This window comes from Kitasatospora sp. Ki12, from assembly GCF_054601375.1.
This window is the reverse complement of sequence record NZ_BAAIHT010000002.1, coordinates 453797-568335: the sequence shown is the minus strand read 5'-3', so window position 1 is coordinate 568335 and position 114539 is coordinate 453797. Positions and strand designations below refer to the sequence as shown.

The window sequence follows — 114539 nt, the reverse complement described above, 5'->3', positions numbered from 1 at the left end:
CGGTCAGGCACGTGCCGCTCCTTCGGGTGCGGGGTCGGGTGCGGTCACGGGTGCGGAGGGGGAGGGGGAGTCGGGCGTGCCGCTGCCCTGGTCGACGACCCTGCGCCCGTGCCGGAGCCGCCGGTCGACGATGTTGACCAGGTGCGTCAGCGGCACGGTGAGGACCAGGTAGAACAGGCCGGCGAGGACCAGTGCGGACTCGTTGCCGGTCGTGGCGGCGGAGTCCTGGCCGATCCGGAACAGGTCGCGCTGACCGGCGGTCAGCCCGAGGAAGTAGATCAGGCTGGAGTCCTTGATCAGCGCGATGAGCTGGTTGACCCAGGCCGGCAGGACCCGCCGGACACCGAGCGGAAGGATGATCAGCCGCATCGCCGAGGCGTACGAGAAGCCGAGGGCGCGCGCCGCCTCCAGCTGGCCCGCCTCCACGCTCTGGATCCCGGAGCGGAAGATCTCGCCGAAGTAGGCGGCGGCGATCAGCGAGAGCGAGAGGATGCCCAGCGGGTAGGGGTCCGGTCCCCAGATCTGCATCCCCTGCGGCGCCAGGCCGACGCCGACCAGCAGGATGGTGACCACGGCCGGGAGGCCGCGGAACACGTCGGTGTAGACGCGGGCCGGCCAGCGCAGCCATCGGGTCCTGGCGATCCCGGCCACCGCCAGGAGCAGGCCCAGCACTGTGCCGATGATCGCCGAAGTCACCGAGAGGATCAGCGTGTTGGGCACGCCGGTGGTGAGCAGGTCGGAGATCGCCGAGCGCATCGATCCCCAGTTGAAGAATGTCTCCGCCAGCGTGCCCAGCTGGTCCACGTCAGCCTCCTGTCCGGTCTGTTGCGGTGTTTGTGGTCAGCAGGTCAGGGTCAGGGGGTCGCGGATGCGCTGACCGGCGCGCTCGTCGCCGGGCCCGGGCTCGCCACGGCCACGGGCGGGTAGGTGACCGATCCGCCGCCGGGCTTGAAGCCGTCCGGAACCGGCCGGCCCGGGTAGTACTGCTCCTGGAGGTGCGTCCAGGTCCCGTCGGCGATCACCTCGTCGAGGGCCTTGTTCAGCGCGGCGAGCAGCTGCGGCCGGTTCTGCGCGACGGCGAAGGCGGTCGGCGCGGGGCTGAGCTGCTTCTGCACGAGCACCACCTTGCCGCCGCTGTCCGTGGCGCTCTTCTCGCCGATCTCGGCGGGCGAGATCCAGGCTTCCGCGGTGCCCGTCTTCAGCTGGTTGAGCGCGCTGTTGTAGTCGGGCACCCGCACCGGGTTGAGGTTCTGCTTCGTCGCGTAGTCGTCCTGGACCGTCCCCTGGACGACCACGACCCGCTTGCCGGCGAGCTGGTCGAAGGCGGTGATCGGCGAGCCGGCGGGAACGTCGAGCCCGAAGTAGCCGAAGTCGTACCCGTTGGTGAAGGCCACCGTCTTCTTGCGGGCCTCGGTCACCGTGATCGACGAACTGCCCACGTCGAACTTGTGGTTGGCGACCTGCGACAGCAGGGAGGAGAAGTCGGTCGAGGCGAACTCCACCTTGAGGCCGGCCTTGGCGGCGACGGCGGTGAACAGGTCGTTGTCGAAGCCGGTGAACTTGCCGTCCTTGAGGTACACGTTCGGCGGCGCGTCCGAAAGCGTGCCGACGCGTATCTTCCCCGGCTCGATCAGCTGGTACGGGTTGTCGGCGGAGGTGGCCGACGGCGACGTGCTGCCGCAGGCGGCGAGCGAGGCGAGCGAGACGAGAGCGGTGAGGGTGGTGACGAGAACCCGGCGCGGGCCCATGAGTGCTCCAGAGCTGGTGACGGCGGAGGAACGCGCGACCGGCCCGCCCCGGTCACGCGAGGACCGGGGCACGGCGGCAGCAGCGAACAGCCGCACGGAAAGGTGCGGATGAGGAAGGAAGGAAATGAGAAAGGGGGCAAGCGCCCGGCGTCAGAGCCGAAAGAGGGCGCGCGTCAGCAGCTGGGGCGACAGCTCATCGCCGTCACACGGCGCAGGTCGATGTGCCTGCGCGAAACGAGAAAACCAGCCATGCGGGCACTATGCGTGGTGATCGTCGCCGGAGTCAAATCTTCCACTCAGCGGCGGGAGGGCAAGCCCGATCGTCCTGAGGTGGGACTATTCGGCGATTCCCCGGGTGAGCGACACGACGGTGACGAAGGCACGGTAGAGGCGGATGGGGTCGTCATCGGTGATGTGCACGGTGAGGTCGTCGTCGCGGATCACCCCGGTGACCCAGGTCGCCATCTCGGCGAGGTCGGCGTTGCGGAAGCGGACGGAGAGGGTGGCGGGCAGGGCGATCACGGGTGGTGCGGCGTCCCTGAGCCTCCGTACGGCGGTGTCGGCGCCCTCCCGGATCAACTCCCGGGCCTGCTCCGGGTGCAGGCTGTCGGCGGCGAACCGGGAGACCGAGGTCTTGACCACGACCGCCTCGACGCCGGGGCAGAACGGTTCGACCTGGCTGGCGGTGACGTCGTCGCCGGTGATCAACACGACCGGTACCCGGTGCCCGAGCGCGACCAGCGCGTTGATGCCCGCCTCCCCGGCCGCGATGTCGTTCAGCCGTACCTCGGCGATCGCGCGCGGGTTGTACGTGTGTGACAGCGCGGACGCGGCGCCGGACATCGAGCCGTGGTAGGAGACGAAGAAGACCGCGTCGAACGACGGGTCGAGTCCCTGCATCATGTAGAGGGGCTTGTGCCGGCCCGACAGGTAGCGGGCGCGGCGCGCGAGGCGGTCCGGTCGGAGGTTGGACATGGCGGAGTGCGAGTCGTTGACCAGGAACTCGGTGGCACCCGCGTCGGCGGCGCCCTCGATCGCCGCGTTGACCTCCTGTTCGAGCAACTCCCGGTAGTAGCCGTACTGGGAGCCCGTCGGCCGGCACTGCTCCCAGTCGACGATCCCCGTGGTGCCTTCCATGTCGGACGAGATGAAGATCTTCAACGGTGTTCTCCTCGACGTCCGTGGTCACTTGGACACGTCAGGACCGCATCATCGCGTCCGGTGGGCCGATCCGGTAGATGGCCCCGGGGCAGAGGCGTGCTGTGGCCAACCCGCCTTGGCGAGGTTCTCCTCGAACGCGGCGAGGTAGTCGGGCAGGTGGCGGTCGGCTCGGCGCCGGTCGACATCTGGCAGGCGTCGAGCGCGGCCGGCGAGAGGCCCCGACCCGCGTGATGCGGGTCGGTGAACACAGGACGGCCGTCCGGAACCGTCAGACCCGGTAGAGGTGGAAGGCCGCGTTCATGCCGCGGCGCCGGACCGGCCGGGGGAGGAGGGTGCGCAGCGCGGTGGCGTCGCGGAAGGTGGCGGCGAGGGTGTGCAGCAGGTCGCGGTAGCCGGCGTGGTGGAGCCGGACCGGCGAGTCGACCAGGGTGAGGTTGTGCCGGGTGGCGGCGTGGACCAGCGGGTCGAGTTCGGTGGCGAGGACCCGGTGGCCGAACCGGGGGCCGAGGAGCCGGCCGAGCTGGTGGCCGAGGTTGCCGGAGCCGCAGAAGAGGTCGGCGATCACTGGGCGGGCGCCGCTGACCGGCAGGCCGGCCAGGACGTCGGTCAGGGCGGCGGCGACCAGTGCGGGGTGGGGGTCCTTGACGCATTCCAGTGCGGTGCGGCCGAGCAGCCGGATGCCGTGTGCGGCCATCCGGGGCGCGGGGATGCCGTAGAGCGACAGGCCGTCGGGGTGGCCGCAGACGATCCGGCCGACCTCGCACAGCTGGCCGGAGGTGAGGGGGCGGTTGCGCAGGGGGCCGAGCAGACGGGCGCGCAGGTCGAAGTAGGCGGCGGAGTCGACGGGTTCCGGCGAGGCTCCGGTCATCGCAGCACCTCGGCGAGGACCTCGGCGAGCGGCGGGCCGTCCAGCGCGGAGCGCAACTCCTCGACGGCTTCGCGGCGTTGTGCCGGGTCGAGGGCGAGGTAGTGCTCGATCCGCTCGTTGAGGTGGCGGCGGAACCGGGCGTAGTGCGCGTCGTCGCGGCAGATCCGTCCGGCGATGTCGACGAGGGCGGCGGTGCCCGTGAAGTCGTCCTCCGGGACGGGGTGGTCGGGCAGCAGGTCGGTGAGGCTGAGCGCGGTCTTGGCGAAGTGGGTCCGGTCGAGGCGGCGGATGGTGAACAGGTGGGCGTAGTGCTGCTCGGGCAGGGCGAGCGGGAGCCGGCCCAGCGCGAGCGCCTCGTGCAGCGCGGTCAGGCCGGGGGTCATCAGGTAGTGGGGGGTGGTGGCGACGTACGCCAGCAGTTCGCGCTGCGGCACCAGCCGGCAGTCCGCCCGGCGTCCGGCCACCGTGACGGTACGGGCCCGGCGGCCGCCGAACGGCCCGCCGCAGACCAGCACCCGGCCGAACCGCGGCCAGTCGCGCAGCAGGTCGGGCAGCCAGCGTTCGATCAGCAGCAGGTAGTCGTTGTGGGCGTCGAAGTCGAGCAGGAAGTTGCGGAAGCCCCCGAGGTTGACCAGCAGGTCGTACGCCGCCGGGCCCTGGGGCCGGTCCGTACGCCCGGCCGCGCGGAGCCCGTCGTGGTCGACCAGCGCGCCGCTGGTGCGCGGCGCCCGACCGGTGCCGAGAGCGGCGAACTCGGCGATCCGCTCCCGGACGCCGGGGAAGTTCTGGACCACGCTGTGGGTGGCCAGCAGGTGGGCGGCGAGGACGCGTTCGTGCGGGGAGAGTTCACCGAGGTGCCGGTCGGCGGCCGCGAAGCCGGTGCGCGGCAGGGTCGCGCACAGCCGGTGGATCGCGGCCGGCGGCCGGTCCGTGCGCCAGAAGCTGAACAGGCTGTCCACGAGGATCGCCGGCCGGTCCGCGAGTACCGCGCGCAGCACCAGGTCGGCGTCCATCACCGAGACCAACCGGTCGCTGTCGAGCAGGAGTTGACGAAGGTCCTGGTCCGAGGGCAGCGGGGTGCGGATCTCGTCGAAGGCGTCCGGATTGCGCAGTGCGAACTCGGCCGCCACGCCCTCGCCGACGAAGACACGGTGGTGGTCGGGCAGTGCCCGGGAGACCGCCACCAGTTCGGCCGCCGGGCCGAACCCGCAGTTCTGCGCTCCCATCACGAGTCGCACGGGGCCGCCTCCGCGACGGTCGGGCCGGCCGCCTCCGTGACGATCGGGCCGGCCGCCTCCGCAACCGTCGGGCCGCCCGCCCCCGAGGCGACCGGGCCGGCCGCCTCCCGGTCCGGGAGCACCTCGAGCAGGGCGCTCAACTGCCGGGCGAAGGCCTCCGGGTGCTTGGCGTAGCCGGAGTGGCCCCCGGGGAAGAGCACCAGGTCGCGGCGGAGGGCGGCGGCCAGCGCCGCCACGGGCCGGTGGATCAGGTAGCCGCGCGATTCCTCGCCACCGGCCGGTGTGATCCGGCTCGCCAGCCGCGCCAGCGCGGCCAGGTCGGGCAGGAAGGCGGTCGTCGGCCGCATCACGTGGGCCAGGAAGAAGGTGGTGTTGTCCCGCACCTCCGGCAGGTCCGGCACGGGCCGCCCGCCGAAGGCACTCGCCAGACGCCGCATCCCCGCCGGCGCTCCGTCGCGCAGGTAGGCCTGGTGGACCTCCTCGAAGAAGGCGAGCTGCGCGTCGGCGTCCGGCAGCAGGCGCATCGTCGGGGGCTCGTGGGCGACCACCACGTCCACCCGGTCGGGGTGGCGCCGCAGCAGTTCGAGTGCCACCAGCGCGCCGGCGCAGCTGCCGAGGACGCGCACCGGCTCTCCGGGCACGGCATGCAGGTCGAGCAGGCGGAGTGCGTCCTCGGCCTGCACCTCCACCTGTTGGTCGACCGGTGGACCGTCCAGCGGACTGCGGGAGATGCCACGCGGGTCGTAGCTGACGACGCGGTAGCGGGCGGCCAACTGCTCTGCCAGTGCCTCGAACACGGCCGCGTCCGAGGCGCCGCCGGGAACCAGCAGCAGCAGGGGCCCGCTGCCGCGGACCTCGACGTGCAGCCGGGCACCGGGGACGTTCACAACTTCGGTCTCAAGTGCGGCCATCGCCTGCTCCAGGAGCTCCGTGGTGTCGGAGGGTCACCTGAATGATACGCACCGTGCCCGGGTCCTCTCGCACTTCGGCGCGGCCGCAGGTGAACGGGTCGGTGGGCCGGATTCCGTCCGGGGGCAACGGTTGCGGCGGCTTCGCGGGTTCACCGTGTCGAGCGGCGAATTCCCGGAAGGGATTTTCCCTGGTCAAGAGCGTGTGGTGAGGCCGGAGTTGTGAAGTGTGCATGGTATTCCAGCGGCTGGTCGCCGGTGGGGATCCGGCCAATGCAAGGAATGTGCCCATTGCTTACTTGATTCGCGCAAGTCCCTTCCGTTCCTGGATCGAATCTGACAGCATCGTCCGCTATCCGGTGACCAATTGTCGGCAATCTGCGCCGCGTGGAGGAGATGTGACCACCCAGGCCGGCACCCGTGTGCCCACCGGCGGCTCCGCCCACCGCCCCGCGCGCTGGGTCCGCGCCAGGCTGCGGGCGAGCCCGGCGGCCGCGCTGCTCATGGCGGCCCTCGCGTTCGTCACCGTCTTCCTCGCGGCGGCCTTCCCCCGTGCCGCGGACCGGGGCGCGGACGCGGCGCTCCAGGACTTCGTCAGCCAGAAGGGCCTCAACCGGACCAGTCTGCAGACCACCTCCAAGGTCCGCGACGGCGACGGAGTCGCCATGCTCGATCAGGTACAGGCACACCTGATCGAGGCGTTCGGCCGGGAGTTGACGCCGGCCCGGGCCGGCCAGGCCTACGGCGCCCGTGCCCTGGGCTCCCACACCATGGGCAATCCGGGGTACGCACGGATCTCGGAGTACGGCCTCCCGGACCTCAGCCTGCTCTACCTGCGCGATCTGGCCGGCCGGGTCACCCTCACCGACGGCACCTGGCCGACCCCGAGTGATGCGCGCGACCCACTGCCGATCGTGATCAGCGAGAAGGCCGCCGAGACCATCCGCATCAAGCTCGGTGACGTCATCGACAACGGCAAGGACGGCCTGGAGGGCCCGGGCGCCACGCGAAGCACCGTGGTGGTCGGCCTCTACCGGGCCAACGACCCGCTGGACCCGTTCTGGGAGGAGCTCGGCTGCCCGGTCCGTGCCTGCCTGAGAACCAACACCCTCCCCGACTTCGAGCATTGGGCGACCACCGGGTTCGTCGACGGCGGCAGCCTGCCGGCGATGGCCCGCTGGGGTTCGAGCGCCGACAACTTCTGGCGGGTGCCCGTCGACCCCGCCTCGCTGCACGCCGACCGGCTCGACCACACCCGCAGCGTCATCAGCTCCCTCCTGATCGGGCACGGCGCCACCGACCTGGCCGGCGCGACCGGGCGCGCGGACCTGCGCACCAGCTCGCTCCTGCCCGAGATCCTGGCCAGGGCGGACGCCCGCTACCAGGCCTCGCTGCCGCTCAGCGCGATCGGCCCGGCCGGTGTCGCCGGTGTGGCCGTCGTGGTGCTGTTCCTGGCCGCGGCCCTGACCACGGACCGGCGCACCGCCGAGATCCGGCTGCTCCGGGCCCGGGGCGGTTCCGTCGCCGGGGTGCTGCGACGGCTGCTCGGCGAGGGAGCCGTCACCGTCCTGCCGGCCGCGGTGCTCGGGACGGCGCTCGCCCTGGTGCTGCTGCCCACGCCTCGCTGGGACCGTTCGGTGTCGGCGGCGCTGGCCGCGACGCTGATCGCCCTGCTGGCCTTCCCGGCCCGCGCGGCCCTGCTCTGGGCGCGCCCGCGAGCGGCCGGCGGGCGGCGCAGAGTGGTCGGCGAGCTCACCGTGCTGGCGGTCACCGTCGCGGCCGTGGCGGAGGTCCGGCGCCGTGGGGTCGGGCACTCCGGCGCCGGGGTGGACCCGCTGTTGGTGGCGGCGCCGCTGCTGCTGGCCGTCACCGGCGGGCTGGTGCTGGCCCGGATCGAGCCGGTGGTGGTCGGCTGGCTGGCCGCGCTCACCGGTCGCGGCCGGGGCCTGGTCGGCTTCCTCGGCCTGGCCCGGGCCGCTCGTGACAACTCGGGCCGCCGTCGGCCCTCCGCGCTGCCGCTGCTCGCCCTGCTGATCGCCGTCGCCACGGCCGGCTTCGGCGCCACCGTGCTCGACACCGTCGACCACGTCCGGACGCGGGCCGCTCGCCTCTCCACGGGCGGGGACATCCGCGTCTCCCTCCCGGACTACGCCGCCCTGACCGGGCCGATCGTCAAGGCCGCCGAGTCCTTGCCGGACGTCCGGGCCTCGACCGGCGTCTGGGTCGAACCCAAGACCCGCATCATCGGCGCCGACCACACCATCACCGAGGCCTACCTGGTGATGGTGGTCGATCCGGCGGCGTACGCCGAGATCGCCCGGACCCTCGGGGTCGGCGGGTTCGACCCGGCGAAGCTCGCCGGCACCCCCGGCGGCCCGGACACCCCGGTGCCCGCGCTGGTCAGCCGCGACCTGGCCGAGCGCCTGGCCGCGGGGTCGTCCCAGGTGCGCACGCCCAACGGCAACGACCTGCGCGTCGCCGTCGCCGGGACCGTCGGCGCCACTCCCGCACTGCCCGACCCCGGCAAGCCGTTCGTCGTCGTTCCCGCCGGCCCCGCCTGGGAACGGCTGCCGGACGCCAAGCGGGTGAACGAGTGGTTCGCCGTCGGCGACGTCGACCCCGAGGGGGTCAGGACGATCCTCCGGCAGAACGGCGGGGCCCAGCCGACCGGCCTGGCCAAGCTGATCGCGGACGAGGCCGCGGCCGTCGGCAAGGCCACCCACGGCCTGCCCGCGGGATACACGGTGCACAGCAGCCGGGAGGCCGCCGCTGCTCTCGCAGACGACCCGTTGCAGCACGCGGCCGGGCGGCTGTTCTGGTACGCGGCGGCCGCCGGCGGCGGATTCGCCCTGCTCGCCGTCCTGCTGACGCTCTTCCGGGCCGCGCCGGACCGTACCGCCGTGCTGGCCCGGCTGCGCACCATGGGGCTGCGGCCCCGGCAGGGGCTGGCGCTGATCGTCGCCGAGGCGCTGCCGCAGACCCTGGCGGCGGCCGTCGGCGGCGGCCTGGTCGCCGCGGCGGCGGTCGCGCTGCTGGGCGGTGCCTTCGACATCTCGACGCTGGTCGGCGCCGAGGTCGGAGAGGCCGTCACCCCCGTGCTGCTGCCGGTGCTGCTGCCCACCGTGGGCCTGGCGCTGCTGGTCTGCCTCGGAGTGGTGCTGGAAACCCTGATCGCCGGCCGGCGCCAGATCGCCACCGAACTGCGCGCGGGCGAACAGACGTGACGGCCGGGCCGGCGGCAGGGCCCGTGAGAGGCTTTCGCTCCTCGGCGCGCCGGTGCGCGCCGCCCGGCCGGCTGCCAAGGAGACTAACGCTGTGACTGACATGCGAGAGACGCTGGACTACCAGACATTCGGCCGGGCGGTGCGCGAACTCGCGCAGACGATCGCCGATGACGGGTACGAGCCCGACCTCATCCTGAGCATCGCCCGCGGCGGCGTCTTCGTGGCCGGCGGCCTGGCGTACGCGCTGGACTGCAAGAACGTCCACCTGGTGAACGTCGAGTTCTACACCGGTGTGGGCACCACCCTCGACATGCCCGTCATGCTCGCGCCCGTCCCCCAGGCGATCGACTTCACCCACAAGAAGGTCCTGATCGCCGACGACGTCGCGGACACCGGCAAGACGCTGAAGCTGGTCCGCGACTTCTGCCTCGAGCACGTCGCCGAGGTGCGGTCCGCGGTCATCTACGAGAAGTCGCACTCCCTCGTGACCTGCGAGTACGTGTGGAAGAAGACCGACGACTGGATCAACTTCCCGTGGTCGACGGAGCCGCCGGTCGTCCAGCGCGGCGGCCAGGTGCTCGACGCCTGACGAAGCCGCCGCGTACCGGCGGCGGTGACCGCCGCCGGTACGCGGAAGCCTGAAGCGCAGCGGTCCGAAGCGTGGTGCCGGTGGTTCACGGCGCCGGATCGGACGCCTGCCAGGCGGCCATCTGCTGCCGGAACTTCGGGCAGTCGACGATGTCCTCCTCGCCGCACCTGAGGGCGTGGGTCAGGAGCTGCTGCGCGTGGTCGAGATCGACCATGCGCTGCCGGATCTCGGTGAGCTTGGCGCGGATCATGGCTTCGCGGCGCGGCTGCTCCTGCTGGAACTCCCCGATCTCGGCCAGGCTCAGCCCGGCCTGCTGGCACGTGCGCAGGACCGTGATCCGCTCGGCGGCCTCCGGCGGGTAGCGCCGTTGCCCGCTCTCGCGCTCGGGTGCGGGCAGCAGGCCGTGGCGCTCCCAGTACCGGATGGCCGATGCGGGCACCTTGGTGAGCTCGGCGAGCCGGCCGATCGTCATGCGCATGTTCCGCTCCTCCTGTTCCTCGTCGATCCGGGCACGTGACGTGGCATGTGGCGTGGCGTGTGACGTGGCATTTGACTTGAACCTTAGTTCAAGTAGAAGAGTGGCCGGCACGAGGACAGCGGCGAACGAAAGCCGCTGGCAGGACACTTGGAGGTACCGTCATGAGCGACCGGGACATACGGGAAGAACGCGCCGAGCAGCTGGTGGAAGCCGCGGAGGGGCTGTTCGCGGCCGGAGTGATGTCCCACTCCGGGCACGCCAACCTGAGCGCCAGGCTCGACGGCCGGCGGCTCCTGCTGACGCCGGGGTTCGTCCGCGGCCTGAGGCCCGAGCAGCTGGCGACCGTCGGCTTCGACGGGCAGGTCCTCGAAGGCGAGCTGCGGTCCGTCAGCGCCGAGATCATCGCCATGCACAGCGCCGTGTACGAGGCCCGGCCGCACGTGGGCGCGATCATCCACACCCACTCGCCCTCCGCGACCGCCTTCGCCGTGGCCCACCGGCCACTGCCCTGCCGCACGGAGCCGATGCTGCGCTTCGGACAGGCCGAGGACGTCCCCGTGGTTCCCTGGGGACCCCGCGGATCGGACGTGTCGGTGCGTGGCATCGCCGAGGTGCTGCGACAGCGCCCGACGACGGCCGCCGTCCTGCTGGCCAACCACGGCCTGCTGGTGTTCGGCCCGGACTCCGCGGCCGCCGCCCACCTCGTGGTGGCGATCGAGGAGAGCGCCGAAGCCGAGATCGCCGCCGCCGCGATCGGCGGGGCCGTGGACTTCCCCCCGGGCGCCCAGGAGGCCGTGCGCGCCTCGATCGCGCGGGTCGCGTCATGACGGACGACACCCTCGCCGCCCGCACCGAGGCCGTCAGCGACCGCTACCGCTCAACCCTCGGCACCGTCCCCGGCGGGGTGCGGGAACGGCTGCGCCTGGCCCGGGAGTTCGGCCGGCTGCCGACCGAGGAGGCGATCGCGGAACTGCGCCACATCGTGCTGACCGACAGTCCGCTGGGAGCGCGGGTGCAGCAGCTCGTCCACTTCGGGCAGCTGCTGGCCCTCGGCCGCGAACACCCCGCCCGGATCCACGCCCGGGGCGCACTCCACGCCGGAGCCTCCATCACCGACCTCATCGGCGTCGCCGAGACCGCGCTCATCACCGCGGGCGTGCCGGCGTACGCACTCGGCACCGAGATCATCGCCGAACTCCTGCCGCAGGCGGACGGCCTTCGAGCCCCCGGGGCGTAGGCCGGGTGGGGGGCGGAATCGGGCCGTGGGAACGGCCGTCCCGGGGGGTCTCCCGTCCGCCGATCGGACCTGTTAGCTTAGGTAAGCCTAACTTTACGATCGACGTGATGACATGACCGGGGGGACCCATGACCGATCAGCCGACCCGCAGGACGCCGCGCGCCCGCGAGACGAAGGTTCTGCGCACCGAGCGGATCACGCCGCACATGGTGCGCCTGGTGCTCGGCGGCGAGGGGCTGGGGGACTTCGATGCCACGGAGTTCACCGACCACTACGTCAAGGTGCTGTTCGCGCCCGCGGGCGTGACGTACCCGGAGCCGTTCGACCTGGCGCGGATCCGCGAGGAGTACCCGCGTGAGCAGTGGCCGGTCACCCGGACCTACACCGTGCGGGCCTGGGACCCGGCGCTGCGCGAGCTGACCGTCGACTTCGTGGTGCACGGTGACGAGGGCCTGGCCGGACCGTGGGCGGCCCGGGCGGAGCCGGGCGAGACGGTGCGCATCCTGGGCCCCGGCGGCGGCTACGCCCCGGACCCGGACGCCGACTGGCACCTGCTCGTCGGCGACGAGAGCGCCCTGCCCGCGATCGCGGCGTCCCTGGAGCGGATGCCGCCCGGTGCCGTGGTGCACGCCTTCATCGAGGTCGCCGACGCCGCGGAGGAGCAGAAGATCGTCTCGCCCGCCCCCGTCGAGCTCACCTGGCTGCACCGCGGTGAGCGACCGGTGGGCGAGGCCCTCGTCGAGGCGGTGCGCGCGCTGGAGTTCCCGGCCGGTGCGGTCTCGGCCTTCGTCCACGGGGAGGCGGGCTTCGTCAAGGAACTGCGGCGCCAGCTGCGCGTGGAGCACGGCGTTCCGCGTGAGCGGCTGTCCGTCTCGGGCTACTGGCGGTTCGGTCAGGACGACGATGCCTGGCGGGCGACGAAGCGCGAGTGGAACGCCCAGGTGGAAGCCGAGCAGGAGCAGGCCGGCTGACCCTGGATCCGGGGCGCGGCCGGCCGGCCCTGTCCGGCCGGCACGCCCCTGCTCCGGCGACGAACCCGTTACTATCCAAAGGCGATTCACCATGATCGCGGGCCCGCACGGGACAGCGGGCCCGGCGGGTCCGGAACCAACGGGGGAAGAGAACGTGGCAGATCCTGACCACACGACAGAGCCGACAGAAGAAGCCCGCATCGAGGATGCGGGCAACATCCTGGTGGCGCCTTCGGCGTTGCGGGACGAGGAGGTGGTCAGGGACTTCTTCGGGTCCACGATCACGCCGGAGGACCTCGCTTCCGGTCCGCCCGACCTCGCGCGGAAGACCGTCTACCTGTGTGGCGACATATCCGGGATCGACGGCCGTCAACTGCGGGCGGCTGCCCGGGTGTTCGCCATCCGGGAGCTGTCGCACGGCTACCGTGAGGGCGCCGACGAACCCTGGGGCCTCGTAGACCTCGGCCGGGTGCCCGTCCGGGTGCACGGCGTCGGCGTGTACTACCGCCGCTTCTTCGGGCTCGGCGCCGATCACTTCGGACGGATCAGCGCGGAGCACGAGTTCCAGTCCCTGACGGAGTCCACCAAGCCCGGAACGGCCCATCGCAGCGGGATCTATCTGACGCCCGTCACCCGGGACGGTGACGAACTGCACTTCCGGCTGCTCCGGTGCTCCACGAACCTCTCGGGGCCGACCGAGGGCTTCCGCCCGACCGACACGGACATCGTCGAGGCGCTGAACCGTGAGGCCGCCACCGTCTTCCGGGGCCATGCGCCGCTGAACCACGTGCTCGCCCAGATCTACCACAACACCCTTGCCACGGCGGAGCGCAAGCAGTCCAAGGCCAGGATCTCGTCCCATGCGGACAAGACCAAGGACATGCCCGTCAACGGCGTCATGGCCTTCTGCACCTTCTACGACCGGCTCGACGGGCTGCGGCCGCTCGCCGAGGACGCCTTCGACTACGGGGCGAAGGGTGCCAGCGGGCTGACCGGACTCCGCTTCCGCCGCAAGGAGTCGGTCGAAGCGCTCGACGGGGTCGCGCTGCCCGAGCAGTTCACCCTGACCCTCTATCCCGGCTCCGTGTTCTTCATGCCGCTGTCCACCAACCGGCTGTACACGCATGAGATCCGGCCCTCGGCGCTGGACGCCGAGCTGCTGCCGACCCGCCTGGGGTACGTGGTGCGCTGTTCGAGCGCCGAAGCCGTTCACCGGAACGGCCGGACGTTCCTCAAGACGGCCGGCGGGCAGGTGGAGCTGGGGCCGCCCACCGAGGCCGGCATGGACAGGCTGCGCGGGCTGTACGCCGAGGAGAACAGGACCTCGTCCTTCATCGACTACGGCGACGAATTCCTCTTCAGCATGAACACGGGAGACTACTGTGCCCCCCGGGTCTAGGATCTCGGACGAGATCCTCTCGTACGCGTTGCCGGCCGAGGAGAACCCCTTCGCGGAGCTCTCCGCGTCGGCCCGTCTGGAAGACGTGGGAAAGGGCCGGCGGGGCGCCGTACTCACCAGGGTCGACGAGTCGGGCGGTGTGCCCCTCGTCCGTACCACCACCCGGTACGGCAGCCCGGCGCAGCGGTTCCGGGCGGTGCACGAACGGCTGGCGCGGCGGATCCAGGAACGCTCGGGGCTTCCGGTCGGCTTCAACAACGCTCTCATCGAGAGCTACACGAACGCCTGCACGACCATGGGCAGCCATTCCGACCAGGCCCTCGATCTGGCCGACGGGTCGTTCATCGCCGTCTTCTCCTGCTACCGGGATCCCGGATCGGGCCCGCCGAGGAAGCTGGTCTTCGAGGAGAAGGGGGCCGACGGGGAGAAGTTCGAGATCCCGCTCGCCCACAACGGTGTCGTCGCGTTCTCCGTCGAGTCGAACCGGCGGCTCAAGCACAAGATCGTGTTGGACGCGCCCGATCGGACGGTGGACAACCAGTGGCTGGGGGTGACGTTCCGTACGTCGAAGACCTTCGTCCGGTACCGCGACGGACACGCGTACCTCCCGCAGGGGCCGCGCCTGGTGTCGGCCGACGACGAGCAGCGGCGCGAGTTCTACGGGCTGCGGCGCCGTGAGAACGGTGAGACGGACTTCGGCTACCCCCTGCTGACGTACACCGTCAGCGAGAGCGATCTGATGCCGCCGGTCTGACGCTGGCGACTCCCTCACGGCGAGCGGCTCCGGCCCGCGCCCCCCGATGCCGGGTGGGCGCGGGCCGGGGCGGCTCAGGAGCGGGCGGCCGTGCCGGCCCAGGCGCGGTTGCCGAGGAGGGTCTTGATGTCCGAGGCGAGCCCGTTGTCGGGGTTCACCAGGAAGCCCAGCTCGTAGAGGGTGTTCTTGTCCCAGCTGGTGGTGAGCAGGCGGACCGGGACGTCGCCGGGGTGGGCCTGGAGGGCGAGTTTGAGTTCGGCGACCACCGTGGGGGTGATCCGGGAGGTGGGGATGGTGATGTGGACGGGCGGCTTGGTGCCGAGTTCGGCGGAGGAGACGTCGAGGGTGGTGATCTCCTGGCCGAAGATGCTGAGTGAGCCGTCGCGTTCGTTGAGGCGGCCGCGGACCGAGATGACGTTGTCCTCGATCATCTGCTCGGCCATCAGGTTGTAGGTGGCGGGGAAGAACAGCACCTCGACCGAGCCGTCGCGGTCGGCGAGGGTGATGATCGCCCAGGCGTTGCCGGCCTTGTTGATCCGCCGGTCGACGCCGGTGATCAGGCCGGAGAGGCGGACCTCGCCCTCGGTGCGGCCGGAGCCGAGGAGGTCGGCGATCGAGGTGTCGCGGTTCTGGGAGAGGATGTGCTCGGCACCGTCGAGCGGGTGGCTGGAGACGTAGAGGCCGAGCATCTCGCGTTCCAGGGCGAGGAGTTGGCGGCGGGGCCACTCGTTGTCGGTGAGCTGGAAGTCCAGTCCGATGGTGGGCCCGTCCTCGTCGCCGCCGAGGGCGCCGAAGAGGTCGTCCTGCCCGATGGCCTGCTGCTTCTTCACGCCGGTGACGGCGTCGATCGCGCTCTCGTGGACGCTGCTGAGGGAGAGCCGGGTGTGGCCGAGCGAGTCGAAGGCGCCGGCCTTGACCAGGGAGTCGACGGTGCGCTTGTTGCAGACCACCAGCTCGACCTTGTCCAGGAAGTCGGCGAAGGAGGTGTACTTGCCCTCCGCCTCGCGGGTGCGCACCAGGGACTCGATCACGGGCACGCCGACGTTGCGCACCGCCTTGAGGCCGAAGCGGACGTCGCTGCCGACGGCGGTGAAGTCGACCACCGACTCGTTGACGTCGGGGGAGAGGATCTTGATGCCCATCTGCCGGCACTCGGCCAGGTAGACCGCCATCTTGTCCTTGTCGTCGGCGACCGAGGTGAGCAGCGCGGCCATGTACTCGGCCGGGTAGTTGGCCTTGAGGTAGGCGGTCTGGTACGAGACCAGGCCGTACGCGGCGGAGTGCGATTTGTTGAACGCGTAGCCGGCGAACGGGACCAGGACGTCCCACACCGCCTGGATCGCCTCGTCGGAGTAGCCGCGCTCCTTGCAGCCCGCGTGGAAGGGCACGAACTCCTTCTCCAGCACCTCCTTCTTCTTCTTGCCCATCGCGCGGCGGAGCAGGTCGGCCTGTCCGAGCGAGTAGCCGGCCAGCACCTGGGCGGCTCGCTGGACCTGCTCCTGGTAGACGATCAGGCCGTAGGTGGGGCCGAGGACGTCCTTGAGCGGTTCCTCCAGCTCGGGGTGGATCGGGATGATCTCCTGCTGGGCGTTCTTGCGCAGCGCGTAGTTGGTGTGCGAGTTCATGCCCATCGGGCCGGGTCGGTACAGCGCGGAGACGGCGGAGATGTCGGCGAACTCGGTGGGCTTCATCAGCTTGAGCAGGGCGCGCATGGGGCCGCCGTCGAGCTGGAAGACGCCCAGGGTGTCGCCGCGGGCGAGCAGTTGGTAGGTGGTGGGGTCGTCGATCGGGATCTTCTCGATGTCGACGTCGACGCCCCGGTTGGCCTTCACGATCTTGATGCAGTGATCGATGATGCCCAGGTTCCGCAGACCCAGGAAGTCCATCTTGATCAGGCCCATGGCTTCGCACGACGGGTAGTCGAAGCCGGTGATGATCACGCCGTCCTTGTCCCGCATGTGCAGCGGGATCAGTTCGAGCAGCGGGGTGGAGGAGAGGATGACGGCCGCGGCGTGCACGCCGGTGCCGCGGATCAGGCCCTCGATGCCGAGGCCGGTGTCGATGATCTTCTTGACGTCCGGCTCGTTCTCGTACAGCGAGCGGATCTCGGTGCCCTCGTTGTACCGGGGGTGCTTGTCGTTGAAGAGGTCGGCCAGCGGGACGCCCTTGCCCATGACGTCCGGCGGCATCGCCTTGGTGATCCGGTCGCCCATCGCGAAGGGGTAGCCGAGGATGCGGTTGGCGTCCTTGACGGCGGCCTTGGCCTTGATGGTGCCGAAGGTGTTCACCTGGGCCGTGTAGGCGGCGCCGTACTTCTCGGTCACGTAGCGGACCATCTGGTCGCGCTGGCGGTCGTCGAAGTCGATGTCGACGTCCGGGGGGTTGATGCGCTCGGGGTTGAGGAAGCGCTCGAACAGCAGGTCGTGCTCCAGCGGGTCCAGCTGGGTGATGCCGGTCAGGTAGGCGACCATCGAGCCGGCCGCCGAACCGCGGCCCGGGCCGACCGGGATGCCGTTGTCCCGGCCGTACTGGCAGATGTCGGCGACCACGAGGAAGTAGGCGTCGAACCCCATCGGGGTGATCACGCCCATCTCCAGCTCGATCCGGTCCAGCACCTCCTGGCTCGGGCTGTCGCCGTACCGGTGCTGGAGCCCGACCTGGATCTTCTTGCGCAGGTAGGAGGCCTGGGTCTCGCCCTCGGGGACGTCGAACTGGGGCATCCGGTCGACGTAGGTGAAGACCTCGTCGTACGACTCGACCCGTTCGGCGATCGCGAGCGTGTTGTCGCAGGCCTGCGGCAGCTCGCGGAAGAGCTCGCGCATCTCGGCGGCGGTCTTCACGTAGTAGCCCGAGCCGTTGAACTTGAAGCGGTTCGGGTCGTCCTTGTTCTTGCCCACGCCGACGCAGAGCAGGCTGTCGTGGGCGTCCGCCTGGTCGGCGGTCACGTAGTGCGAGTCGTTGGTGGCCAGCAGCGGGATGTCCAGCTGCTTGGCCAGGCGCAGCAGGTCCTCGCGGACGTCGCGCTCGATGGACAGGCCGTGGTCCATCAGCTCCAGGAAGTAGTTCTCCTTGCCGAAGATGTCCTGGTAGGCGCCGGCCGCCTTGACGGCCTCGTCGTACTGGCCGAGCCGCAGCCGGGTCTGCACCTCGCCGGAGGGGCAGCCGGTGGTGGCGATGATGCCGGTCGCGTTGGCGGCGATCAGCTCGCGGTCCATCCGGGGCTTCATGTAGTAGCCCTCCATCGACGCGAGCGAGGAGAGCTTGAAGAGGTTCCGCAGACCGGTCGCGTTCTGCGCCCACATGGTCATGTGGGTGTAGCGGCCGCCACCGGAGACGTCCTTGCCGCCCTCGCCGTCGGCGCCGGTCGGGCGCTGGCCGCCGGGCGACCAGAACACCTGCTTCTTCAGGAAGCGCGAGGCCGGGGCGACGTACGCCTCGATGCCGATGATCGGCTTCACGCCGGTCTTGGCGGCCGCGTGGAAGAACTCGTAGGCACCGAACATGTTGCCGTGGTCGCTCATCGCGATGGCGGGCATGCCCTGTCTCTCCGCCTCGGCGAACAGCTTGCCGTTCTTCGCGGCGCCGTCCAGCATCGAGTACTCGGTGTGGACGTGCAGGTGCGCGAAGCTGTCGGACACGGCGCTGTACTCCTCGGACGGATCTCGGTCGGAAGCCACCCAGGCTAGCCGGTCGGGGCCGACGGCGTGGCGCGCGGGGAGGACTGCTGCGGAGACCTTGACACGTTCCTCCCGGCTCCGTCCGAGTCCTCGGCGCGGCGTCGGCGGATCACGCCTCCCCGGGCGCGCTCACCGCAGCACGGACTCCAGGAAGTCGCTGCCGATCCGGGCCACCACCGAGATGTCGAGCTGGTGGAGGACGTAGCGGCCCCGGCGCCGGGTGATGAGCAGCCCGGCCTTCTTCAGGACGGCCAGGTGGCGGGAGACCTCGGGGGCGGTGATGCCGTACGCGTCGGCCAGCTCGTTCGTCGAGTACGCGGCGCGGGACAGGTTGCGGCACAGGTTCATCCGCATCGGATGGGTCAGCGCGTCCAGGCGCAGCCTCACCGTCTCCACCGGCTCGGCGCCGCCGATCTCGGGGGTGGCGGCCGGGTACTGGATCACAGGCTGCCAGCCCGGCCCGTACAGGGTGAAGAGGTGCGGCCAGCCGAAGACACTGGGCAGCAGGGTGACGGCGGTGCCGCGGGCGTCGCTGCGGCCCTGCAGCAGCTTGTCGACGACGATGCGGCTGCCCTGCTCGTCCTTCTCCAGGCTCAGCGCCGGTGACGCCGCGGTGAGCGCCTCCGCCAGGCCCTTGCGGCGCAGCAGCTCGGTCTTGTGCTGGGCGTCGGCGGCGAGCTGGACGCGGACCCGGCGCCAGGTGTCGGCGAAGAACGCCCGGTCGCAGTCCTCCAGGAGCCGCCGGATCCACGCGCGGGTGGCGGTGGGGTCGGCGAGCATCCGCTCGACGAACGCCGCCTGGCGCGGGCCGCGCGCCGCCGCCAGGTCGAGCGCGCGGCGCCGCGACCACGGGTCGACCAGGGGCGACGGCAGGCCCTTGGGGTAGTGGCTGGTGCTGCACGAGATCTCCAGGGCCGCGCCGACGAACTTCTCGTCGTCCATGCGGTCGAGGTCGTCCAGCTCCTCGGCGAGGGTCTCCCGGGGCCGGGCCGGCATCAGGAGGTCGGAGCGGGTCGACCGCCACATGAAGTCGGCGTCCAGCATCCGGTCGGCCAGTTCCGGTTCGAGTGCGCCGGAGGTCGCCGTCGTCCACGCGTGCAGCCGGCCGTGGTGGCCCGGCTCGGCCAGCGCGTGCAGGGCGTTGCCGAGCTCGGCCAGCGGCGAGGGGCAGAAGACGATCCGCTCGTGCGGCAGTCCGGTGATGTCGATGGTCACGCTCACCCCCCTATCCTGCCGGGCGGGGCGAGCGCGTCATTTGACGGGGGTCGTCAATCGGCGGGACCGGCGGGGCGGCCGTGGTGCACGGTGGGCGCATGAACGCACTGCACCAGCACCTCGTGGACAGTTACCGGGCCGCCCAGCACGGGGAACCGGCCCCGCCCGTCCCCGGCACCCACGACCTCGCGGTGCTGCGGGCGGCCCGCGACCGCCGCCGCTTCGAAGCGGTCCTGGCCGGCCGCCCGACCACCGGCCGGCTGAGCTTCGCCTTCCGCCGCTGGCTGGCGTCCCGGGGCTGACCGGCACGGTGGGCGCGGAGCGGGGCGGGGGACTGAGGTCTTGGAGCGGCGCTACATCGTCACGCGCCGGGCTGGACGCCGAGGTCGGCGAGCAGGCCGCGGACGCGCTCCTCGATCTCGTCGCGGATCGGGCGGACGGCGTCGACGCCCTGGCCGGCCGGGTCCGCCAGCTTCCAGTCCAGGTACCGCTTGCCGGGGAAGTAGGGGCAGGCGTCACCGCAGCCCATGGTGATCACCACGTCGGAGGCCTGGACCGCCTCGACGGTCAGGACCTTCGGGGCCTCGGCGGAGATGTCGATCCCGACCTCGGCGAGCGCCTCGACGACCGCGGGGTTGACGGTGTCGGCGGGGGCGGAGCCGGCGGAGCGGACCTGGACCCGGTCGCCGCCGAGGCGGGTGAGGAAGGCGGCGGCCATCTGGGACCGGCCGGCGTTGTGCACGCAGACGAACAGCACGGACGGGACGGCGGGGGTGCTCACGGAAGTGGGTCCTTACGGTCTTCGGGGCGGTTTTCAGAGTGGTATTCGGGCCGGGCGGGAGTACGCGGGGTCAGCGGGCGGCCGCGGCCGGGTGGTGGTGATCGCCGTGCGGGACGACGACGTCCTCGGCGGCCGGAGAAAGGCGGCCGAAGACCACCGCGACCAGCGCCACACCGACGGCCAGGCCGACGAGCTGGGCGGCGACGAACGGCAGTACGGAGGCGGGGGCGATGCCGGCGAAGGTGTCGGTGAACGCCCGGCCGACGGTCACCGCCGGGTTGGCGAAGCTGGTCGAGGAGGTGAACCAGTAGGCGGCGCCGATGTAGCAGGCGACCGCGACCGGGGCGACGTGCGCGCGGCCGACGCGGGCCAGGCCGAAGACCAGCAGGACCAGGCCGGCGGTCGCGACGACCTCGCCCAGCCACAGGTGCGGCGCCCACCGGTCGTGCGTGGACCAGCGTACGAGCGGTTCGGCGAACATCGCGTCCGCCAGCACCGCCCCGCCGATCGCGCCGGCGATCTGCGCAAGCACGTAGGCCGCGACCTCCCGGAGCCCCGGCCCTTCCCCGCTGCGGCGGCCGGTCCACCAGGCGGCCAGGGTCACGGCCGGGTTGAAGTGGGCGCCGGAGACCGGGCCGAGCAGCAGGATCAGCACGCCGAGGCCGAAGACGGTCGCGAGCGAGTTGGCGAGCAGCTGGACGCCGACGTCCCGGGACAGCTCGGTGGCCTGGATGCCGGAGCCGGCCACGACGGCGACCAGCGCGCCGGTCCCGAGGAATTCGACGGCCGTCCGGCGGGCGAGCGGTGCCGTCGCGGTCATCCGGACTCCCCGGTGGGGGTCTGGAGCAGGGCGGAGAGCTTGGCCAGGGCGGCCGGGAGCACCCAGTAGTAGACCCAGGTCCCGCGGCGCTCGGAGTCGACCAGGCCGGCCTCGCGCAGGACCTTGAGGTGGTGGGAGATGGTCGGCTGGGACACGTCGAAGGGGCCGGTCAGGTCGCAGACGCAGGCCTCGCCGCCCTCGTACGAGGCGATCAGCGACAGCAGCCGCAGCCGTACCGGGTCCGACAGGGCCTTGAACATCTTCGCCAGGTCGACGGCGGCGTCTTCGCCCAGCGGCTCGCGGACCATCGGCGAGCAGCACGCGGCCGCGTCGTCCTGGCCGAGCACTTCGAGTTCCAGATTCGACATGCGTCTATGTTGACAGTCATCTATGCGGAGAGGCAAGCTCGCTGTATCGACAGATGTCGAAACAAGACCTCGGATCGGGGAGTACCGCCATGTCCCGTGTTCAGCTCGCCCTGCGCGTCGCCGACCTCGAAGCCTCCGTCGCCTTCTACGCCAAGCTCTTCGGCACCGAGCCCGCCAAGCGGCGGCCCGGCTACGCGAACTTCGCCGTCACCGAGCCCCCGCTCAAGCTCGTCCTCATCGAGGGTGAGCGCGGCGAGTCCACCCGCCTGGACCACCTCGGAGTCGAGGTCGACAGCACCGCACAGGTCACCGCCGCCGCCACCCGCCTCCAGGACGCCGGCCTGGCCACCTTCGAGGAGAACGACACCTCCTGCTGCTACGCCCTCCAGGACAAGGTCTGGGTCACCGGCCCCGGCAAGGAGCCCTGGGAGGTGTACGTCGTCAAGGCCGACGCCGACACCCTCGGCAAGAGCGCCGACGGCACCCCCGGTACCTGCTGCACCGGCGGCGGGCAGACTGCCGGACCGGTCGCCGCTGCCACCGGATGCGCCTGCGGCTGACCGGTGGCCGGTGCCGGGGTGCTAGAAATCTCCCGTGGACGATCACCCCGAGCCCTCGACCCTGCGTGTCTTCGTGGCGCTGGCTCCGCCCGACGACGCCAAGGACGAGCTGGCCGAGGCGCTGCAGCCCGCGTACGCCGGGTACCCGCGGCTGCGGTGGAACCGGATCGAGGACTGGCACATCACCCTGGCCTTCCTCGGTGAACTGCCCTCCACCGCGGTGCCGTCGCTGCGCTCGGCGCTGGCCGGCCTGGCGGCGTCGCACCCCGCCCTGCGCCTGGGCCTGCGCGGCGGCGGCCACTTCGACGAGAGACTGCTGTGGAGCGGCATCGACGGGGACCTGGAAGGGCTGCACCTGCTCGCCACCGACGTCCGCGACCTGGTCAGGTCCTGCGGGATCGAGTTCAACGCCCGCCCGCTGCGCCCCCACCTGACCCTGGCGCGAGCTCGCCGCGACGATCCCACCAGCGTGCCGCAGGCCGCGGCCGGGCTCGCCGGCTTCGCGGGCCGACCGTGGCGGGCCGAGCGCCTCCACCTGGTCGGCAGCAACATCGGCCGCGGCCCCGGGCCGATCCACTACCGCGACATCGAGGCCTGGCCCTTCGGCGCCGCCGTCCGGACCGGGGGCGGCGGCCGCCCCCGGTCCGCGCGTTGACCGCTTGTCTACCGGGGATTCCTACGGTCGGGCCTTCGGAAAGTTCCGCACCGCTCAGAAGGATTCCCATGATCGACCCGGCCGCGCCGTCGCGCGGTGACACCCTCTGGATCGGCGACGATCCGCGCTTCACCGAGTTGCGCGCCAGCTACCGCAGGTTCGTGTTCCCGGTGACGGCGGCGTTCCTGCTCTGGTTCCTGACGTACGTGCTCTGCTCGGCCTACGCCCGCGGCTTCATGGCGACGAAGGTCGCCGGGAACGTCAACGTGGCGCTGGTCTTCGGACTGCTGCAGTTCGTCTCGACCTTCGGCATCGCCCTGGCCTACGGCCGGTTCGCCGCCCGGCGGCTGGACCCGCTGGCGGCGGCCCTGCGGAGTGTGGCGGCCTCCCGTCCGACCGTCCCGGGCCCGACCGCCCCGGCCCCGAGCGGCCCGTCCGGCCGGGAAGCGACGGGGGAGCAGGCATGACACAGCACCTTCCGCTCGCCGCGGCGGCGGCGCAGTCCGCGTCGCACAAGGGCCTGACCGTCGGGCTGTTCGTCGCCCTGGTGGCGGTGACGCTCGGCATCACCCTCTGGGCCCGGCGGAGCACCCAGGGCACCGGGGGCTTCTACACCGGCGGCGGGCAGTTCTCCGCGCTGCAGAACGGGATCGCGATCTCGGGCGACTACCTGTCGGCGGCCTCCTTCCTCGGTATCGCCGGGATCATCGCGCTCTCCGGGTACGACGGGTTCCTGTACTCGATCGGCTTCCTGGTCGCCTGGCTGGTCGCGCTGCTGATGGTGGCCGAACTGCTGCGCAACACCGGGCGGTTCACCATGGCCGACGTGCTGGCCGCGCGGCTGCGCAGCGGGCCGGTGCGGACCGCCGCGGGTGTGTCGACCATCGTGGTCTCGATCTTCTACCTGATCGCGCAGATGGTCGGCGCGGCGACGATCGTGGGGCAACTGCTCGACGTCAAGGGCGCCTCCGCGCAGATCTGGACCATCGTCGGGGTCGGCGCCCTGATGATCGTCTACGTCGTGGTCGGCGGGATGAAGGGCACCACCTGGGTGCAGATCGTCAAGGCGGTGCTGCTGATCGCCGGCGCGGCCGTGATGACCCTGTGGGTGCTGGCGAAGTACGGGTTCGACCTGAGCCACCTGCTGGGGGACGCCGCCACGGCCTCCAAGAAGGGCGACGCCTTCCTCCAGCCCGGCCTGAAGTACGGGGCGACCGACGGCTGGTCGAAGCTCGACCTGGTCAGCCTCGGCACCGCCCTGGTGCTGGGCACCGCGGCGCTGCCGCACGTGCTGGTCCGCTTCTACACCGTCCCGACCGGGCGCGACGCGCGCAAGTCGGTGAACTGGGCGATCGGCATCATCGGGGTGTTCTACCTGATGACCCTGGTGCTCGGCTTCGGGGCGGCCGCGCTGGTCGGCACCGCGACGATCAAGGAGAAGGACCCGTCCGGGAACACCGCCGCCACCCTGCTGGCCGAGCACCTCGGCGGCGGCGCGGGCACCACCGGCGGCTCCCTGATGCTCGCCTTCATCGCGGCGGTGGCCTTCGCCACCATCCTCGCGGTGGTCGCCGGGCTCACCCTGACCTCCTCGTCCTCCTTCGCCCATGACCTGTACGCCAGCGTCATCCGCAAGGGCAGGGCCACCGAACGGCAGGAGCTGGTCACGGCGAAGATCGCCGCCGTGGTCATCGGCGCGGTCGCGGTCGCCCTGTCGATCTTCGCCAGGGACCTCAATGTGGCGTTCCTGGTGGCCCTCGCCTTCGCCATCGCGGCCTCCGCCAACCTGCCGGCGATCCTGCTGACCCTGTTCTGGAAGCGCTTCACCACCTTCGGCGCCAAGTGCGGCATCTACGCGGGCCTGGTCGGCTCGATCGGCCTGGTGCTGCTCTCCCCGATCTGCTGGGGCGGCGCGAGCGGTACGGTCCACGCAGTGAAGCTGACGGCGGCCCAGGCGAAGGACTGCGGCGTGGAGGCGTCCAGCAAGCGGGTCGGCAACGCCACGGCGCTGATCTCCTGCACCACCACCGCGCCGATCCCGCTGCAGAACCCGGGCGTCATCTCGATCCCGGTCGGGTTCGCGGCCGCCGTCGTCGGTTCCCTGGTCGGCAGCCGCCGCCGTCGGGACGAGGACGCGCACGGGGACGCGGACGGGCGCGCCTTCGCCGAGCTGGAGGTCCGCGCGCTCACCGGGGCGGGGCGGTAGGCCGTGGAACCCGGCTCCAACCTCGACGAGTTCCTCTCCGACCTCGCGCGCTACGCCGCCGCGGACGTCCTGACCGCCCAGCTCACCGCGGACACCCTGCGCAAGTACCTCCGGGCCGGCCTGATCGTTCCCGAGGACCTGTGCGCCGGCGACACCGACGGGTACGCCCAGCGGCTGCTGCACGCCGGACGGTCGCACTCCGTGGTGGCCCTGACCTGGCTGCCCGGGCAGTCCACCCCGGTCCACGACCACGTCTCCTGGTGCGTGTCGGGGGTGCTGGAGGGCGTCGAGGTGGACGAGGCGTACCGGCTGTGGCGGCTGCCCCGGTCCGGGCGCAGGGTGCTGGTGCCGTCCGGCCGGACCACCTGCTCTCCCGGCCGGGTGCAGCTGCTGGTGCCACCCGACGAGGACATCCACCGGGTGTCGAACGGCGGCACCGGTCGCGCGGTCTCCCTGCACGTCTACGGCGCGGACATCTCGCTGAACGGGGGCAGCTCGATCAACCGGGTCTTCGGACAGGAGGTCGTGGACCGCCCGCCGGAGGGGGCCCGCCTGTTGAGCTGGCGGAGCCCGGACGGCCTGGCGCCGTGACCGGCCCCGGCTTGACGGCGCACGGCAGGGCCTGACACGACACGTCGCGAACCGACGGGTCGTCCGCTCCGGACGGCCCGTCGGTTCGCGACGTGGCCCCGCCGCCCGGCGTGTGGTGCATGATGGCCGTGACCACTGGGGGGTGTCATGGGGCTGTTCTCGGCGAAGTGCCCGGTCGGGCCGGAGGAACGGGTCTGGATCGAGGAGTCGATGGCCTGGCTGACCGCCGAGTTCGGCCGGGAGGTGCTGGACCGCGCGCCGGTCCTGCCGACCGCCGAGTTCTTCCCGGGACCGTACGAGGGCTCCGAGGAGGACGTCCGGCGCGTGATCACCCGGCTCTGCGGCTACCTGGGCGTGGCGCCCGAACGCCTGACGGTCGAGATCGAGCCGGACGACGGCGAGCGCGGCATGGCCGACGACCTCGGGCTCGCCTACGAGTCCCGCTCCGCCGCCGGGCACTACCGGCGCGAGAACGGACGCCCCGTGATCGCCGTCGCCCAGCGCCAAGCCGCCCGCCCGGTCGCGCTGGTGGCCACCGTCGCCCACGAGCTGGGCCACGTCCGCCTCCTCGACGAGCAGCGGATCACGAGCGACCGGCGCGACCACGAACCGCTCACCGACCTGCTGACGGTCCACTTCGGCCTCGGCGTCTTCACCGCCAACTCCGCCTTCGACTTCAGCCAGGACAACCACGGCTGGTCGTACTCGCGCCTCGGCTACCTGACCGAGCGGATGTTCGGCTACGCGCTGGCCTGCTACGCCCACCTGCGGGGCGAGACCGATCCCGCCTGGGCCCGCCATCTGGCCACCAACCCACGGGCCTACCTGAAGCAGGGCCTCCGCTACCTGGACCGGAACCCGTTGAGCGTGTGACGCCCGCTGCTCCGAACCGGACGGCCCCGCCCGGCGGCGAGCGCTTCCTGACAGTCTGCCTCGTACCGGCCGGAATCCGGCCCAAGACATATTTTCGGATCGGCTCTGACCTTCTCAACTCCCGAAGCCGAGTGCCAGATTGACTGCCCCGGAAGCCCGGCCCCCGCCGGGCTTCCGGATCCTCCGCCCTGCGTCGAACGGGGAGACATGACGGCACCCACCGCGAGCACCACCGCGACCACCACCACGACCACCCACCGCACCGCCCGCGCGGCCGGCGCTCTCCCGCTGGTCGGACACGTCCCGGCCCTCTTCCGCCATCCGCTGCCGTTCCTGCGCTCGCTCGCCGGCCAAGGCGACCTGGTGGAACTCCGGCTCGGACCGCAGCGCGCGATGATGGTCTGCACCCCCGACCTGTTCCACCACGTCCTCACCGACACCCGGCACTTCGACAAGGGCGGGCCGCTCTTCGACAAGCTGCGCTGGTTCCTGGGCGACGGGCTCGGCTCCACACCCCACGACGTGCACCGCCGACAGCGCCGGCAACTCCAGCCCGCCTTCCGCCCGGAGGCCTTCGCCCGCTACCTGCCGGTGATGCTGGAGGAGGTGACCGCCACCGCGGCCGGCTGGGCCGACGGCCGGGTGATCGCCGTCGAGGACCACGCCTACCGGCTGATCGCCAGGATCATCACCCGGACGCTGTTCTCCGCGGACCGCTCCTCCACCGCGGTGGCCCGGATCGCCGCCGTCTACCCGGACTTCCACCACGGCATCGGCCGGCAGATGCGCTCCCCGTCCCGGCTGTTCGACCGGCTGCCGACCCGGGCCAACCGCCGTTTCCGCCAGGCCTGCCGCACCGTGAACGAGGTGGTCGACGGCGCGATCGAGGGCCGCCGACGCGGCGACGGCGGCGACCACGACCTGCTCACGCTGATGGTGGGGGAGGGCCTGACCGACCGGGAGATGCGGGACCAGATCGTCACCATGCTCACCGGCGGCATCGGCACCTCGGCCTCGGCGCTCGGCTGGGCACTGCACTTCCTCTCCCTGGACGAGGAGCTGGCCGACGCCGTCGCCCGGGAGGCGCGCGCGATCCTCCCCGCCCGGCTCCGCCAGGCCGTTCCCGGCAGTGCCACGCCCGCCGGTGCCATACCCGCCGGGGTCACCCTGGCGGACGTCACCCGCCTGGACCTCGCCCGCCGGGTGGTGGCGGAGACGCTCCGCTTCTACCCGTCCGCCTGGTTCTACAGCCGCACCGTCACCGAGCCGGTCGAGCTGGCAGGCGAGCACCTCCGCCCGGGCACCGCCGTCCTGCTCTCCCCCTACCTCCTCCACCACCGCCCCGACCTCTACCCCGACCCCGAACGCTTCGACGTCGACCGCTGGTCGCCCGCCCGCGCGGCCGAACTCCCGCGCCGGGCCTACGTCCCCTTCGGCACCGGCTCCCGCAAGTGCATCGGTGACGTCTACTCCCTGACCGAACTCACCCTGGCCGTCGCGGTCATCACCTCCCGGTGGCGGCTGGAACCGCCGCCGGGACCACTGCCCGCGCACCTGGTCGAGCCCCGCCCGTGGACGGTGATCCACCCGGCCCCGCTGCGCCTGCGGCTGCGCAGCCGTCCGTGAAGCGCACTGCACCCGACCGGCCCGGCTCGGCCCGAAGGAGACCGACACCCGCATGACGACACCCCCGACCGTCCCCCTCGACCTGCGGCTGCTGCCCGACCCCGACCACGTCCTGTACCAGCTGCCGCCCCGGATGTCCCCGTACCGGGAGGAGCTGGAGCGGCTCATCCTGGAATGGGCGGACCGCTACGGCCTGGTGGACGGGCCGCGCGCCCGCAAGCGGCTCGCCGACACCCACCTGGGCGAGCTCATCGCCCGCTGCTACCCGGACCTGCGCGCCGAGCGGCTCTCGCCGCTCGCCGGCTGGTTCACCTGGGCCTTCGTCATCGACGACCTGTACGACGACTGGGCCCCCACGGACGCCGCCGACGACACCCGCACCACCCTCCGGATGCTCGCGGCCCTCACCCTTCGTTCCGCCGAACCGTCGCCGCCTGCCGGTGACGCGCCGCCGCCGGCCGGTGACGCTCCGCCGCTCGCGGACGAACTCGCCGAGGTGTGGCGACGCCTCGCCGGGCGGCAGAGCATCCAGTGGCAGCTGCGCTTCATCACCCACATGGGGCAGTTCCTGGACGCCTTCCGCTACGAGGCGGTGAACCGCGAGCACCGGCACGTCCCCGCCCTCAGCGGCTACGCCCAGCTGCGTCGCGTCTCGGGAGGCATCACCCCCTCGCTGGACCTGCTGGAGTACGCGGCCGGCCTGGAGGTACCGGCCCTGCTCCACGAGTCCGAGCAGCTGCGCACGATGGTCGACAAGGCCTCCGACGTCGTCGTCTGGGTCAACGACGTCCTCTCCCTGCAGAAGGAACTCGTCGTCGGCGAGGTCACCAACGGCGTGCTCGCGGTGAGCCGGGAGCTCGGCTGCGGCATCCAGGACGCCATCGACCACGTGTATCGCAAGGTCGCCCGCGACATCGGCGTCTTCCTGGACGCCGAGGAGTCGCTCACCACCCTCTGCGGCAGCTGGCACGGCCTCCGCGAGGCGGACCGGGCCGCCGTCGGCGCCTTCGCCGGCGGCATGAAGGCCTGGATGCGCGGCAACCTGGAATGGGGGGTCAACTCCGGCCGCTACGTGGAGATCGACACCCTCCGCCTCACCCGCAACCCGGACCTGCTCGGAGGGCGGACCCCGGCCTGACCCTCGCGGCACGCCCGGCACCGCGGCCGAGGACCCCGAACACACTGGGCACGGAACACGCTGGGCACGGAACGGGCGGCGGTTCGCGTCCGGTGCCCGGCCGAGGGGCTATCGTCCGTCTGTCGACGCCGATGGGAAGGTACCTGCCGTGACGTACACCGTGGATTTCGCCACCGTCTCGACCGTCGGTCTGGAGTCGTCGCCCGTCGCGGAGGCGCTCGCCGGCCTGCGGGCGAACGAGGCCCGGTACTTCAGGAACAAGTACGACCACGTCTTCACGGTCGAGTCGGCCGCTGACGCCACGGCGGTCGTCGACTGGGTGCACCGGATCCTGAAGGAGGAGCGCGACATCGTCATCTCGTCCCGACCGCTGGAGGCCACGGCCTTCCAGGTCGAGAACATCCGCATGGCCTACGTCTTCTACGAGAGCGGGCTGTCGGTCAACGTGATGTACACCGTCGACGGCGACAAGAAGCGCGCGGTGGGGTTCAAGCTCGCCGAGGGGATGGAGGTCCCGGAGGAGCTGGCCCCGCGGTTCAAGTTCGCCCGTCAGAAGTCGAAGCTCGCCGGGACGATCCGCGGCTCGTACTTCGTCATCAAGAACGAGTACTGACCGCCCGGCACCGAACGGGTACGGGGGTGGGCGGCGCGGCCCGCCGCCGGTGTATCCTCACGTCCAAGCAAAGCGGGGAGTGATCCCCATTTCTTGGGTCGGGGGAGAGGAACGCCATGATCGGGACGGCACTGGTACTGGGCGGCGGCGGACCGGTCGGCGGCGCGTGGCTGATCGGTGTGCTCGCCGGCCTCGCCGACGGCGGGGTCGACCTGACGGCCGCCGACACCGTCATCGGCACCTCGGCCGGAGCCATCTTCGGCGCCCGGCTCGCGAGCGGCGAACCCGCCCGTGAACTGTACGAACGTCAACTGGCCGACCTCGACGGGATCGAGATGGGCGTCACCGCCGCGCAGACCCTGCGCTTCCTGTGGGCGGCCCTCGCCACCCGCGACCCGGAACGCTCCGTCCGGCGCCTGGGCCGCGCCGCCCTGACCGCGCGTCCCACCCCCGCCCAGGACATCCACGACGTCGTGCGCACCCTGCTGCGCGATGCCACCGCCTGGCCCGCGCAGTCGCTGCGGATCACCGCTGTGGACGCCCGGACCGGCGGTGTCGAGGCGTTCGACGCCGACTCGGGGCTCGACCTCGCCGACGCGGTCGCCGCCAGCTGCTCTGTCCCGCTGGTCTGGCCGCCCACCACGGCCCTCGGGCGGCAGTGGATCGACGGCGGTGCCCGCTCCACGGCCAACCTCCAGCTCGCCGCCGGCCACCGCCAGGTGCTGGCCGTCGCACCCGTCCCCACCGCCGTCGGGCCGCACCCCAGCGCCGGGCAGCAGGCGCAGGAGCTGCGCGCCGCCGGTACGCACACCACCCTGATCGCCCCGGACGCCGGTGCCCGCCGCGCGATGGGACGCGACCTGACCGCCAACGCCCGGCGCTCCGCCGCCGCCCGGGCCGGCCACCGGCAGGGCGCGGCCCTCGCCGCCTCGGTCGCCCGTACCTGGCCGGCGCTGCGCACGACCGCGGAGTGAGCAGGGGGTGATGGGCGCACGGGCGGGCCCGCCGGCGTCACGCCGGGGCGTCGTCCCTCACAGGGCGGTGAGGACGTCCTGGTGGGCTCCGTCGAGGACGAAGCCGTTGTCGAACCTGACCCGGACCGTCACCCGCTTCCCCCGCTCCCGGTACGCGGCCCACTCCGGCTCCAGCGCCGCGATCTCCGCCTCCAGCCGCTCGCGGCTCGCCGTCGGCATGGTGTGCCCGTAGTCCTCGAACAGCGCGGTGAGCCGCTGGTACTCCAGGACCTCACGGCTCTCCGGGAGCTCCCCGTCCACCCGTTCGACGGTGCCCTCGAGCCCGGCCCCCAGCGAGAGGAGCCCGACGACCGCCCCCGGCTCCCCGGCGACCGCCGCGCCGAGTTCGAGGTCCTCGGCCAGCCTGACTCGTCGGCCTTCCTCCAGGGTCATCCGTTCTCCGCCTCTCCCTCGATCGGTGCCGCCGGGCCGACCGGCCCGCGGGCCCGGCCACTGTCCGCCGGGCACGTCACGGTACCCGGCTCTCGGTGGCGGGCCCTGCCGTCGCCCTCCCGCTGCCGGGTTCAGGGGGACATGGTCAGCCCCGACGCGGCCGCGCCCCGGCTGAGAACCGTCGAGCGGATGTGCTCCAGCGCCCGGGCGTAGTCGGCCCGGCCGGGGTCGCGGCGGGCGGCCTTCCGCAGGTCGAGGACGCGGTAGGGCGGGCCGAGGTCCGTCACCTGCGGGATGAACTCGGCCTTGGCGACCGTCCACCGCTGCCCCGGCGCGGCCGGCGGGGCGAAGGTGAACCGGGCGATCGAGCTCCAGTTGCCGCGCGGATCCTCGGCACCGTCGTAGGTGAACATGTGTCCGGCGAGTTGGTCGCCGAGGCCGTACACCGTCCAGGTGTCGTTGATCCGCTCGTACGCCTGCGGGATGTGGGCGTGGGTGCCGAGGACCAGGTCGACGTCGGGCCGGCCCTCGCCCTGCCCGGCGGCCAGGTCGCGGGCCAGGGTGAGCTGCTGGTCGTTCGGCGCGTCCTGCCACTCGGTGCCCCAGTGGACGCTCACCACCACGAGGTCCGCACCGCCCGCCCGGGCGGCGCGCGCGTCGGCGAGGATCCGGTCCCGGTCGATCAGGTTCACCGCCCAGGGCCGGCCCGCCGGCAGCGGGATCCCGTTGGTGCCGTACGTGTAGGCGAGGTGCGCCACGGTGGCGCCGCCGGCCCGGAGCAGCGCGGGCCTCCCGGCCTCGGCCTCGTCGCGGGCCGAGCCGGTGTGCGCCAGGCCCACGGCGTCCATGGCGTCGAGCGTGCGCCGGATGCCGTCCGCGCCGTCGTCGAGGGTGTGGTTGGAGGCGGTGTCGCAGGCGGTGTACCCGGCGTCCTTGAGGGCGGCGGCGACCTGCGGGGGAGATTTGAACGCCGGGTAGCCCGTGAACGGCCCGCCGTCGGCGCCGTAGACGGTCTCCATGTGGCAGATGGCGAGGTCAGCGCCGCTGATCAGCGGTTTGACGTCGGCGAACATCGCGCGGAAGTCGTACCCGTTCCCGCCGGCGTCCTCCTTGGCCTGCCGGATGATCTCGGTGTGCGGCAGCACGTCGCCGGTGGCGAGCAGGGTGAACGCCCGGGGCCCGGTGGGGGAGGCGGCGGGGGACGCGGCAGCGGTGGCACCGGCCGGCGCGGCGACGGCGGGGCTCCGGCCGTCCGCCGGCGGCGCCGCCGCGGGGGAGCCGCAGCCCGCGGGTGCCAGGAGCAGCGTGACGGCCGTCGTGACGGCCGCTCGGCGGGGCAGGCGCATCATCGTCTCGTCTCATGATCGGAAGGTGTCATCGGCCATCCGACTATGCGACGCCCCGGTCGCTCTCCCTCGGCCCCACGCCGACGAGGCCGGGCGGACATCAGGCGGAGGGCGGGGCGAGGGGCGGGGGAGCGCGCGGTAGCATCCCAGGTCAAGAGGCTGTTCGAGGTATCCGAAGGGGTATCCGGAGGGGTATCCGGAAGGGGAGGGCGGGTCCATGTCGGTCGACGCGTGGCCGGAGCTGCTGCTCCCCGCCGGGCAGTTGGCCGCGCTCTGCACCGAGCTGCCGCCGCTGGAGCGCCTGGTGCTCCGATCGGTGCACCTGAGTCCGCGCGGCGCCGGCGTGACGTTGCGGGTCGAGTTCCCGTCCTTTCCCGACCTCGCCCCGCAGGCCTGGGTGGACGCGGGCTGCGACCGGTTCGAGGCCCAGATCGAGTTCTTCGGGGTCGACGAGGACCTGCGGATGCGGGGCGTCCCCGGCGGCACGGTGGTCGACGTCGGGCTGAGCCGCTACCTGCGGGAACGGGAGCGCCGGATCGCGGTCGGGGTGCGCGGCCGGGGGTTCTCGCTGGACTTCACCGCGCACGCCGCGCTCAAAGCGGGGCACCTCAACGCCTACCGCTCCGACGGCGCGCAACCGTACGCGGCCGAGCGGTGGTTCGTCAGCCCGATCGACCGGCGGCTGTACGGCGACCTGCTGCCGCCCACCACCGCGAAGATGTTCTATGGGTGACTCCCCGGGGGGCCTCATGGCTGAGCACGACTGGTCCGCGGAGGTGGCGAACCCCGGGACGCTCCGCGAGGTGCTCGGCGCGCCGCCGCCCCCGCTGAGCGACTACGGCCTGGACTCCGTCCTCGTCGACGAGCGCGAAGCGTCCGTCACCCTGCGGTTCTCCGCGCGCGCCGTCCCGGCCAGGGCCGCGGACCTGTGGCGGGAGCGCGGGCACAACGCGGTCGAGTTCACGCTGGTCTGCGTCGGTGTGACGGACTTCCAGGTGGACGCCTGGTCGGGCTGGCCCACGACCCGGGCCACGCTCACCGGGCGGCGGGTCCTGCTCGCCGGGCGGGGCAAGCACGTGTCCTTCACGGCGGCCGAGATCCGGGCCGAGCCGCCCGTCGGACAGCTCTGGGGCGCCGAGTGACGGATTTCCGAGGCTGACGGATGCCCGGGGGCGGGGAGACACTCCGGCCCTCCCGGACGGTTGTCAGTGCGGCACGCTACGTTCACGACCAGCAGCCGAACCGGAGGAGAGGGGCGTCATGACCGACCGTACGAATGAGACGATCAGCTGGGACGACGTGCGCGCGCTCATCGCCGACCGGGTCCCGCAGGGGGTGATCGACCGGCTGTCCCCGGTGCCCGCCGGCGAGCTGCGCCACCTGCGCACCCCGCTGCGCAAGCTCCGCACCGAGCTGGCCCGTGAGCTCTCCTCGGGCGACCGCGAGCGCTACTCCGCCGCGTACGACCAGCTCGCCGCCCTGCAGTTCGCCGGGATCCACGCCGCCGCGACCCCGGCCGAGGCCCTGGACTGGCTGACCTCCCGCCGCCTCCTCGACGCCTGCTGGCCGCTGCCCGGCGGCGGCTCCACCAACCCCGACGAGCACGCCCTCCTGCTGGCCCTGCTCCAACCGCACCGTGACGCGGAGTTCCACCGCGAACTCGCGATCCGGCTCGCCGAGTGGCTGCCCGTACGCGGTGACGGCGCCCGCTGGCTGATCGCCCACGGCCTCGCCGTCTGGTCCGGCGCCGAACTCCCCACCACCGACGGCTACGTGATCGGCTGGGTGCGCCAGGGCAGCCTGATGCGCTACCACCACCGGGAGATCGCGGAGTGGTTCGCCGAGCGGGGCCTGCGCGAGCCGGCGCCGCACCACGACACCCTGCTCTCCTGGTTGCGCGCCCAGCCCCGGCTCGCCGAGTTCGTCCGCCGCCTGTTCGAAGTCCCCGACGTCGGTGCCGAGTTCGCCGATCCGTACGCCGCCCGCTTCGGACCGGACAACGAGTGGCCCCGAGCGCTCACCGCCCTGGCGGGCGAGGGCCTGCTCGACCGCGCCGAACTGATCGACCTCTGTCTCGGCCGTCTCCTGCGCGGCGACCGGCCCGGCAACCTGCGCGGATTCCTCCAGCTGTACGCGGCACTGTCACCCGACGCCGACGAGGTCCTCGCCCGAGCACGCGATCACGTCCGACTGGCCGCCGACGGCGCGCCGACCGCCGCCAAGGCCGCCCAGACGGCGCTGCTGTCCGTGGACGCTCGGCTGCCCTCGGCACTGTTCGCCGAACTCACCACCGCGGTCCTGACCCGCCCGGAGAAGGCGCTCGCCACCACCCAGCTCAGCAGGGCCGACGCCGCGCTGCGCCGCGACCCGTCCGCGGCCGACACCCTGCTGCCCGCCATCGCCGCGGCCTTCACCCACCCGGCCCCCGCCGTCCAGGAACGCGCGCTGCGCCTGGCCGCCCGCCACCTGCCCGACGCGGCTCCCGCCACCGCCGAGGCCGTACGCGCCGCCGCCACCGCCCTCGGCGCCGCCCTCCGGAGCGACGCCCGCCGCCTGCTGGCCGTCCCGAGCCCGACGCCGGCCCTTACCCCGACGCCGGCCCCGCCCGCCACGCCCGCTGTGCCCGCTGTGCCCGCCACGCCCGCCGGGCACGGCGCACTGCCGACCGTACCCGCCGGGCCGTTCGACCTCGCCGAGCGGCTGGGGGCCGTCATGGCCGACCGGGTACCCGACCCCGGCGAGTTCGAGGTGGTGTTCGCCGCCCTCGTCGCGGAGCACCACCGCGACCCGGCCGCCCTGCGGACCGCGCTCGCCCCGCTCGCCGCCCGGCGCGGCGACGACCGGGTGTGGCTCTGGGAGGCCCGCAGCGTCACGGGAGCGCTCGGCTGCCTGCTCGACGCCCTGACCGGCCGACCGCACGAGTCCGATCGGCACACGGCCGAACTCCTCGGCCTCCCCGCCCACCTGCGCACCCCCGCCGTCATCCCGGCACTGCGCGTCCACGAAACGGCGTGCCGGATCGCCGACGCGCCGGTGCCGTGCCTGCTCGCCACCCCCACCGCCGCGGACGGCACGATCGACCCGGCCGTGCTCACCGAACGGCTCGCGTCCCACCGCGCCGCCGGTGCCCGCCCCTGGCCCGCCGACCTTGCCCAGTCCCTGCTCCGGATACCCCCGCAGGCACTGCCCGCCGTCCGCGCCGCCGCTGCCGGGTTTGGCTGCGACCTGCCGTCCGACACGGTGCCACCCGCACCCGACCGGTTCCACGTCCAGTCCCCGGACCAGCCCGAGCAGGTCGGCGGCCACGGCCGGGTCCCGCCCACGCTCCCGCGCATCGCACCACTCGCCGTCACCGCCGCCGTCGCACCGGTACCGGACGGCATCGCCGCCCTGCTCCACACCCTTCCCGACCCCACCGACACCGCCCGGTTCGCGGGCGCCCCGTGGACGCAGACCGCCGAACTCGCCCAGCTCCCCTGGCTGGCGCCCTGGCACCCGGAGGCCGTAGCCGCCCACGCCCTCCCCGGCGCGGTCTTCCACTCGCATGCGGCCGCATCCCGGGAGACCGACCCCCTGCTGCCCCGGCTCGCGGACACCCCGGGCGAACTCGGCCCGGTCAGCCACCTGCTCCTCGCCTACGGCCTGACCGCCACCCGGGCGGAGAACCGCACCGCCGCGCTGGACGCCCTGCTGGCGGCGAACGCACGCGGACGCCTCCGGCCCGAGGCGCTCGGCACCTGGCTCGCGGCGCTCTGGCGGCTCTCCGTCGCCAAACCGAACCGGGTCCTGCCCGTCCTGGCCGACGCCGTGCGCAGCGGCGAGGGCCGGGCGATCTGGACGGTACTCACCACCCTGATCACCGAACTCGCCGCCGAACCCGGCCGGCGAGGCCTGGCGGACACCCTCGCACTGGCCGCCGAGTGCGCCGCTACCGAGCACATCCGCACCACCCTCCCCGCCCTCGACACCCTGACCACCCCGACCGCACCCCGCCGAGTCCGCACCGAGGCCACCCGGCTCACCACGATCCTGACGCCCTGACCGCACCGAACCCCGGGCCTGCCGCGCTGCCGCACTCAGGGCTGTCCGCGAGGTCCGGCGCGCCGTCGCGTACGGCTCCGCCCCGGGAGACCATGGCAGCATGGACAACGAGGCCCGCACGGACGCCGAGACCTTCGCCCGGACCCGCCGCTCCCTGCACGCGGTGGCCGAGTTGGTCCTGGCCGGGCCGCAGTACCGGGCGAGCGGGACGATCCGGTTGCGGGCCTCCGCCGGCGGCTTCACCACCGTCGCCGAACCGCGGCTGCGGGTGATCGGCGCGGAGCTGGTCGGGCCCGGACAGGTGCTGTCCCTCGAACGGACCAGCTGCGCCGCTCTCGGCACGGCCCTCGCGCTCACCGTCGGCGCCCCGGCGGGGCTGTACGCGGACGGTCCGGGCGTCGCCGCCGATCACGCGATCGAGGTGGACCCGTCCGCCGCCCGCCGGCTCGCGCACTGCTTCGCGCTCGGCGAGGCGGCACTGGCCGGGCTGTTCCCGGGTGAGGAGCCGGTCATCTGGCCCGAGCACTTCGACCTCGCCGTGACCGTCGGCGCGGTGAACTACGGCATCTCGCCGGGCGACGCGTTCGAGCAGGAGCCCTACGCCTACATCGGTCCGCACACGCCGCAGCAGGGGGCGTTCTGGAACGCACCGTTCGGCGCCACCCGGACGATCCACGAACTCGGCGGGGTCGCGGGCATCACGGCCTTCCTGGACCGAGGACGCCGGTTCGCCGCAGCCGGCTGACGGACACGGAGGTCGGCGCGAGGCCGGAAGTCGTTGATGCCATGCTGTCTCCGACACAGCTCAGCACCACCGGGAGCCGACGATGGGAACGTGGGGAACCGGACCATTCGGCGAGTCCTCGGCGATGGCTCCCAACTCGCACAAGGATGGACGGACCACATCGACGCCAGCGAATGGCGCCGGGAAGTGCAGATGATCCTCGACGCGCTGAACCGCTGACGGTCACTCACCGTATGTGCGAGGAATTGTCGAATTCTGTGGATCGACCGGACAGTCCAATGGCTGGTCGATCAAGCGAGCGGCTTGCGGTAGCGGACATACTCGTTCTGTCTCCGGAACCCCACGCTCTCGTAAAGATCGTAGGACCGGTGGGGATTTGCCGTGCCCGTGTACAGCCTGGCCGTCGTTGCGCCCTGCTCGCGAAGGCTTCGCAGCCCTTCCAGCAGCAGGATCCGGCCGATTCCGAGGCGTCGCTGGTCCGTTCGGACGCTCAGCTCTTCCACCTCGCCCACGGTGCGGTCGTGGCTGCGGATGGAGCAGAGGGCCACACCGAGCATCTCCTGCCCCCTCCAGGCAGCCCTCCAGCATGCCGGGTCGGCGGTGTCGACAAAGTCCTGGAAGGTCCATTTCTGAGTGAAACCGGTTTCCGCATACGAATCGACGACCGTCCTCCAGGCCGCGCGGTAGTGGCTGGTCCCGATCGGCCCCGTCCGTATCCCGGCCGGGAGTTCGCTGCCTCGTTCGGGCAACTGCTGCAGATTGCCCAACTCCAGCTCGACCAGACTGAAGACACGTCGGTAGCCGGCTGCGAGCAGAAGCGCCGTGGCGTCCTGCTCGGAGACCATGGCGTTCGCACCGATCACTGCAGTCCGAGCCGTGCCATGGTCTTCGACGAGCCGGCGGATCCGCTCTTCGGCCCAGCTCAGCATGGCTGACCCGATGCCCTGGTCGCGATGCTCGGGCAAGAGGTAACCGCGGTGCAGGTAAAGCCACGTATCGTCCTGCTCCTGCCACCACCGGATCGTCGAGTAGCCGACGACGCTCCCGTCGCGTACCACCAGGACCTGGTTCTTGGACGGCTCGTCCAGCTTGGCAGAGGCCTCGGCGATCTCGGCCGCTGTCGGGAGCCCTTCCACAACCGAACGGGTGTCGACCCGGTCCCGTTCGACACATCCCAGCCGCACCGCGGCCATGGGGCCGTGGTCCTCGTCGCCCCGATACGGCCGGAACCCGAAGCCGGCCGGAAGGTCCTGTCCTGGCGTGTCATCCGACATGATCGGATGATCTCGAACTTCGAGGCAGGTCCGCCGGTGGTTTGTGGGTGGAGGGGTCACCAGCCTTCGGACCAGAAGGTCGAGTAGGGGGACTTGTCCGGTGCGCCGCCGCGGTCGCCGGCTCCGCCGAAGGTGATGCCGCGCCCGGCGAGGGCCCGGTAGCAGGCGTCCTGGCAGATGTTGCGTGAGGTGCCGCCGTAGCCGATGACCTCGTCAGGCCCGAGGCTGTCGATGACGGTCTCCTCCGCGTGGATGACCGGGCGGCTGGCGGCTCCGTCGGCCTGGACGAACTTCTCGCCGGGGCGCAGTTCCCAGCCGGGCGGCAGGGGGCCGCCGCCCTCGATGGCGATCCGGTTGGTCCAGGTCTTGGTGGCGGTGTTGTAGACGCCGATGACGGCGGTCGTGCCGCGGTCGTTCATCGGGGGTGGGCGCTGGGCCTGGAGTTCCTCGGCCCGGCTCCGGGCCGCCTTGGCGTCGTCCTCGGTGGGCCCGCACTGGTCGGTCGTGCGCGCGGGCCGGGCCTGTGGTGTGTCCTGTACCGCGGTGGCGGGTGTGACCGGGGGGACGCCGGTGTCGGGCAGGGCGGCGTTCCCGGCGGAGGTCCGGCAGGCCTGGACCGGTTCGACCTGGTCGATGACGATCTTCTTGCCGTCGACGGTGGCTGTCGCCTGGCCGCCGTTGGCGACGGCGGAGCGGAAGGCGTCCTGCTGGTCGCCGCGGGCGAGTCCGGCGGTTCGTGCGGCCAGGGCCGTGTAGTGGCCGTTCGGCTTGGGGGCGAGGCCGTCGAACGTGGCGGAGGGGTTGACCTGGCCGGCGTCGGCCTCGGAGGCCCTGGCGAGCGTGTCGGGGGTCAGGTAGGCGGTGACGGGGCGTTTGTCGACCTTGACGTCGTGCTGGCGCCCGTAGGCGTCGAGGGCGCGGGCCTGCGGGGCCCGGGCCGGGCGGTCGCCGCCGGCGGCGGGCGCGTTCGGGTGGCTGGCGGTGGCGCTCGCGGGGCGGGGTGCGTCGCCGCCCCGGGCCATCGACGCCGCCGCCGGGGAGGGTGTGGCCGGCCGGTCGGCCGTGGCCGGCGGCGGGGCGGGCACGCTCTGCAGGGCGGAGGCCATCTCCTGGAGCAGTTGACGGCGCTGCAGCACCATCTGCTGGGCGTCGCCGCGCAGGGCGCCGGCTTCGGCGTTGTAGGCCGTCGTCTCGGTGGTGAGGGCTGCGCGTTCGCCGTCGAGTTCGGTCAGCCGGGTGCGCAGCTGGTCCTTCTCTGTGTCCAGTTGGCCCTGTTCCCCGGCGAGTTGGGCGCCTTCGGCGTCGAGGGCGGCCTTCTCGGAGTCGTAGGCGGCGGCTTCGGCGGCCTGGGCGGGCATCTGGAAGGTGTGCGGCTTGGCGTTGTGCGCGTCCACCTTGGCGTTGTGGGCGTCCACTTTGCCGTTGTGGGCCGCGAACTTGGCGGAGGTGGCGGACGCCTGGGCACTGAGGGCGTCGAGCGCGGTGCCGAGGGCCGTGCCGCGCTGGTCGAGTGACTGCTTCTGCGCGACCAGCGCGCCCGCTCGCTGCGACAGGGGCGCGATCTGCTGTCCGAAGGACGTGATCCGGGAGTTGAGGTCGCCGGAGTAGGCGCCGCTCGTGCGCAGCGGCTGGGGCGCGGCGGCGCTCTCCGCAGCGCCCGGGGCGGGGCTCGCCGCGGGCACTGCGGCGGGCACCGCGGCGAGCCGTCCGGCCGTGACGCGGACGTCGGGCCGCGGCGTCGGTGCTCCGTTTGCCGGGCCGGCGGTGAGAACCGGTACGAGCGCCGCGACGAGGACGAGGCCCAGGACTCGACGCAGCCCGGCCGAGGCGCTGTGATCCGGCGTGGACGGGCCCGGGTGGGCGCTGCTCATCCCTTCACCCCCGCCGCGAACCGGTCGGCGATGGCCGCGGCGGCCGCTTTGCCGTCCCCGGCCTGGCAGAGCGCGACCTGCAGGAGCGCCCGGCCCTTCAGCCGGGCCTGGCGGTAGCAGGACCAGCCGTCGCCGGCGTACTGCCGCGACGTCCAGGCGATCGCGTCCGGGCCGGTCGTGTCACTGCTGTAGTTCCAGGTCGAGGTGGTGCCGTCCTGGTCGGTGCGCACCGCGGTCGGGCAGCCCTCGATGCCGTCGGCCAGCGCCCGGTAGGCGGTCCCGGCCTTGGCGGTGTCCGGGTAGAGGCCGACGGCCTGGGTCACCGTGTAGTCGCCGACGCCCGTCGCGTCCTCGTAGGTCGCCGCGAGGAACGCCGTCCAGTCGTTCCCGTAGACGGTACGGGTGGCCGGGCCGACCGCCGCGGCGCAGTTCGAGGGCTCCGCCGTCAGTTCGGCGGGCGGCTCGCCGGTCCGCGGGCCGGCGACGACGGTGGTCCCGGCCAGGCCGCTGACGTCGTCCGGGCTCAGCAGGTCCGCCTGTACGGTGCCCGCCGCCACGTGCAGGCTCTTCGCGGGGTGCGGGTCGCGCAGCCAGAGCCACCAGGCGCCGCCGGCCAGCCCGAGGCACAGCAGGAGAACCAGGGCCAGGACCAGGGCGGGCGGCCGCCGGGGAGTCCACTTCCGTGGCCGCCCGGGCGAGTCGGGCGGATCGGGCGGCTGCGTCGGCATGGGCGGCGCGACAGGCACGACAGGCGCGACTCCGGTCGTGGGAGGCGGTCCGTACGGAGACGTACCGGCGGGTGGGGGCGCCCAGCGGGGGGACGCGCCCGGGTTCTCGGCGGCCGCCGTGCCGCCCGCGTCGGAGGGTTCGGACTGTTCGGCCATGGCAACCTCGTGATGATCCGTCGGATTCGGGTGCCTGCACGACGACTTGCGCGCATCGCCGGGTCCAGGGTCCCCGACTCCGCGCGGGCCGCACAAGAGTGGTGCGGCCCGCGCGGAGTCGGTGCCGGGACGCGCCGGCGGACGTCGAACCGCTGGAGAACGGTCGGTTCGAACGATGTGTCCGATTCGTCGCCCTGGCCGCGGCCCTCTTCGCCACGTCGAGGGCCTGGTACACCGTCGACACCAACTGGAACGCGAGCATCGCCGCGATCACTGCGCAGAAGCCCCGACCTTCCCCGCCTACTTCAACACCACCCGCCCGGCGGCCGATCCGCCCCTGTCCACCGACAGCACGGCCGTCGGGAAGCTGAACCCGCACACCATCGACTACGGGCCCACCGTCGTCCGCGGGGTGGGACCGCTGTCCATCCCGGCAGCACGGGCGGCGAGCTCGGTGCCGGGCGTTCAGCGGGCGAAGCCGGTGACCACGTCGGTGAACTCGACCTGCGGCTCACCGTCCAGGAGCTCTGGAAAGCGCGCCAGCAGATCGGTCACGTAGGAGGCGGCGAAGTGGGCGTCGCACGCCGCGCGGTCCGCATACCGCTCCGAGACCAGGAGCCGGCCGCCCTCCTGGCGGCCGACCGTGTAGGCCACCGCCCCCTGCTCCTCCTGGGAGCGTTCGGCGACCTGGCACAGGGCCGCCTCGAGAATGTCTTCCTGCCCGGGTCTGGCCTGCAGGATCGCTACCACCATGGTCATCGGACCGCCCTTTCTCTGGGTCAGTGCCCAGCCTGACCGGGACCGCGCAGCGGCTCATAGTAGAAATGCGACAGTCCCTGGCCCAGCAGTGCGGTCGGGCGCCGGCCGGTGAAGTGCCGGAACTCACGGATAAAGTGGTTCTGGTCGTAGAAGCCCGCGCCCAACGCGTCCGGCAGATAACGGCGTTGATCCGACAGCAGCAGGGCACGGGTGAGCCTCTGGAACCTGGCCAGACGCTGGAACCCTTTCGGGCCCACCCCGACCGCCGGCGGGAACGCCCGCTGCAGCCGTCTGGAGCCGACCCCGAGCCGCTCGGCCAGTGCATCCACCCGCATGCCGCCGGGACTGCGGTACACAAGGTCCACTGCCGTGTCCATCCACGGGTCGGCCCGGTGGTGGACGGCGAGCAGCCCGGTGAGGAAGCGATCGAGGGCGTCCGTGCGCGCGCCCGGATCGGTGGCCAGGCGCACCTCGTCGGTCATTCGCCGGCCCGTGGGGCCCCACAGGTCTGTGGCGCTCACCACCTGGTCGGCCATGTCATCGACGCCCGTGCCGAGGAAGTGGCGCAGGGCACTGGCCCGGAACCGGACGGCCACGAAGCCGACCGCCGCTCGTGAGGTCAGTGACCAGCGCGCCTGTCGGAGGCAGAGCAGGTGCGCGGCGGGCAGCGGCTGCGGCGGCAGTCCGTTCGCTCCGCACAGCTCGACCCCGCCCGTCCAGTGGATCCACAGCTCGGCGCCCGTCCCGGGCAGCAGCAGCGGCAGGTCGCCGGCCTCCCCCTCACCCCACCAGTACCGCTCGACGAAGGCTCGCAGGGCCGGCGTCGGTGACGCGTGCGCGATTCGCATGGTTCCCCCACTGTCGGTCCGGCCCGTGACCGGCGGACCGGTGAAGGCCCAGAAGCTCGGTGGGCGGCGGCCCCGGACCCGTATCGCCGGCTGAGGCGGCCGGCCTTCCTAGGCCGTTGCCCGCTGGACACGGTAGCTCCAGCGGGTGAGTGACCTGACGACGGTTTCGGCACCGACGGGGTTGGCGCTGTGGACGAAGACGGCTCCGATCTGAAAGGGCTGTCCGTTGAAGGCGGCTTCTTCCAGGAGGGTCACCACCGGCATGATGGTGTCGTCGCCACCGAGGTCGTGGTCGAGCCACAGCTCGTCGATGAAGCTGTCGCGGTGCTCCTCCAGAAGCCGGATGCCCTCGCGGCCGGTGCGGGCGATCCGCGTGGCCCGGGGGAGGGGGCGGAGGTCGTCTATGCCGAGAACGACGGGTGTCGGCGGGGTGGGGGCTTCCTTCACCGGGTGATTGTCACAGTCGGTGGGCGGGATGACCACGGAGTATTGATGCTCTGCTCGGCGGACGGTGCCCACGTCAAGGTGGGACGGCAGGCTCCAGCGGTCCCGCGTCACCCCGTCGAACGTCAGTGTCAGTGCGGCCCCGTACTGTTCACGGCATGGCAAGTGTGATGTTCGTCGACGAGACGACGGCGGGGGACCGGAGCGACGGGTGGGGGCTGGAGATCCTCGAGGAGAGGCTCACCGTGCGTGAGCTGATCCGGCGCAGGGTGTTCCAGGAGGTCGCCGAGTACAACGCGACGGCACCGCAGGTGTTCCAGGGGCTGGTGCAGCCGCACGACGCCGAGCGGGTGCTGAACGGGTACGCGCTGCGCACGCCGCGCCGGATCGATCCGGAGGCGCAGAGCGAGCTGGCGCTCCGGGCGTTCGCGGGCAACGGCTTCCTGGTGCTGGTGGGGGAGCGCCAGGTCACCGACCCGGAGGAGGAGATCGAGCTCGGGCTCGGCACCGAGGTCACGTTCCTGAAGCTCGTTCCGCTGGTGGGGGGATGACGGTGGTGGACTTCCAGGAGATCGCAGAACTGGTCCGGCGGTATGTGGGGACGGCGGACGACCTCGCCGTCGAGCTGCTGAAGCTGGGAGTCGGGACGTACCGCGGCTACTGGGACGGACGGTGGGACGGCGTCTTCGCCGAGTTGCGCGCGCTGCCGTCCGAGGCCCGGACCGCGCTCGCCGATGCGCTGGTCGGGCAGTACCGCTCGGCCGAGGCCGGCCCGGTCGCCCGCGAGAACATTCTGATCCTGCTGGGTGTCGTCGCGCACGGTCTGCCCGGCGACCGGCTCCCGGCGGAGCGCCTGCAGATGCTCGACGAGCTCGGCCACGAGAACTCCGTGGTGCACAGCCACCGTCACCTGCTCCTCGCCGAGGCCGAACTCAGGGCCGGTCGCCCCCTCACGCCCGAGGTCGTGGCCGTCTTCCGGCGCTCGGCTCTGGACACCTACTGCAGGAAGCCGCTCGTCGAGTTCGCCGGCACACTCACCGAGCCCGTCCTCAACGTCGGTGAGGAATGGGCCGAGCAGGCCCTGCGGGACACCCTTGACGACCCCGGCTGGCAGGCGCTCCTGCGGCACGCGACCACCGCCAGAGCCGCCAAGCCCTCCCGCCCGTGGGAGCGGCAGGCCGAAATCCTGATCCTCGCCCTCGGTGCCGACCGCGTCCGGACCACCGTGCTGCCCTGGCTCACCCTCGTCGGCCGCCGCACCTTCGCGCTGAGCGGCGAACGCATCGGGTCGGACGGACAGAGCGCCTACGACCCGTACAACGCCAACGCCCTGCGCGGACTGACCTGGGTGCTCGCCCTGCTGCCCGCCCATCCGGACACCGCCCGCGCCCTCGGCGCGCTGGTCGAGACCTCCCTCCGGAAGATCCCCGGGCTCGGCCCGCGCAACCCGAAGGTCGCCAACGCTGCCACGACCGCGCTCTCCCGCATCGACGGCGAGGCGGCCCTCGCCGAACTCGCCCGCCTGGCCACCCGCGTGACGTACAAGGGCACGCTCAAGCTGCTCGACACCGCGCTCCAGACCCGGGCCGAGGCGATGGGCCTGTCCCGCGAGGAGATCGAGGAACTCGCCGTCCCCGCCTACGGGCTGACCGGGGTCGGCCGGGCCGAGCCGCGTCTGGGCGAGGCCGCGGCGGTCCTGGAGGTCCGGGGCACCCGAGTGTTCCTCGGCTGGCGCAACGCCGCGGGCAAGGAGGTCAAGAGCGTGCCCGCCGCCGTCAAGCGCGACCATGCCGAGGAGCTCAAGGAGCTGAAGACGGCGGTCAAGGACATCGACAAGATGCTCTCCGCCCAGAGCGAGCGTCTGGACCGGCAGTTCCTCGGCCGCCGCGTCTGGCCCTACGCCGCCTGGCGCGAGCGGTACCTCGACCACCCCCTGGTCGGCACCCTGGCCCGCCGGCTGCTGTGGACGGTCGACGGCACGACCGTCGGATTCGCGGACGGCGAGCTGCGCACCCTCACCGACGACCCGGTACGCGAGGGGAGCGAGGTCAGGCTCTGGCACCCGGTGGACCACGAGTCCGCCCAGGTCGTGGCCTGGCGTGACTGGCTGGAGCGGCACCGGATCACGCAGCCGTTCAAGCAGGCCCACCGCGAGGTGTACCTGCTGACCGACGCCGAGCGCGCGACGGGGACCTACTCCAACCGTTTCGCCGCGCACGTCCTGCGCCAGCACCAGTTCCACTCCCTGACGTCGGTCCGGGGGTGGCGCAACAAGCTGCGCCTGATGGTCGACGACTCGGCCCCGCCCGCCACCCGCGCGCTGCCGCAGTGGGGGTTGCGCGCCGAGTACTGGATCCACGGGGAGGGCGACGAGTACGAGGACAACACCACCGAGTCCGGCAGTTACCTGCGTCTGACCACCGACCAGGTCCGCTTCTACCCGATCGACGCGCCGGAGAACGAGGCGGACTGCTACGGCAGTGAGTACCGCATGTGGCCGAAGGCCGGCGCCGAGCCGGTGGAGCCCGTCCCGATCGCCGAGGTCCCGCCGCTCGTGCTGTCCGAAGTCCTGCGCGACGTGGACCTGTTCGTGGGCGTGGCCAGCATCGGCAACGACCCGGCCTGGCAGGACGGCGGACCGGCGGGCCGCTTCAGGGACTACTGGAACTCGTACGGCTTCGGTGAGCTCGGCCAGGGCGCCGAGACGCGCCGCACGCTGCTGGAGCGGCTCGTGCCCCGGCTGGCGATCGCCGACCGCTGCACCCTCGAGGGCCGTTTCCTGCACGTGAGGGGCGAGCGCCACACGTACAAGATCCACCTCGGCTCGGGGAACATCCTGATGACGCCGAACGACCAGTACCTGTGCATCGTCCCGAAGCCCGCCGCGGCCGCCCCGCAGACCGGCTACCTCCCCTTCGAGGGCGACCGCGTGCTGGCCGTGATCCTCAGCAAGGCGATGATGCTGGCCGAGGACACCAGGATCACGGACCCGACGATCCTGAGCCAGCTCTAGTGATGTGACCGCACACGTCCGCCGGGTCGCCCGATCACGCGGCGAGAACGGGCCTGCTGCACTGGCGCAGGCCCTTCTCGCCGCAGGCGCGGGCGCGCTCCTCGCGGCGGTCGCCCCGTGGCCGGCGCTTCCCGCGTGTGGTCAGGCGACGCGGAGGACGCTCTTGCCGTGGGTGCTGCCTTCGGCGAGGCGTCGCACGGCCAGGGCCAGGTCCCCGAGGGCGTACTCGGCGGTGATGTCCACGCGGACCTTGCCCTCGGCGACGAGGCCGAGTGCGCGGCGGGCACTGTCGGCGAGCCGCTCGGGGTGGGTCCGGCTGAGCAGGTTGCTGTTGTAGGTCAGGAGTGACTTGCCGTGCATGAGGAGGTCGTTGGCGTCGGCGAGGACGGGTTCGTACGTGGCGAGGTTGCCGTATGCCACCAGTCGGCCGTGTGCCGCGAGCTGTTCGAGGCCGGCGGTGCGGGTCGAGCCGCCGACCGGGTCGAGGATGACGTCGGGCTTCCCGTCACCGAGCTCGGCCGGGAACTCCTCGCGGAGCAGGAGCTGATCGTAGCCGAAGTGTGCGGCGTAGTCGGCCCTTTCGGTGGTGCCGACCACACCGACGATCCGGCCCGCTCCGGCCAGTCGGGCGAACTGGGCGGAGAGCGTGCCGACCGAGCCGGCGGCGGCGTGGATCAGCACGCTTTCGCCGGGCCGCACACGCGCGGCGGTGTTGACCAGGTCGTAGGCGGTCGGCGCGCCCCACCCGAGACCTGCGGCCGTCCTCAGCGGCATGCCGCCGATGCCCAAGGTGAGCGTGGCGGGCGCCAGGACCACCTCGGCGTAGGCGCCCGAGGAGGTCAGCGCGGTGACGGCCTCACCGACACGGCGTGCGTCGACACCCGCGCCGACCGCGACGATGTGCCCGGACGCCTCGAACCCCGGGACGAAGGGACGCGGTACGGCGAAGTGGCCGTCCCTGACCATGGTGTCGCCCCACTGGATCCCGGCGTAGGCCACACGGATCGCCACCTGGCCGGGGCCGGGAGCGGGCTCGTCGAGTTCGGCGACCCGGTAGTGGTCGTCGGCGTCGAGAACGACAGCCTTCATGGTGACAGCCCCCTGTGTTGACTCAGTATCCTTACAGTCGAGAAGCGTAGGTATATAAGGTTCCTGAGTCAACCCATGAACCTGTTATTGGACTGGGAGTACGCGGTGGAAGCCCCGATCGAGAACGACCTCTGCACCCGGATCAGGCGGTCGGAGCAGGCGCTGATGGCGCACCACGAGGCCGTACTGCGCGCCTACGGGCTGACCATGACGCAGTACACCGTGCTGCTGACCCTCTCCCGCGAAGGCGGCCTGTCCGGCGCCCAGCTGGCCCGCTCCTGCGGGGTGACGCAGCAGAGCATGAGCAGCGTGCTGACCAACATGGAGACCAAGGAACTGATCCGCCGCGAGACGTCCCCGGTGCACGCCAAGGTGCAGATCGCCACCCTCACCGATGGGGGCCGGACGCTGCTGGACAGCGCCTACCAGGAGGTGATCATCCTTGAGCGCGCGCTCACCGACGCGTTCACGCCCTCCGAGCACGCCGCACTCTGCGAGCTTCTGGAACGCGCCACCACGGTCCTGGTCCAGCAGACGCGCCCCGCGACTGTGCAAGATCGAGGCTAGCGCGCAAGGGTGTCGAACCAGCGCACGATCTGGGGCCCCGCCAGCTTGAAAGACCCGTTGTGGTCGGCCTTTCCGTGGTCGACCACGGGGGCCGTCACACCGTTGCGGGCCAGATCGGCCGCGCAGCTGATGGAGTTGGCGATCGGCACGTCCGTGTCGCCGGCCGCGCTGTGCAGCCGTACGGGCACGTCGGGCTTCCAGTCGCAGGTCCCGTCCTGCGCCTTGAGCGCGGCCAGCAGGCCGCCGTCCGGGTGCCGCAGCCGCTCGTAGAAGCCGTCGGTCAGCAGTTCCTTCACCGAGCCGGGCAGCTTCGTGACGATGTCCTCCTCGGTGTGCCGGGTGTCGAAGAGTCCCTCCACGTACCCCGCGTACGGCTGCCGGAAGGCCTCGGCCGGGTTGTCGTAGACGGGGTGCAGCCGGTTCTGCGCGGTGAGGAAGTACGACATGTAGAAGACACCGCTGATGTCGTTGACGCGGCCGTCGAACAGGGCGGGGATCTCGGCGCCCTGCAAGTCGTACGGTCCGGCGACCGGCGCGAGCGCCCGCAGCCGGAAGTGCGGGTCCGCGCCCCGCGCCAGCTCGCGGCCCAGCGCCATGGCGACCTGGCCGCCCTGCGAGAACCCGGTGCCGTACACGTCTCCGGTGAGCGGCCTGTCAAGCGTACGCGCGGCGGTCCGGGAAGCCCGCAGCATGTCGAGCGAGGCGGAGACGGCGGAAGCGGTGTCCATGTACGGGTGGAGGCCGGGGCCCTTGCCGAGCCCGAGGTAGTCGGGTGCGGCGACGGCGCGGCCCGCGGCGGCGTGCAGATAGGGCGCGTACAGCCCGAAGTCCTTGGCGACGGACGGCGCGTAGTCGCGGTGGACCATCGTGCCGTGGGTGTCGGCCACCAGGTCGAGCCGGCGCTCACCACCCTTGGGGAGCACCAACAGGCCGGTGGCAGTGGTCGGTTCGCCCTGAGGCGTCACGGTCCGGTATGTGAGGCGGTAGCCGCGCACACCGTGGCGCACCGTCGCCGGGTCGATGTCGGCGCCCTTGAGGAACGCGGCGACCTCGGCCTGGCTCAGGTCGGCGACGGGAGTGAGACCGAGAAGGGCCCCGCGCCCCAAGTTCTGCTGGGCCGGGCGGGGTTCGGACGCCGCGACCGCCGGGGCGGCGGCAAGGGCGGCGAGGACGGCGGCGGTCACGGCGGCCAGGGAGTGGCGTACTCGCCTGCGCCGTACGGCCTGTCGGACGAGGGTGCGGGTCGTGGTGTGGGTCATGACGACGACACTACGGAGCCGTCCGCCACCGCGACATCCGACCGTCCCCCCGGCCGGGGGTGTGGCCAGCCCCACCCCGGAACCAGGGAATCCCCCCGGGCGGAGGCGAGTTGGGCCGGCGTCCGGCTGTTCACGCCGCAGCCCATGAGCCGCGGCGGATAAGAAGCAGCGTCGAGGACCGGCGGACCTCAGTCCCGCAGGGTTTCTCCCTGCGGGTCGTAGCAGACGAGCCCGTGCTCGCGAGCCAGACCAGCCGCGTGCTCGGAGACTTCCTCCGCCCTGCTGTAGGACATGAGCAGATAGACCATCGGGCCTGATGCCTCGTCAATGACGGGTGATGACGCCCAGGGGCTGCCAGGGAGATCGTCCGGATACCGCTCGACGAGAGCCCTGATGTACGCCTCGATACGCGGCGAAAGCTCGACGATCAGATCTTCCGATTCGAGATAGCGCTCGTAGAGCTCGTCGAAGATCGCGCCGGCTTCGTCGTTGCTCGGCTGCTCGCCGTCCCATACGGCCAGGTCGTAGCTCATGCGCGAATGATCGCAGGTGCCCACCCGGCTGAGGTCGGCAACCCCCGGCGCACGAGGCGGCGGCTTCGCATCAAGTGGGCGAATTGACCAGACCGTGGTCGCGCCAGTGGCGGAAGAACGCGTAGACCCGGTCCCACGGTGGGAAGTCCGCTATCTCTCGACCAATTCTCCCACATCGCCACGGAAACGAGTCTGGCCCCGCCGCTCGCGCGGCGGGGCCAGACTCCAACTCGGCTCAGTTCAGCGACCTGTGGAAGCGGCGTTCTCTCTCGATGCCGGGTCAGGCGGCGACCTCAGCTGACTCCCGTGACGAAGTTCGGCCCCTACGCCACGAGCTCCAGGTGCGCCAGAGAAACACTGGCCAGGCAATCGCCGCGGCCAGACCACCAACGGCAAAGGCCGTCACCAGCAGGTAAGCGGATCCGCCCCCCGTAGCGAAGACACCGCCGGGGGCACCGGAGTCCAGTGCTACCGCCGTGTCGCCGACCCGCAAGGAATCCGCTCCGTCGTAAAGGAGGACGTCCGTGCGCGTGGAAGTGCCGTCCGCCGCTTTCCAGCCGCCGTAGACGTCACAGGACCCGTGGCTGCAGACCTTCCTGGCGACAGTGAATGTCCCGCTCACTCCGCTGCCGCTCTGCGCTTCCCAAGCCGGCACGAGATCAGGCGCGGCCTTGGCAATGCCGAGGAAGGCTATGAAGGGCAAGCCGATCCAGAGGAATATCGACATGCGCCAGTGGCGCTTCGCGGGGGCATCGCTCATGATCGTGGAGCCTACGAGGTGATCCGGGCTTCGTAAAATCCATTCAGCCGCGAAAATCCCCACAAGGCACATTGCCGGTGGCCGTCGTTCTTCGATCTGCGGACGGCGCGCGAACGCAGACGGGGTCCGGTACCTGATCAGGTACCGGACCCCGTCCGATGCTGGAGCGCCAGGTCCGGGTTGCACGGACTCTTCCTACTGAAAGTAGGACGTGCTCTGGTAGCACGGCTGACGCCTGACGAGGGATCATTCTCCCTCGCGACAGGAAGAATATTAGCAGGTCAGCGACCCTCCATTGAACGGGGTCACGGCGGGAGCCCCGCGCGGGGGCGCGGGGTGGTCACCGGGGTAGCGGCGAGGCCTTGCGGAGGAGTTCTTCGGTGGTGCAGGTCTGGTCAGGGTCTGTGACGAGACAGATGTCGAAGCCTTGGCCGTCCCGCTGGACCTGGGCTTCGAGGTCGCACAGCCCCCCGGTTGAAGCGGCGGTGCCGTCCGACACCGTGAACCAGTCGCCCTCGGTCGCGGAGTCCGAGGCTGTGAGGGTCCGCGGCGAGGCGGCGTCCCGCACGTAGAACCGCCACCTGCCGGCCGTCATGCTCGACGGGCACCTGTAGTCGGGCACGGCATGGTTGATCCCGCTCGCCGTCAAGCTGTGGTCGGCGGCCATGTGTACTCTGGCGCCGGCCGTATTGCCCCAGTCGCCGACCAGGTCGGCCTGTTGGATCACGGTTGCCTCGCCGCCGGCGCCCGCGCACGAGGTGCATCCGAGGGCCAGCAGTCCGAGGGCTGCCGCAACCCGCCCGAAGGGCCTGTTGAGCCGGTGGGCCGCGCGCCGCGTCCTGCCGCCCGCCCGCCCTGCCGGCTGCCCAGCCTTGTCGGCTTCGGCTGGGAAGTCTCGCATCGGCTCCGTGCCCCACTCGTCGGTTCGACTGTCTCGGCCGCTACCCTGCCAGATCTCTTGAACATGTTCAATTAGCGGTCGGTGGATCCGTTCGGGCCGCCCGCCGAAGCCGCCGCAGGCCACCCGCTCGGGTACGGTCCCCGAGGTGGCGCCGGGACCCGGAACCTGCACGAAGTGTCCTCCCCGCACCCGCGGGGGTCACCCGGGCTGCACTCTGGTGCCCGAGCCGGATGCCGTGTCGTGCCCGGCTGTTCGCAACTGGTGCTGATCGAGGAAGGCTGGCCCGCCGATGGCCGCGAGGGCCTCCAGCGCGCCGGCCCGCACCCTGGGCGCCGGGGCGGGACGGGAACGCACCTGCTGCAGGCTGGGGCCGGCTGCGGGGCCGATCGCTTTGAAGGCCCAGACGGCTCGCTGCCGGACCTCGTGGTCCGGGTCTCCCAGCGTCGGAACGATCCGGTCGACGAACCTCGCCGCGGCCTTTCCCTGGGTCTGGAAGGCGAAGAGCGCGTCGCTTCGGACCCGGGGGTGCGGGTGGTCCAGCAGTGGCACGTAGACCGCGTGGTCGGCCACCTCCAATCTCCCCAGCGCCCACCCGGTCCTCCGGGCGACCTCGGGCGAGTCCGCCGCCGCGGAGGCCTGTGCCAAGGGCAGGAGAGCGGGCTCCCCGATCCGGCACAGGACGTCCGCCGAGACGGCCCAGTCGACCGGTGACCGCTCGTCGCAGAGCAGCTCCAGCACCGCCGCGACGATTTCCTTCCCCTGCTCGACGAGCGCATCGCGGGCCGACCGGGTGTCGTTCCAGGCACCGGAGAGTTCGTCGACCGGCAGGTGCTTGTCCATGGCGGGCACCCTAACCAGGCGCTCTGACAATCGCGCCGAGCGGGTGGCGGACGGGCGGCGCCGGTGTCGGTGGGCCTCGAGCCCACCCGTTGCGAGCGTGCGGGGCAGGCGCGCGCCGTGCGCCGCGCGCCTGCCGAGGGGGGCATCCGGTGGGTCAGCCGCTGACCTCCAGGGTGGTGGGCCAGCGGTCGCCGATCTTGGCGAACAGCGCCTTGATGTGGTCGGGGTGCAGCTTGACGCAGCCGTACGAGCGGTAGTCCTGGTCGCCGTCCCAGCGGGTGGACTCGGGCTCCTTGGCGGTGCCCTGGCTGCCGTCCGCCTTCATCTCGCTGTGGATGAACAGGTCGGACCGCAGGGTGCCGTCGGAGCACTTCTTGTCGGAGAGGGCGATGGCGAAGCCCTTGATGACGCGGTCCCGGTGGGTCTCGTGCCCCTCGATCCGGTAGGTGCCGTCAGGCAGCCAGCCCTTGTTGGTCCGGCAGCTGTCCCGGCCCTCGGCGCTCGCGCCCAGGCCGGACCCGGCCCGGTAGGAGGCGACGGTCCGGCCGTCGACGCGCAGCGAGAGGGTGGAGCGGTCGGGGTGCTCGTGGTTCTTCACGAAGGTCAGCCGGACGCCGTCGTCCGCCGCCTGCGCCGCGTGCGACGTGGACGTGGTGCCGGCCGTGAGGGCGGCCGTCAGGCCGGCGGCGAGCAGCAGCGTGGTGAGGGGGGACCGCCGGTGGGTGGTGCGGGGGGAGTGCGAGCGGGTCGTGCGCATGTCCTGCTCCTGTCCTGTCTGTTTCCGGGGTGGAGGGCCGCCGTGGGCCGTGGGCCGTGAGTCTCGGGCCGGGTTCCGGCGACGTCACCGAGCCTCCCGGCCGCCGGGGTTGGCCGTCCATCAGGTGCGGAACAGTGGAACTTGCACTCTGTCTTGCACCGCGCTGACCTGCGCCTGAGCGCCCCGCGGTGCAGATCCGACCACCCGGGAGGACGCCTGTGGAACAGCGCGGGACGGCATTCGAGGAGACGGCGGGCGCGTTCGCCCGGGCACTGGACGACTGGGCCCGGTGCCTGGCCGAAGTCACCGACGGTGCACAACGGCCCTCCCGCAAGGTTCTGGTCCGGCGGCTGAGACTGGCGGGACACCGGATCGACGAACCGCTGCTCTCCTACTGGCTGAAGGGACACCGGCAGCTCCTCGCCGGAAAGGCCAACCGGGTGCCCTCGCCGGCGGACACCGCCGCACTCGCCCAGGCGCTTCGCCCGGACGCCACCGCGGCGGTCGAACTCCTCATCGGGCACGGCGAGGCGGTGGACCTGCTCCGGTCACGGCTGCGGGAGCTCGGCGGCGCCGGGTGGCGGCGGAAGGTGGTCGCCCACCTCGGCACCGCCGGCGACGGGACGGACGGTGATGGCCGGCTCCGCGACGAAGCACACACAAGAGGCGCGTTCGAGGACGTGGACACGGCGCGCACCGGGGCCGCGCGCTTCCCCCGTACGGCCGTACGCCGATGGCTGCCCGTGGCGGCCGCCGTCATGGTCGCGGCCGCCGTCCTGCCGCTGCTCCTGCTGGCAGGGCGCAGCGGCGCGGGCACGGACCGGGCCGCCCCCGTACCGCCGCCGCCACCGCCGGGCGCGAGCGTCGCGGGCGAGCCGCCGGCCACCGCCCCGGAGCGTGCGGACCTGCCGTTGTTCTCCCCGGCCGCCGGGGACCGCACCGAGATCGGCGGCAACCACCGCTGCGGACGGATCCGCTACGTCGAGGGTGTCGCCTGGACGGCGTGCACCCGGGTGGACGAGTCCGGTCTGAGCTTCGCGGTCCACCTGACCAACACCGGCCCCGAGGCGGTGACGGTGCAGGCCAAGGTCGGCTGGGTCCGCACCCGCGCCAGTCACCCGTGTCCCGGCTCCTGGGGCACCGGCGTGCGGATCGTCGTGGCCCCCGGCCAGTCACTGCTGAGCCCGCCGGAGAGTTGTGTCCAGCCCCTGCTCCCCGCCACCGCCTTCCAGGCCCGCGCCGAGGTCGGCACGCTGGACGCGGTCTCCCTCTACCGCGAGATGTCGATGACCGTCCACATCCAGCCCGACGGCCGCACGGCGATCTGGGCCGACGAGGCCTGACGGCCTTCGCTGAGCGGTGCGAATCGGCGCGGCCCGTCGGCCCGTCGGCTCGTCGGAGGGTGCGGAGCTCGGGCTGCTGCCGGTCGTATTGCCGGGTGGTTCTGCCTGTCCATGACAATGATGACCGGTGAAGGATGAGCCGCGCCTGGAAGGCTCGGCCGGCCTTCCCCCGAAGCCCTGTTTCGCGCATGCGACGGCCGACCGACCAGCCCCGTGGTGATCAGCGGACACCCGGACCGCTGACACCGGATTCGTCGAACGGAGAGAAGAGACATGAGCATCCGTCGAAGGCTTGCCGCAGGGGTCGTTGCCGCGGGCGTCATGGCCGGCGGTGTCGTCGCCGCGACACCGGCCAGCGCCAACATCTCCCAGAACGGCTGCCTGGGCAACAGCTTCAAGATCTACACGAACAGCGTCGGCTACTGCTTCAACGGCCAGGGCCCTGGCATCCACGTCAACATCGCCGGAGTGAACAGCGTCGACACCGGCGGGAACTGGGGTGCCTTCAGCTACCAGACGTACGGCTCCGGCGCGGCGAACCGGCCGTTCGGCTACGGCGAGCAGATCAGCTTCGGCCAGTGGTTCACCGTCCTCGACCTGCGCATGAACCAGAACTGACGATCCGTCCCGCCCGCGGTGACCGGCACGTCCGCGTGACGGTCACCGCGGTTCGAAAGGAGTGCCGCCGTGGCGACGACGCGTCGACTGCGACACCTGGCCGCCGCCGCCCTGGCGTTCACCGCCGGCGCCTGCGGCGGCGGACCCGCGGCTCAACAGCAGGCCGCGCCGCCACCGCTGGGCCGGATTCCGTCCGTCACCTCGCTGGATCAGGTCGCCCGCCCGATCGACACCTACGTACCGAAGCTGGACGACGAGAAGAAGCTCATCCAGGCCCGGGATCTGGTGATCGGAGAATGCATGCGGAGATACGGCGTCGCATACAGCGGTGGCGACCTGAACGGAATGGACACGACCGCCACCGGATACCACCGGGCGACACCGGTCTACGGATTCTTCGGAACCGATGTCCCCGCGAGCAGGGGGTACGACCGGGTCACTCGGCTGACCCCGCCCGCGCCGCAGTCCTCCGAGTACGTCGGCGTTCTCACCGGAGTCGGTCGCGACGGCGAACAGGCCTCGGCGCCGACCGGGGACCCGGTGCCCGCGGGGGGCTGTGCAAAGGCGGGCGCGGCCGCGATCGGCGGCGATCTTCCTCGTCCCGACGAGCACTCCCTTCCCGGGGGCGGCCCTCGGGTGCCGACGACGGACCCGCGGCTGGTGGCAGCTTATGCGCAGTGGTCTCGATGCATGCGGGACAAAGGCTTCGCCTATGCCGACCCGATGGCCGCCTACCTCGACCCGAAATGGGTGGCGGGCTCGACGGGAGGACGCGCCGAACACGGCAAGGAGGAGACGGAGACCGCTTCCGCTGATGTGGAATGCAAGAAGGCGACCAATCTCGTGGGGGTCGCGGTCGCGGTCCAGTCCGCATACGACTCCGAATACATCACGTCCAACTCGGCGCAGCTGGCGGAATTCTCGCGCGATCTCGGCGAGAGGCTGAGAATCGCGGATCGAATACTGTCCGGCGGTGGGGTCGGATAGCGGAATCGGGGCTGTGATGTCGCTGAGCGCCGGTCAGGGCTGGTGTGCCGCCGAGATGACGATGTCCCGGAGTCGCTCGGCGTACAGCCGCATGTTCTTGCCGGCGATCTCGGTGTCCGGGTGGCGGCTCGCGAACCAGAGGCCCTCGTGCAGCCGGTTGACCCAGGCGCAGACCTGGTCGCCGTAGGAGACCCTGAGCAGTGCGTAGGCGTTCCGGTCGGTCCACTGTTCGGAGCCGGGCAGGTCCCGGGTGTCGATGAAGGACACGATCGAGTACAGGTCCGGTGAGGTGGGGCGGAAGTCCGTGCCGAGCAGCCGCAGGACCCGGGCCAGGGGCAGCCGGGCCAGCGGACGGTTGGCGCGCAGTTCGTTGCGTACGGCCGCCAGGGCGCCGGGGAAGTCCAGCCCGGGTGTCAGCGGGACCTCGATCGGGGCTCCGCCGACGTACCAGCCCACGGAGTCCGACCAGCGGGACTTCGTCCGGGTGTGGAACGGCACGACGGTGCGGTAGACGGACGCGCCGGCGATCTCCTGGACGATCAGGCTCGTGGCCGCCAGCACGCCGACCAGGGAGCCTCCGTACGGCCGGCAGTACGCCTCGAACGCGGCGGCGGTGTCCGCGTCCACGAGCAGCTCGCGCGCGAGCCGCTGGGTGGGCAGCCCGGCGTCCGGGTCCAGCCCGAGATCGAGGGGGAAGGCGGGCAGCTTCCCGTCGCCGCGGCGGATGAACTCCCGCCAGCGGGACACGATGGGGTGGGTGCCGTCGACCCGGTCCGCGTCCGCCCGCTCCAGCTCGCAGAAGTCGACGTAGCTGCCGGGCGGGGCGCAGTCCGCGACGCGGCCCGCCAGACCCGCCGCGTACAGCTCGTTGAGCTCGGCGGGGATGCGCTGGAGGGAGTAGGCGTCGACGTTGCTGTGGTCGAAGGCGGTGTAGACGCTGGTGGAGTCGGGCCGGACGACCGCCGCGTAGACGAAGTTCGGCCAGCCGAGCGCGTTGGCGCCCGCGTCGAAGCGCTCCCGCAGGCAGCGGACCAGAGCCGCCGGGTCGGCGAACTCGCCGAGTTCCGTCCGGTGCAGCGCCACCGCGTCGGCGTCGAGCGTGAACCGGCGCAGCTCGTCGCCGCCGGGGCCGGTCCAGCGGAAGCCGCTGCGCAGGGTCTCGTGCCGGAGCGTCCAGGCGTGCAGCGCCCCCTGCAGCACGTCGAGGTCGACCCGGCCCGGGAGGTCGAACGCCGCACCGATCCAGGTCGGGACGGTCAGGCCGTCGTCCGACACCGTTCTCGCCGTGCGGATGTGTGACTCCTGGATGTACGCCGGGGGCCGGGTGTCCTCCGGCAGCTCGGCGGCCGCCGCCACCGTCGCGGGGCTGAGCGTGAACTCGACGAGCCGTCCGGGCCGGACCTCGCAGCGTTCGATGTCGGAAATCCGCACGGGAGGCTCCCTCAAGGCTGGGGTCGGGCACCCGGTCGGGTGCTTCCCCGGCCCAACGAGGAAACGGTGTGAAAGGAAACGGCCGCCGACTCGGTCGGCGATCGGCCGGGCCCGATCGGGTCAGGCCTCCTTCCGGACACGGGCGAGTACCGGTCGGGGTGGAGCGGCCCCGAGGAGGAGCGGCCCCGGGGTGCAGCAGCGCGCCGAACGGCGGCCGCGGCACCTGGCGGTCAGGGCGCCAGGAAGCCGCGGAGGAGTGCGGCGGTGGCGGCGAGGTGTTCCTCGGTGGCGCGCCGGGCGGCGTCGCCGTCGCCGTCGAGGATCGCCCGGACCATGGCCCGGTGCTGCTCGGCGGCGTGCTCGATGTTCCGGTCCAGCATGGGGATGGCGTTGAGCAGGTCGTTGAGGCGCATCCTGGCCTCGGCGATGGCCGCGGCGAGGGTGGGGGAGCCGGTGAGCTCGCCGATGGCGAGGTGGAAGCGCGAGTCCAGCTGGCGGTACTGCTCGGGTGTGGCTCCCTCGAGGTCGGTCAGCCGGCTCTCCAGGTGGGCCCGCTGGTCGGGGGAGAGGGAGTGGCGGGCGGCCGCCTCGGCGGCGCCGACCTCCAGCACCTGGCGGTAGGTCAGCGCGTCCTCCAGGGCGCCGCCGAGGTCGCGGGCGGCGCGGCGCAGGTCGGCGACGTCCGGCGCGGGCATCCGGTAGGTGACGAAGGTGCCGCCGTACCGGCCGCGGCGGGGTTCGACGACGTCGGCCTGCTGGAGGGTGCGGAGCGCCTCGCGCAGGGTCTCCCGGCTGACGCCGAGCCGGGTGGCGAGGTCCCGTTCGGCGGGCAGCCGGTCGCCGAGGCCGAAGACGCCGAGCTTGATCGCCTGGAGCAGCCGCTCGACGGTCTCCTCGAAGGCGTTGCCGGTCCGGACCGGGCGGAAGATCGCGTCGGCCTGCCAGTCGAGCCGTGCTCGCTCCCGTGTTTCGTCCACGTCCACGCCGGAATCGTACCTACGAACGGGATTCCCGGACTCGTTCCCTTCCCGCCCTTGACGCGGCCCCCGCTCAGCCGGAACGATGCTGCTCACCCACCCAATGGACTGATTCCAGACCATTGAAGAGCCGTCCGACCGTCGAACCCGTCGGGGCGACCGTGCCACGCCGTCGTGGCCGCGTGCTCCCCGGCACACCCTCAACCCCCAGGGGTGCCCATGACCGACGCACGCTCACCCGACCACCCTGCCCCCGAAACGTTTCCGGCGAACACCGCGCCAGGTTCCGCCTCCGTTTCCGCTCCCGTCTCCGATCCGGGTTCCGCTCCCGCATCCACCCCCGAACCCGCTCCCGTCTCCGAGGACGAGCAACGGCTCCGCGAGCTGGGCTACACCCAGGAGCTGGCCCGCTCGATGTCGGGCTTCTCCAACTTCGCCGTCTCCTTCTCCATCGTCTCGATCCTCTCCGGCTGCCTGACCCTGTACGGAACGGGGATGAAGACCGGGGGCCCGGCCCTGATCATCTGGGGCTGGCCGGTGGTCGGCCTGCTCACGCTCTGCGTCGGGCTGGCGATGGCCGAGATCTGTTCCAGTTTCCCGACGGCCGGCGGGCTCTACTACTGGTCCGCCAAACTGACCCGCAGCAGCGGCCCGGCCTGGAGCTGGTTCACCGGCTGGTTCAACTTCCTCGGCCAGGTCGCGGTGACCGCCAGCGTCGACTACGGCGCGGCCTTCTTCACCAACGCGTTCCTCACGCTCCGCTTCGGCGTCGAGGCCAGCCCCGCGCACACCATGGAGATCTTCGCCGTCATCCTGCTGGCGCACGGCCTGCTCAACACCTTCGGGGTGCGGCTGGTCGCGGTCCTCAACAGCGTGTCCGTGTGGTGGCACCTGGCCGGCGTCGCGATCATCGTCGGCGCGCTCGCCGTGCTCCCCGACCGGCACGCCTCCGTCTCCTTCGCGCTCACCGAGTTCGTCAACCAGACCGGCTTCCACAGCCAGTTCTACGTGGCGCTGATCGGCCTGCTGATGGCCCAGTACACCCTCACCGGCTACGACGCCTCCGCGCACATGACCGAGGAGACCCGCGACGCCGCCCGCTCCGGCCCGCGCGGCATCGTCAACGCCATCACCGTCTCCCTGGTGGCGGGCTGGATCCTGCTGCTCGGCATCACCTTCGCGATCCGCGACTACGACGGCGCGCTCAACAGCGACACCCAGGTCCCGCCCGCGCAGATCTTCATCGACGCGATCGGCTCCGGCGGCGCCCAGTTCCTGCTGCTCATCGTCATCGGCGCCCAGTTCTTCTGCGGCATGGCCTCCGTCACCGCCAACTCCCGGATGATCTACGCCTTCTCCCGGGACGGCGCGCTGCCCGGGTCCCGGCTGTGGCACCGCATCGACCCGCGCACCCAGACCCCCACCAACGCGGTCTGGCTGGCGACCGGCGGCGCGCTGCTGCTCGGGCTGCCCGCGCTCTGGAACACCACCGCCTACACCGCCGTGACCTCGATCTCCGTCATCGGCCTCTACATCTCCTACGTCATCCCGGTGTACCTGCGGCTGCGTCAGGGCGAGGACTTCCCGCGCGGCCCCTGGCACCTGGGACGCTGGAGCCGGCCGATCGGCGTCGTGGCGGTCGCCTGGACCGCGGTGATCACCGTCCTGTTCATGCTCCCCACCGCGAGCCCGATCACCGCCGAGAGCTTCAACTACACCCCGGTCGCCGTGGCCGTCGTGGTCGGCTTCGCCGGCCTGTGGTGGCTGGTCTCCGCCAGGCACTGGTTCACCGGGCCCCACGTCCACGGCACGCCGCCCGAACCCGACGCGCTGGACACCGAACTGGAGGTCCGATGACCACCCCCCGGCTCACCCTCGACGAGCTGCGCACCCGCGTCGCCGACGGGTCCGTCGACACCGTCGTGCTCGCCATGACCGACATGCAGGGGCGCCTCCAGGGCAAACGCGTCGCCGCCGAGTACTTCCTCGACGACGTGGTGCCCGGCGCCGCGGAGGGCTGCGGCTACCTGCTGGCCGTCGACATCGACATGAACACCGTCGACGGCTACGAGATCTCCTCCTGGGAGAACGGCTACGGCGACCTGACGCTGCGCCCCGACCTCGCCACCCTGCGGTCCGTCCCCTGGCACCCGGCCACCGTCATGGTCCAGTGCGACGTCGTCCACCACGACGGCACCCCGGTCGCCGTCTCCCCGCGCCAGATCCTGCAGCGGCAGCTGGACCGGCTGGCCGGGTACGGCTGGCAGGCCCAGGCCGCCACCGAGCTGGAGTTCATCGTCTTCCGGGACAGCTACGAGCAGGCCTGGGACAAGGACTACACCCGGCTCACCCCGGCCAACCAGTACAACGTGGACTACTCCATCCTCGGCACCGGGCGGATCGAGCCCCTGCTGCGCCGGCTGCGCAACGGCATGGCCGGCGCCGGCCTCACCGTCGAGTCCGCCAAGGGCGAGTGCAACCTCGGCCAGCACGAGATCGCCTTCAAGTACGCCGACGCCCTCACCACCTGCGACAACCACGCCGTCTACAAGACCGGCGCCAAGGAGATCGCCGCCCAGGAGGGCTGCAGCCTCACGTTCATGGCGAAGTACGACGAACGCGAGGGCAACTCCTGTCACATCCACCTGAGCCTGCGCGACGAGCAGGGCGCCCCGGTGTTCGCCGGTGACCGCACGCACGGCTTCTCCCGCACCATGGAGCACTTCCTCGCCGGACAGCTCGCCTGCCTGGCCGACTTCGCCCTGCTGTTCGCACCCACCGTCAACTCCTACAAGCGCTACGTGCCCGGCAGCTTCGCGCCCACCGCCATCGCCTGGGGCCGCGACAACCGCACCTGCGCGCTACGGGTGGTCGGCCACGGTCAGTCGCTGCGCTTCGAGAACCGCGTCCCCGGCGGCGACGTCAACCCGTACCTCGCGGTCGCCGCCCTGATCGCGGCCGGACTGCACGGCGTCGAGCAGCAGCTCGAACTCCAGCCGGAGTTCACCGGCAACGCGTACGCCTCCGACGCGCCCCGGGTGCCCGCCACCCTGCGCGACGCGGTCGACGCCTTCGAACGCAGCGCCGTCGCCACCGAGGCCTTCGGCAAGGACGTCGTCCGGCACTACACCCACGCCGGACGCACCGAACTCGCCGCGTACGAGCGGGCGGTGACCGACTGGGAGCGGCGCCGCGGATTCGAGCGGCTTTGACCGGCACCGACGCCGTGACCGGCACCGACGCCGCGGGCCGCGACGATCGCCGCCGGCCGCTGATCGGCATCAGCAGCTACCAGGACGACGCCGCCTGGTCCGTCTGGAACCAGCGCGCCTCCCTCGTGCCCCAGACGTACGTGGACGCCGTCGTCCGCGCGGGCGGCACCCCGGTGCTGCTGCCACCGCAACCCGGCGGGGCCGGCCGGCTGCTCGACGCCCTGGACGGGCTCGTCCTGGCCGGCGGACCGGACGTCGACCCGGCCCGGTACGGGGCCGCCGCCGACCCCCGCACCGGCCCGCCCCACCACGCCCGCGACGACTGGGAGAGCCGGCTGCTCGGCGCCGCCCTGGCCCGGGACCTCCCGGTGCTCGGCGTCTGCCGCGGCATGCAGCTGCTCAACGTCGAACTCGGCGGCACCCTCCTCCAGCACCTGCCCGACGGGAGCCACCAGACCGTCCCCGCCCGGTTCGTCCGCCACCGGGTCGAGCCGGCGGACGGCAGCCGGCTCGCCGACGTCCTCGGGCCGGCGGCCGAGGTCTCCTGCTACCACCACCAGGCCGTCGACCGGCTCGGCACCGGCCTTCAGGTCACCGCGCGCAGTGCCGATGGCACAGTCGAGGCGCTCGAACTGCCTGGCCACCGCTTCGTGCTGGGCGTCCAGTGGCACCCCGAGACCGACCCCGACGACCCGCGCCTGTTCCACGCGTTCATCACCGCCAGCCAGAGGGAGACCATCCGATGACCGAACCGGACCTCTTCGAGGTCGTCAACCCCGCCACCGAGGAGGTGATCACCACCGTCGAACTGGCCGGCCTCGCCGAGACCGACGCCGCCGTCGCCCGCGCCCGCGCCGCCTTCGACACCTGGCGCCGAGTGGCCCCCGCCGACCGGGCCCGGCTGCTGCGCGCCTTCGCGGCCGCCGTCGACGCCGACCGCGAGCACCTCGCCGCACTGGAGGTCGCCAACGCCGGCCACACCATCGGCAACGCCCGCTGGGAGGCGGGCAACGCGCGGGACGTCATCGAGTACTACGCCGCCGCGCCCGAGCGGCTGTTCGGCCGGCAGATCCCCGTCGCCGGCGGGATCGACGTCACCTTCCAGGAGCCGATCGGCGTGGTCGGGGTCATCGTGCCCTGGAACTTCCCGATGCCGATCGCCGCCTGGGCCCTCGCCCCGGCGCTGGCCGCCGGCAACACCGTCATCGTCAAACCGGCCGAGCTCACCCCGCTCACCGCCCTGCGCCTGGCCGAACTCGCCCTGGCGGCCGGGATCCCGGACGGCGTGCTGCAGGTCCTGCCCGGGCGCGGCCCGGTCGTCGGACAGCGCTTCGTCACCCACCCCGACGTGCGCAAGGTCGTCTTCACCGGCTCCACCCGGGTCGGCAAGGAGATCATGGCGGGCTGCGCCGCCCAGGTGAAGCCCGTCACCCTCGAACTCGGCGGCAAGAGCGCCAACATCGTCTTCGCCGACGCGGACCTCGCCAAGGCCGCCGCCACCGCGCCCTACGCCGTCTTCGACAACGCCGGCCAGGACTGCTGCGCCCGCTCCCGGATCCTCGTCGAGGCCTCCGTGTTCGACGACTTCCTGGCGCTCCTGGAGCCGGCCGTCCGCGGCGTGCGGGTCGGCGACCCGAGCGACGAGAAGACCGAGATGGGCCCGCTGATCTCCGCCGCCCACCGCGAGCGGGTCTCCTCCTACGTCCCGGACGCGTCGGCCGTCGCCTTCCGCGGCAGCGCCCCCGACGGGCCCGGCTTCTGGTACCCGCCGACCGTCCTCGCACCCGTGCGACACGAGGACCGCGCCTTCACCGAGGAGATCTTCGGCCCGGTCGTCGCGGTCGTCCCGTTCCGCGACGAACAGGACGCCCTGCGCATCGCCAACGCCACCGAGTACGGGCTGTCCGGCTCCATCTGGACCCGGGACCTCGGGCGCGCGCTGCGCGTCTCGCGCGGCGTCGAGGCCGGCAACCTCTCCGTCAACTCGCACTCCTCGGTGCGCTACACCACGCCCTTCGGCGGCTTCAAGCAGTCCGGACTCGGCCGCGAGCTCGGCCCGGACGCCCTCGACGCCTTCACCCAGACCAAGAACGTCTTCATCTCCACGGAGGAATGATCAGCATGACCCAGCGACTCGACGGCCGGGTGGCCGTCATCACCGGCGCGGGCAGCGGCATCGGCCTGGCCACCGCCCGCCGCTTCGCCGCCGAGGGGGCGAAGGTGGTCTGCGTCGACCTCGACCCCGAGACCGGCGCCAAGGCCGCGAACGAGGTCGGCGGCCTGTTCATCCAGGCCGACGTCACCGACGAGGCCGCGGTGCGCGACCTCTTCCAGCGGGCCGTCGACGAGTACGGCCGGCTCGACATCACCTTCAACAACGCCGGCATCTCGCCGCCGGACGACGACTCCATCCTCACCACCGGCCTGGACGCCTGGAAGCGGGTCCAGGAGGTCAACCTGACCAGCGTCTACCTGTGCTGCAAGTACGCGATCCCGCACATGCAGCGCCAGGGCAAGGGCTCGATCATCAACACCGCGTCCTTCGTCGCCGTGATGGGCGCGGCCACCTCGCAGATCTCCTACAGCGCCTCCAAGGGCGGCGTGCTCGCGATGTCCCGCGAGCTGGGCGTGCAGTTCGCCCGCGAGGGCATCCGGGTCAACGCGCTCTGCCCCGGGCCGGTGAACACCCCGCTGCTGCAGGAGCTGTTCGCCAAGGACCCGGAGCGGGCCGCCCGCCGGCTGGTCCACATCCCGCTCGGCCGCTTCGCCGAGCCCGAGGAGATCGCCGCCGCGGTGGCCTTCCTCGCCTCCGACGACTCCTCCTTCATGACCGCCAACACCTTCCTCGTCGACGGCGGCATCTCCGGCGCCTACGTGACGCCGCAGTAGCGGACACCCCATCGCGGCACCGACGGCCCGCCCGCCCCACGACGGGGCGGGCGGGCCGCTCCGGCTACCGGCCCGGGGCGGGCGGTCTGCTCCGGCTACCGGCCCGGGGCGGTCCTCGGCGGGGTGTCCAGCACCCGGAAGGAGAGGCCCGCCGCGATCAGCCGGTCGATCAGCGGCCGGCCCATCGCCACCGCCGTGGTCGACTGCCCCGCCACCGGCGGCAGGTCGTCGTACGCCAGGCAGAGCGCCGCCTCGGCCAGCATCTTCGCGGTCTCCTGGTAGCCGGGATCGCCCCCGGACACCTCGGTGAGGACCGTCCGCCCGTCCAGCGCCCGCGCCACGAACCGGACGGCGAACCAGGACCGCGCCCGCTGCTCCGCGCTCGGCCCGTCGCCGGGCTTGCGCAGCCGCCCCAGGGCCCGGCGCAGCAGCGGCAGCTGGGCGGCGACGGCGAGCGCCGCCACCGCGGCGACACCGCCGAGGGCCATCGGCAGCCGGCGCACCGCCGCGTAGTGCGCGTAGCCGAAGTCCGGGCCGTACTCGTCCAGGGCGGCGGCCGAGCGGGACACCACCTGCGGGTCGATCGAGGGCATCGGCACCGCCCAGGCCCGGGCCGCCCGCGACCGGTGCGGCCGGCCGACGGGCGTGCGGATCAGCCGTCCCTTCGGCCGGGGCTCCACGGCGCGCCGCTCCCGGGCGGCCCGGGCCATCGCCCGCGGCCGGGAGAAGGCCGTCATCGCCGAGGCGAAGGTGCCGCCGGAGACGGTGCCGCCGGCGCGGACGAAGCCCTCGACCGAGACCCGGGCCGCCGGGCCGCCGCGGCGCAGCAGCTCCTCGACGGTGAACAGCACACCGAGGTCGTGCGGCACCGAGTCGAACCCGCAGGCGTGCACCAGCCGCGCGCCGGTGGCCACCGCCCGCTCGTGGTGCCGGACGTACATCCGGTCGACGAACTCCGGCTCGCCGGTGAGGTCGACGTAGTCGGTGCCGCTGTCCGCGCAGGCGGCCACCAGTGGCTCGCCGTGCCGCAGGTACGGGCCGACCGTGGACACCACCACCCGGGCCGAGGCGGCCACGGCGCGCAGCGCCTCGCGGTCCGCGGCGTCCGCGACCAGCAGGGGGAGGTCGGCGCAGCGCGGGTCGATCCGCGCCAGCCCCGCCCGGACGGCGGCGAGCCTGCGCTCGTCCCGCCCGGCGAGCGCCCAGCGGCAGCCCTCGGGTGCCGTCCGGGCCAGGTACTCGGCGGTGAGCCCGCCGGTGAACCCGGTGGCACCGAACAGGACGAGGTCGTACGGGCGCGGCTCGGCCATCAACAGTCCCTACTCGCGGGTAATCGAATGCGCCACGCTAGGAGCCCGTCGTGGCACTGTCAACGGTCCCGGCCCCGGGTTCTCGTACCGGTCATATGACCGGCTCGGCGACGACGTGGATCTCGTGGACGGCGTTGCGGTCGCCGGTGAGCGGCTGGACCCGGCCGGCGGAGTCGGTGGCGCGGCAGCGGATGCGGTGCGGGCCCGGGGCGAGGTCGTGGCGGAGCCGGAAGCGCTGCCAGCTCGGGTCGGAGCCGCGGCGGTCGAGTTCGGCGGGCTGCCAGTCCCCGCCGTCCACGGCGACCTCCACCGAGGTCACCTCGGTGGAACTCCAGGCGTAGCCCGCCAGTTCACGGCTGCCGGCCGGGACGGCGCTCCCGTCGCCCGGGGAGAGCAGCTTGCTGCAGACGTCCTTCTCGCGGACCGGCCGGGCCTCGCTCTCGCCCGGCAGGACCCGGGTGTAGAGGCGGGTGGTGAAGATGTGGTCGGGGCGGTCGGCGGCCAGCACGATCCGGGTCAGCCACTTGACCGAGTTGGTGCCGAACATCAGGGGCGCGACCGCCCGCAGCGGGTAGCCGTGGTCCGGGTGCAGCGGCTCGCCGTTCATGGTGTGCGCGAGGACGACCCCGGAGCGGGCCTCGTCGAGGGGCAGGTCCTTGAGGTAGCGCACGCCGCTCTCGCCCCCGAAGTCACCCGTGTCGGCGCCCTCCAGCCAGAGGTGCCGGGCCTCCGGGAGCGGCCCGGCGAGCTCCAGGACGGCGGACAGCGGGACACCGGACCACTCCACGTTGGTGACCGCACGGGTCGGCACGGTGGGGTGCAGCGGGTTGCCGAAGCACTCGTGGACGGCGGTGAAGCGGGTCTGCGGCAGGCCCAGGACGGCCGGGAAGTCCAGCCGGACGGGCCGCTCCACCAGGCCCTCGACGGTCAGCGACCAGGCCGCGCGGTCGAGCCGCGGGTGCGACTCGAGGTGGTTGCGGATGAACACCTCGGCGACCGGCGTGATGAAGAGGTCGGGCGTGGCCGGATCGGTCTTGAACATGTGTCATTCCCCCGTGTCGAACGTGCTGTTGCGCGTGATCGACAGTACAAGGAGCGACCGACACCGCCCGGGGCGGGTCTGCCCTGGACGGCGCCGCTCAGCCGCCCGCCGGGCCGGTCGGCTGGACGGCCTTCCCCGGGGCGGGCGTCCCGGGCGGAGCGGACCGGCGCGGGTAGCGGCGGTCGGTCGCGGTGCAGGCGGTGAGGACGAGGGCGGCCGCAGCCGCCGCGGCCGTGACGGCGAAGGCGGCGCCCGGGGTGACGTGTTCGGCGGCCCACCCGGCGAGGAAGGTGCCCGCCGACTGCGCCAGGATCAGCGCGCTGACCAGCGTGGCCATCGCCTCGCCGAGCCGGGCGGCGGGCACCGTGCGCTCGACCAGGCCGAACACGGTGATGAACTGCGGTGCCACGGCGACCCCGAGGAGCCCGACGGCCGCGGCGAGCGCCGGGAGGCTGCCGGCGGCGGGGAACAGGACGCAGGAGGCGGCGAAGAGCAGCGCCGAGCTCGCCCGCAGACGGGCCGGCAGGCCGCGGCGGGCGGGCATCGAGGCGGTGGCGACGCCCGCGAGGGAGCTGGTGCAGCCCATGAAGCCGTACACCAGCCCGGCGGTGCCCGGCCGGCCCAGGGCCTCGGTGGTCGCGGTGATGCCGACCTGCACCGAGCCGAAGCAGGCGCCGAGGAGTGCCGTGCCGCCCAGGAGGAGGACGTACGGGGTGGTCAACAGCCGCTCGGCGGAGCGGTTCCGGGGGTGGGAGGGCGCCGGGACGCCCGGCGAGGCGGTGGGGTGCAGCGCGAACAGACCGGCGCAGACGCCGCAGAGCCCGGCCGCGGTGAGCAGGCCGACGGCGGGGGAGGCGGCGGTGGCGAGCAGGCCGACCAGGGCCGGTCCGGCGGTGAAGGAGACCTCGTCGACGATCCCGTCCAGGGACAGCATCGCGGAGGTCGCCTCCGGTTCACCGGCCGCCAGCCGGACCCAGCGGCTGCGCGACAGCGGGCCGACCAGCGGGACCGACAGCCCGGTCAGCACGGCGGGCGCGATCTGCCAGCCGAGCGCGAGCCCGCGCTCGGAGGCGGCGACCAGGGCGACCAGGGCCGCCGCGTTGACCAGCGCGGCGACCAGCCCCACCGTCCGCTGCCCGCGCCGGTCCGCGAGCCGGCCGACCACCGGGCCGCCGACCGCCTGACCGACCGCCAGCGCCCCGGCGACCAGCGAACCCGACCACACGCTGCCGGTGTTGCGGCTGACCAGCAGCAGGGTGCCGATCGGGCTCATCGCGTTCGGCAGCCGGCCGAGCAGCGACCAGAGCAGCACCCGGCGGCCCGCCAACCGCTTCGCCGTACGGAAGTTCAACGCCACGGACACCGCGCACGCCTCTCTGCGGAGCCGGCCCGGGCGCCCGCCTCCCGTGACCGACCCGGCCAGGCGACAGCGACCTGCGGGTGAACCCCTGACGCTAGGTGGGGGCACCGGGCACGGGACATCGTCCGATCCTCCGGCGGAGCCGCGCGGCGGGCGGCGCCCGGTCGGAGGAGTGCCCAAGGCGAGCGGTGTTCCGTCCCGGTAACCGGCTGTCGTACCCGCCACGTAGCATCCGGCCGTGCCCGGCCGCCCGGCCGGCGCCGGCGGCGGACAACGGGAGAAGTCGAGTGTCGGATGCGATCTGGTCGGTGCTGGCGGAGGGCGAGCGCGAGCAGTGGGAGGCCACGCCGCTGGTCGGGGTGGGGCCGCTGCGGTTCGGTATGACGCACGGGCAGGTCAGCGCCGCCCTGGGGCGCGAACCCGCTTCCGGCGGCGGCGACTTCGCGACCTACCCACCTGCGGACCGACGGGTGTGGGGGAGCATGCTCACGGCCTACTTCCGCCCCGCCGGAGCGGACGACGTACCGCCGGACCTGCCGGGGGGCTCCCTCCTGGGGGAGACCGACGACGGCCACGAGTACCTCGCCCGGCACGGGTTCGGCGGTGTGCTCGCCGCGGTCGCCGTCGACGCCCGGTTCGGTCCGCAGGTCCGCTGGGAGGGCCTGGCGCTGACCGGACGCGTGCCCTCGGCGACCGAGGACGCGGTCTTCGCCAAGCTCCGGGACTGCGGCCTGGGCGAGGAGATCCGCGTCTCCCAGGAGGCCACGTACAGCTACGGGGAGATCGGCCTGCTGCTGCGCGTCCAGCGCGCCGGCGACGTCCTGCTCACCCGGCCGGTCCTCGCCGCCCCGGCCTGGACTGAGCGCCTCGGTGACACCTCGGAGGGTCCGATTCCCTCCCAGGAGTGGAGGAACCACTGACCCGCGCGCCGCGGACGGCGTGACCCGGGACCGCCCGACAGTTCGTCCGACGGGCACTCACCCCGCCGCGGCGCAGTCCTGTGCCTCCGTCAGGTAGCCCGCCACCGGGCCGAGGGTCAGCATCCCGCTTGCGGCACCGGCGTGTTCGGCGCGCGCCCCGCTCAGGGCGGCCGCGGCACGGGCCGCGACGGCGGGCTCGCCGAGGCGTACGGCGGCGCGGGCGGTCAGGCACCACAGGGCTTCCTGGAGGTGGTCGTGGGGCGGTTCGGGCAGGGCGGCGAGGGCGGTGCGGGCCTCGTCGGCCCGGTCCTGGGCCAGCAGGACGAGGGGGCGTGCCCACGGCAGGTACGGGCCCCAGTCGAGCCGCGGGTCGGTGGGCGCGGGCCGGTCGTGCAGCAGGCGCAGGCCCAGCAGGGCGAGCGGGAAGAGTCCGCGGTGCAGCCCCGGCATGCCGGCGGTCCGGAGGGCTTCCTCGGCGGCGCGGTAGCGCGCCGCGGCGGTGGCGGCGGTCGGCCCGCCGGGTTCGGAGCTCCGGGCAGCGGCGGCCCGGGCCCGGAACCACTCGGTGAGGACGGGGACGAGCGGCGCCTCGGTGGTGACGGCGAGCCGTTCGGCGGCCTCGGCGTGCGCGGTCGCGGCGTCGAGGTCGCCGAAGGCCGAGGCGGACTGCAGGCGGACCAGCCGGCCGAGGACGGCGAAGTGGGGAAGGTCGTGCCGGTCGGCCAGGTCGAGGATCTCGGCACCGATCCCGTCCCGGACCCGGGCGAGGCCGGGGCGGTCGAAGGACTGCAGGAACATCCCGTTGAGGGCGAAGGCCAGCAGGCCGGGATCGGCCAGACCCCGGGCCAGTGCCTCGGCCTGCCGTGCGGCCCGCCGCGCCCGGTCCGGCTCAGGCCCGGACAGGTCGGCGCTGCGGCTCTCGACGGCGATCGTCGCCAGCAGCCGGGCGGACAGCCCGGCGGGGCCGTCGTGGCCGGCGGGTGGGGTGAGGGCGGTGAGGGTCCGTTCGGCGGCCGCGACGAGGGCCCGGGACTGCTCGGGGTCGTCGGCCCGGCTCCAGAGCGCGGGCACGTCGTAGGCGCCGATGACCCGGGCGGTCAGCACCGGGTCCCCCGTGCGTTCCGCCGCCAGGACGGCGGCGAGCCGGTCGCGCCGGGAGTGGACGAGGGCGTCGCCGCCCGCCAGGGCGAGGACGCGGGCCACCTCCACCGTGGTGCGCGGGCCGAGCCGCACACCCGGGCCGGGCCGGCCGGTACCCGCGCCGTCGGCCGGGTCGGACCCGCTCAGGACGGACTGCTCCAGCCGCCGGAGCTCGGCGGAGGGGTCGAGCCCGAGCCGGTCGACGAGCATCGCGCGGGCGCGGCGGAGGGTCGCCAGCGCGTCGGCCCGCCGCCCCGCGCGGTACAGCGCCCGGGTGAGCAGCCCCCAGGCAGGCTCGCGCCACGGGTGTTCGGCGACATGGGCGCCCAGTTCCGCGACGAGGTCGGCCCCCTCCCCGGAGTCGAGGAGGAGGCGGGCGCGCAGCTCCACGGCCTCCAGCCTCAGCTCCTCCAGCCTGGTCCGCTCCCGCCGGGCCCAGTCGGAGTCGGGCACGTCGGCGTAGGCGGGTCCGCGCCAGGCCGCGAGCGCCGCGCCCAGGTCGGCCGACGCGGCGGGGTCGCGCCGGGCCCGGGCCAGAGTGTCCTGGAAGCGGTGGACGTCCACGTCCTCGCGCGGCAGGCGCAGCGCGTACCCGGGCCCCTCGGTGACGAGGACGCGCGGCGCGGCGCGCGGCGGCCGGTCGGGTTCGAGGGCGCGGCGCAGCGCGGCGACGAAGGTGCGCAGCGCGCCCACCGCGCGCACCGGTGGATCGGCCCACAGGTCGTCGACCAGGGTGTCCGTGGTGACCATCCGGCCCTCGGCGGCGACGAGCCGGGCGAGCACCTCACGGTGGCGGGGGCCGCCCAGGTCCACCGGGCCGCCGTCGTCGCGGAGGGCCCGTACGGCACCGAGTACGTCGATTCGCATGCCCCCATCCTCCGTGCCCGGGCCGGCCGCGGCCGCACCGTACTGATCGGTTGCTGATCGCCGTCGCGCACGCTGGTCACGTCCGTTCCCGATCCGAGAGGACGATCCCCGTGACGCCCACCCCGCCCGCCACCGTTCCCGGCTTCGACCTGCTGCGCCTGCCCGGCGCGGACGGTGCGGAGCTGACCGCCGCCGTCGGCGGCAGCGGCAGCCCGGTCGTGCTGCTGCACGGCTTCCCCCAGACCCACCTGATGTGGCGGCACGTGGCCGGGCGGCTCGCCGCCGAGCACACGGTGATCTGCCCCGACCTGCGCGGCTACGGTGCCAGCGACAAGCCGGCCGCCACCGGCCCCGAGGTGTACGCCAAGCGCACCATGGCCGCCGACGTGGTGGCCCTCGCCGCGGCGCTCGGCCACGACCGCTTCGCCCTCGTCGGCCACGACCGGGGCGCGCTGGTCGCCTTCCGGGCCGGACTGGACCACCCCGAGACCGTCACGCACCTGGGCGTCCTCGACATCGTGCCGACGCTCGACATGTGGAACGTCCTGCACGGCACCTCGGCGGCGGTCGGCTACCACCTCTACCTGATGGCGCAGCCGCCGGGCCTGCCGGAGACGCTGATCGCCAACAGCGCGGACGCGTTCTTCGGCTCCTTCCTCGACGCCTGGGCCGGCGACCCGGCCGCCCTGCCGCGGGACGTGCGCGCCGAGTACCTGCGGGCGAGCGCCGCGGCGGTCACGTCGATCGTCGCGGACTTCCGGGCCTCGGCGGGCATCGACCTGCGGCACGACCAGGCGGACCTCGACGCCGGATCGCAGCTGGCCATGCCCGTGACGGTCGTCCAGCAGGACTGGGGCGCGCGGTTGGGCTTCGACGCCGCGGGGCTGTGGAAGGCCTGGGCACCGGACCTCGACCACCGGCTGACCCGGGCGGGGCACTTCATGGCGGAGGAGGCGCCGGAGGAGATCGTGGCGGCGATCAGGGACCTGCTGGCCCGCTGAGGAGGCGCCGGGGCTCACCCCGGCCCGGTGCGGTCGCGCACCGGGCCGGGGCCCGTCCGCGTGCGGTGCCCGCCGCGTCACTCTGCCCCGTCACTCTGCCGAGGTCACTCTCCCGCGTCACAGGACCGCCAGGGCCGCCTCCAGGTCGTCCAGGCCCAGGGAGCCCTGCCGCAGGGCCTTCATGTGCCAGCGCTTGAGGTCGAAGTCGGCGCCCTGGCGGCGGCGGGCGGCCTCGCGGCCCGCCAGCCAGGCGCGTTCGCCGAGCTTGTAGCCGATGGCCTGGCCGGGGCGGCCGAGGTAGCGGAGGATCTCGCTCTCCAGCAGCGCGGGCGGCATCCCCGCGTACTCGGCCATGAAGGCGGTGGCCAGCTCAGGGGTCCAGCGCTCGCCCGGGTGGAACGGGGAGCCGGCCGGGATGACGCTCTCCAGGTGCATGCCGATGTCGATGATCACGCGGACGGTGCGCATCATCTGCTTGCCGAGGTAGCCGAGCCGGCGTCCGGGGTCGGAGAGGAAGCCGAGCTCGTCCATCAGGCGCTCCGCGTACAGGGCCCAGCCCTCCACGTTGGCGCTGATCTTGCCGAGGGTGACCTGGTAGCGGGACAGCTCCTCCGCCGCCGCCGTCCAGGAGGCGAGCTGCAGGTGGTGGCCGGGCACGCCCTCGTGGTACCAGGTGCTGACCAGGCGCCAGGAGCGGAACCGCTCCTGGGCGTCGCCGTTGGCCACGGGCAGGTAGGTGCAGCCGGGGCGGCTGAAGTCGAGGCTCGGGCCGCGGTAGTGGGGTGCGGCCGCGCTGCCGGCCGGCGCGACCCGGGTCTCGACCCGCCGCAGCGGTCCGGTGATGTCGAAGTGGTGCCCGTCGAGGCCGTCGATCGCGGCCTCGGTGAGCTCCTGCAGCCAGGCGCACATCCGCTCGGCGCCCTGCACGGTGTGCCCGTGCCGGTCCAGGTGGGCCCGGGCCTGCTGGACGGTGGCGCCGGGCAGCACCCGGTCGGCCTCGGCGCGCAGCTGCGCCCAGACCCGGTGGAACTCCTCCCAGGCCCAGTCCGAGGTCTGGTCGAGGTCCAGGTCGGCGCCGGTGTACAGCCGGGCCAGGGCCTGGTAGCGCTCGCGGCCGACGGCGTCCGGCGTGCCCTGCGCGGCGGAGCGGTAGTCCTCGCGGAGCCAGTCCCGGAACGCGGCCACGGCGGCGGTCGCCCCGCCGGCGGCCGCGTCCAGCTCGGCACGCAGCCGCTGCGGCGCGGGGGCGACGAACTCGGCGAACCAGCCGGGGCCGCCGGCCGGCTCCCCGGTCCACGCGGTCAGCTGCGCGGCGAGCACGTCGGCCTGCCGGGGCGCGGCGAGCAGTCCGCGGCCGACGCCGGCGGCCAGCGTGGCCCGGTAGCCGTCCAGCGCGGCGGGCAGGTCCCGCAGCCGGACGAGCACCGGGGCCCAGTCCTCGTCGGTGCCGGTGGGCATCATCGTGAAGAGGTTCCGGAGCTGGTGCACCGGCGCGTGCAGGTTCCGTACGGCCCGGAAGTGCTCACCGGCCTCGTGCACCCGCAGCTCGGCCGCCAGCCGCTCCCGCAGCAGCCGGGCGCACGCGAGCTCCGCAGGATCCGCGTCGGGCCCGGCCCCGGGCAGGGCGTCGAGCCGCACCAGCGTCTCGCGGGCGAGCCCGGCCTCCTGCTCGATCCCGTCGGGGGAGAGGTCGGGCATCCGGTCGTCGCCCGGGGCCAGGCCCAGGAGCGCGGAGGTGACGGGATCGTGGGCGGCGACCCGGGCCACGTGGTCGTCGGCGATCCGTCGGGCAGTCATCAAGGCGTCGTCCATTCGGTCGTTCTCCGTTCCGGCCCCGGCCGGGGCGGTACCCATCCTGTGCCGGGGCGGCCCGGTACGTCGCGTGGTTCGGCGACTTCCGCGCAGGATGACGGTTCCGCCGGAGGGCACCAGGGGACTCGGGGATCAGCCGGCGATGTGGCGCAGGTAGGCCTCGGGGCGTTCCGGGTAGCGGCGCCAGTGGTCGACGAGTTCGAGGTCCCGCCAGTCGGTCCGGCGCACGCCGGGGCCGGTCGCCTCCCCGCTCCGCCTCGCCACGGGACCGGCCGCCCCGGGGGATCGGGGCGGCCGGTGGGCTGTGGGGTGCGGAGGGGCTGCGGGGCGGGTGCTACCACTTCGCCCAGGGGAGGTTCCAGCCGCCGAGGCCGTTGTCGGGGGCGACGGTCTTCTCCTTCGAGTTCACGATCGTGACGATGTCGCCGATCAGCGAGCTGTTGTAGAAGGACCCCGCGACGGAGGTGTCGCTGCCGCCCTCCACGTCCTTGAGCGCTACGCAGCCGTGGCTGGTGTTCTCCTTGCCGAACGGGTCGCCCTTGTACCAGAAGTTGCCGTGGAGGTAGGTGCCGGACGTGGTCAGCCGCATCGCGTGGGGGGCGGCGGGGATGTCGTACTCGCTGCCCATGCCGACGGTCTGGGAGTTCATGTGGGTGACCTTCTCCTTGGACATGATCACCATCGTGCCGCCCCACGAGGCGTGCTGCGCGTCGCCGAGGGTGGCGGGCACGGTGGTGGTCTTGCCGTCGCGCACGATCGTGAGCTGGTGCGTGGCGGCGTCCGCGGTGGAGACCTGGGAGCGGCCGATGGTGAACGGCTCGTCCTTGTCGACGTCGCCCCAGACGCCCGGGGTGACCTCGACGCCCTTCAGCCGGTAGTGGATGGTCACCTTGGTGCCCGGCTTCCAGGGCTCGGCCGGCCGGAAGTCCAGCCGGTTGTCGCCGAACCAGTGGCCCTTCACCTCGGTGCCGTTGTCCGCCTCGAAGGTGATCGCCTTGGCGACGGCCTCCTTGTTCACGATCTTCGAGCTGAAGTCCACCTTGACGATCATGCCCACGCCGTAGGTCTGGCCGTCGGCGATGTTGTCGTTGGTGGAGACCTGCTTGCCGGACGCGACGGTGGTGAAGGCGGAGGTGGCCGCGGCCACCAGGCCGTCGGCGTCCGTCGCCTGGGCGTTCACCGTGTACGCGGTGCCCGGGGCGAGCCCGGCGGCGGGCTTCCAGCCGGAGCCGTCCGGGGAGATCGCCCCCTGGACGGGCTTGCCGTTCTTGTCGGTCACCTCGACCGTGGTGAGCTTGCCCTTGGTGACGGACACCTGGAGCGCGTTCGGCGCGACGCCCTGCGCCCCGTCCTTCGGCTCGACGTTCAGCACCGCGGCCGAGGTCTTCGGCGTCGTGGCCGCCTCGGTGCCGCCGGTCCCGCCGGTGCCGCCGGTCCCGCCGGTGCCGCCGGGGGCGGCGGAGGAGGAGGCGGTGGCGCCCGCCGTCGCGGCCGCGTCGCCGCCCTTGTCCTGGCCGTCGCCGCAGGCGGCGGTCATCAGCAGGACCCCACCCATCGTCAGGGCCACCGCGCCACGGTTGAAACGGTCGGTGCGTATCGCGGCGCGGGCCGCCTGAACAGTGCTCACAGTTGCTCCTTCTCGGTGTTCGACGGCAGGTTCTCCGGCGGCTCGTCCCAGCCGCAACGGTGGACCCCCGATCAGGGATGCTGGGACGCCCCCACCTACGCTGAGCTGCGGAGACGAAAGATCGCTGGGACGCTTTCGCGGGACGGGGGAACCATGGGACGGCGTCCCGCGTGCTGTCTGCCGGGGCCGTTCCGTGGTCGTCCGGCTGCTACGGGACGGGGCGCGGTCACGACGGGGGCCACGTGCGGGTGGAAGAACAGTGCCGAAGGGAATCGGGGAGACGTTGAGGGAGACGGAGGAGGTCGCGCAGCTGCTGCGGGAGCTGAAGAGCCGGTCGGGACTCAGTTACGGTGCGCTGGCGAAGCGGTTGCACCTGAGCACCTCGGCCCTGCACCGCTACTGCAACGGCGATGTGATGCCGACGGAGTTCGCTCCGCTGGAGCGGCTCTCACAGCTGTGCGAGGCGACGCCGGAGGAACGCGTCGAGCTGTACCGGCTGTGGGTCGTCGCCCGCGCGGTACGGGGGAGCAAGCCGGCCGCCGCCCCCGAAACGCCCGAGCCCGCGGCGGCGACGCCCGCACCGGACCGTGCCCCCGGGGTGGCGCCGAGGCGGCGCGCCCGCCGTTGGGGCGCCCTCGCCGCGGCGACGGCCATCGCGGTGCTGGCCGCCGTCGGGATCGTCGTCATCGGCCTGAAGACCGACCAGGCCGGCGCCGACTCCGCCCGCGCCGCCGACGTCCGGCCGTCCGCCGGAGCCCCGTCGCCGTCCCTGTCCGCATCCCGGTCCCCGTCGGTGTCCGCGGCCGCCGCCGGGGCGAGCCCGTCCGGGACGGCCGCCGGGGCGGACCCGAGCATCAGCGCCCCGGTCACCGTCTCCGTCCACCCCTCCGGCTGGGGCAGTCAGTGCGACCAGTACCTGGTCGACCGCCCGCCGTCCGAGGTCCCCTGGCCGCCCGCCGTACCGGACGTGGCGGGCTGGGTCTCCCAGGTCGGCGCGGTGCCCGGCCACTACCAGTCGGTCAAGCTCACCGTGCAGGGCACCGGTCGGGAGCCCGTGCTGCTGACGGGCATCAACGTCCGGGTCACCCGGGTCGCGGCGCCCCTCGCCTGGAACGTCTACGCCGTGGGCGAGGGCTGCGGCGGTGGGATCGGCCTCCACGCGTACGACGTCGACCTGGACGCGGCCCACCCCGTTCCGGTCGTGTCCGACGGCAGCACCGGCCTGCCGCTCAGGGTGAGCGAGAGCGACCCGGTGGTCATCGCGGTCGACGCCGAGACCACCTCCCACGACGTCAGCTGGTACCTGGAGCTGGAGTGGACCACCGGCACCCGGAAGGGGACGGTCACCGCCGACCCGGGCCACGGCACCCCGTTCCGCACCAGCGCGGTCAAGGGCCGGCCGCTGTACGTCTACCCGAACGGCGGGACGGCCTGGGAGCCGAGAGTTCCCCGGGGGTGACGGCACCCCGGCCCCTGCCCCGGTGATTCGGGGTCAGGTGGTCGGGGCCGGTGGAGGAGCCGGGTGGGTCAGCTGAAGCTGACGTCGTAGACGCCGACGCTGCGGGGGGTGAAGCGCGCTGACCCGGTGAGGCCCTCGTACCTGAGGGTGCCGCCGGTGACGATCGCGTCGAAGTCCCGGAGTTCCGCGCCCGGGTGGGCGGTGGGCCGCACGCTGGTGATGGCGATCTGAGCGCCGTCGGTGAACTTGAGCACGGTGCTGCAGAGCACCTGGTCCTGGGTCGAGCCGATCTCGTCCTTGACGCAGTTGCCGTAGGCGGTGCTGATCTGGTGCCCGTCGACGTCGTTGGCCTTGGCGCGGTTGCCGTAGGGGACGCCGAGCGCCGGAGGCCCGGACAGGGTGTCGGAGCCGGTGTAGTCGAACGTCATGTCCGGTACCTGGGCCGCCCGGGTGGAGCGGGTCTTGCTCTCCTGCGGACTGTCGCTCGCCATGGCGGGCACGCTGATCGCGGCGGCCGTGCCGACGGCCGTGGCGGCCAGGACGAGGGCGAGGGTGCGCTTGGCGGGAAGGGTGGGGAGCATCGGTTCTCCTCGGCTGCTTCGGGCCGGTCGCCCGAATCCAGCGGAAGTCGATCACACCGGGTGAGGCGGCCGGGACGGCCGCGGGGCCCCGGCGCCGGATCCCGGGAGAGGCCGGTCGGACTTGTGCCACAAGGGCTCCGGTCGTCCACGAACAGCAGGGGTTGGGCCGTCCGCGTGATCGCGGTCGCCACCTGCTTGCCCGGCAGGATTCACCCGTCCGGCTCCCCAGGGTCGACGGCGCCGGTGTGCGCGGGTCAGGTGTCGGCGGTGGGGGTGCGGTCGGGGTGTCCGGCGCGGGGGGTGTCGCCGGGTGCCGCGTAGAGGCCGGCGGCGCGGCGGGTCGCCTCGGCCAGGCGGGCCCGGAGCGCGGGCGGGTCGAGGACCTCGGCCTCCGGGCCGAGGCGAAGGAGTTCGAGGTAGCCGATGTCCCAGTTCTCGACCGGCAGGGCCACGGTGACCCAGCCGTCGGCGTCCGGGGGGCCCGCGGTGGCGAGGGCGTCGGTGGCGGCGGTCGGTTCCAGCAGGTCGGCGAGGTTCGCCACGGCGAGCGGGCTCAGCCGCACCACGGCCCGCTCGCGCAGCAGCGCGCGGGTGAACTCCCGTGCCGCCGCGGCCCAGTGGCCGGCGAGGTCGAACCCCGGGTCGCGCTCGAACCGTTCGTCGCCGGCCTCGGCGCTCTCGAAGCGGTCGACGCGGTACGAGCCGATCCGGCCGGACGGGCCGCGCGCCGCCACGTACCACTGCCCGGCCTTCAGGACCAGGCCGTACGGCTCCAGACGCCGGTCCCGGGTGCCGCCGCGCGCGGCATACCGGGCCTGGAGCACGCGGTCCTCCCACACGGCGCGCGACACCTCGGGGAGCAGCGGCGGGGTCTCGGCCTCGCGGAACCAGGCCGGTGCGTCGAGATGGAACCGCTGGGCGGCGGCCGCGGGGGCGTCGCCCAGGACGGCGGCGACCTTCAGCCGGGCGGCGAGGGCCTGGCCGGCCAGACCCATGGCGCGCAGCGGGCCGGGGAGGGCGGCCAGGTGCAGGACCTCGGCCTCGGTGCGTTCGAGCCCGGTGAGGCGGGTGCGGTAGCCGTCGACGAGCCGGTAGCCGCCGCCGCGGCCGCGTTCGGCGTACACCGGCACCCCGGCCTCGGCCAGTGCGGCGACGTCCCGCTGCACTGTGCGCTCGGAGACCTCCAGCTCGGCGGCGAGCTCCGGGGCGGTCATCGTCCGCCGGGCCTGGAGGAGCAGCAGCAGCGCGATGGCCCGGCTCGCCCGCATGTCGCTCCTCCCCCCCCCGCCCGCCGTATCGGCGTGATTCTCCCCGGCCGCCCCGGGTCAGCTGTCGTCGGCCTCCCCGACGAGCTTGGCGAAGTCGGGGGCGAACACGGCCATCCAGTGCGGGTGCAGCCGGTAGTAGACCACGTCGTTGTCCCAGTCGAAGGTGTCGGCGCCGTAGAAGTCCTGGAAGTACGCGAGCAGGTCGGGCCAGTCGGCGGCCGGTTCGCCGTCGAGGGGGTTGAGGACCTCCACGGTGCCGTGGGTGAACACACCCAGGTCCTCTCCGCGCAGGTGGGCGACGCTGGCGGCGGGCCGGGCGGCGAGGTGCCGGGCCTTGGCGGCGGTGCGCGCGGTGCCGAAGTGCCAGGCACCGTGCAGGAAGTGGCCGTCCGCGCCGCTGATCCGCGGCTCGCCCTTCGCCGTCACGGTGGACAGCGCGAGCGTGCACATGCCGGTGAGCACCCGGGTGAGCTGCTCGGCGGTGAGCGTGCGCTCGCTGCTGATGATCGACCGCAGGTGCGCCGTGGAGCCGGCGAGCGAGGCGTCGAGGAGGGCCTGCAGCCGGCGGAGTTCGTCGGGTGTTTCGCGCATGAGGGGTCCTTGCCGTTCTTGTCCGTACCGCTGCCGTCCGTACCGCTGTCGTCTCCCACTGTCTCCGCGAATCCCGACATCCGCTGTCGTGTTTCCACGGTGCGCCGGCCCGCCGCGGATCGCGCGGGCGGCGCGGATCGCGCGGGCGGCGCGGATGTCCCGGTCGCGGCAGGGGGGATCATGGGTGTATGGCGAGAGACACGCGCTCCTCGCCCGGGCTGCCGCGACGCCGGGCGGGTGGCGGTCGTGGCCGGCGGGAGCCGCGCGCGGGCCCGGGGGAGCCGGCGGAGCGGCGCCTGCGGTCCGTGACGGGCATCCGCAGCGTCGCCGGGCAGATGTTCGTCCTGCAGGTGTCGATCGTGCTGTTGCTCGTGGTGGCGGCCGTGGTCGCGCTGCTGATCCAGTCCCGCAGTGACCGGTACGACGCGGCGCGTGACCGCTCGCTCGCCGCGGCCGAGGCGTTCGCCCACGGGCCCGGTCTGGTGGCCGTGATGCGGGGCCCCGACCCCAGCGCGGTGCTCCAGCCGCTGACCGAGGCGGCCCGCAAGGCCGCCCGGGTCGACTTCATCGTGGTGACCGACCGGAACGGCATCCGCTACACCCACCCCCAGCCCGAGCAGATCGGCAAGAAGTTCGTCGGCACCATCGGGCCGTCGCTGGAGGGCCGGGTCACCGTCGAGCAGGTGCGCGGCCCGCTCGGCCGGGAGTACCAGGTCGTGGTTCCGGTGGAGGACGACCGCGGCGCAGTCGTGGGCATCGTGTCGTCCGGGATGAAGGTCGCCAACGTCAGCAGCGCCGTCGACCGGCAGCTGCCGGTCGTGCTGGGCGCCGGCGCCGTCGCGCTCGGCCTGGCCACGGGCGGCACGGCGCTGGTGGGCAGGCGCCTGCTGCGGCAGACCCACGGCCTGGGGCCGGAGGAGATGACCCGGATGTACGAGCACCACGACGCGGTGCTGCACGCGGTGCGCGAGGGCGTCGCCATCGTCGGCGGCGACGGCCGGGTGCTGCTGGCCAACGACGAGGCGCGCCGGCTGCTCGACCTTCCCCCGGACGCGGAGGGGCGCGCCGTCACCGGCCTCGGCCTGGGCTCCCGGACGACCGACCTGCTGACCTCCGGCCGCGCGGTCACCGACGAGGTGCTCCCGGTCGGTGAGCGGTTGCTGGCCGTCAACAACCGGCCCATCGACAGCAGGGGTGCTCTGTCCGGCAGCGTCACCACCCTGCGCGACTCCACCGAGCTGGTCGCCCTCTCCGGGAAGGCCGAGGTCGCCCGCGGCCGGCTGCGGCTGCTGTACGACGCGAGCGTCGCCATCGGTACGACCCTGGACGTGCGGCGCACCGCCGAGGAGCTCGCCGCGATGGCCGCCCGGGAGTTCTGCGACTACGCCACCGTCGACCTCGCCGACGAGGTCCTGCGCGGCGAGGAGCCGACCGCGCCGGCGGCCGGGGCGCCGGTGGAGCTGCGACGGGTGGCGGTCACCGGCAGCCGGGACGATTCGCCGCTGTACCCCCAGGGGGAACTGGTCCGGTGGGTCGGGAGCTCCCCGCAGGCGGCGGGCTTCGTCAGCGGGCACTCCGCGCTGGTGCCCGAGCTCGCGACCGACGTCGGCTGGCGGATGCAGGACGCCGAGCGCACCCGGGCGGTGCTGGAGTTCGGGCTGGCGTCGATGATCGCCGTGCCGCTGACGGCGCGGGGCGTGCTGACGGGGATCGCCTGCTTCTGGCGCGGCCGGGACAGCGGCCCGTTCGAGGAGGAGGACCTGTCCCTGGCCGAGGAGCTGGCCGCCCGGGCCGCCGTGTCCGTCGACAACGCCCGCCGCTTCACCCGCGAGCACACGATGGCCGTCACCCTGCAGCACAGCCTCCTGCCGCGCGCCCTGCCCGAGCAGAACGCCCTGGACGTCGCCTACCGCTACCTGCCGGCCCAGGCGGGGGTCGGCGGCGACTGGTTCGACGTCATCCCGCTGTCGGGCACCCGGGTGGCGCTCGTCGTCGGCGACGTGGTCGGCCACGGCCTGCACGCGGCCGCGACCATGGGCCGGCTGCGCACGGCGGTCCAGAACTTCTCCACCCTCGACCTGCCGCCGGACGAGCTGCTCGGGCACCTGGACGAACTGGTCGCCCACATCGACCAGGAGACGGCCGCGGTCGAGGGGGCGCCCGGGATCACCGGCGCCACCTGCCTCTACGCCATCTACGACCCCACCGCCGCCACCTGCGTCATGGCCCGGGCCGGCCATCCCCCGCCCGCGGTCCTGCTCCCGGACGGCACGGCGATGCTGCTGGACCTGCCCGCCGGTCCGCCGCTCGGCCTGGGCGGCATGCCTTTCGAAGCCGCGCGGGTGCGGCTGCCGGAGGGGAGCAGCCTGGTCCTCTACACCGACGGCCTGGTCGAGGACCGCACCCGTGACATCGGCGTCGGCCTGGACCTCCTGATGGCCTCCCTGGCCCACCCGGGCCGGTCGCCCGAGGAGGTCTGCGATGCCGTGCTCGGCGCCCTGCCGCCCGCCCGCCAGGCCGACGACATCGCCCTGCTGGTCGCCCGGACCCGCGTGCTGGCACCCGACCGCAGGGCCGAGTGGGAGGTGGCCGCGGATCCGGCGGAGGTGGCCCGGGTCCGGGCCGAGGCCGCCCGGCAGCTCACCGTGTGGGGCCTGGACGAGGCCGCCTTCGTCACCGAACTGGTGCTCAGCGAGCTGGTGACCAACGCGATCCGCTACGCGACCGCACCGATCACGGTGCGGCTGCTGTACGACCGCACCCTGATCTGCGAGGTCTCGGACGCCGGCAGCACCGCCCCGCACCTGCGCTACGCGGCCGACGAGGACGAGGGCGGCCGCGGACTGTTCCTGATCGCCCGGCTCGCCGAACGCTGGGGCGTCCGCTACACCCCGGACGGCAAGATCATCTGGGCCGAGCAGGTCCTGCGTCCGGCGGCCGCGCCGGCCCTGCCGGGCGAGGGGTAGCCGGCACGGGGTCGCGGAACCGGGGCATCCGGTTCGCGTCGTCGCGGGGTCCTGGACCGGTCACGACAAGCCTTCCGATGGCCGGATCCGGCCCTCCGAAGGTGATCCTCCGGCCGGCGGACTTCCCGGGTCCGCTCCGCCCGGAGGGCGCCGTCCGTACAGGTCACGGCGCATCCCGCCGTTCCCGTGGTGTTCATCGACGATCATCATTCGTAGATCCACTTTCAAATCTCGTGCACGCATTTCACACATCCCACTCTTTCGGTGCCCCGGATGCTCTAGATTGACTTTCACTTCGCACGGCAGGGCGCCGGCGATGATCGATGATCTACGGGTCCATTGCCGCGGGCAGTGGTTTTCGTGTCTCCGGCGGTAGGCGTGGGGTGATCGATTTCCGGCGCCCGCGCGGGGAATTCGAAGACGGAGAGCAGCCGTCGGCGGTTTCCCGTGTGACGCGGGATTCCGGTGGGACGGACGAGTCCTCCGGGATCCGGGCGGGATGTTCACGTAGCGCTGCAAGAGCCGGTTCGCCATGCGCGGGAGGCGGGGGCCTCCCGGCGGTAGGAACAGCGCGGTCGGGGAGGCGGGACCTCCCGAAGGGGAGGATCAGTGCGGGAGGCGCGAGCCTCCCGGGGGGAGGAATCGTGTGGAGCGAACACGTCGAACCCACTGGTGACTTGACGGGGGCCGTGGAGCAGGGGGAAGGAGAGTTAGCCGTCCCGTTTCGACCGGCGCGGGGGCGTCGGGGGAACGGGTCGCTCGGCCGGCCCGAGAGCGACTGGGAGCAGCAGTACCGCCGTACCGTGATCATCAGCGACACCGTGGCCACCGCGTTCGTGGTAGCGGCCATCGGCGGATTCTTCGGGGTCCGGGACGCGGCCAGCTGGCACGAGAAATGGGGAATTCTCGCCTTCGGCACCGAACTGCTGGTGGTGGGGGCACTCGGCATGACCCGGTCGTGGGCCCCGGCCGTTCTCGGCCAGGGTGCCGAGGAATTCCGGCGGCTCGGACGCTCGCTGTTCACGGCGGCCGTCGTCCTCGCACTCGGCGGAATCGCCCTCACCTCGCACAACATCAAACTCTGGATCTTCGTCGCCATTCCGGCGATCACGCTCGTCACCATGACCGAGCGCTATCTGCTGCGGCTGTGGCTGCACAAACAGCGCAAGGAAGGGCGGTGCCTGCGCCCGGTGCTCGCCGCCGGGAGCCCGGCCACCGTGCGCGACCTGATCACCCGGACCCGCAAGTTCCCGCACCTCGGCTGGCGGGTGGAGGCGGTCTGCACGCCGTACGCCCTCGGGCTGGGCGGTGACCGGCTCTACGGCGTGCCGGTCGTCGGCCGGCTGACGGACGTCGCCACCCACGTCCGCCGGGACGGCTACCGCGTCCTCGCGATCACCCCCGACCCGTACTGGACGCCGGACCGGCTGCAGCGGCTGGCCTGGGACCTCGAAGGCGGCGACGCCGAGATGGTCGTCGCGCCCGTGCTGATGGAGGTGGCCGGCCCGCGGCTGCACGTCGACGCGGTGCTCGGGATCCCGATGCTGCGGGTCAGCATGCCGGCCTTCACCGGCGGCCGCCGGGCGGTCAAGGAGGTCGTCGACCGGCTGGGCGCCGCCTTCCTGCTGGTGCTGTTCGCGCCGCTGATGGTGGGCGTCGGGCTGCTCGTGCTGCTGGACAGCAGGGGCGGGGCGTTCTACCGGCAGCACCGGGTGGGCAAGGACGGCCGCGAGTTCACCCTGGTCAAGTTCCGCACCATGGTCGCCGGGGCGGACCGGGCCCGGGCCGAACTGGCCGACCGCAACGAGGGCGCCGGACTGCTGTTCAAGCTCCGCCGGGATCCGCGGGTGACCCGGGTGGGCGGGGTGCTGCGCCGGTACTCGCTCGACGAGCTCCCGCAGCTCGTCAACGTGCTCACCGGCTCGATGTCGCTGGTCGGCCCGCGGCCGCCGCTGCCGGAGGAGTCCGCCGCGTACGGCCCGGAGATCCGGCGGCGGCTGCTCGTCAAGCCCGGGCTCACCGGCCTGTGGCAGATCAGCGGGCGCAGCGACCTGCCGTGGGAGGAGGCGGTCCGGCTGGACCTGCGGTACGTGGAGGACTGGTCGCTCGCCCTGGACACGGTGATCCTCTGGAAGACGCTGCGTGCGGTGCTCCAGGGCCAGGGGGCGTACTGATGCGAAGGACGCGAAGGAACCGACGAGGGGGGCGTCGTCCGATGGGCGCGCGGAGGGCCGGCCACAAGGGCCTGCCGGAGGGGAGGAACGAGTCATGAGGATCAGCGTCCTGGGGCTCGGCTACGTGGGCTGCGTGTCGGCCGCGTGCCTGGCCGGCCTCGGTCACGAGGTCATCGGAGTGGACGTGAACCAGGTGAAGGTCGACCTGGTCAACGACGGCAAGGCCCCGGTGGTCGAGGAGCGGATCGGCGAGCTGATCGCCGAGGTGGTGGCGGCCGGAGCGCTGCGCGCCACCGCCGACGTCCGCGAGGCGGTCATGGCCAGCGACGTGTCGCTGGTCTGCGTGGGCACGCCGTCGGAGCCCAACGGGAGCCTCTGCACCACCTACCTGGAGCGGGTGGCCGAGCAGATCGGCGCCGCGCTGGCCGAGCGGGACGGGCGGCACACCGTCGTCTTCCGCAGCACCATGCTCCCGGGCACCTGCCTGAACCTGCTGGTGCCGATCCTGGAGAAGCACACCGGCGGCACCGCCGGGGTGGACTTCGGGGTCGCGGTCAACCCGGAGTTCCTGCGCGAGGGCACCAGCGTGCGGGACTTCTTCGACCCGCCCAAGACCGTCATCGGCGAGCTCGACGCCGCGAGCGGGGACGTGGTCGCCGCGCTGTACGACGGCCTGCCCGGCGAGGTGTTCCGGGTGCCGGTCCCGACGGCCGAGGCGATCAAGTACGCGGACAACGCGTTCCACGGCCTCAAGATCGGCTTCGCGAACGAGCTGGGCGCGGTCTGCCGGGCGCTCGGGGTGGACTCGCACCAGGTGATCGACGTGTTCCTGGCCGACCGCAAGCTGAACATCAGCCCCGCCTACCTGCGGCCCGGCTTCGCCTTCGGCGGCTCCTGCCTGCCCAAGGACCTGCGCAGCCTGGTCCACGCGGCCCGGCAGGCCGACGTCGCGGTGCCCATCCTCTCCCACGTGCTGCCCTCCAACGCCGAACACCTGGGGCGCGCACTGGAGTTGATCGAGCGCACCGGCAAGCGCCGGGTGGGCCTGTTCGGCCTGTCCTTCAAACCCGGCACCGACGACCTCCGCGAGAGCCCGCTCGTCGAGCTGGCCGAGCGGCTCTTCGGCAAGGGCTACGACCTGCGGATCCACGACCCCAACGTGAACCTCTCCCGGCTGCTCGGCGCGAACCGCGAGTACATCGAGACCCGGCTGCCCCACCTCGCGCAGCTGCTCACGGACTCCGTCGACGAGGTGCTCGGCCACGCCGAGGTGTGCGTGGTCGGGACGGCGGACCCGGCCGTGCTGGCCGCGCTGCCGCACGGCGACGGCACGGTGATCGTCGACCTCGTCCACCTGCCCGACGCCGACGCGCGCCGGACCGAACCGGGGTACGTGGGCCTTGCCTGGTGACGCGTCGTCGAGCGCCGCGGTCGGCGGCGACGGGCCGGCCCGTCGCGCGCTGATCCTGGTGGAGAACCTGTCGGTGCCCTTCGACCGGCGGGTGTGGCAGGAGTGCACCACGCTGCGCGACGCGGGCTGGACGGTGGACGTCATCTGTCCCCTGGGCAGCAAGCGGGACACCGAACGGGAGGTGGTGATCGACGGGGTGCGGATCCACCGCTACCCCCTGCACGCGGCCACCGGCGGACCGGCCGGCTACCTGCGGGAGTACGGATCGGCGCTGTGGCACACGGCCCGGCTGGCCCGCCAGGTCGGCCCGGTCGACGTGGTCCACGCCTGCAACCCGCCCGACCTGCTGTTCCTGCCCGCCCTGTGGCTGAAGCGGCGCGGTGCCCGGTTCGTGTTCGACCAGCACGACCTGGTCCCCGAGCTGTACCTCTCCCGGTTCGACCGCGGCGAGGACCTGCTCTACCGCGCCGTGTGCGCGCTGGAGCGGCTCACCTACCGGGCCGCGGACATCGTGCTCGCCACCAACGAGAGCTACCGGGACGTCGCGCTGCGCCGCGGCGGCAAGCGGCCGGAGGACGTCTTCGTGGTGCGCAGCGCGCCCGACACCGACCGCTTCCAGCCGGTGCCGCCCGAGCCGGAGCTCAAGCGCGGCAAGCCCCATCTGCTGTGCTACCTGGGCGTCATGGGTCCGCAGGACGGCGTCGACTACGCCCTGCGGTCGCTCGCGAAGCTGCGCGACGAGTTCGGCCGGACCGACTGGCACGCGGTGTTCGTCGGCGGCGGCGACACCTTCGACGCGATGGTGGAGCTGTCGGGGCGGCTCGGGCTCTCGGAGCAGGTGCAGTTCACCGGGCGCGTCCCGGACGCCGACCTGGCGCGCTACCTGTCCACGGCGGACGTCTGCCTCTCCCCGGACCCGCGCAACCCGCTCAACGACGTGTCGACCATGAACAAGGTCCTGGAGTACATGGTGATGGGCCGGCCGATGGTCTCCTTCGACCTCCGCGAGGCCCGGGTCTCCGCCGGGGACGCCGCCGTCTACGCGCCCGCCAACGACGAGAGCGGGTTCGCCGGGCTGATCGCGCAGCTGCTGGACGACCCGGACAAGCGGGCCTGGATGGGCAAGCTCGGCCAGGAGCGGGTCAACGGGCCGCTGTCCTGGCGGAACTCCCAGCGGGCGCTGCTCGCCGCCTACGCCGCGGCCTGCGGCGACCGGGCCCCGGTGGCGGCGCGCGGCCGGAAGCGGGCGGGGAGAAGGCCGCTCCGTTGAACGACGACACGATACGCCTGGCCACGATCGGCCGGATCCTGCGCCGGCGCTGGCGGCTGCTCACCGTCCTCGCGGTGGTGGGCGCGCTCGCCGGCTACGGGGGCTCCGCGCTGTTCCCGCCGCAGTACACGACCTCGGCGTCGGTGCTGCTGCCGGGGGCGTGGCAGGAGCGCGAGCTGCTCACCCAGGCGGAGATCGCGTCCAGTTCGGTGGTGATCGACCGGGTGGCCGCCACGCTCGGCTGGTCCGGGGTCAGCGGCAGCGACCTGCGGGACCGGGTGACCGCCACGGCGGCGGACGGGAACATCATCAAGATCTCGGGCACCGCCGAGACCCCGGAGCGCGCGCAGCAGCTCTCCGACCAGGTGGCCCGGCAGTTCGTCACCTTCGCCGCCCGGATCGCGGGCGACGGCACCGACCCCGAGGCGGCGCAGCCCGAGGCGCTGCGGCAGCTGGTGGCGCAGGCGAGCCGCCGGATCACCGAGCTGGCCGACGCGGCCGCCCCGGGACAGGGCATGGACAGCGTGCAGACCCGTACCGAACTGGAGAAGCTGCGCACCGCGCTGCAGGACGCCGTCAAGAAGCTGGACCAGGCCGACCCGTCCGCCAACAAGTCCATGGTCGTCATGGGGTCGGCGGCCCGGCCGACCGGCCAGGCGGCGCCGACCAGGATCCAGCTCGTCGCGGGCGGGGCGCTGGTGGCCCTCCTGCTCGGGATCATCGGCCACCTCACCGCCGCCCGGACGAGCCGGCGGCTGCGCACCGAACCGGAGACCGCCGCGGCGCTGGGCTCGGTGCTCCTCGGCACCGTCGACGTCACCGCCGAACGGTCCGCGAAGGCGGCCCGGGACCGCGGCCCGCGGGCCCTGGTCCGCCGGCTGCTGGGCCTCGACACCCGGTGGGACCTGCCGGTCCCGCACGCCTCCGGCGACGAGGCCGGCCGGCGGGTCCGCTACCGGCGGGTCTGCGCCCGCCTCCGGGACCGGCTGCCGGCCTCCCGCCGGCTGCTGGTCGTCGTTCCGGACGGGGACGGGCCGGCCCGCCGGGCCGCCGAACGGCTCGCCGCCGAGGCGGACGGCGAGCCGCTGCTGCGGGTGGTGGAGGTGTCGGTGACCCGGCCGCTGCTGCCCGACCGCGAGGACGAGTCCGGCGCGCTGGTCGTGCTCAGCGCGGGCAGCCGGACCGCGGCCGAGCTCGCCGGCATCGCCGGGGCGTGTGCGGAGGCCGGGCAGGAGGTGGTCGGCGTGGTCGTCGCCGACCTGGTCCGGGGCCGTCCGACGCGCTCCGCCGACACCCGTCCGGACGCGCCCGAGCCGGTGCTCGTGGGCGGCGACGACACGAGGAGAGCGGCCGGGTGACGACGACCACGACAACGGAGCCGCCGGCCGCCGCCCCGCTCCTGGACCTGCAGGCGCTGGTGGCCGCGGTGCGCAGGCGCCGCCGGCTGTGGTGCGCCATGGCGCTGATCGGGCTGCTGCTCGGCGCGGCGGTGGCCGTGCTCAAGCCGCCGCCGCCGAGCGCGGTGGTCAAGCTGCTGGTCGCGCACGAGGCGGACCAGCCGAACGACTCCGGGACGCTGATCCGCACCGACGTCGCCGTGCTGCAGACCACGGGGATCGCCGCCAAGGCCCTGCAGTCCCTCGGCTCCTCGGAGAAGCCGGAGGACTTCATGACGGAGTACGCGGGCGTCGGCCTGACCAACAACCTGCTGGAGATCGACGTGAAGGGCCCCAGCGACGCGGAGGCGGTGGCCCGCGCCAAGGCGCTGGCCGACGCCTTCGTCGCGGACCACGTCCGGCGGATCCAGGAAGCCGCGGACGCCGAGGCCAAGGCGCTGCTCGACCAGCGGGACCGGATGCGGGAGGAGCTCGCCCAGATCAACGCGGCGATCGGGGACGCACCGCAGCAGAGCGGACCGAAGGGCTCGGCGAACCTGGAGTCGCTCTACTCCAGCCGGGCCGACCTCACCTCGCGGATCACCGAGTTCGGCCAGCGCGCCGCCGCGGCGCGGGTCGGCACGCCCCGGCTCGTCGCCGGCACCCAGATCGTCGACGCCCCGCACGCGGTGCGGCAGTCGCTGCCGAAGACCGCCGCCACCGACGCCGCGATCGGGCTCGTCCTCGGACTCGTCCTCGGGATCACCTGGGCCGCGGTCGGCGCGGTGGTGGCGGACCGCCCGGTGCTGCGCCGGGACATCGCGGCGAACCTCGGCGCCTCCGTCATCGCGGAGCTGCGCGGCCTGCCCCGCCGGTCGGCCGGCCGGCTGCGGGGCCGGCGGGCCCGAGCGGCCCGGACGCGGCTCACCACGACCCTGGCCCGTACCGTACGCGGCTCCGCGGAGCCGGTGTCGCTGCTCGAACTGGGCTGCGCGGGAAGCGTCGGCGCGATCGCCCTGGACCTCGGCCGGGAGCTGGGGGAGCAGGGGCCGGTGGTGGTCGTCGACGGTCTGCCCGGCCCGCAGCTCGCCAAGCGCCGCCCGCAGCCGGGGGACCCGACCGTGGTCGCCGACGATTCGGCCGCGGCCACCGCCGGTCAGGAACTCCGGCTCGGCGTCGGCTCGGTGGCACCCGGCACGGCCTGGACCGACCTGCGCCACCTCGGCACCCGGACCGTGCTCGTGGTACGGGCCGGGCACGGCAGCGCCGCATGGCTGCACACCGTGGCGCGGCAACTCGCCGACCAGGACATTCCGGTGATCGGCGTGGTGCTGATCGACCCCGATCCGGGGGACCGGACCGACGGCACGCTCTGGGACGGGCCGCGCATCCCCGCGGCCGGCCGCACCGAGCGGACGGCCCGGCAGAACGGGACGGGTCGGCGGCGGACGGAGCGACGACCGATGTGGACCGCACGGGTCCCGGACAGCGACCAGGAGGCGAGGTAGGACATGTGTGGCATCGCAGGCGCGTACCGATGGCCGGACGGGAAGGTCGTGACCGACCTGCTCACCGACACCCTCGCCCACCGCGGTCCGGACGGGTCGGGCCGGTACGGCCACTCCCTCGGCGACGGCGAGGTGCAGCTGGGGCACCGCCGGCTGGCCATCGTCGACCTGTCCGAGACCGGCGCCCAGCCGATGGTCTCGGACGGCCTGGTCCTGACGTACAACGGCGAGCTGTACAACGCGCCCGAGCTGCGGGCCGAACTGTCGGCCGCCGGGGTGCGCTTCCGCGGCACCTCCGACACCGAGGTGCTGCTGGAGGCCTGGCGGCGCTGGGGCACGGACTGCCTGCCCCGGCTGCGCGGGATGTTCGCGTTCGGGATCTTCGACGAGCGGACCGGTGAACTGGTGCTCGCCCGCGACCAGCTCGGCATCAAGCCGCTGTTCCTGGTCCGGCGCGGCGAGGGCCTGGTGTTCGCCTCCGAGCTCAAGGCGCTGGCCGCCGCGACCGGCGGGTCGCTGGAGGTGGACCACGGCGCGATGGTGGCCTCCCTGCTGTACTACTGGGTGCCGGACTCGCGGTGCGCGCTCCGCGGGGCGGAGAAGCTGCCGCCGGGGAGCTGGCTGCGGTGCCGGCCCGACGGCCGGGTGGAGCGCGGCCGGTTCTGGCACCTGCGGGAGGTCGCCGCCGAGGGCCGGGAGCGGGCCCTGGCCGGCGAACTGCCGGACATCGCCGCCGTCGTGGAGGATTCGACCCGCCGTCACCTGCTCTCCGACGTCCCCGTGGCGACCTTCCTCTCCGGCGGGCTGGACTCCAGCTACCTGACCGCGCTGGCGGCCCGCGACCACCCCGGGATCTCCGCCTACACGATCGGGTTCCGGGCCGAGGACGCCAGGTTCGAGGCGATGCCGGACGACCTGCGCTACGCCCGGCAGGTGGCCGAGCGGTTCGGCGTCGACCTGCACGAGATCGAGATCGCCCCGGACGTGCTCGACCTGCTGCCGCGGATGACGTACCACCTGGACGAGCCGATCGGCGACCCGGCCGCGATCAACACCTTCCTGATCTGCTCGGCCGCCCGGGAGGCCGGGGTCAAGGTGATGCTCTCGGGCATGGGCGCCGACGAGCTGTTCGCCGGCTACCGCAAGCACCTGGCCAATCAGCTGGCGCTGCGCTACCAGCGGGTCCCGCGGCCGCTGCGGCTCGGCCTGTCCGCGGCCGTCGACCGGCTGCCGGTCGCCACGGCCAGCCGGGGGTTCCGGTCGGTGCGGTTCGCGAAGCGGTTCCTCTCCTTCGCCGACCTGCCGGAGGAGACCGCGTTCCGGCGCAGCTACACCATGTACGACCGGGAGGACCTGCTCGCCCTGGTCGATCCGGACCTGGCCGGGACGGTCCATGACGTGCTGACCGAGCACGCGGACGTGTACCGGGACAACGACCTCGACGACTTCGTCAACCGGATGTGCCTGGGCGACGCCCGGATGTTCCTGCCGGGCCTGAACCTCGCATACACCGACCGGTCGAGCATGGCGGCGTCGACCGAGGTGCGGGTGCCGTACGTGGACGTCGAGGTGGTCAGGGCGGCGTTCGCGGTGCCCGGCGACCGCAAGATCGTCGGACGGCAGGGCAAGGCCGTCCTCAAGGAGGCGGCCACCTCGGTCCTGCCCCGGGAGATCGTCTACCGGCCCAAAGGCCTGTTCAGCGCCCCGCTGCGGGCCTGGATGAGCCGGGACCTGGCACCCCTGGTGCGCGAGGTGATCAACGACGGCGAGCTGGTCCGCTCCGGGTTCCTGCGCCGGGACGCGCTGGCGCGGCTGGCCGCCGAGGACGCCGCCGGGCAGCAGGACTTCTCCAAGCACCTGTGGCACGTGCTGACGCTGGAGTACTGGTACCGCGGAGTGACCTCCGGCGGGGCCTCCGGCGTGACTTCCGGCGGGGCCGCGGCACCTTCCTGACGGCGCGGGGCCCGGGCGACGGCGTAGAGAGCAAGACGGCGGAGAGAACAAGGGGACTTCGGTGAAGCAGGTTGTGCAGAACTACAAGAGCGGCGAGCTGGCGGTGCTCGACGTGCCGGTACCGGGGTGCAAGCCGGGCGGTGTGCTGGTCCGCACCGCCTTCTCGCTGATATCCACCGGGACCGAGCTCATGAAGGTGTCCGAGGCCGGCATGTCGATGCTGGGCAAGGCCCGTTCCCGTCCGGACCAGGTGGCCAAGGTCATGCAGAGCGTGGCCACCAACGGGCTGCCCGCCACCTACCGCAAGGTGATGGGCAAGCTGGACTCCTACACGCCGCTGGGCTACTCGCTGTGCGGGGTGGTCGAGCAGGTCGGTGCCGGGATCGACGACGTGAAGGTCGGCGACCTGGTGGCCTGCGCGGGCAACGAGCACGCGCTGCACGCCGAGCTGAACTGGGTGCCGAAGAACCTCTACACCCCCGTGCCGGACGGCCTCGCGCCGCGGCACGCGGCCTTCGGCACCGTCGGGTCCATCGCGCTGCAGGGCGTGCGCCAGGGCGAACCGCAGCTCGGCGAGGTGGCGCTGGTCATCGGCCTCGGGCTGATCGGGCAGCTGGTGGCGCAGCTCCTCACCGCCTCCGGGGTGCGGGTGGTCGGGGCCGACCCGGACCCGGCGCGCTGCGAGCTCGCCCAGCGCCTGGGCGCGGTGGCCTGCGGTGACCCCGGGTCCGCGGCCGTGGAGGCCGCCGTCGCCGAGCTGACCGGCGGCCACGGCGTGGACCAGGTGTACCTGGCGGCCGGCGGCGGCAGCAACCAGCCGGTCGAGCTGGCCGCCCACCTGGCCCGGGACCGGGGCCGGGTCGTCGACATCGGCAAGTGCCGCCTGGACCTGCCGTGGAACGCGTACTACGAGAAGGAGCTGGACGTCCGGTTCTCCCGCTCGTACGGCCCCGGGCGCTACGACCCCGAGTACGAGCTGGACGGGCGGGACTACCCGATCGGCTACGTGCGCTGGACCGAGCGCCGCAACCTGGCGTGCTTCCTCGACCTGCTGGCCCGCGGCCGCGTCGACGTGGACCCCCTGGTCTCCCACGTGGCCGAGTTCGAGGACGCCGTCGAGACGTACCGGCGGCTCGAGGACGGCGAACTCAAGGCCGTCGCCGTGCTGTTCCGCTACCCCGGGCCGGCCGGGGAGGGGGAGCCGGAACGGGCCGCGCAGGCCCCGGAGGTGGCGGTGCCCGCGGTGCGCCGCACCGGCACCGCGGCCACCCCGGCCCGGCCCGTGAACGCGCCGGTGCGGCTGGCGTTCATCGGCGCCGGGAACTACGCGGGCTCGATGCTGCTGCCGCACCTGGCGCAGCGCGCCGGCGTCACGCTGTCCACCGTCGTCACCACGACCGCGCTGTCCGCCGCCAACGCCCAGCGGAAGTTCGGCTTCGCCCGGGCGACCACCGACCTCGACGCGGTGCTCGGGGACCCGTCCGTGGACGCGGTGTTCGTGGTCACCCGGCACAGCTCGCACGCCGAACTGACCCGGCAGGCGCTGCTCGCCGGCAAGACGGTGTTCGTGGAGAAGCCCCTGGCCCTCACCGAGGACGAACTGGCGAGCGTGCTCGCGGCGGTGGAGGAGTCCGGCAACGACCGCCTGCAGGTGGGCTTCAACCGCCGGTTCGCGCCGCTGCTGCGGCAGGCGAAGAGCCGGCTCGGCGTCCGGACCGGCCCGGCGAGCCTGCGCTACCTGGTCAACGCGGGCCGGCTGCAGCACGGCAGCTGGTACCTCCGGCAGGGTACGGAGGGCTCCCGGTTCGCCGGCGAGGGCGGGCACTTCATCGACACCGCGAGCTGGCTGCTGGAGGCCGACCCGGTCTCGGTGTACGCGGTCGCCACGGCCGGCCACGAGGACCTCCAGGTGGTGCTGCGCTACCCGGACGGCTCCACCGCCACCATCAGCTACGTCACCACCGGCGCCCCCGGCTTCCCCAAGGAGACGCTGGACCTGGTCGCGGACGGCAAGGTGCTGAAGCTCGACGATTTCGTCCGCGCCTCGGTGCACGGCCCCGAGCGGTGGGTCAGTTCGCGGCTGCCCAAGGCCCGGGACAAGGGCCAGTCCGCCGAACTGGCCGCGTTCGTCAAGGCCGTACGGACCGGCGGCCCGATGCCGGTGCCGCTGGAGTCGCTGGTCGCCACCACGGCGGCCACCCTCGCCGTGCCGACCGCCCTGGCCGGCGGCGCGCCGGTGACCCTGGCGAGGACGCGATGACCATGAGCGCGGGCTGGTACCTGCGGCGGCTGTCCCGGATGGGACCGCGGGAGGTCGGCGGCCGGGTGGGCGACACGCTGCGCAGGCGGCGGTGGCGGTCGGCGCCGCCGGAGCGCCCGGTCGTGACCGGCGCCCGGTTCACCGCCGTGCTGCCCGCCGGGACGATCGCCGCGGTGCCGCCGGACGCCGCGAAACGGCTGGTCGCCGCGGCGGACCGGCTGATGGACGGGCACGCCGAGTTCTTCGGGGTGGAGCGCGCGGACCTGGCCGCCCCGGACTGGTGGCGCGACCCGAAGACCGGGCGCCGGGCCCCGGCCGACTACGCCTTCGACGTGCCGTACCGGGACGAGGACGCGGTCGGCGACATCAAGCAGATCTGGGAGCCGTCCCGGCACCAGTACCTGACCGTGCTCGCCGCCGCCTACGCCGTCACCGGGAACGAGCGGTACGCCGAGCGCGTCGCCGCGCACCTGCGGTCCTGGTGGACGGCCAACCCGCCGCTGCGCGGCGTGCACTGGATCAGCGGCATCGAGCTGGGCATCCGGCTGCTGTCCTGGGTGTGGATCCGCCGGCTGCTCGACGGCTGGCCGGGCGCCGCCGGACTGTTCGAGGAGAACCCGGAGGCGCTGGACCAGATCTGGCACCACCAGCGCTGGCTGGCCGCCTTCCCCAGCCGGGGGTCCTCGGCGAACAACCACGTCATCGCCGAGGCTGCCGGACAGCTCGCCGCGGCCTGCGCGTTCGACTGGTTCCCCTCCTCGGCGCGCTGGCGGTCGGGCGCCCTGCGGTCGCTGGAGCGGCACCTGCGCGGCAACACCTTCCCCTCCGGCCTCAACCGCGAACTGGCCACCGAGTACCACGGACTGGTCCTGGAACTCGGCCTGGCCGCGGTGGCCGAGGCGGACGCCGCCGCCGTCCCCGTCCCCAGGACGGTCCGGCTGGTCCTGCTGCGGATGACCGACGCGCTCGCCGCCGTCGTGGACGACCGGCTGCGGCCGCCGCGCCAGGGCGACGCGGACGACGGGCACGGTCTGGTCGTGGACGGCGCGGGCACCGACCGCTGGGCCTCGCTGCTGGCCACCGGGGAGGCGGTGTTCGGCCGGCTCGCCTGGTGGCCGGAGGTGACCGGCACCGACGTCCGCACCCCGCTGCTGGCCGCGCTCCTGAAGCCGTACGGGAAGCCGGGAAGCACACCGGCGGTGACCCGCCCGGCGCGCCGGCGGGCCCACTTCGCCGACGCCGGGATGACCGTGCTGCGCGGCCCGGACGGGATCTGGTGCCGCTGCGACGGCGGCCCGCACGGGTTCCTGTCCATCGCCGCGCACGGCCACGCGGACGCGCTCTCCCTGGAGGTGCGGCAGGACGGGGTCGACGTGCTCGCGGACCCGGGGACGTACTGCTACCACGGGCAGCCCGAGTGGCGGCGCTACTTCCGGTCGACGCTGGGCCACAACACCCTGGAGCTGGACGGCGAGGACCAGTCCGTCTCCGGCGGGCCGTTCCTGTGGACCCGGCACGCCCGCAGCCGCGTCCTGGTCGCCGACACCTCCGGCGAGGCGGTGTCCCGCTGGTGCGCCGAGCACGACGGCTACCAGCGGTCGGTGCACCGCCGCCGGGTGGAACTGGTCGCCGCGAGCCGGGAGCTGCGGGTGCTCGACGAGGTGAGCGGCCCGCGCCGGGAGGTACGCCTGGCGTTCCACCTCGGCCCGGCGGTCACCGCGGACCTGACGGGGAACCGGGCCGTGCTCACCTGGACCCGGGACGGCCGGGACCGCTCCGCGGTGCTCGACCTGCCCGGGCAGCTGACCTGGCGGGCGCACCGCGGCGAGACCGGACCGCCGCTGGGCTGGTACTCGGCCGGCTTCGGACGCAAGGAGCCGGCCACCACGCTGGTCGGCACCGGCTTCACCGACGGCGGGCAGGGGTTCACCACCGTGCTCGGGTTCCGCGGCTAGTGCGACGGGTAGGGATGAGGCAGGTGGGGCGGATGGGGATCACCGGGAGCTACCGGTGGGCGTCGGCGGCGGTGCTGACGCTCGCCCTGCTGATGACGACCGGCTGCACGAGCGGGTCGGACTCCCCGGCGGAGCCGACCCCCCCGCCCACCGCACCGGTGGCCGCGGCCCGGGTGTGCGCCGAGCCCCCGGCCGGGCCGGCCGGCGCGCCGCCCGGCGCCGTGACGGTCGACCCGGCGGTCGTCAACGACCTGGCCGCGAAGACCAGGAACAGCCCTCCGCACACCACGTTCTGGCTGGCCCCGGGCACCCACACCCTCGAACCGGACCGCTACGCCCAGGTCATGACCAAGGAGGGGGACACCTACCTCGGCGCGCCGGGCGCGGTGCTCGACGGCCGGAAGACCAACAACTACGCGTTCAGCGGCACCGCCCCGGACGTCACCATCCGCTACCTGACCGTGCAGGGCTTCGTCGCGCCGCACGACGAGGGCGTGGTCAACCACGACATGGCCGACGGGTGGGTGATCGAGCACGCGACGATCCAGGGCAACTCCGGCGCCGGGCTGATGGCCGGCGCCCGCCAGCAGGTCCGCGCCAGCTGCCTGCGCGACAACGGCCAGTACGGCATGAACGCGTACAAGACCGGCGACTCCATCAAGGGCCTGCTGGTCGAGGGCAACGAGATCACGGGCAACAACACCGACGACTGGGAGCGGCGCCAGCCCGGCTGCGGCTGCACCGGCGGCGTCAAGTTCTGGGCCGTCGACGGCGCCGACATCCGCGGCAACTGGGTGCACGACAACCGCGGCACCGGGCTGTGGGCGGACAACGACAACAACGACTTCCTGATCGAGAACAACGTGCTGGAGGCCAACGACGGTGCCGCGCTGATCTACGAGACCAGCTACAACGCCGTCATCCGGAACAACACGGTCCGGCGGAACAACTGGGTCGAGGGCCGCCGGCACGCCGCCGACGGCGACGACTTCCCGCACGCGGCCGTCTACCTGTCGGAGGCCGGCGGCGAACCCCGGGTCCCCGCCCGCACGGACCGGATCGAGATCTACCGGAACACGCTGGAGGACAACTGGTCCGGGATCACCCTCTGGGAGAACGCCGACCGGTTCTGCAACAGCCCGGCCAACACCTCGACCGGCTACTGCACCCTGCTGGTGAAGGACCCCGGCCGCTGCGTGAAACCGGCGATCGACACCCCGCCGCTCTACTCCGACTGCCGGTGGAAGACCCAGCGGGTCGACATCCACGACAACCGCTTCGCCCTCGACACCTCCGTCGTCAAGTGCACCGTGGACTGCGGCCGGATGGCGGTGCTCTCCAACTACGGCACCTACCCGGACTGGTCGCCGTACATGGGCAAGCGGGTCGCCGAGGCGATCACCCTCAAGCAGGACAACCGCTGGCACGACAACGTCTACCGCGGCCCGTGGACCTTCGTCGCCGACGACCCGGGCCGCCCGCTCGACTCCGGGCAGTGGCAGGGCACGCCGTACCGGCAGGACACCGGCAGCACCTTCGCCACCACCAAGGCCGGTGGTTGAGATGGGCGGGGCCCCGCTTCGCGGCGCGCCGGCGGACGGAACGGGCACGGCGGTCACGCCGGCCGGAGCCGAAGGACGCCCCGACGCCACGCCGAAGGCCGTCTGGATCGTCTGGGCGCTGCTGGGCCTCAACACGCTCGGCTCCGCCGGGGCGAAGACCGTCGTCCGGCTGCCCCGCTCGCTCATCCAGATGGCCACCATGGGCGCGCTGGTCTCCGCGTTCGCGCTGGCCCTCCTGCTCAACCCCCGGCTGCGCGTCCGGCCCGGCGCCTTCCTCACCCTGCTCACCCTGCTGCTGGTGCCCAGCCTGATCTCCAGCCTGAAGCTGGAGGTCGGTCTCGGCGCGCTGTTCCGCTGCACCCGGCTGGCCATCTTCATCACCACCCTGTGGCTGATCAGCCGCTGGTGGGACGGAAGCTTCCGGCTCGTCCGCACCCACATCCGGATGTACTACGCGGTGCTCTGGTCGGTGGCCGCCGGCCTGGTCATCTCCCCGGGCACGGCCATGCCCGAGTACTACGGCGGGCGCCTGGTCGGCGCGCTGTGGCCGCTCACCCCGCCGCAGATCGGCCAGTACTCTGCGGTGATCATCGGGCTCACCGTGCTGCTCCTGCTGGGCCGCCGGACCACCGGGAAGAGCGCGGCCATGGTCATCGTGCCGACCTTCGTGCTGCTCGCGATGACCCACACCCGGACGGCCACGATCGGCCTGCTCGCCGGCCTGGCGCTGGCGATCGGCTCGCTCCTGCTGACCAGCACCGCCGCCCGCCGGTTCTTCACCTGGGCGCTGGTGACGGCCACGGTGGCCGCGGTGGCGTTCGCCGGCGCGCTGCAGACCTGGTTCATGCGCGGCCAGAGCAAGGAGAACTTCTCCAACCTCACCGGCCGGGCCAAGGTCTGGGACGCCCTGCTGACCCGGCCCCGGACCATCCCCGAGGAGGCCTTCGGCATCGGCCTGGGCGACAAGTCCTTCGGCGGACTGCCGATCGACAACAGCTGGCTGGCCGTCTACAACGAGCAGGGCCTGGTCGGCATCGGCCTGGTGGCCGCGATCCTCCTGGCGCTGGGCGGCGTCGCCCTGCTGCGCCCGCCCTCGCTGGAGCGGGCCTGCGCGATCTTCCTGATCAGCTACGTCGCGATCTCCTCGTACACCGAGGCCGGGCTCGGCGACGCCTCGCCCTACCTGCTGCACCTGGCCCTGGCCGCCTCGCTGCTCGCCACACCCGCCGCGGCCACGCCGCCGACCACACTCGCGGTCCCGCGCCGACGTAGCCCGCGCCGGGACCGCACACAGGAGGTGACCTGACCGTGCACGTCCTGGTGGTGCACAACCGCTACTCCTCGGCGCAGCCGAGCGGGGAGAACAGGGTCGTCGACGAGGAGGTGGGGCTGCTGCGCGCGGCCGGCCACCGGGTCGACCTGTTCGAGCGGCGCAGCGACGACATCGCCGCCCGCTCCCTGCTCGGCAAGGTCGCGGTGCCGCTCCTGGTGCCGTGGAACCCGCCGGTCCGCGCGGAGCTCACCGCGCGGCTCCGCGGCGAGCGGCCGGACGTGGTGCACGTCCACAACGTCTTCCCGCTGCTGTCCCCGGCGGTGCTCGCCGCCTGCGCCGACGCCGGTGTGCCCGTCGTCGCCACGCTGCACAACTTCACCCAGGTCTGCCCGCCCGGCACCCTGCACCGGGACGGCCGGGCGTGCACCGAGTGCGTCGGGTCGGCGACCGGGCTGCCCGCCGTCCGGCACGGCTGCTACCGCAACTCCCGGCTGGCGACGGTGCCGCTCGCGGTCAGCATGTCGGTCAACCGGCGGCGGTGGTGGACCGGCGTGGACCGGTTCTTCTGCATCTCCGCGGCGCAGCGCGACGTCCTGGTCCGCTCCGGCATGCCGGCCGAACGGCTGGTGGTGAAGCACAACTTCGTGCCCGAGCCGGACAGCCGCCGTACCGGCGACGGCGAGCACCTGCTCTTCCTCGGCCGGCTCGCCGAGCCCAAGGGCGTACGGCTGCTGATGGCCGCCTGGGACCGGCTCGCCGCGGCCGGCGGTGTGGGCGTACCGCTCCTGCTGGCCGGCGGGGGGCCGCTGGAGGCCGAGGTGACCGCCTGGGCGGCGGGCCGGGACGACGTGCGCTACGTCGGCCTGTACGACCCGGACCAGTGCCGGGAGGCCGTCGCGCGAGCGGTCGCCGTGGTGGCTCCCTCGGTCTCCCCGGAGACCTTCGGCCTGGTGGTCGCGGAGGCGATGGCGGCCGGGGTCCCGGCCGTCGCCGCCGGGCACGGCGCCTTCGTCGAGCTCGTCGAGGACGGGGTGACGGGGCTGCTGCACCGGCCGGGCGAGGAGGCCTCGCTCGCGGAGAGCCTGCGCCGGATCACGGCCGATCCGGCCGCCAACCGGGAGATGGGCCGGACCGCCCGGCGCCGCTACGAACGGGCCTTCAGCCCGGCCGTCGGCCTGGAGCGCCTGGTGGAGGAGTACCGCACCGTGATCGCGGGGCGGTCCGGCGGCGCCGACGGCGCGCCGCCGACAGGGAACGGAAACGCTGGCCCGCGCCGGGGAACCCCGCGCGGGCGGGAATGGGGGCAGTAGATGACACGATGCCGACTCTGCGGTTCGACGGCGCTGGGGAGCGTCGTCGACCTGGGGGCGACGCCGCCGTGCGAGAGCTTCCTCGCCGCGGACCAACTGGACCGGCCGGAGCCGGCGTACCCGTTGCACCTGCGGGTCTGCACGGACTGCTGGCTCGCGCAGATCCCCCCGCTGATCACGCCGGAGGAGACCTTCACCCAGTACGCCTACTTCTCCTCCTACTCGACCTCCTGGGTGGACCACGCGCGGACCTTCGTCGACGGTGCCGTCCAGCGGCTGGACCTCGGCCCCGAGGCCTTCGTGGTCGAGGTCGCCAGCAACGACGGGTACCTGCTCGGGCACGTCGTGGAGCGGGGGATCCGCTGCCTCGGCATCGAACCGTCGGTCAACGTCGGCGCCGCGGCCAGGGAGAAGGGCGTGCCGACGCTCACGGCGTTCCTGGACCCGGTCACCGGCGCGGACGTCCGCGTCAAGCACGGCCCGGCGGACCTGGTCGTCGCCAACAACGTGTACGCGCACATCCCCGACGTGGTCGGGTTCACCCGGGGGCTGCGCGCCCTGGTGGCCGACGACGGCTGGGTCTCCATCGAGGTGCAGCACCTGCTGACCCTCATCGAGGAGAACCAGTACGACACGATCTACCACGAGCACTTCCAGTACTACACGGTCGCCTCCGCGGCCCGGGCGCTGGAGAGCGGCGGGCTCACGCTCGTGGACGTCGAGCTGCTGCCCACGCACGGCGGCTCCATCCGGCTGTGGGCCCGGCCGGCCGAGGCGGCCGGCGAGCCGAGCCGGCGGGTGGCCGAGGTGCTGGACCGGGAGAAGGCCGCCGGGCTTCGGGAGCTCTCCGGGTACACCGAGTTCTCCGCCCGGGTGGCCAAGGTGCGCCGGGACCTGCTGCGCTTCCTCATCGACGCGGCCGAGCGCGGCGAGACGGTGGTCGGCTACGGCGCCCCGGGCAAGGGCAACACCCTGCTCAACCACTGCGGCATCCGGCCCGACCTGCTCCCGTACACGGTCGACCGCAACCCCTACAAGCACGGCCGGTTCACCCCGGGCACCCGGATCCCGATCCTGCCGCCCGAGCAGATCGCCACCGACCGGCCGGACTACGTCCTCGTCCTGCCGTGGAACCTGCGGGCCGAACTGGTCGAGCAGCTCTCCTTCGTGCACGAGTGGGGCGGCCGACTGGTCTTCCCCATCCCGGAACTGAGCATCGTGGAGGTGAAGCCGTGAAGGTCGTCCTGTTCTGCGGCGGTTACGGGCTGCGGATGCGCAGCGGGGCCAACGACGACGTGCCCAAGCCGATGGCGATGGTCGGGCCGCGGCCGCTGATCTGGCACGTGATGCGCTACTACGCCTACCACGGGCACACCGAGTTCATCCTCTGCCTCGGCTACGGGGCCCACCACATCAAGAACTTCTTCCTCAACTACGAGGAGACGACGTCCAACGACTTCGTGCTGCGGGGCGGGAAGACCGAGCTGCTGTCCACCGACATCTCCTCCTGGACGATCACCTTCGCGCAGACCGGCATCGAGTCGCCGATCGGCGAGCGGCTGCGCCGGGTGCGCCACCACCTGGACGGCGACGAGATGTTCCTCGCCAACTACGCCGACGTGCTCACCGACGCCCCGCTGCCGGAGATGATCGACCGGTTCTCCCGGCGGGACGCCGGCGCGTCGATGATGGTGGTGCCGCCGCAGTCCTCGTTCCACTGCGTGGAGCTCGGCGAGGACAACCTGGTCGGGGGCATCACCGCGGTGAGCGAACTGCCGCTGTGGGAGAACGGCGGCTACTTCGTGCTCCGCCAGGAGGTCTTCGACCACATCCCGGAGAACGGGGACCTGGTCGCCGACGGCTGCGCCGGACTGGCCAAGCAGGGACGGCTGGTGGCGCACCAGCACCGCGGCTTCTGGAAGCCGACCGACACCGTGAAGGAACGCGCGGCGCTCGACGAGGCCTACGCCCGGGGCGAGCGCCCGTGGGCCGTCTGGGAGAAGGACGGCTCCGGCGTGAGGACCGCGTGATCCGCCTCCGGGCCGGCGCCCTGACCGGCGTCGTCGCGGTCGGCGCGCACTGCGACGACATCGCCATCGGCGCCGGCGGCACCCTGCTGACGATGTGCCTGGCGCGGCCGGGCCTGCGGGTCGACGCGCTGGTGCTCTCCGGCGGTGGCGGCGAGCGGGAACAGGAGGAACGGGCCGCGCTCGCCGCCTTCTGCCCCGGCGCCGACCTGCGGCTGACCGTCCTCAAACTGCCGGACGGCCGGCTGCCCGCGCACTGGGACGAGGCCAAGGCCGCCGTCGAGGAACTGCGCGGACGCGGCGAGCCCGACCTCGTCCTCGCCCCGCGCACCGAGGACGCCCACCAGGACCACCGCGGCCTGGCGAAGCTGATGACCACCGCCTTCCGCGACCACCTGGTACTCGGCTACGAGATCGTCAAGTGGGACGCCGACCTCGGCCGCCCGACGGCCTACCAGCCGCTCACCCCGGAGATCGCCGAACGGAAGGTCCGGCTGCTGCAGGAGCACTACCCCTCGCAGCGCCACCGCCCCTGGTACGACCGGGAGGCCTTCCTCGGGCTGGCCCGGATCCGCGGCATCGAATGCCACGCGCGCTACGCCGAGGCGTTCGCCGCCACCAAACTGACGCTCGACCTGGAGGGCTGACCCATGCGCGTACTGCTGACCGGACACCAGGGCTACCTGGGCACCGTGATGGCCCCGGTCCTCGCGGCCGCCGGGCACGAGGTCGTCGGGCTGGACTCCGGCCTGTTCGCGGACTGCGTCCTCGGCCCGGCGCCCGCCGACCCGCCCGGGCACCGGGTGGACCTGCGCGACGTCACGGCCGAGCAGGTGGCCGGGGTGGACGCCGTGATCCACCTGGCCGCGCTCTCCAACGACCCGCTGGGCTCACTGGCGCCGGACCTCACCTACGACATCAACCACCACGCCTCGGTACGGCTGGCCCGGCTCGCCCGGGACGCCGGGGTACGGCGCTTCCTGTACGCGTCCACCTGCTCGGTCTACGGCGCCGCCGGCGGCGACGAACTGGTGGCCGAGGACGCCCCGCTGCGCCCGGTGACGCCGTACGCGGAGTCCAAGGTGCGGGTGGAGGACGACCTGCACGACCTGGCCGACGGCGACTTCAGCCCGGTGTTCATGCGCAACGCCACCGCCTTCGGCTACTCGCCCCGGCTGCGCGCCGACATCGTGCTGAACAACCTGGTGGGCCACGCGCTGCTGTCCGGCGAGGTGCTGGTGCTCTCCGACGGCACCCCCTGGCGCCCGCTGGTGCACGCCGCCGACATCGCCCGGGCCTTCACCGCCGCGCTGGCCGCGCCGCGCGAGGCGGTGCACGACGAGGCGTTCAACATCGGCAGCGAGACCAACAACGTCACCGTCGCCGAGATCGCCGGGCAGGTCGCCGAGGCGGTGGAGGGCGCGAAGGTGCGGATCACCGGGGAGAACGGAGCCGACCCCCGCTCCTACCGGGTGGACTTCTCCCGCTTCCGGGCCGCCGTCCCCGGCTTCGACTGCGAGTGGACGGTCAAGCGGGGCGCGCTCGAACTCGCCGAGGCCTACCGCGAGTTCGGGCTGACCCGGGAGGGCTTCGAGCAGCGCTTCACCCGGCTCGCGGTGCTCCGCGCGGCGTCCGGGGCCGGCACCGTCGACGACACCCTGCGGTGGCGCCGATGACCACGCCCGGCGAGGAGATGCACGCGCTGGTCGAGCGGCTGTACCCGATCTGCCGCAGCATCACCGGCGACGGCGTGCGCGCCACCCTGGACATCGTCGGCGAGTACCTCCCGCTGCGGGTGCACGAGGTGCCGACCGGCACCAAGGTGCTCGACTGGACGGTGCCGCAGGAGTGGAACATCCGGGACGCCTACATCGCCGACGGCGCCGGCCGCCGGGTCGTCGACTTCGCCGCCTCCAGCCTGCACGTGCTCGGCTACAGCGTGCCGGTGGCGGCGACCATGCCGCTGGCCGAGCTGCGCGCCCACCTGCACACCCTGCCCGACCAGCCGACCTGGGTGCCGTACCGCACCAGCTACTACACGCCGCAATGGGGGTTCTGCCTGGCCCAGGAGACCCTGGACGCCATGCCGGACGGCGACTACGAGGTGCGGATCGACTCCACGCTCGCGGACGGCCACCTCACCTACGCCGAGCACGTCGTCCCCGGGCAGGTCACCGACGAGGTGATCGTCTCCTGCCACGTCTGCCACCCGTCGCTGGCCAACGACAACATGGCCGGCGTCGCGGTGGCGGTCTTCCTGGCCCGGGAGCTGGCGCGTCGCTCGCCCCACTACACCTACCGGTTCGTCTTCGCGCCCGGCACCATCGGGGCGATCACCTGGCTGGCCCGCAACGCGGAGCGGGTGGAAAAGGTCAAGCACGGGCTGGTGCTGGCCTGCGCCGGCGACCGGGGGCAGCTGACGTACAAGCAGAGCCGGCGCGGCGACGCGGAGATCGACCGGGTGCTGCGGCACGTCCTGCGCGCCTCCGGACGCCCGCACGAGGTCAGGGAGTTCACGCCGTACGGCTACGACGAGCGGCAGTACTGCTCGCCCGGGTTCGACCTCGGCGTCGGCTCGCTCACCCGGACCCCGTACGCCGGGTACCCCGAGTACCACACCTCGGCCGACGACCCGGACTTCGTCTCCCCGGAGGCGCTGGCGGACACCCTCGCCGTCTGCCGCGAGGCGTTCGCCGTCCTCGACCGCGACCGGCGCTACGTCAACCTCAGCCCGTACGGCGAGCCGCAGCTGGGCCGGCGCGGGCTGTACGACTCGCTCGGCGGCCGCAGCGACGCCAAGGAGGCCCAGCTGGCCATGCTCTGGGTGCTCAGCCTCTCCGACGGCGAGCACGGCCTGCTGGACGTCGCCGAACGGTCCGGGCTGCCCTTCGACACCGTCGCCGCCGCGGCCGACGCCCTGCACGGCGCCGGACTGATCAAGGCATGACGCCGATGACCACCGAGGAGGCGGGGACGACGGCCCCGGGGACGGGCCCGAGCGCCGGACGGGGACTCCTCGGCCGGCTGTCCTGGGGACTGGCCGACCAGGCGGCGTCCAGCATGACCAACTTCGCGGTGGGCATCTACGTGGCCCGCTCGCTGGGGGTCACCGCGTTCGGCGTGTTCAGCCTGGCCTGGCTGACCTACGGCGTGGTGCTCAACGTCGCCCGCGGGCTGGCCACCGACCCGCTCGTGGTGCGCTTCAGCGGCGCGCCGGAGGCGTCCTGGCGCTCGGCGGCGGCCCGGTCGGCGGGGGCCGCGCTCGGCGTCGGGACCGTCCTCGGCGCGGTCTGCCTGCTGGTCGGGCTCGGCCTCGGCGGCCGGGTCGGGGCCGCCTTCGCCTGCCTCGGCGTCGCCCTGCCGGCGCTGCTGCTCCAGGACGCCTGGCGGTTCGCCTTCTTCGCCGCCGGGGCCGGGCGGAAGGCCTTCACCAACGACCTGGTCTGCGGCCTCGCGCTCGTCCCCGCCATGGTCGTGGCCGCCCGGGTGGGCACCGTGGCCGCCTTCCTGCTGGCCTGGGGAGCCGCCGCCGCGGTGGCCGCGGGCTACGGCTGCGTCCAGTCGGGCCTGCGGCCCCGGGTGGGGCAGGCCCGCGGCTGGCTGCGCGAGCAGCGCGACCTCGGCAGCCGCTACCTGGTCGAGAACGTCAGCCTCAGCGGCGCGGGCCAGCTGCGGGCGTACGGGCTCGGCGCGATCGTCGGGGTCGGGGCGGTGGGAGCGGTCCGCGGCGCCGAACTCCTGCTCGGCCCGTTCCTCGCCCTGCTGATGGGGCTGTCGCTGGTCACCGTCGCGGAGGCGGCCCGGGTGCTGCGGCGGGCACCGCACGCGCTCGGCCGGTTCTGCCTCCTGCTGGGCGGCGGGCAGGCCGCCGCCGCGCTGCTCTGGGGCGCGGCGCTGCTGCTGATGCCGGACCGGCTCGGCGAACTCGTCCTCGGCGGCGTCTGGCACGACGCCTCCCGGCTCATCCTGCCCGCCACCCTCGGCGTCGCGGGCGCCGGCCTCGGCAGCGGCGCGGCGGCCGGGCTGCGGGCGCTCGCCGCGGCCCGGCGCAGTCTGCGCTGCCAGCTCTTCGCCTCCGCCTGCTACGCCGGCCTCGGCCTCGGCGGCGCGGCCGTGGCCGGCACGGCCGGCTCCGCCTGGGGCGTCGCCGCCGCGACGGCCTGCGGCTCGGCCGTCTGGTGGCTCCAGCTGAGGGCCGCCCTGCGCGAGCACCACCGCGCCCCCACCCCCGGACCCACCCCCGCACCAGAGGACGACATCCCCGAAGTGAGGACCGCATGACCGCCCGACCCAGACTGAGCATCGGCCTGCCCGTCTACAACGGCGAGGAGTACCTCGCCGAGTCGTTCGACGCCCTGCTCGGCCAGACCTACGAGGACTTCGAGCTGATCGTCTCCGACAACGCCTCCACCGACGGGACGCCGGACATCTGCCGGCGCTACGCCGAGAAGGACTCGCGGATCCGCCTGCTCCGGCTGCCCCGCAACATCGGCGCCACCCCGAACCACAACCTGGTGTTCGCCGAGTCCCGCGGCGAGCTGTTCAAGTGGGCCTCGCACGACGACCTGTACGGCCGGGACCTGCTGCTGCGCTGTGTGGAGGCGCTGGACGAGCGGCCGGACGTGATCCTCGCGCACGCCGACCAGGCGGTCATCGACGGCGACGGCCAGGTGAAGGTCCCCTACGAGTACACGCTCGCCACCGCCTCGCCGCACGCGCCGGAGCGCTTCCGCAGCATGCTGTTCGAGCCCGGCGGCGACGACTTCTACGGGGTGATCCGGGCCGACGTGCTGCGCCGGGTGAAGCCGATGGACAGCTACCACCACGCCGACCGCACCTTCGTCACCGAGCTCGGCCTGTACGGGCCCTTCCACCAGGTGCCCGAGCTGCTGTACTTCCGCCGCGACCACCCCACCCGGGCCGAGCGGGCGAACCCCTCCAAGCGCTCCCGGTGCGTCAACCTGGACCCGCGCCGGGCGGGCCCGCTGCACCCGACGGCCCGGCTGCTCGCCGAGTACGTCTGGGGCTTCGTCTCGGCGGTCCGGCGGGCGCCGCTCTCCTCGGCCGACCGGCGGGAGTGCTACCGCCACCTGGCCGCCTGGATGGGCAGCCGGGCCCGGCCGGGCGCCGGCGAGCGGGTCGAGGACCGCGCCCCGGTCGACCCGGCCCTGCTCACCGTCTCCGTCGACGCCCTGGTGGCCGGCCGCGAAGGGAGGCGGTCATGACCGCCGGGCCCCGAAAGCCGGTGCGGGTCGGGGTGTTCGGGCTGCTCGGCTCCGGCAACCTCGGCAACGACGGGTCGTTGGAGGCGGTGCTCGGGTACCTGCGCGCCGACCACCCGGAGGCGGTCGTGGACGCGTTCTGCGGCGGGCCCGAGGCCGTGACGGCCCGGTTCCGGATCCCCGCCACCCGGCTGCACTGGAACCGCGCCGAGTACCGGACCGCCTCGCGGGCGGGCGCCGTCGCGGCGAAGGGCGTGGGCAAGCTCGTCGACGCCGTGCGCACCGCCGCCTGGGTGCGCCGGCACGACGTGGTGATCGTGCCGGGCATGGGCGTCCTGGAGGCCACCCTGCCGCTGCGGCCGTGGGGCTTCCCGTACGCGCTGTTCCTGCTCTGCGCGAGCGGCCGGCTGCTGGGCACCCGGGTCGCGCTGGTCAGCGTCGGCGCCGCCGGGATCCGCGACCGGCCGGTCCGGGCCCTGGTGCGCTGGTCGGCGCGGCTGGCCGCGTACCGGTCGTACCGGGACGTCCCCTCCCGCGACGCGATGCGGGCGATGGGCGTGGACACCGCGCGCGACGAGGTCTACCCGGACCTCGCGTTCTCCCTGCCGACGCCGCCGAAGAGCACGCCTTCCGGTACGCCGGGCCCGGTCTGCCTCGGCGTCATGGACTTCCACGGCGGCAACGACGACCGCGCCCGCGCCGAGGAGATCCACCGGCGCTACCTCGACGGGACGATCCGGTTCGTCCGGGTGCTGGTCGAGGAGGGCAGGCAGGTCCGGCTGCTCACCGGCGACGCGTGCGACACCTCGGTGGTCGACGCGATCCTCGACGCGGTGGACTCCCCGCTGGTCACCGCCGCCGAACCGGCCTCACTGGCCGACCTGATGACGGAGATGACGGCCGCCGACACCGTGGTGGCCGTCCGCTACCACAACCTGATCTGCGCGCTGAAGACCGGTACGCCGGTGCTCGCGCTCTGCTACGCGACCAAGAGCGAGGCGCTCATGGCGGACATGGGCCTCGGCGCGTACTGCCACCCGGCGCGCGAGGTCGACGCCGACCGCCTGCTCGAACAGTTCCGGGACCTGGAGAAGAGATCGATGGAGCTGAGACGGACCCTCACCGAGCGGAACCTGACCGCCGCCCGGCGCCTGGAGCACCAGTTCACCGCCCTGACCGCGGCCCTCTTCCCGAGCGCCGACCACGCCCGGACCCGATCCGACACCCACAGCCAAGCCCAGCGGGAGGCTCCATGAAGGTGACCGAAGTCCCGGCGATCGCCGGCGCGTACCTGTTCGAACCCACACCCTACGCGGACGAACGCGGCTTCTTCTGCCGCACCTTCGACGCCGAGGTGATCCGCTCGGTGGGGCTCGACCCGGACGCCTTCGTCCAGCACAGCCTGTCCCGCTCCGTCCTGGGCGTGCTGCGCGGCCTGCACCTGCGCTCCGGCGCCGGCGAGGCCAAGCTGGTGCGATGCTCGTCCGGGAAGGTCTTCGACGTCGTCGTGGACCTGCGGCCGGACTCGCCGACCTACCGCAACCAGGCCCACTTCGAACTGTCCGGCGAGACGCAGGTGAGCGTGTACATCCCGGCGGGGTGCGCGCACGGCTTCCAGGCGCTGACCGACACCGCCGACGTCTCGTACCGGATCGACCGGCCGCACGATCCGGCCGAGGACGTGACGATCGCCTTCGACGACCCGGAACTCGCCGTCCCCTGGCCGCTGCCGGCCGTGTCGGTGTCCAAGCGGGACAGCGAGGCACCGAGCCTCGCCGAGGTCCTGCGGCACAGGAAGGGGTGAGGCCGGCGTGGACACCGGACACACCGAGGGGTTCGGCCTGCCCCGGTCGCGGGCGACGAACGAGCGGCTGCACGCCCTGATCCCCGGGGGCGCCCACACCTACGCCAAGGGTGACGACCAGTACCCCGAGGACCTGGCCCCGGTCATCAGCCACGGCCGGGGCGCCCACGTGTGGGACCTCGACGGCAACCGCTACGTCGAGTACGGCTCCGGCCTGCGGTCGGTCAGCCTCGGCCACGCCCACCCGCGGGTGGTCGAGGCGGTGCGGCGCGAGCTGGACCGGGGCGGCAACTTCGTCCGGCCGTCCGTCGTGGAGGTCGAGGCCGCGGAACGCTTCCTGGCCACCGTGCCGACCGCCGAGATGGTGAAGTTCGCCAAGAACGGCTCCGACGCCACCACCGCCGCGGTGCGGCTCGCCCGCGCCGTCACCGGGCGCTCCCGGGTGGCCGTCTGCGCCGACCACCCGTTCTTCTCCGTCGACGACTGGTTCATCGGCACCACGCCGATGTCCGCCGGGATCCCGGCCGCGACCACCGAGCTCACCGTGGCGTTCCCGTACGGGGACCTGGCCGCCACCGAGGAACTGCTCACCCGGTACCGGGACGAGGTCGCCTGCCTGATCCTCGAACCCGCCGGACACGCCGAGCCGCCGCCCGGATACCTCGCCGGCCTGCGCGAACTGGCCCACCGGCACGGCTGCGTGCTGGTCTTCGACGAGATGATCACCGGCTTCCGCTGGTCCGAGGCGGGCGCCCAGGGCCTGTACGGCGTCACCCCCGACCTGTCCACCTTCGGCAAGGCGCTGGGCAACGGCTTCGCCGTGGCCGCGCTGGCCGGGCGCCGGGAGCTGATGGAGCGGGGCGGGCTGCGCCACTCCGGGGACCGGGTGTTCCTGCTGTCCACCACGCACGGCGCGGAGACCCACGCGCTGGCCGCCGCGATGGCCGTGCAGGACACCTACGCCGAGGAGGGCGTCACCGCCCGGCTGCACGCCCTCGGCGAGCGGCTGGCCGCGGGTGTCCGCGAGGCCGCCGCGGCCGCCGGCGTCGGCGACCACGTCCTCGTCCGGGGCCGGGCCAGCAACCTGGTCTTCGCCACCCTCGACGAGCAGGGGCAGCCGTCGCAGCCGTACCGCACCCTGTTCCTGCGCCAACTCCTCCTGGGCGGGGTGCTGGCCCCGTCGTTCGTGGTGAGCAGCGCGCTCGACGACGCCGACATCGCGCACACCGTCGAGGTGGTGGCCGGGGCCTGCGCCGTCTACCGGAAGGCGCTGGAGGCCGGCGACCCGACCCCCTGGGTGGGTGGGCGGCCGGTGAAGCCGGTGTTCCGCCGACTGGCCTGACGCGAGGTCAGTGCGGCCCCCGCCCGGGCCGGCCGGCGGTGGCCGGCTTGCGAGCCGCTCGGGTGGCCGCCCGGTCGGCCGCCCGGTCGACCAGCCACCCGGCGGCCGGGACCACCGCCAGCGCGGTGCACCCGCCGCCGAGGGCGTCGGTCGGGTAGTGCGCGCCCAGGGCGACCTCCGCCCAGCCCATCGCGGCCCCGGCGGCCAGCGCCGGGGCGAGCAGCAGCAGGAGGGCGGCCGCCCTGCCGGGGCCGGGGCCGGGCTCGTTCCCGTCCCGGCCCCCGTCCCGGCCCCCGTCCCGGCCCCCGTCCCGGCCCCCGGCTCGGCCTCTGCTCCGGCCCCGGCGCCCCGTCGCGAGCAGGGCCGCCACCAGGGCGACCGCGGTCGCGAAGGCGGTGTGCCCGCTCGGGTAGGACAGGTTGTCGCCGTGGATGGTGCGTCCGGCGAGGTGCTTGAGCAGCGTCGCCGCCCCCACCGCCGCGGCGACGGCGGCCACCAGGAACACCGCCGCGCGCGGACGCCGGAGCAGCAGACAGCTCGTCACGGCGGAGAACACCAGCGTCGCGGCCCCCGGCGGTTCGCCCAGGGCGTCCAGGGCCAGGGCGAGTTGCCGCCACGGCGGCCCCGCACCGTCCAGCGCCGCCCCGATCCGGGCGTCCACCGGTCCGGGCCCGCCCGCACCGGCGTACCGGATCCCGAGCACGGTGACCACCAGCGCGGCGAAGGCCGCGACCGGCCCGAGCCACCCGCGGAGCGACGGCGGCAGCACCGCGGACGCGACGGCGGGGTGCGGTTTCCGGACGACTTCGGCGGCCGGGTGGTCGGGCAGGCCCCGGTCGGGGTGGTCCGTCCGCACCCCGGCGTCCGGGTCCGGTCCGGCCGGGCGTTCTTCCAACGCGAGCCCCCCATCGCGGTCCGACGTCCGACGGACCGTCAAAGAGTGTGCACCGCACCGTGATTCGCGGCGCCGCTGAAGCCGGACCGATGATACCGGCGTCCGGCGGTGCGGGGGTGGTGCCGCCGGAACGGGCCTGAGCGGAACGGCCGGTTCGCACGGGTGGATCGAGTGTCCGGGACGACACAGTAGCGTTACGTCGATATGACAAGTACGCTGCGTGTCGTTGGTTGGACACCAAGCGGGCCTGGTCGCCACTCCGTGGGGGGAGTCACGTCCAGGCCCGGTCGCCGGCCGTGGTCCCGGTTGGGCTCGTGGGGGAGCTTCAGCCGGGACCCTCGGCGGACTGATTGCGTTATGCCCGGTCGAACGGTGTTTCAGTCATGACAAGCCGTCAGAATTTTGGCGGCCTGAGCGGAGCGTCCGGTCCCGCCCGCGCCCCAGCGGGCTCCAGGGCCGGTCGCCCGGACTCAACGCTGCGACGCCTGGCCTGAGTTGGCGGCGTCTAGGCCTTCCAGGTCCGTCTCCCCGGCGGTGCTCCCCGAGGTCACGAAGGTCCGCTCGGTGAGCGCGACGCGCGGCCTCAGCACCAGCACCGCGGCGCAGACCGCGGTGACCGCCGCCATCACGACCAGCAGCGTCCGGTAGTCGAAGCGGTCGATCAGGACCGTGCCGGCGGCGAGCGACAGCGACTGCGGGACCAGCACCAGCATCGTGCAGATGGCGTTGACGCGGCCCTGGAGCCGGGACGGGGTGTGCAGCTGCGCCGCGGACGACAGCACCACCATGATCCAGGTGATGGCGATCCCGTCCGCGACCTCGCCCGCGACCACGAAGGCCAGGTTCGGCACGCAGTAGGCGAGCGCCGCCGCCGTGAACGCGCCGATCCCGAGTCCGGCGGTGCGCGCCATGCCGACCCGCCGGATCAGCACGGAGACCGTGAGGCCGCCGATCACCGCGCCGACGCCCTGCACGGCGTTGAGCGGGCCCAGCGCCGACGGCGGCCGGCCCAGCCCCTCGTCCACCACCGCGAACATCACGGTCTGGCTCAGGCCGATGACGCAGAACGCGCAGGCCGCCGCGTAGCCGATCTGGGCGAGCACCGGGGTGGCGGCGATGTGCCGGATGCCCGCGAGGACACTGCGGCGGAACGGCTCCCCGGGCGCCTCCGCACCCACCGACTCCTCGACCCGCAGGCCGGCCAGCGCCAGGATCGCGGCCAGGAAGGTCAGGGAGTTGAGCACGGCGAGCGTCCCGGCGCCGGCGGCCGCGTAGATCGCCACGCCGACCAGCGGGGCGATGATGCGAAGCCCCTGACTGACCGTCTGGAGCAGGGCGTTGGCGCCGGTCAGCTGGTCGTCGGGGAGGAGGTCCCGGCGGATTCCGGCCGACGCGGCGCCGAGCACGCCGAAGGCCACGCCGTAGCAGACCGCCACCAGGTAGATGATCCACAGCTGTTCGCCGCCGTGCACCGCGAGCAGCGACAGCACGGCCAGCGCCATCAGGGCGTTGGTGGCCATGAGCAGCGGCCGCCGCCGCACCCGGTCGGCCAGGTGGCCGAAGAGCGGCGACAGCACCATGGGCGCGCCGAGGGCGGCCTCGACCCCGCCGGCGGCGGCGTTGCTGCCGGTGAGGTCCTTGGCCCAGATGCCCAGCGTCAGGTAGAGGGCGCTGCTGCCGAAGCCGGAGAGCGCCTGGCCGATGAGCAGGCGGCGGAACCGGGGGTCCGCGAGCGGCTTCACCGCCGCTCCCGCCCGTCGCGGGGGTGCAGCAGGACGGGGGCGGACTCGTAGCCCCAGATGAGGTTGGAGTGCAGCCGGCGGGCCGGGCCGGCCGGTTCGGCGGATCCGGCCGCGGCGAGCAGTTCGGTGAACAGCACCCGGAGTTCGGTACGGGCGAGCGCCCCGCCCAGGCAGAAGTGCGGGCCCACGCCGAAGGCGACGTGCGGGTTGGGCGTGCGCCGGACGTCGAAGCGCTCGGGCGCCTCGAAGACCGTCCCGTCCCGGTTGGCGGACGGCATCCAGACCGTCACCGGGTCGCCGGCCCTGATCGGGCGGCCGGCGATCTCGGTGTCCCGGGAGGCCGTGCGCAGCACGTGCATGGCCGGGCTGGTGTAGCGCAGGATCTCGTCGACGACGCCGTCCATCCGGTCCGGGGAGGCGGCCGCGAGCCGCCACTGCCCGGGGTCGGCGGCGAGGGCGAGGAGCCCGCCGACGGTGGCGTGCCGGGTGGTCTCGTTGCCGCCCGAGATGAGGCCGTCGCAGTTGAGGAAGATCTCCTCGTCGGTGAGCGGCTCGCCGTCGACCGTGCCGTTCACCATGGCGCTGATGACGTCGTCGCCCGGTTCGTCCCGGCGGAAGTCGACGAGGTCGGCGTAGTAGGCGAGCATGCCGGCGTGGGCTTCGAGCCGGGCGATCGGGTCGACCTCGGAGGCGCCGAAGGCGGCCCGGGTGGACTTCAGCATGAACGCCCAGTCGCTCTTCGGCACGCCCAGCAGGTCGCAGATCACCGCCACCGGCAGGACGGCGGCGAAGTCGGTGAACTCGCAGGGCTCACCGGCCAGTACCGGCTCCAGCTCCTCGCGCACGATCGTCCGCATGTTCTGTTCCAGGCGGGCGACGGTGCGCGGGGTGAACGCGGAGCTGATGACCCGCCGGATCTTCCCGTGCCGGGGCGCGTCCGTGACGATGAGCATCTTCCCGGCGGCCTCGGCGGTGGCGGTCGGGTTGTGGCCGATCCGCATGCCCTGGGCGGAGGTGAA

General features: G+C 73.2%; 100 protein-coding genes and 1 pseudogene (2 of these 101 running past the window's edge). 58 read left to right on the top strand and 43 right to left on the bottom strand.

What is annotated here, in order from left to right:
• The 7 genes from ACYP53_RS20080 to ACYP53_RS20050 form a co-directional block, all read right to left on the bottom strand.
• Positions 1-11, bottom strand: the beginning of a protein-coding gene (locus ACYP53_RS20080) for an amino acid ABC transporter ATP-binding protein (protein ID WP_308437534.1). Its footprint begins 784 nt before the window's first position; the window shows 11 of its 795 coding nt (coding positions 1-11); its start codon is at positions 9-11; its stop codon lies beyond the left edge, outside the window.
• The gene (locus ACYP53_RS20075) at positions 4-804 is read right to left on the bottom strand and encodes an amino acid ABC transporter permease (protein ID WP_459648363.1); all 801 of its coding nucleotides are present in this window, start codon (positions 802-804) and stop codon (positions 4-6) included. Before ACYP53_RS20075 ends, ACYP53_RS20080 begins: the two co-directional genes overlap by 8 nt.
• A gap of 50 nt (positions 805-854) precedes the next feature.
• Positions 855-1748: an ABC transporter substrate-binding protein gene (locus ACYP53_RS20070; RefSeq protein WP_459648362.1), complete on the bottom strand. Its 894-nt coding sequence runs from the start codon at positions 1746-1748 to the stop codon at positions 855-857.
• A gap of 336 nt (positions 1749-2084) precedes the next feature.
• Entirely contained in the window at positions 2085-2909 is an 825-nt protein-coding gene (locus ACYP53_RS20065) for a M55 family metallopeptidase (RefSeq protein ID WP_189914309.1), read from the bottom strand.
• A 268-nt stretch (positions 2910-3177) separates the two neighbouring features.
• Positions 3178-3777 (bottom strand): hypothetical protein, encoded by a 600-nt coding sequence (locus ACYP53_RS20060; RefSeq protein WP_459648361.1) that lies wholly within the window; start codon positions 3775-3777, stop codon positions 3178-3180.
• Positions 3774-5015, bottom strand: a complete 1242-nt coding sequence (locus tag ACYP53_RS20055) for a hypothetical protein (protein WP_459648360.1) — start codon at positions 5013-5015, stop codon at positions 3774-3776. Before ACYP53_RS20055 ends, ACYP53_RS20060 begins: the two co-directional genes overlap by 4 nt.
• On the bottom strand, positions 5003-5926 hold the full coding sequence (locus tag ACYP53_RS20050) for an alpha/beta fold hydrolase (RefSeq protein ID WP_459648359.1): 924 nt from the start codon (positions 5924-5926) through the stop codon (positions 5003-5005). Before ACYP53_RS20050 ends, ACYP53_RS20055 begins: the two co-directional genes overlap by 13 nt.
• 395 nt (positions 5927-6321) lie before the next feature.
• Here ACYP53_RS20050 and ACYP53_RS20045 point away from each other — a divergent pair, with 395 nt between their 5' ends.
• Entirely contained in the window at positions 6322-9147 is a 2826-nt protein-coding gene (locus tag ACYP53_RS20045) for a hypothetical protein (RefSeq protein WP_459648358.1), read from the top strand.
• A 100-nt stretch (positions 9148-9247) separates the two neighbouring features.
• Positions 9248-9736 (top strand): phosphoribosyltransferase, encoded by a 489-nt coding sequence (locus tag ACYP53_RS20040; protein WP_459649793.1) that lies wholly within the window; start codon positions 9248-9250, stop codon positions 9734-9736.
• An 85-nt stretch (positions 9737-9821) separates the two neighbouring features.
• On the opposite strand, the gene ACYP53_RS20035 is transcribed toward ACYP53_RS20040, so the two are convergent.
• Positions 9822-10214 (bottom strand): MerR family transcriptional regulator, encoded by a 393-nt coding sequence (locus tag ACYP53_RS20035; protein ID WP_459648357.1) that lies wholly within the window; start codon positions 10212-10214, stop codon positions 9822-9824.
• Positions 10215-10375: 161 nt separating this feature from the next.
• On the opposite strand from ACYP53_RS20035, the gene ACYP53_RS20030 reads away from it, so the two are divergent.
• The 5 genes from ACYP53_RS20030 (at position 10376) to ACYP53_RS20010 (ending at position 14575) form a co-directional block, all read left to right on the top strand.
• Positions 10376-11041 carry a class II aldolase/adducin family protein gene (locus ACYP53_RS20030; protein ID WP_189914303.1) on the top strand — a complete coding sequence of 222 codons (666 nt, stop codon included), beginning with the start codon at positions 10376-10378 and terminating at the stop codon, positions 11039-11041.
• Positions 11038-11451, top strand: coding sequence for a carboxymuconolactone decarboxylase family protein (locus ACYP53_RS20025; RefSeq protein WP_189914302.1), 414 nt, complete (start codon positions 11038-11040; stop codon positions 11449-11451). Before ACYP53_RS20030 ends, ACYP53_RS20025 begins: the two co-directional genes overlap by 4 nt.
• 128 nt (positions 11452-11579) lie before the next feature.
• The gene (locus tag ACYP53_RS20020) at positions 11580-12422 is read left to right on the top strand and encodes a siderophore-interacting protein (protein ID WP_459648356.1); all 843 of its coding nucleotides are present in this window, start codon (positions 11580-11582) and stop codon (positions 12420-12422) included.
• Positions 12423-12576: 154 nt separating this feature from the next.
• Positions 12577-13821: a hypothetical protein gene (locus tag ACYP53_RS20015; RefSeq protein WP_459648355.1), complete on the top strand. Its 1245-nt coding sequence runs from the start codon at positions 12577-12579 to the stop codon at positions 13819-13821.
• Complete coding sequence (locus ACYP53_RS20010; protein WP_459648354.1) at positions 13805-14575, top strand: alpha-ketoglutarate-dependent dioxygenase AlkB; 771 nt, start codon at positions 13805-13807, stop codon at positions 14573-14575. Before ACYP53_RS20015 ends, ACYP53_RS20010 begins: the two co-directional genes overlap by 17 nt.
• Positions 14576-14649: 74 nt before the next feature.
• On the opposite strand, the gene dnaE is transcribed toward ACYP53_RS20010, so the two are convergent.
• A complete protein-coding gene (gene dnaE, locus ACYP53_RS20005; RefSeq protein ID WP_459648353.1) occupies positions 14650-18213 on the bottom strand; it encodes a DNA polymerase III subunit alpha in 3564 nt (1187 codons plus the stop codon).
• Between the two features lie 168 nt (positions 18214-18381).
• Positions 18382-19473, bottom strand: a complete 1092-nt coding sequence (locus ACYP53_RS20000) for a DUF5937 family protein (protein WP_459648352.1) — start codon at positions 19471-19473, stop codon at positions 18382-18384.
• A gap of 92 nt (positions 19474-19565) precedes the next feature.
• On the opposite strand from ACYP53_RS20000, the gene ACYP53_RS19995 reads away from it, so the two are divergent.
• Positions 19566-19769, top strand: a complete 204-nt coding sequence (locus ACYP53_RS19995) for a hypothetical protein (RefSeq protein ID WP_189914297.1) — start codon at positions 19566-19568, stop codon at positions 19767-19769.
• Positions 19770-19828: 59 nt separating this feature from the next.
• Here the strand turns inward: ACYP53_RS19995 and ACYP53_RS19990 are convergent, their stop codons facing one another.
• From ACYP53_RS19990 to ACYP53_RS19980, 3 genes are all read right to left on the bottom strand, one after another.
• Positions 19829-20248, bottom strand: a complete 420-nt coding sequence (locus ACYP53_RS19990) for an arsenate reductase ArsC (RefSeq protein ID WP_459648351.1) — start codon at positions 20246-20248, stop codon at positions 19829-19831.
• A 70-nt stretch (positions 20249-20318) separates the two neighbouring features.
• On the bottom strand, positions 20319-21068 hold the full coding sequence (locus tag ACYP53_RS19985; protein WP_189914295.1) for an aquaporin: 750 nt from the start codon (positions 21066-21068) through the stop codon (positions 20319-20321).
• On the bottom strand, positions 21065-21436 hold the full coding sequence (locus tag ACYP53_RS19980; protein WP_189914294.1) for an ArsR/SmtB family transcription factor: 372 nt from the start codon (positions 21434-21436) through the stop codon (positions 21065-21067). Before ACYP53_RS19980 ends, ACYP53_RS19985 begins: the two co-directional genes overlap by 4 nt.
• Positions 21437-21525: 89 nt before the next feature.
• Between ACYP53_RS19980 and ACYP53_RS19975 the strand changes: the two genes are divergently transcribed.
• From ACYP53_RS19975 to ACYP53_RS19930, 10 genes are all read left to right on the top strand, one after another.
• Positions 21526-21996, top strand: coding sequence for an ArsI/CadI family heavy metal resistance metalloenzyme (locus tag ACYP53_RS19975; protein ID WP_189914293.1), 471 nt, complete (start codon positions 21526-21528; stop codon positions 21994-21996).
• 34 nt (positions 21997-22030) lie between these two features.
• Positions 22031-22651 carry an RNA 2',3'-cyclic phosphodiesterase gene (gene thpR, locus ACYP53_RS19970; RefSeq protein WP_189914292.1) on the top strand — a complete coding sequence of 207 codons (621 nt, stop codon included), beginning with the start codon at positions 22031-22033 and terminating at the stop codon, positions 22649-22651.
• A 68-nt stretch (positions 22652-22719) separates the two neighbouring features.
• Complete coding sequence (locus ACYP53_RS19965; RefSeq protein WP_189914291.1) at positions 22720-23118, top strand: DUF485 domain-containing protein; 399 nt, start codon at positions 22720-22722, stop codon at positions 23116-23118.
• Complete coding sequence (locus ACYP53_RS19960) at positions 23115-24857, top strand: solute symporter family protein (RefSeq protein WP_189914290.1); 1743 nt, start codon at positions 23115-23117, stop codon at positions 24855-24857. The genes ACYP53_RS19965 and ACYP53_RS19960 overlap by 4 nt, the downstream gene beginning before the upstream one ends.
• 3 nt (positions 24858-24860) lie before the next feature.
• The gene (locus ACYP53_RS19955; protein WP_459648350.1) at positions 24861-25448 is read left to right on the top strand and encodes a cysteine dioxygenase family protein; all 588 of its coding nucleotides are present in this window, start codon (positions 24861-24863) and stop codon (positions 25446-25448) included.
• A gap of 147 nt (positions 25449-25595) precedes the next feature.
• On the top strand, positions 25596-26321 hold the full coding sequence (locus ACYP53_RS19950) for a hypothetical protein (RefSeq protein ID WP_189914288.1): 726 nt from the start codon (positions 25596-25598) through the stop codon (positions 26319-26321).
• A gap of 207 nt (positions 26322-26528) precedes the next feature.
• Positions 26529-27947 carry a cytochrome P450 gene (locus ACYP53_RS19945; protein ID WP_459648349.1) on the top strand — a complete coding sequence of 473 codons (1419 nt, stop codon included), beginning with the start codon at positions 26529-26531 and terminating at the stop codon, positions 27945-27947.
• Between the two features lie 52 nt (positions 27948-27999).
• Positions 28000-29085, top strand: a complete 1086-nt coding sequence (locus ACYP53_RS19940; protein ID WP_459648348.1) for a terpene synthase family protein — start codon at positions 28000-28002, stop codon at positions 29083-29085.
• Between the two features lie 148 nt (positions 29086-29233).
• Positions 29234-29698, top strand: coding sequence for a hypothetical protein (locus tag ACYP53_RS19935; protein WP_459648347.1), 465 nt, complete (start codon positions 29234-29236; stop codon positions 29696-29698).
• Between the two features lie 116 nt (positions 29699-29814).
• On the top strand, positions 29815-30672 hold the full coding sequence (locus ACYP53_RS19930; RefSeq protein ID WP_459648346.1) for a patatin-like phospholipase family protein: 858 nt from the start codon (positions 29815-29817) through the stop codon (positions 30670-30672).
• Between the two features lie 57 nt (positions 30673-30729).
• Here the strand turns inward: ACYP53_RS19930 and ACYP53_RS19925 are convergent, their stop codons facing one another.
• Positions 30730-31104, bottom strand: a complete 375-nt coding sequence (locus tag ACYP53_RS19925) for a hypothetical protein (protein ID WP_189914283.1) — start codon at positions 31102-31104, stop codon at positions 30730-30732.
• Positions 31105-31235: 131 nt separating this feature from the next.
• Positions 31236-32453, bottom strand: a complete 1218-nt coding sequence (locus tag ACYP53_RS19920) for a CapA family protein (RefSeq protein WP_459648345.1) — start codon at positions 32451-32453, stop codon at positions 31236-31238.
• A gap of 214 nt (positions 32454-32667) precedes the next feature.
• Here ACYP53_RS19920 and ACYP53_RS19915 point away from each other — a divergent pair, with 214 nt between their 5' ends.
• The 4 genes from ACYP53_RS19915 (at position 32668) to ACYP53_RS19900 (ending at position 37236) form a co-directional block, all read left to right on the top strand.
• Positions 32668-33183 carry an Imm50 family immunity protein gene (locus ACYP53_RS19915; RefSeq protein WP_459648344.1) on the top strand — a complete coding sequence of 172 codons (516 nt, stop codon included), beginning with the start codon at positions 32668-32670 and terminating at the stop codon, positions 33181-33183.
• Positions 33184-33199: 16 nt separating this feature from the next.
• Entirely contained in the window at positions 33200-33592 is a 393-nt protein-coding gene (locus tag ACYP53_RS19910) for an Imm50 family immunity protein (RefSeq protein ID WP_459648343.1), read from the top strand.
• Between the two features lie 118 nt (positions 33593-33710).
• The gene (locus tag ACYP53_RS19905) at positions 33711-36491 is read left to right on the top strand and encodes a DUF7825 domain-containing protein (RefSeq protein ID WP_459648342.1); all 2781 of its coding nucleotides are present in this window, start codon (positions 33711-33713) and stop codon (positions 36489-36491) included.
• 100 nt (positions 36492-36591) lie between these two features.
• Positions 36592-37236, top strand: a complete 645-nt coding sequence (locus tag ACYP53_RS19900; RefSeq protein ID WP_459648341.1) for a hypothetical protein — start codon at positions 36592-36594, stop codon at positions 37234-37236.
• 290 nt (positions 37237-37526) lie between these two features.
• Here the strand turns inward: ACYP53_RS19900 and ACYP53_RS19895 are convergent, their stop codons facing one another.
• From ACYP53_RS19895 to ACYP53_RS19870, 6 genes are all read right to left on the bottom strand, one after another.
• Entirely contained in the window at positions 37527-38510 is a 984-nt protein-coding gene (locus ACYP53_RS19895; RefSeq protein WP_459648340.1) for a GNAT family N-acetyltransferase, read from the bottom strand.
• A gap of 56 nt (positions 38511-38566) precedes the next feature.
• Complete coding sequence (locus ACYP53_RS19890) at positions 38567-40381, bottom strand: DNA polymerase III subunit gamma/tau domain-containing protein (RefSeq protein ID WP_459648339.1); 1815 nt, start codon at positions 40379-40381, stop codon at positions 38567-38569.
• Positions 40378-41109, bottom strand: coding sequence for a sensor domain-containing protein (locus tag ACYP53_RS19885; protein WP_459648338.1), 732 nt, complete (start codon positions 41107-41109; stop codon positions 40378-40380). Before ACYP53_RS19885 ends, ACYP53_RS19890 begins: the two co-directional genes overlap by 4 nt.
• Positions 41110-41730: 621 nt before the next feature.
• Complete coding sequence (locus ACYP53_RS19880; protein ID WP_459648337.1) at positions 41731-42024, bottom strand: putative quinol monooxygenase; 294 nt, start codon at positions 42022-42024, stop codon at positions 41731-41733.
• A gap of 20 nt (positions 42025-42044) precedes the next feature.
• Positions 42045-42872, bottom strand: a complete 828-nt coding sequence (locus tag ACYP53_RS19875) for a helix-turn-helix domain-containing protein (protein ID WP_459648336.1) — start codon at positions 42870-42872, stop codon at positions 42045-42047.
• A 108-nt stretch (positions 42873-42980) separates the two neighbouring features.
• Complete coding sequence (locus tag ACYP53_RS19870; RefSeq protein WP_459648335.1) at positions 42981-43355, bottom strand: cyclic-phosphate processing receiver domain-containing protein; 375 nt, start codon at positions 43353-43355, stop codon at positions 42981-42983.
• Positions 43356-43474: 119 nt separating this feature from the next.
• Between ACYP53_RS19870 and ACYP53_RS19865 the strand changes: the two genes are divergently transcribed.
• Positions 43475-43867, top strand: coding sequence for a hypothetical protein (locus tag ACYP53_RS19865; protein ID WP_459648334.1), 393 nt, complete (start codon positions 43475-43477; stop codon positions 43865-43867).
• Positions 43864-46329 carry a DUF4132 domain-containing protein gene (locus tag ACYP53_RS19860; RefSeq protein ID WP_459648333.1) on the top strand — a complete coding sequence of 822 codons (2466 nt, stop codon included), beginning with the start codon at positions 43864-43866 and terminating at the stop codon, positions 46327-46329. The genes ACYP53_RS19865 and ACYP53_RS19860 overlap by 4 nt, the downstream gene beginning before the upstream one ends.
• Before the next feature lie 141 nt (positions 46330-46470).
• On the opposite strand, the gene ACYP53_RS19855 is transcribed toward ACYP53_RS19860, so the two are convergent.
• The gene (locus ACYP53_RS19855) at positions 46471-47418 is read right to left on the bottom strand and encodes a quinone oxidoreductase family protein (protein ID WP_459648332.1); all 948 of its coding nucleotides are present in this window, start codon (positions 47416-47418) and stop codon (positions 46471-46473) included.
• Between the two features lie 75 nt (positions 47419-47493).
• On the opposite strand from ACYP53_RS19855, the gene ACYP53_RS19850 reads away from it, so the two are divergent.
• Positions 47494-47985: a MarR family winged helix-turn-helix transcriptional regulator gene (locus ACYP53_RS19850; protein WP_459648331.1), complete on the top strand. Its 492-nt coding sequence runs from the start codon at positions 47494-47496 to the stop codon at positions 47983-47985.
• On the opposite strand, the gene ACYP53_RS19845 is transcribed toward ACYP53_RS19850, so the two are convergent.
• From ACYP53_RS19845 to ACYP53_RS19820, 6 genes are all read right to left on the bottom strand, one after another.
• Positions 47982-49244: an alpha/beta hydrolase gene (locus ACYP53_RS19845; RefSeq protein WP_459648330.1), complete on the bottom strand. Its 1263-nt coding sequence runs from the start codon at positions 49242-49244 to the stop codon at positions 47982-47984. The genes ACYP53_RS19850 and ACYP53_RS19845 overlap by 4 nt on opposite strands.
• A gap of 188 nt (positions 49245-49432) precedes the next feature.
• Complete coding sequence (locus ACYP53_RS19840; RefSeq protein ID WP_459648329.1) at positions 49433-49777, bottom strand: hypothetical protein; 345 nt, start codon at positions 49775-49777, stop codon at positions 49433-49435.
• A 280-nt stretch (positions 49778-50057) separates the two neighbouring features.
• Entirely contained in the window at positions 50058-50537 is a 480-nt protein-coding gene (locus ACYP53_RS19835; RefSeq protein WP_459648328.1) for a hypothetical protein, read from the bottom strand.
• Positions 50538-50877: 340 nt separating this feature from the next.
• Positions 50878-51264, bottom strand: a complete 387-nt coding sequence (locus ACYP53_RS19830) for a hypothetical protein (protein WP_459648327.1) — start codon at positions 51262-51264, stop codon at positions 50878-50880.
• Positions 51265-51636: 372 nt separating this feature from the next.
• Positions 51637-52278 (bottom strand): HEAT repeat domain-containing protein, encoded by a 642-nt coding sequence (locus ACYP53_RS19825; RefSeq protein ID WP_459648326.1) that lies wholly within the window; start codon positions 52276-52278, stop codon positions 51637-51639.
• Positions 52279-52432: 154 nt separating this feature from the next.
• The gene (locus tag ACYP53_RS19820) at positions 52433-53035 is read right to left on the bottom strand and encodes a L,D-transpeptidase (protein WP_189914264.1); all 603 of its coding nucleotides are present in this window, start codon (positions 53033-53035) and stop codon (positions 52433-52435) included.
• Positions 53036-53253: 218 nt separating this feature from the next.
• Here ACYP53_RS19820 and ACYP53_RS19815 point away from each other — a divergent pair, with 218 nt between their 5' ends.
• The 3 genes from ACYP53_RS19815 to ACYP53_RS19805 all read left to right on the top strand — a co-directional run bounded on the left by ACYP53_RS19815 (position 53254) and on the right by ACYP53_RS19805 (position 55983).
• Positions 53254-54378, top strand: a complete 1125-nt coding sequence (locus tag ACYP53_RS19815; protein WP_459648325.1) for a hypothetical protein — start codon at positions 53254-53256, stop codon at positions 54376-54378.
• 273 nt (positions 54379-54651) lie between these two features.
• Complete coding sequence (locus tag ACYP53_RS19810) at positions 54652-54996, top strand: hypothetical protein (RefSeq protein ID WP_459648324.1); 345 nt, start codon at positions 54652-54654, stop codon at positions 54994-54996.
• Positions 54997-55065: 69 nt separating this feature from the next.
• Entirely contained in the window at positions 55066-55983 is a 918-nt protein-coding gene (locus ACYP53_RS19805) for a hypothetical protein (protein ID WP_459648323.1), read from the top strand.
• A gap of 33 nt (positions 55984-56016) precedes the next feature.
• Here the strand turns inward: ACYP53_RS19805 and ACYP53_RS19800 are convergent, their stop codons facing one another.
• Entirely contained in the window at positions 56017-57414 is a 1398-nt protein-coding gene (locus ACYP53_RS19800) for a condensation domain-containing protein (protein ID WP_459648322.1), read from the bottom strand.
• 230 nt (positions 57415-57644) lie between these two features.
• Positions 57645-58391: a FadR/GntR family transcriptional regulator gene (locus tag ACYP53_RS19795; RefSeq protein WP_459649792.1), complete on the bottom strand. Its 747-nt coding sequence runs from the start codon at positions 58389-58391 to the stop codon at positions 57645-57647.
• A gap of 219 nt (positions 58392-58610) precedes the next feature.
• On the opposite strand from ACYP53_RS19795, the gene ACYP53_RS19790 reads away from it, so the two are divergent.
• Genes ACYP53_RS19790 through ACYP53_RS19770 form a run of 5 tightly spaced genes read left to right on the top strand, consistent with a single transcriptional unit; the run spans position 58611 to position 64492 of the window.
• Complete coding sequence (locus tag ACYP53_RS19790) at positions 58611-60248, top strand: amino acid permease (protein WP_459648321.1); 1638 nt, start codon at positions 58611-58613, stop codon at positions 60246-60248.
• Positions 60245-61603 (top strand): glutamine synthetase family protein, encoded by a 1359-nt coding sequence (locus ACYP53_RS19785; RefSeq protein ID WP_459648320.1) that lies wholly within the window; start codon positions 60245-60247, stop codon positions 61601-61603. Before ACYP53_RS19790 ends, ACYP53_RS19785 begins: the two co-directional genes overlap by 4 nt.
• On the top strand, positions 61600-62349 hold the full coding sequence (locus ACYP53_RS19780; protein ID WP_459648319.1) for a gamma-glutamyl-gamma-aminobutyrate hydrolase family protein: 750 nt from the start codon (positions 61600-61602) through the stop codon (positions 62347-62349). Before ACYP53_RS19785 ends, ACYP53_RS19780 begins: the two co-directional genes overlap by 4 nt.
• Positions 62346-63719, top strand: coding sequence for an aldehyde dehydrogenase family protein (locus tag ACYP53_RS19775; protein ID WP_459648318.1), 1374 nt, complete (start codon positions 62346-62348; stop codon positions 63717-63719). The genes ACYP53_RS19780 and ACYP53_RS19775 overlap by 4 nt, the downstream gene beginning before the upstream one ends.
• The gene (locus ACYP53_RS19770) at positions 63716-64492 is read left to right on the top strand and encodes a 3-oxoacyl-ACP reductase (RefSeq protein WP_229928387.1); all 777 of its coding nucleotides are present in this window, start codon (positions 63716-63718) and stop codon (positions 64490-64492) included. The genes ACYP53_RS19775 and ACYP53_RS19770 overlap by 4 nt, the downstream gene beginning before the upstream one ends.
• A gap of 95 nt (positions 64493-64587) precedes the next feature.
• Here ACYP53_RS19770 and ACYP53_RS19765 read toward each other — a convergent pair whose 3' ends face one another.
• The 3 genes from ACYP53_RS19765 to ACYP53_RS19755 form a co-directional block, all read right to left on the bottom strand.
• The gene (locus tag ACYP53_RS19765; RefSeq protein WP_459648317.1) at positions 64588-65802 is read right to left on the bottom strand and encodes a saccharopine dehydrogenase family protein; all 1215 of its coding nucleotides are present in this window, start codon (positions 65800-65802) and stop codon (positions 64588-64590) included.
• 91 nt (positions 65803-65893) lie between these two features.
• Complete coding sequence (locus ACYP53_RS19760; protein ID WP_459648316.1) at positions 65894-66844, bottom strand: molybdopterin-dependent oxidoreductase; 951 nt, start codon at positions 66842-66844, stop codon at positions 65894-65896.
• Between the two features lie 97 nt (positions 66845-66941).
• Positions 66942-68207, bottom strand: coding sequence for an MFS transporter (locus ACYP53_RS19755; RefSeq protein ID WP_189914249.1), 1266 nt, complete (start codon positions 68205-68207; stop codon positions 66942-66944).
• Between the two features lie 284 nt (positions 68208-68491).
• Between ACYP53_RS19755 and ACYP53_RS19750 the strand changes: the two genes are divergently transcribed.
• Positions 68492-69124, top strand: coding sequence for a hypothetical protein (locus tag ACYP53_RS19750; protein ID WP_459648315.1), 633 nt, complete (start codon positions 68492-68494; stop codon positions 69122-69124).
• Positions 69125-69181: 57 nt separating this feature from the next.
• On the opposite strand, the gene ACYP53_RS19745 is transcribed toward ACYP53_RS19750, so the two are convergent.
• On the bottom strand, positions 69182-71131 hold the full coding sequence (locus tag ACYP53_RS19745; protein WP_459648314.1) for a BTAD domain-containing putative transcriptional regulator: 1950 nt from the start codon (positions 71129-71131) through the stop codon (positions 69182-69184).
• Positions 71132-71241: 110 nt separating this feature from the next.
• Here ACYP53_RS19745 and ACYP53_RS19740 point away from each other — a divergent pair, with 110 nt between their 5' ends.
• Positions 71242-72132: an alpha/beta fold hydrolase gene (locus ACYP53_RS19740; RefSeq protein ID WP_459648313.1), complete on the top strand. Its 891-nt coding sequence runs from the start codon at positions 71242-71244 to the stop codon at positions 72130-72132.
• 117 nt (positions 72133-72249) lie between these two features.
• Here ACYP53_RS19740 and ACYP53_RS19735 read toward each other — a convergent pair whose 3' ends face one another.
• The 3 genes and pseudogenes from ACYP53_RS19735 to ACYP53_RS19725 all read right to left on the bottom strand — a co-directional run bounded on the left by ACYP53_RS19735 (position 72250) and on the right by ACYP53_RS19725 (position 75571).
• Entirely contained in the window at positions 72250-73944 is a 1695-nt protein-coding gene (locus tag ACYP53_RS19735; protein WP_459648312.1) for a DUF885 domain-containing protein, read from the bottom strand.
• A 132-nt stretch (positions 73945-74076) separates the two neighbouring features.
• Positions 74077-74175: pseudogene (locus tag ACYP53_RS19730) on the bottom strand (ABC transporter); the annotation flags it as partial.
• Positions 74176-74278: 103 nt separating this feature from the next.
• The gene (locus ACYP53_RS19725; protein ID WP_459648311.1) at positions 74279-75571 is read right to left on the bottom strand and encodes a L,D-transpeptidase; all 1293 of its coding nucleotides are present in this window, start codon (positions 75569-75571) and stop codon (positions 74279-74281) included.
• Positions 75572-75854: 283 nt separating this feature from the next.
• On the opposite strand from ACYP53_RS19725, the gene ACYP53_RS19720 reads away from it, so the two are divergent.
• Positions 75855-77030: a helix-turn-helix domain-containing protein gene (locus tag ACYP53_RS19720; RefSeq protein ID WP_459648310.1), complete on the top strand. Its 1176-nt coding sequence runs from the start codon at positions 75855-75857 to the stop codon at positions 77028-77030.
• Positions 77031-77098: 68 nt separating this feature from the next.
• On the opposite strand, the gene ACYP53_RS19715 is transcribed toward ACYP53_RS19720, so the two are convergent.
• From ACYP53_RS19715 to ACYP53_RS19705, 3 genes are all read right to left on the bottom strand, one after another.
• Positions 77099-77611: a hypothetical protein gene (locus ACYP53_RS19715; protein WP_459648309.1), complete on the bottom strand. Its 513-nt coding sequence runs from the start codon at positions 77609-77611 to the stop codon at positions 77099-77101.
• 254 nt (positions 77612-77865) lie between these two features.
• Positions 77866-78879, bottom strand: coding sequence for a helix-turn-helix transcriptional regulator (locus ACYP53_RS19710; protein WP_459648308.1), 1014 nt, complete (start codon positions 78877-78879; stop codon positions 77866-77868).
• A gap of 57 nt (positions 78880-78936) precedes the next feature.
• On the bottom strand, positions 78937-79470 hold the full coding sequence (locus tag ACYP53_RS19705; RefSeq protein ID WP_459648307.1) for a pyridoxamine 5'-phosphate oxidase family protein: 534 nt from the start codon (positions 79468-79470) through the stop codon (positions 78937-78939).
• A 188-nt stretch (positions 79471-79658) separates the two neighbouring features.
• Between ACYP53_RS19705 and ACYP53_RS19700 the strand changes: the two genes are divergently transcribed.
• The 22 genes from ACYP53_RS19700 (at position 79659) to ACYP53_RS19595 (ending at position 110883) form a co-directional block, all read left to right on the top strand.
• Positions 79659-82436 carry a SpoIIE family protein phosphatase gene (locus ACYP53_RS19700; RefSeq protein ID WP_459648306.1) on the top strand — a complete coding sequence of 926 codons (2778 nt, stop codon included), beginning with the start codon at positions 79659-79661 and terminating at the stop codon, positions 82434-82436.
• 689 nt (positions 82437-83125) lie between these two features.
• Positions 83126-84610 (top strand): sugar transferase, encoded by a 1485-nt coding sequence (locus ACYP53_RS19695; protein ID WP_229928431.1) that lies wholly within the window; start codon positions 83126-83128, stop codon positions 84608-84610.
• Positions 84611-84704: 94 nt separating this feature from the next.
• Positions 84705-86021 (top strand): nucleotide sugar dehydrogenase, encoded by a 1317-nt coding sequence (locus ACYP53_RS19690; protein ID WP_459648305.1) that lies wholly within the window; start codon positions 84705-84707, stop codon positions 86019-86021.
• Positions 86011-87291 carry a glycosyltransferase family 4 protein gene (locus tag ACYP53_RS19685; RefSeq protein ID WP_189914240.1) on the top strand — a complete coding sequence of 427 codons (1281 nt, stop codon included), beginning with the start codon at positions 86011-86013 and terminating at the stop codon, positions 87289-87291. The genes ACYP53_RS19690 and ACYP53_RS19685 overlap by 11 nt, the downstream gene beginning before the upstream one ends.
• Positions 87288-88649: a Wzz/FepE/Etk N-terminal domain-containing protein gene (locus ACYP53_RS19680; RefSeq protein WP_459648304.1), complete on the top strand. Its 1362-nt coding sequence runs from the start codon at positions 87288-87290 to the stop codon at positions 88647-88649. The genes ACYP53_RS19685 and ACYP53_RS19680 overlap by 4 nt, the downstream gene beginning before the upstream one ends.
• Positions 88646-90175 (top strand): Wzz/FepE/Etk N-terminal domain-containing protein, encoded by a 1530-nt coding sequence (locus tag ACYP53_RS19675; protein ID WP_189914238.1) that lies wholly within the window; start codon positions 88646-88648, stop codon positions 90173-90175. The genes ACYP53_RS19680 and ACYP53_RS19675 overlap by 4 nt, the downstream gene beginning before the upstream one ends.
• A 3-nt stretch (positions 90176-90178) precedes the next feature.
• Positions 90179-92128 (top strand): asparagine synthase (glutamine-hydrolyzing), encoded by a 1950-nt coding sequence (gene asnB, locus ACYP53_RS19670; RefSeq protein WP_459648303.1) that lies wholly within the window; start codon positions 90179-90181, stop codon positions 92126-92128.
• A 61-nt stretch (positions 92129-92189) separates the two neighbouring features.
• The gene (locus tag ACYP53_RS19665) at positions 92190-94388 is read left to right on the top strand and encodes a bi-domain-containing oxidoreductase (protein WP_459648302.1); all 2199 of its coding nucleotides are present in this window, start codon (positions 92190-92192) and stop codon (positions 94386-94388) included.
• Complete coding sequence (locus ACYP53_RS19660; RefSeq protein ID WP_459648301.1) at positions 94385-96343, top strand: heparinase II/III family protein; 1959 nt, start codon at positions 94385-94387, stop codon at positions 96341-96343. The genes ACYP53_RS19665 and ACYP53_RS19660 overlap by 4 nt, the downstream gene beginning before the upstream one ends.
• Positions 96344-96375: 32 nt before the next feature.
• Entirely contained in the window at positions 96376-97905 is a 1530-nt protein-coding gene (locus tag ACYP53_RS19655; RefSeq protein ID WP_459648300.1) for a right-handed parallel beta-helix repeat-containing protein, read from the top strand.
• Position 97906: 1 nt separating this feature from the next.
• Entirely contained in the window at positions 97907-99211 is a 1305-nt protein-coding gene (locus ACYP53_RS19650) for an O-antigen ligase domain-containing protein (protein ID WP_459648299.1), read from the top strand.
• Positions 99212-99213: 2 nt separating this feature from the next.
• On the top strand, positions 99214-100488 hold the full coding sequence (locus tag ACYP53_RS19645) for a glycosyltransferase family 4 protein (protein WP_459648298.1): 1275 nt from the start codon (positions 99214-99216) through the stop codon (positions 100486-100488).
• The gene (locus tag ACYP53_RS19640) at positions 100489-101724 is read left to right on the top strand and encodes a class I SAM-dependent methyltransferase (protein ID WP_189914232.1); all 1236 of its coding nucleotides are present in this window, start codon (positions 100489-100491) and stop codon (positions 101722-101724) included.
• Positions 101721-102518, top strand: coding sequence for a glycosyltransferase family protein (locus tag ACYP53_RS19635; protein ID WP_189914231.1), 798 nt, complete (start codon positions 101721-101723; stop codon positions 102516-102518). Before ACYP53_RS19640 ends, ACYP53_RS19635 begins: the two co-directional genes overlap by 4 nt.
• Positions 102515-103162 carry a PIG-L deacetylase family protein gene (locus tag ACYP53_RS19630; protein WP_459648297.1) on the top strand — a complete coding sequence of 216 codons (648 nt, stop codon included), beginning with the start codon at positions 102515-102517 and terminating at the stop codon, positions 103160-103162. The genes ACYP53_RS19635 and ACYP53_RS19630 overlap by 4 nt, the downstream gene beginning before the upstream one ends.
• 3 nt (positions 103163-103165) lie before the next feature.
• Positions 103166-104191 (top strand): NAD-dependent epimerase/dehydratase family protein, encoded by a 1026-nt coding sequence (locus tag ACYP53_RS19625; RefSeq protein WP_459648296.1) that lies wholly within the window; start codon positions 103166-103168, stop codon positions 104189-104191.
• Positions 104179-105462 carry a DUF4910 domain-containing protein gene (locus tag ACYP53_RS19620; RefSeq protein WP_459648295.1) on the top strand — a complete coding sequence of 428 codons (1284 nt, stop codon included), beginning with the start codon at positions 104179-104181 and terminating at the stop codon, positions 105460-105462. The genes ACYP53_RS19625 and ACYP53_RS19620 overlap by 13 nt, the downstream gene beginning before the upstream one ends.
• A 5-nt stretch (positions 105463-105467) precedes the next feature.
• Positions 105468-106796, top strand: a complete 1329-nt coding sequence (locus ACYP53_RS19615; protein ID WP_459649791.1) for a hypothetical protein — start codon at positions 105468-105470, stop codon at positions 106794-106796.
• A complete protein-coding gene (locus tag ACYP53_RS19610; protein ID WP_189914227.1) occupies positions 106793-107740 on the top strand; it encodes a glycosyltransferase family 2 protein in 948 nt (315 codons plus the stop codon). Before ACYP53_RS19615 ends, ACYP53_RS19610 begins: the two co-directional genes overlap by 4 nt.
• Complete coding sequence (locus ACYP53_RS19605) at positions 107737-108993, top strand: polysaccharide pyruvyl transferase family protein (protein ID WP_459648294.1); 1257 nt, start codon at positions 107737-107739, stop codon at positions 108991-108993. Before ACYP53_RS19610 ends, ACYP53_RS19605 begins: the two co-directional genes overlap by 4 nt.
• On the top strand, positions 108990-109541 hold the full coding sequence (locus tag ACYP53_RS19600; protein ID WP_189914225.1) for a dTDP-4-dehydrorhamnose 3,5-epimerase family protein: 552 nt from the start codon (positions 108990-108992) through the stop codon (positions 109539-109541). The genes ACYP53_RS19605 and ACYP53_RS19600 overlap by 4 nt, the downstream gene beginning before the upstream one ends.
• 7 nt (positions 109542-109548) lie before the next feature.
• Positions 109549-110883, top strand: a complete 1335-nt coding sequence (locus ACYP53_RS19595; protein ID WP_459648293.1) for a glutamate-1-semialdehyde 2,1-aminomutase — start codon at positions 109549-109551, stop codon at positions 110881-110883.
• Between the two features lie 7 nt (positions 110884-110890).
• Here ACYP53_RS19595 and ACYP53_RS19590 read toward each other — a convergent pair whose 3' ends face one another.
• From ACYP53_RS19590 to ACYP53_RS19580, 3 genes are all read right to left on the bottom strand, one after another.
• Positions 110891-111712 (bottom strand): phosphatase PAP2 family protein, encoded by an 822-nt coding sequence (locus tag ACYP53_RS19590; protein WP_459649790.1) that lies wholly within the window; start codon positions 111710-111712, stop codon positions 110891-110893.
• A gap of 536 nt (positions 111713-112248) precedes the next feature.
• Complete coding sequence (locus tag ACYP53_RS19585) at positions 112249-113520, bottom strand: MFS transporter (RefSeq protein WP_459648292.1); 1272 nt, start codon at positions 113518-113520, stop codon at positions 112249-112251.
• Positions 113517-114539, bottom strand: the 3' portion of a protein-coding gene (locus ACYP53_RS19580) for a cytochrome P450 (protein WP_459648291.1). Its footprint extends 198 nt past the window's final position; 1023 of the gene's 1221 nt are visible here — the last part of the coding sequence; its start codon lies off the right edge, out of view; the stop codon is at positions 113517-113519. The genes ACYP53_RS19585 and ACYP53_RS19580 overlap by 4 nt, the downstream gene beginning before the upstream one ends.

What these genes read in the sequence shown, in the direction of transcription:
- ACYP53_RS20070 (WP_459648362.1), bottom strand. Translation starts at nt 1,748, where the DNA reads ATGGGCCCGCGCCGGGTTCTCGTCACCACCCTCACCGCTCTCGTCTCG.
- ACYP53_RS19790 (WP_459648321.1), top strand. Translation starts at nt 58,611, where the DNA reads ATGACCGACGCACGCTCACCCGACCACCCTGCCCCCGAAACGTTTCCG.
- ACYP53_RS19880 (WP_459648337.1), bottom strand. Translation starts at nt 42,024, where the DNA reads ATGACCATGGTGGTAGCGATCCTGCAGGCCAGACCCGGGCAGGAAGAC.
- ACYP53_RS20020 (WP_459648356.1), top strand. Translation starts at nt 11,580, where the DNA reads ATGACCGATCAGCCGACCCGCAGGACGCCGCGCGCCCGCGAGACGAAG.
- ACYP53_RS19655 (WP_459648300.1), top strand. Translation starts at nt 96,376, where the DNA reads ATGGGGATCACCGGGAGCTACCGGTGGGCGTCGGCGGCGGTGCTGACG.
- ACYP53_RS19820 (WP_189914264.1), bottom strand. Translation starts at nt 53,035, where the DNA reads ATGCGCACGACCCGCTCGCACTCCCCCCGCACCACCCACCGGCGGTCC.
- ACYP53_RS19910 (WP_459648343.1), top strand. Translation starts at nt 33,200, where the DNA reads ATGGCTGAGCACGACTGGTCCGCGGAGGTGGCGAACCCCGGGACGCTC.
- ACYP53_RS19900 (WP_459648341.1), top strand. Translation starts at nt 36,592, where the DNA reads ATGGACAACGAGGCCCGCACGGACGCCGAGACCTTCGCCCGGACCCGC.
- ACYP53_RS19770 (WP_229928387.1), top strand. Translation starts at nt 63,716, where the DNA reads ATGATCAGCATGACCCAGCGACTCGACGGCCGGGTGGCCGTCATCACC.
- ACYP53_RS19920 (WP_459648345.1), bottom strand. Translation starts at nt 32,453, where the DNA reads ATGATGCGCCTGCCCCGCCGAGCGGCCGTCACGACGGCCGTCACGCTG.
- ACYP53_RS19995 (WP_189914297.1), top strand. Translation starts at nt 19,566, where the DNA reads ATGAACGCACTGCACCAGCACCTCGTGGACAGTTACCGGGCCGCCCAG.
- ACYP53_RS19905 (WP_459648342.1), top strand. Translation starts at nt 33,711, where the DNA reads ATGACCGACCGTACGAATGAGACGATCAGCTGGGACGACGTGCGCGCG.
- ACYP53_RS19625 (WP_459648296.1), top strand. Translation starts at nt 103,166, where the DNA reads ATGCGCGTACTGCTGACCGGACACCAGGGCTACCTGGGCACCGTGATG.
- ACYP53_RS19735 (WP_459648312.1), bottom strand. Translation starts at nt 73,944, where the DNA reads ATGGACGACGCCTTGATGACTGCCCGACGGATCGCCGACGACCACGTG.
- ACYP53_RS19705 (WP_459648307.1), bottom strand. Translation starts at nt 79,470, where the DNA reads ATGCGCGAAACACCCGACGAACTCCGCCGGCTGCAGGCCCTCCTCGAC.
- ACYP53_RS19605 (WP_459648294.1), top strand. Translation starts at nt 107,737, where the DNA reads ATGACCGCCGGGCCCCGAAAGCCGGTGCGGGTCGGGGTGTTCGGGCTG.
- ACYP53_RS20025 (WP_189914302.1), top strand. Translation starts at nt 11,038, where the DNA reads ATGACGGACGACACCCTCGCCGCCCGCACCGAGGCCGTCAGCGACCGC.
- ACYP53_RS20040 (WP_459649793.1), top strand. Translation starts at nt 9,248, where the DNA reads ATGCGAGAGACGCTGGACTACCAGACATTCGGCCGGGCGGTGCGCGAA.
- ACYP53_RS19650 (WP_459648299.1), top strand. Translation starts at nt 97,907, where the DNA reads ATGGGCGGGGCCCCGCTTCGCGGCGCGCCGGCGGACGGAACGGGCACG.
- ACYP53_RS19700 (WP_459648306.1), top strand. Translation starts at nt 79,659, where the DNA reads ATGGCGAGAGACACGCGCTCCTCGCCCGGGCTGCCGCGACGCCGGGCG.
- ACYP53_RS19895 (WP_459648340.1), bottom strand. Translation starts at nt 38,510, where the DNA reads ATGTCGGATGACACGCCAGGACAGGACCTTCCGGCCGGCTTCGGGTTC.
- ACYP53_RS19840 (WP_459648329.1), bottom strand. Translation starts at nt 49,777, where the DNA reads ATGAGCTACGACCTGGCCGTATGGGACGGCGAGCAGCCGAGCAACGAC.
- asnB (WP_459648303.1), top strand. Translation starts at nt 90,179, where the DNA reads ATGTGTGGCATCGCAGGCGCGTACCGATGGCCGGACGGGAAGGTCGTG.
- ACYP53_RS19835 (WP_459648328.1), bottom strand. Translation starts at nt 50,537, where the DNA reads ATGAGCGATGCCCCCGCGAAGCGCCACTGGCGCATGTCGATATTCCTC.
- ACYP53_RS19775 (WP_459648318.1), top strand. Translation starts at nt 62,346, where the DNA reads ATGACCGAACCGGACCTCTTCGAGGTCGTCAACCCCGCCACCGAGGAG.
- ACYP53_RS19765 (WP_459648317.1), bottom strand. Translation starts at nt 65,802, where the DNA reads ATGGCCGAGCCGCGCCCGTACGACCTCGTCCTGTTCGGTGCCACCGGG.
- ACYP53_RS19890 (WP_459648339.1), bottom strand. Translation starts at nt 40,381, where the DNA reads ATGAGCAGCGCCCACCCGGGCCCGTCCACGCCGGATCACAGCGCCTCG.
- ACYP53_RS19980 (WP_189914294.1), bottom strand. Translation starts at nt 21,436, where the DNA reads ATGTCGAATCTGGAACTCGAAGTGCTCGGCCAGGACGACGCGGCCGCG.
- ACYP53_RS19985 (WP_189914295.1), bottom strand. Translation starts at nt 21,068, where the DNA reads ATGACCGCGACGGCACCGCTCGCCCGCCGGACGGCCGTCGAATTCCTC.
- ACYP53_RS19850 (WP_459648331.1), top strand. Translation starts at nt 47,494, where the DNA reads ATGAACCTGTTATTGGACTGGGAGTACGCGGTGGAAGCCCCGATCGAG.
- ACYP53_RS19940 (WP_459648348.1), top strand. Translation starts at nt 28,000, where the DNA reads ATGACGACACCCCCGACCGTCCCCCTCGACCTGCGGCTGCTGCCCGAC.
- ACYP53_RS19660 (WP_459648301.1), top strand. Translation starts at nt 94,385, where the DNA reads ATGACCATGAGCGCGGGCTGGTACCTGCGGCGGCTGTCCCGGATGGGA.
- ACYP53_RS19975 (WP_189914293.1), top strand. Translation starts at nt 21,526, where the DNA reads ATGTCCCGTGTTCAGCTCGCCCTGCGCGTCGCCGACCTCGAAGCCTCC.
- ACYP53_RS19960 (WP_189914290.1), top strand. Translation starts at nt 23,115, where the DNA reads ATGACACAGCACCTTCCGCTCGCCGCGGCGGCGGCGCAGTCCGCGTCG.
- ACYP53_RS19600 (WP_189914225.1), top strand. Translation starts at nt 108,990, where the DNA reads ATGAAGGTGACCGAAGTCCCGGCGATCGCCGGCGCGTACCTGTTCGAA.
- ACYP53_RS19760 (WP_459648316.1), bottom strand. Translation starts at nt 66,844, where the DNA reads ATGTTCAAGACCGATCCGGCCACGCCCGACCTCTTCATCACGCCGGTC.
- ACYP53_RS19845 (WP_459648330.1), bottom strand. Translation starts at nt 49,244, where the DNA reads ATGACCCACACCACGACCCGCACCCTCGTCCGACAGGCCGTACGGCGC.
- ACYP53_RS19945 (WP_459648349.1), top strand. Translation starts at nt 26,529, where the DNA reads ATGACGGCACCCACCGCGAGCACCACCGCGACCACCACCACGACCACC.
- ACYP53_RS19865 (WP_459648334.1), top strand. Translation starts at nt 43,475, where the DNA reads ATGGCAAGTGTGATGTTCGTCGACGAGACGACGGCGGGGGACCGGAGC.
- ACYP53_RS20035 (WP_459648357.1), bottom strand. Translation starts at nt 10,214, where the DNA reads ATGCGCATGACGATCGGCCGGCTCGCCGAGCTCACCAAGGTGCCCGCA.
- ACYP53_RS19610 (WP_189914227.1), top strand. Translation starts at nt 106,793, where the DNA reads ATGACCGCCCGACCCAGACTGAGCATCGGCCTGCCCGTCTACAACGGC.
- ACYP53_RS19785 (WP_459648320.1), top strand. Translation starts at nt 60,245, where the DNA reads ATGACCACCCCCCGGCTCACCCTCGACGAGCTGCGCACCCGCGTCGCC.
- ACYP53_RS19950 (WP_189914288.1), top strand. Translation starts at nt 25,596, where the DNA reads ATGGGGCTGTTCTCGGCGAAGTGCCCGGTCGGGCCGGAGGAACGGGTC.
- ACYP53_RS19855 (WP_459648332.1), bottom strand. Translation starts at nt 47,418, where the DNA reads ATGAAGGCTGTCGTTCTCGACGCCGACGACCACTACCGGGTCGCCGAA.
- ACYP53_RS19825 (WP_459648326.1), bottom strand. Translation starts at nt 52,278, where the DNA reads ATGGACAAGCACCTGCCGGTCGACGAACTCTCCGGTGCCTGGAACGAC.
- ACYP53_RS19930 (WP_459648346.1), top strand. Translation starts at nt 29,815, where the DNA reads ATGATCGGGACGGCACTGGTACTGGGCGGCGGCGGACCGGTCGGCGGC.
- ACYP53_RS19710 (WP_459648308.1), bottom strand. Translation starts at nt 78,879, where the DNA reads ATGCGGGCGAGCCGGGCCATCGCGCTGCTGCTGCTCCTCCAGGCCCGG.
- ACYP53_RS20050 (WP_459648359.1), bottom strand. Translation starts at nt 5,926, where the DNA reads ATGGCCGCACTTGAGACCGAAGTTGTGAACGTCCCCGGTGCCCGGCTG.
- ACYP53_RS19885 (WP_459648338.1), bottom strand. Translation starts at nt 41,109, where the DNA reads ATGCCGACGCAGCCGCCCGATCCGCCCGACTCGCCCGGGCGGCCACGG.
- ACYP53_RS19860 (WP_459648333.1), top strand. Translation starts at nt 43,864, where the DNA reads ATGACGGTGGTGGACTTCCAGGAGATCGCAGAACTGGTCCGGCGGTAT.
- ACYP53_RS19810 (WP_459648324.1), top strand. Translation starts at nt 54,652, where the DNA reads ATGAGCATCCGTCGAAGGCTTGCCGCAGGGGTCGTTGCCGCGGGCGTC.
- ACYP53_RS19965 (WP_189914291.1), top strand. Translation starts at nt 22,720, where the DNA reads ATGATCGACCCGGCCGCGCCGTCGCGCGGTGACACCCTCTGGATCGGC.
- ACYP53_RS19615 (WP_459649791.1), top strand. Translation starts at nt 105,468, where the DNA reads ATGACCACCGAGGAGGCGGGGACGACGGCCCCGGGGACGGGCCCGAGC.
- ACYP53_RS19915 (WP_459648344.1), top strand. Translation starts at nt 32,668, where the DNA reads ATGTCGGTCGACGCGTGGCCGGAGCTGCTGCTCCCCGCCGGGCAGTTG.
- ACYP53_RS20030 (WP_189914303.1), top strand. Translation starts at nt 10,376, where the DNA reads ATGAGCGACCGGGACATACGGGAAGAACGCGCCGAGCAGCTGGTGGAA.
- ACYP53_RS19925 (WP_189914283.1), bottom strand. Translation starts at nt 31,104, where the DNA reads ATGACCCTGGAGGAAGGCCGACGAGTCAGGCTGGCCGAGGACCTCGAA.
- ACYP53_RS19640 (WP_189914232.1), top strand. Translation starts at nt 100,489, where the DNA reads ATGACACGATGCCGACTCTGCGGTTCGACGGCGCTGGGGAGCGTCGTC.
- ACYP53_RS19745 (WP_459648314.1), bottom strand. Translation starts at nt 71,131, where the DNA reads ATGCGAATCGACGTACTCGGTGCCGTACGGGCCCTCCGCGACGACGGC.
- ACYP53_RS19690 (WP_459648305.1), top strand. Translation starts at nt 84,705, where the DNA reads ATGAGGATCAGCGTCCTGGGGCTCGGCTACGTGGGCTGCGTGTCGGCC.
- ACYP53_RS19875 (WP_459648336.1), bottom strand. Translation starts at nt 42,872, where the DNA reads ATGCGAATCGCGCACGCGTCACCGACGCCGGCCCTGCGAGCCTTCGTC.
- ACYP53_RS19715 (WP_459648309.1), bottom strand. Translation starts at nt 77,611, where the DNA reads ATGCTCCCCACCCTTCCCGCCAAGCGCACCCTCGCCCTCGTCCTGGCC.
- ACYP53_RS20060 (WP_459648361.1), bottom strand. Translation starts at nt 3,777, where the DNA reads ATGACCGGAGCCTCGCCGGAACCCGTCGACTCCGCCGCCTACTTCGAC.